At 38.7% G+C, this 115,343-nt stretch carries 105 protein-coding genes and 1 tRNA gene (2 of these 106 only partly in view); 56 read left to right on the forward strand and 50 right to left on the reverse strand.

Features of this window, described 5'->3' with window-relative positions; translation table 11 throughout:
• A protein-coding gene (locus CBW18_RS04920; RefSeq protein WP_088300196.1) for a SusC/RagA family TonB-linked outer membrane protein crosses the window boundary here: on the reverse strand, nt 1–2,883 show its 5' portion. Its footprint begins 144 nt before the window's first position; only the first 2,883 of its 3,027 coding nucleotides appear in the window; the start codon lies at nt 2,881–2,883; the stop codon falls past the left edge of the window.
• A gap of 96 nt (nt 2,884–2,979) precedes the next feature.
• Here CBW18_RS04920 and CBW18_RS04925 point away from each other — a divergent pair, with 96 nt between their 5' ends.
• Complete coding sequence (locus CBW18_RS04925) at nt 2,980–3,951, forward strand: AraC family transcriptional regulator (RefSeq protein ID WP_088300198.1); 972 nt, start codon at nt 2,980–2,982, stop codon at nt 3,949–3,951.
• A 70-nt stretch (nt 3,952–4,021) separates the two neighbouring features.
• On the opposite strand, the gene CBW18_RS04930 is transcribed toward CBW18_RS04925, so the two are convergent.
• Together CBW18_RS04930 and CBW18_RS04935 are read right to left on the reverse strand one after the other, a co-directional pair.
• Nucleotides 4,022–4,315, reverse strand: coding sequence for a hypothetical protein (locus CBW18_RS04930; protein ID WP_088300200.1), 294 nt, complete (start codon nt 4,313–4,315; stop codon nt 4,022–4,024).
• 134 nt (nt 4,316–4,449) lie between these two features.
• A complete protein-coding gene (locus CBW18_RS04935; protein ID WP_253248969.1) occupies nt 4,450–5,145 on the reverse strand; it encodes an arylesterase in 696 nt (231 codons plus the stop codon).
• 89 nt (nt 5,146–5,234) lie between these two features.
• Between CBW18_RS04935 and CBW18_RS04940 the strand changes: the two genes are divergently transcribed.
• The 3 genes from CBW18_RS04940 to CBW18_RS04950 all read left to right on the forward strand — a co-directional run bounded on the left by CBW18_RS04940 (nt 5,235) and on the right by CBW18_RS04950 (nt 9,092).
• The gene (locus CBW18_RS04940) at nt 5,235–5,927 is read left to right on the forward strand and encodes an ABC transporter ATP-binding protein (RefSeq protein WP_088300203.1); all 693 of its coding nucleotides are present in this window, start codon (nt 5,235–5,237) and stop codon (nt 5,925–5,927) included.
• Nucleotides 5,917–8,451 (forward strand): ABC transporter permease, encoded by a 2,535-nt coding sequence (locus tag CBW18_RS04945; protein WP_088300382.1) that lies wholly within the window; start codon nt 5,917–5,919, stop codon nt 8,449–8,451. The genes CBW18_RS04940 and CBW18_RS04945 overlap by 11 nt, the downstream gene beginning before the upstream one ends.
• A 101-nt stretch (nt 8,452–8,552) precedes the next feature.
• Complete coding sequence (locus tag CBW18_RS04950; RefSeq protein WP_088300383.1) at nt 8,553–9,092, forward strand: lipocalin family protein; 540 nt, start codon at nt 8,553–8,555, stop codon at nt 9,090–9,092.
• On the opposite strand, the gene surE is transcribed toward CBW18_RS04950, so the two are convergent.
• Nucleotides 9,093–9,821: a 5'/3'-nucleotidase SurE gene (surE, locus tag CBW18_RS04955; protein ID WP_088300204.1), complete on the reverse strand. Its 729-nt coding sequence runs from the start codon at nt 9,819–9,821 to the stop codon at nt 9,093–9,095.
• 59 nt (nt 9,822–9,880) lie between these two features.
• On the opposite strand from surE, the gene CBW18_RS04960 reads away from it, so the two are divergent.
• The 3 genes from CBW18_RS04960 to CBW18_RS04970 are packed head-to-tail and all read left to right on the forward strand — an operon-like array spanning nt 9,881 to nt 12,339.
• On the forward strand, nt 9,881–10,801 hold the full coding sequence (locus CBW18_RS04960; protein ID WP_088300206.1) for a diacylglycerol kinase family protein: 921 nt from the start codon (nt 9,881–9,883) through the stop codon (nt 10,799–10,801).
• 39 nt (nt 10,802–10,840) lie between these two features.
• Entirely contained in the window at nt 10,841–11,023 is a 183-nt protein-coding gene (locus CBW18_RS04965; protein ID WP_088300207.1) for a hypothetical protein, read from the forward strand.
• Between the two features lie 26 nt (nt 11,024–11,049).
• A complete protein-coding gene (locus CBW18_RS04970; protein WP_088300209.1) occupies nt 11,050–12,339 on the forward strand; it encodes a gluconate:H+ symporter in 1,290 nt (429 codons plus the stop codon).
• A gap of 32 nt (nt 12,340–12,371) precedes the next feature.
• On the opposite strand, the gene CBW18_RS04975 is transcribed toward CBW18_RS04970, so the two are convergent.
• Nucleotides 12,372–13,229, reverse strand: a complete 858-nt coding sequence (locus tag CBW18_RS04975) for an NAD(P)-dependent oxidoreductase (RefSeq protein ID WP_088300211.1) — start codon at nt 13,227–13,229, stop codon at nt 12,372–12,374.
• Nucleotides 13,230–13,400: 171 nt separating this feature from the next.
• Here CBW18_RS04975 and CBW18_RS04980 point away from each other — a divergent pair, with 171 nt between their 5' ends.
• Complete coding sequence (locus tag CBW18_RS04980) at nt 13,401–14,504, forward strand: DNA alkylation repair protein (RefSeq protein WP_088300212.1); 1,104 nt, start codon at nt 13,401–13,403, stop codon at nt 14,502–14,504.
• Here CBW18_RS04980 and CBW18_RS04985 read toward each other — a convergent pair.
• The 8 genes from CBW18_RS04985 to CBW18_RS05020 all read right to left on the reverse strand — a co-directional run bounded on the left by CBW18_RS04985 (nt 14,488) and on the right by CBW18_RS05020 (nt 24,243).
• Entirely contained in the window at nt 14,488–14,955 is a 468-nt protein-coding gene (locus CBW18_RS04985) for an NUDIX domain-containing protein (RefSeq protein ID WP_088300213.1), read from the reverse strand. The two genes, CBW18_RS04980 and CBW18_RS04985, sit on opposite strands and share 17 nt — an antisense overlap.
• A 115-nt stretch (nt 14,956–15,070) precedes the next feature.
• On the reverse strand, nt 15,071–15,262 hold the full coding sequence (locus tag CBW18_RS04990; protein WP_088300214.1) for a hypothetical protein: 192 nt from the start codon (nt 15,260–15,262) through the stop codon (nt 15,071–15,073).
• Between the two features lie 72 nt (nt 15,263–15,334).
• Nucleotides 15,335–17,419: a glycoside hydrolase domain-containing protein gene (locus tag CBW18_RS04995; protein WP_088300216.1), complete on the reverse strand. Its 2,085-nt coding sequence runs from the start codon at nt 17,417–17,419 to the stop codon at nt 15,335–15,337.
• Nucleotides 17,420–17,562: 143 nt separating this feature from the next.
• Complete coding sequence (locus CBW18_RS05000) at nt 17,563–18,081, reverse strand: DUF2911 domain-containing protein (RefSeq protein ID WP_088300217.1); 519 nt, start codon at nt 18,079–18,081, stop codon at nt 17,563–17,565.
• 31 nt (nt 18,082–18,112) lie between these two features.
• Nucleotides 18,113–19,804, reverse strand: coding sequence for a sodium:solute symporter (locus CBW18_RS05005; protein ID WP_088300218.1), 1,692 nt, complete (start codon nt 19,802–19,804; stop codon nt 18,113–18,115).
• Nucleotides 19,805–19,972: 168 nt separating this feature from the next.
• Complete coding sequence (locus CBW18_RS05010) at nt 19,973–22,441, reverse strand: PIG-L family deacetylase (RefSeq protein ID WP_088300220.1); 2,469 nt, start codon at nt 22,439–22,441, stop codon at nt 19,973–19,975.
• 77 nt (nt 22,442–22,518) lie between these two features.
• Nucleotides 22,519–23,625, reverse strand: a complete 1,107-nt coding sequence (locus tag CBW18_RS05015) for a M20/M25/M40 family metallo-hydrolase (protein ID WP_088300221.1) — start codon at nt 23,623–23,625, stop codon at nt 22,519–22,521.
• A 12-nt stretch (nt 23,626–23,637) separates the two neighbouring features.
• Nucleotides 23,638–24,243, reverse strand: coding sequence for an N-acetyltransferase (locus CBW18_RS05020; protein ID WP_088300223.1), 606 nt, complete (start codon nt 24,241–24,243; stop codon nt 23,638–23,640).
• A 283-nt stretch (nt 24,244–24,526) separates the two neighbouring features.
• Between CBW18_RS05020 and CBW18_RS05030 the strand changes: the two genes are divergently transcribed.
• From CBW18_RS05030 to CBW18_RS05075, 10 genes are all read left to right on the forward strand, one after another.
• Complete coding sequence (locus CBW18_RS05030; protein ID WP_088300226.1) at nt 24,527–25,864, forward strand: sigma-54 dependent transcriptional regulator; 1,338 nt, start codon at nt 24,527–24,529, stop codon at nt 25,862–25,864.
• 48 nt (nt 25,865–25,912) lie between these two features.
• Nucleotides 25,913–26,146, forward strand: coding sequence for an addiction module component CHP02574 family protein (locus tag CBW18_RS05035; RefSeq protein ID WP_088300227.1), 234 nt, complete (start codon nt 25,913–25,915; stop codon nt 26,144–26,146).
• Nucleotides 26,147–26,395: 249 nt separating this feature from the next.
• Nucleotides 26,396–27,976, forward strand: coding sequence for a M1 family metallopeptidase (locus CBW18_RS05040; protein ID WP_088300228.1), 1,581 nt, complete (start codon nt 26,396–26,398; stop codon nt 27,974–27,976).
• A gap of 314 nt (nt 27,977–28,290) precedes the next feature.
• Complete coding sequence (locus tag CBW18_RS05045) at nt 28,291–28,368, forward strand: potassium-transporting ATPase subunit F (protein ID WP_082468366.1); 78 nt, start codon at nt 28,291–28,293, stop codon at nt 28,366–28,368.
• Between the two features lie 94 nt (nt 28,369–28,462).
• Nucleotides 28,463–30,181 (forward strand): potassium-transporting ATPase subunit KdpA, encoded by a 1,719-nt coding sequence (gene kdpA, locus CBW18_RS05050; protein WP_088300232.1) that lies wholly within the window; start codon nt 28,463–28,465, stop codon nt 30,179–30,181.
• A gap of 47 nt (nt 30,182–30,228) precedes the next feature.
• A complete protein-coding gene (kdpB, locus tag CBW18_RS05055; RefSeq protein ID WP_088300233.1) occupies nt 30,229–32,256 on the forward strand; it encodes a potassium-transporting ATPase subunit KdpB in 2,028 nt (675 codons plus the stop codon).
• Between the two features lie 111 nt (nt 32,257–32,367).
• A complete protein-coding gene (locus CBW18_RS05060; protein ID WP_088300235.1) occupies nt 32,368–32,928 on the forward strand; it encodes a K(+)-transporting ATPase subunit C in 561 nt (186 codons plus the stop codon).
• 151 nt (nt 32,929–33,079) lie between these two features.
• Nucleotides 33,080–34,150 (forward strand): porin, encoded by a 1,071-nt coding sequence (locus tag CBW18_RS05065; protein WP_088300236.1) that lies wholly within the window; start codon nt 33,080–33,082, stop codon nt 34,148–34,150.
• A gap of 101 nt (nt 34,151–34,251) precedes the next feature.
• Nucleotides 34,252–35,376, forward strand: coding sequence for a histidine kinase (locus CBW18_RS05070; RefSeq protein ID WP_088300238.1), 1,125 nt, complete (start codon nt 34,252–34,254; stop codon nt 35,374–35,376).
• A gap of 85 nt (nt 35,377–35,461) precedes the next feature.
• Nucleotides 35,462–37,201 carry an ATP-binding protein gene (locus CBW18_RS05075; RefSeq protein WP_088300239.1) on the forward strand — a complete coding sequence of 580 codons (1,740 nt, stop codon included), beginning with the start codon at nt 35,462–35,464 and terminating at the stop codon, nt 37,199–37,201.
• On the opposite strand, the gene CBW18_RS05080 is transcribed toward CBW18_RS05075, so the two are convergent.
• The 4 genes from CBW18_RS05080 to CBW18_RS05095 all read right to left on the reverse strand — a co-directional run bounded on the left by CBW18_RS05080 (nt 37,198) and on the right by CBW18_RS05095 (nt 42,405).
• Nucleotides 37,198–37,674: an acyl-CoA thioesterase gene (locus CBW18_RS05080; RefSeq protein ID WP_088300241.1), complete on the reverse strand. Its 477-nt coding sequence runs from the start codon at nt 37,672–37,674 to the stop codon at nt 37,198–37,200. The genes CBW18_RS05075 and CBW18_RS05080 overlap by 4 nt on opposite strands.
• 725 nt (nt 37,675–38,399) lie before the next feature.
• Nucleotides 38,400–40,535, reverse strand: a complete 2,136-nt coding sequence (locus CBW18_RS05085) for a glycoside hydrolase family 97 protein (protein WP_088300384.1) — start codon at nt 40,533–40,535, stop codon at nt 38,400–38,402.
• A gap of 147 nt (nt 40,536–40,682) precedes the next feature.
• Nucleotides 40,683–41,936, reverse strand: a complete 1,254-nt coding sequence (locus CBW18_RS05090) for a DUF2130 domain-containing protein (RefSeq protein WP_088300242.1) — start codon at nt 41,934–41,936, stop codon at nt 40,683–40,685.
• Nucleotides 41,937–42,015: 79 nt separating this feature from the next.
• Nucleotides 42,016–42,405 carry an OsmC family protein gene (locus CBW18_RS05095; protein WP_088300243.1) on the reverse strand — a complete coding sequence of 130 codons (390 nt, stop codon included), beginning with the start codon at nt 42,403–42,405 and terminating at the stop codon, nt 42,016–42,018.
• Between the two features lie 196 nt (nt 42,406–42,601).
• Between CBW18_RS05095 and CBW18_RS05100 the strand changes: the two genes are divergently transcribed.
• Nucleotides 42,602–42,967, forward strand: a complete 366-nt coding sequence (locus tag CBW18_RS05100; protein ID WP_088300245.1) for a YtxH domain-containing protein — start codon at nt 42,602–42,604, stop codon at nt 42,965–42,967.
• A 135-nt stretch (nt 42,968–43,102) separates the two neighbouring features.
• Nucleotides 43,103–43,762: a YdcF family protein gene (locus CBW18_RS05105; RefSeq protein ID WP_172406445.1), complete on the forward strand. Its 660-nt coding sequence runs from the start codon at nt 43,103–43,105 to the stop codon at nt 43,760–43,762.
• A 78-nt stretch (nt 43,763–43,840) separates the two neighbouring features.
• Here CBW18_RS05105 and obgE read toward each other — a convergent pair whose 3' ends face one another.
• The 6 genes from obgE to CBW18_RS05135 all read right to left on the reverse strand — a co-directional run bounded on the left by obgE (nt 43,841) and on the right by CBW18_RS05135 (nt 49,119).
• The gene (gene obgE / locus CBW18_RS05110) at nt 43,841–44,836 is read right to left on the reverse strand and encodes a GTPase ObgE (protein WP_088300248.1); all 996 of its coding nucleotides are present in this window, start codon (nt 44,834–44,836) and stop codon (nt 43,841–43,843) included.
• Nucleotides 44,837–44,951: 115 nt separating this feature from the next.
• The gene (locus CBW18_RS05115) at nt 44,952–45,521 is read right to left on the reverse strand and encodes an adenylate kinase (RefSeq protein ID WP_088300249.1); all 570 of its coding nucleotides are present in this window, start codon (nt 45,519–45,521) and stop codon (nt 44,952–44,954) included.
• Nucleotides 45,522–45,887: 366 nt separating this feature from the next.
• Nucleotides 45,888–47,231, reverse strand: coding sequence for a jacalin-like lectin (locus CBW18_RS05120; RefSeq protein ID WP_216359196.1), 1,344 nt, complete (start codon nt 47,229–47,231; stop codon nt 45,888–45,890).
• Between the two features lie 266 nt (nt 47,232–47,497).
• Nucleotides 47,498–47,571 (reverse strand) — tRNA-Arg (locus tag CBW18_RS05125).
• Between the two features lie 99 nt (nt 47,572–47,670).
• On the reverse strand, nt 47,671–48,135 hold the full coding sequence (locus tag CBW18_RS05130; RefSeq protein ID WP_088300251.1) for a redoxin domain-containing protein: 465 nt from the start codon (nt 48,133–48,135) through the stop codon (nt 47,671–47,673).
• A gap of 75 nt (nt 48,136–48,210) precedes the next feature.
• Nucleotides 48,211–49,119: an NAD(P)-dependent oxidoreductase gene (locus tag CBW18_RS05135; protein WP_088300252.1), complete on the reverse strand. Its 909-nt coding sequence runs from the start codon at nt 49,117–49,119 to the stop codon at nt 48,211–48,213.
• A gap of 160 nt (nt 49,120–49,279) precedes the next feature.
• Here CBW18_RS05135 and atpD point away from each other — a divergent pair, with 160 nt between their 5' ends.
• From atpD to CBW18_RS05235, 21 genes are all read left to right on the forward strand, one after another.
• The gene (atpD, locus tag CBW18_RS05140; RefSeq protein ID WP_088300253.1) at nt 49,280–50,782 is read left to right on the forward strand and encodes a F0F1 ATP synthase subunit beta; all 1,503 of its coding nucleotides are present in this window, start codon (nt 49,280–49,282) and stop codon (nt 50,780–50,782) included.
• A gap of 81 nt (nt 50,783–50,863) precedes the next feature.
• Complete coding sequence (gene atpC / locus CBW18_RS05145) at nt 50,864–51,109, forward strand: ATP synthase F1 subunit epsilon (RefSeq protein ID WP_029283968.1); 246 nt, start codon at nt 50,864–50,866, stop codon at nt 51,107–51,109.
• A 441-nt stretch (nt 51,110–51,550) separates the two neighbouring features.
• Nucleotides 51,551–51,688 carry a hypothetical protein gene (locus CBW18_RS21330; protein WP_172406446.1) on the forward strand — a complete coding sequence of 46 codons (138 nt, stop codon included), beginning with the start codon at nt 51,551–51,553 and terminating at the stop codon, nt 51,686–51,688.
• A gap of 76 nt (nt 51,689–51,764) precedes the next feature.
• The gene (gene ilvE / locus CBW18_RS05150; protein ID WP_088300254.1) at nt 51,765–52,655 is read left to right on the forward strand and encodes a branched-chain-amino-acid transaminase; all 891 of its coding nucleotides are present in this window, start codon (nt 51,765–51,767) and stop codon (nt 52,653–52,655) included.
• Between the two features lie 5 nt (nt 52,656–52,660).
• Nucleotides 52,661–53,248 (forward strand): O-methyltransferase, encoded by a 588-nt coding sequence (locus CBW18_RS05155; RefSeq protein WP_088300255.1) that lies wholly within the window; start codon nt 52,661–52,663, stop codon nt 53,246–53,248.
• Between the two features lie 26 nt (nt 53,249–53,274).
• Nucleotides 53,275–54,957 carry a dihydroxy-acid dehydratase gene (gene ilvD, locus CBW18_RS05160; protein ID WP_088300256.1) on the forward strand — a complete coding sequence of 561 codons (1,683 nt, stop codon included), beginning with the start codon at nt 53,275–53,277 and terminating at the stop codon, nt 54,955–54,957.
• Between the two features lie 77 nt (nt 54,958–55,034).
• Nucleotides 55,035–55,628: an ORF6N domain-containing protein gene (locus CBW18_RS05165; RefSeq protein ID WP_088300257.1), complete on the forward strand. Its 594-nt coding sequence runs from the start codon at nt 55,035–55,037 to the stop codon at nt 55,626–55,628.
• Nucleotides 55,629–55,649: 21 nt separating this feature from the next.
• A complete protein-coding gene (gene ilvB, locus CBW18_RS05170; protein ID WP_088300258.1) occupies nt 55,650–57,401 on the forward strand; it encodes a biosynthetic-type acetolactate synthase large subunit in 1,752 nt (583 codons plus the stop codon).
• A 76-nt stretch (nt 57,402–57,477) separates the two neighbouring features.
• Entirely contained in the window at nt 57,478–58,116 is a 639-nt protein-coding gene (ilvN, locus tag CBW18_RS05175) for an acetolactate synthase small subunit (protein ID WP_088300259.1), read from the forward strand.
• A gap of 84 nt (nt 58,117–58,200) precedes the next feature.
• The gene (locus CBW18_RS05180; protein WP_088300260.1) at nt 58,201–58,566 is read left to right on the forward strand and encodes a glyoxalase superfamily protein; all 366 of its coding nucleotides are present in this window, start codon (nt 58,201–58,203) and stop codon (nt 58,564–58,566) included.
• A gap of 29 nt (nt 58,567–58,595) precedes the next feature.
• The gene (locus CBW18_RS05185; protein ID WP_088300261.1) at nt 58,596–59,057 is read left to right on the forward strand and encodes a DinB family protein; all 462 of its coding nucleotides are present in this window, start codon (nt 58,596–58,598) and stop codon (nt 59,055–59,057) included.
• Nucleotides 59,058–59,243: 186 nt separating this feature from the next.
• Nucleotides 59,244–60,725, forward strand: coding sequence for a ketol-acid reductoisomerase (gene ilvC, locus CBW18_RS05190; protein ID WP_088300262.1), 1,482 nt, complete (start codon nt 59,244–59,246; stop codon nt 60,723–60,725).
• A 107-nt stretch (nt 60,726–60,832) separates the two neighbouring features.
• Nucleotides 60,833–62,245, forward strand: a complete 1,413-nt coding sequence (gene leuC / locus CBW18_RS05195) for a 3-isopropylmalate dehydratase large subunit (protein ID WP_088300263.1) — start codon at nt 60,833–60,835, stop codon at nt 62,243–62,245.
• A gap of 65 nt (nt 62,246–62,310) precedes the next feature.
• Nucleotides 62,311–62,598 (forward strand): antibiotic biosynthesis monooxygenase, encoded by a 288-nt coding sequence (locus CBW18_RS05200; protein WP_088300264.1) that lies wholly within the window; start codon nt 62,311–62,313, stop codon nt 62,596–62,598.
• 56 nt (nt 62,599–62,654) lie between these two features.
• Nucleotides 62,655–63,344, forward strand: coding sequence for a trans-aconitate 2-methyltransferase (locus CBW18_RS05205; protein WP_088300265.1), 690 nt, complete (start codon nt 62,655–62,657; stop codon nt 63,342–63,344).
• Between the two features lie 59 nt (nt 63,345–63,403).
• The gene (gene leuD / locus CBW18_RS05210) at nt 63,404–63,988 is read left to right on the forward strand and encodes a 3-isopropylmalate dehydratase small subunit (protein WP_088300266.1); all 585 of its coding nucleotides are present in this window, start codon (nt 63,404–63,406) and stop codon (nt 63,986–63,988) included.
• Complete coding sequence (locus CBW18_RS05215) at nt 63,988–65,478, forward strand: ATP-binding cassette domain-containing protein (RefSeq protein ID WP_172406447.1); 1,491 nt, start codon at nt 63,988–63,990, stop codon at nt 65,476–65,478. Before leuD ends, CBW18_RS05215 begins: the two co-directional genes overlap by 1 nt.
• A gap of 56 nt (nt 65,479–65,534) precedes the next feature.
• Nucleotides 65,535–66,626: a 3-isopropylmalate dehydrogenase gene (leuB, locus tag CBW18_RS05220; RefSeq protein WP_088300268.1), complete on the forward strand. Its 1,092-nt coding sequence runs from the start codon at nt 65,535–65,537 to the stop codon at nt 66,624–66,626.
• Nucleotides 66,627–66,636: 10 nt separating this feature from the next.
• Nucleotides 66,637–67,797 carry a 2-isopropylmalate synthase gene (locus CBW18_RS05225; protein ID WP_088300269.1) on the forward strand — a complete coding sequence of 387 codons (1,161 nt, stop codon included), beginning with the start codon at nt 66,637–66,639 and terminating at the stop codon, nt 67,795–67,797.
• 353 nt (nt 67,798–68,150) lie between these two features.
• Entirely contained in the window at nt 68,151–69,401 is a 1,251-nt protein-coding gene (gene ilvA / locus CBW18_RS05230) for a threonine ammonia-lyase IlvA (RefSeq protein WP_172406448.1), read from the forward strand.
• Nucleotides 69,402–69,489: 88 nt separating this feature from the next.
• The gene (locus tag CBW18_RS05235; protein ID WP_088300271.1) at nt 69,490–69,837 is read left to right on the forward strand and encodes a cupin domain-containing protein; all 348 of its coding nucleotides are present in this window, start codon (nt 69,490–69,492) and stop codon (nt 69,835–69,837) included.
• Between the two features lie 70 nt (nt 69,838–69,907).
• On the opposite strand, the gene CBW18_RS05240 is transcribed toward CBW18_RS05235, so the two are convergent.
• A complete protein-coding gene (locus tag CBW18_RS05240; protein ID WP_088300272.1) occupies nt 69,908–70,468 on the reverse strand; it encodes a DUF4230 domain-containing protein in 561 nt (186 codons plus the stop codon).
• Nucleotides 70,469–70,603: 135 nt separating this feature from the next.
• Between CBW18_RS05240 and CBW18_RS05245 the strand changes: the two genes are divergently transcribed.
• Nucleotides 70,604–71,041, forward strand: coding sequence for a hypothetical protein (locus CBW18_RS05245; RefSeq protein ID WP_088300273.1), 438 nt, complete (start codon nt 70,604–70,606; stop codon nt 71,039–71,041).
• A gap of 7 nt (nt 71,042–71,048) precedes the next feature.
• On the opposite strand, the gene CBW18_RS05250 is transcribed toward CBW18_RS05245, so the two are convergent.
• On the reverse strand, nt 71,049–72,041 hold the full coding sequence (locus CBW18_RS05250) for an ABC transporter ATP-binding protein (protein WP_088300274.1): 993 nt from the start codon (nt 72,039–72,041) through the stop codon (nt 71,049–71,051).
• A 192-nt stretch (nt 72,042–72,233) separates the two neighbouring features.
• Here CBW18_RS05250 and CBW18_RS05255 point away from each other — a divergent pair, with 192 nt between their 5' ends.
• Together CBW18_RS05255 and CBW18_RS05260 are read left to right on the forward strand one after the other, a co-directional pair.
• Nucleotides 72,234–72,515 carry a DUF6364 family protein gene (locus CBW18_RS05255; RefSeq protein WP_088300275.1) on the forward strand — a complete coding sequence of 94 codons (282 nt, stop codon included), beginning with the start codon at nt 72,234–72,236 and terminating at the stop codon, nt 72,513–72,515.
• Nucleotides 72,481–72,921 carry a PIN domain-containing protein gene (locus CBW18_RS05260; protein ID WP_216359197.1) on the forward strand — a complete coding sequence of 147 codons (441 nt, stop codon included), beginning with the start codon at nt 72,481–72,483 and terminating at the stop codon, nt 72,919–72,921. Before CBW18_RS05255 ends, CBW18_RS05260 begins: the two co-directional genes overlap by 35 nt.
• Nucleotides 72,922–73,002: 81 nt before the next feature.
• Here the strand turns inward: CBW18_RS05260 and CBW18_RS05265 are convergent, their stop codons facing one another.
• The 15 genes from CBW18_RS05265 to hemA form a co-directional block, all read right to left on the reverse strand.
• The gene (locus tag CBW18_RS05265; protein WP_088300276.1) at nt 73,003–73,815 is read right to left on the reverse strand and encodes an outer membrane beta-barrel protein; all 813 of its coding nucleotides are present in this window, start codon (nt 73,813–73,815) and stop codon (nt 73,003–73,005) included.
• Nucleotides 73,816–73,951: 136 nt separating this feature from the next.
• The gene (locus CBW18_RS05270) at nt 73,952–74,707 is read right to left on the reverse strand and encodes a hypothetical protein (RefSeq protein ID WP_088300277.1); all 756 of its coding nucleotides are present in this window, start codon (nt 74,705–74,707) and stop codon (nt 73,952–73,954) included.
• On the reverse strand, nt 74,688–75,221 hold the full coding sequence (locus CBW18_RS05275) for an RNA polymerase sigma factor (RefSeq protein ID WP_253248970.1): 534 nt from the start codon (nt 75,219–75,221) through the stop codon (nt 74,688–74,690). The genes CBW18_RS05270 and CBW18_RS05275 overlap by 20 nt, the downstream gene beginning before the upstream one ends.
• Before the next feature lie 385 nt (nt 75,222–75,606).
• Nucleotides 75,607–76,764 carry a hypothetical protein gene (locus CBW18_RS05280; RefSeq protein WP_088300279.1) on the reverse strand — a complete coding sequence of 386 codons (1,158 nt, stop codon included), beginning with the start codon at nt 76,762–76,764 and terminating at the stop codon, nt 75,607–75,609.
• Nucleotides 76,765–76,926: 162 nt separating this feature from the next.
• The gene (locus CBW18_RS05285; protein ID WP_088300280.1) at nt 76,927–77,481 is read right to left on the reverse strand and encodes a CopD family protein; all 555 of its coding nucleotides are present in this window, start codon (nt 77,479–77,481) and stop codon (nt 76,927–76,929) included.
• Between the two features lie 27 nt (nt 77,482–77,508).
• Nucleotides 77,509–77,790, reverse strand: a complete 282-nt coding sequence (locus CBW18_RS05290; protein ID WP_088300281.1) for a type II toxin-antitoxin system YafQ family toxin — start codon at nt 77,788–77,790, stop codon at nt 77,509–77,511.
• Nucleotides 77,790–78,002: a hypothetical protein gene (locus tag CBW18_RS05295; protein WP_088300282.1), complete on the reverse strand. Its 213-nt coding sequence runs from the start codon at nt 78,000–78,002 to the stop codon at nt 77,790–77,792. The genes CBW18_RS05290 and CBW18_RS05295 overlap by 1 nt, the downstream gene beginning before the upstream one ends.
• A 58-nt stretch (nt 78,003–78,060) precedes the next feature.
• Nucleotides 78,061–79,086: a uroporphyrinogen decarboxylase gene (gene hemE / locus CBW18_RS05300; protein WP_088300283.1), complete on the reverse strand. Its 1,026-nt coding sequence runs from the start codon at nt 79,084–79,086 to the stop codon at nt 78,061–78,063.
• Between the two features lie 194 nt (nt 79,087–79,280).
• Nucleotides 79,281–79,796, reverse strand: a complete 516-nt coding sequence (locus tag CBW18_RS05305; protein ID WP_088300284.1) for a hypothetical protein — start codon at nt 79,794–79,796, stop codon at nt 79,281–79,283.
• Entirely contained in the window at nt 79,796–80,500 is a 705-nt protein-coding gene (locus CBW18_RS05310; RefSeq protein ID WP_029284042.1) for a response regulator transcription factor, read from the reverse strand. The genes CBW18_RS05305 and CBW18_RS05310 overlap by 1 nt, the downstream gene beginning before the upstream one ends.
• Nucleotides 80,501–80,508: 8 nt before the next feature.
• Nucleotides 80,509–81,375, reverse strand: coding sequence for a sensor histidine kinase KdpD (locus CBW18_RS05315; protein ID WP_088300285.1), 867 nt, complete (start codon nt 81,373–81,375; stop codon nt 80,509–80,511).
• Nucleotides 81,376–81,522: 147 nt separating this feature from the next.
• Nucleotides 81,523–82,893, reverse strand: a complete 1,371-nt coding sequence (gene hemL, locus CBW18_RS05320; protein WP_088300286.1) for a glutamate-1-semialdehyde 2,1-aminomutase — start codon at nt 82,891–82,893, stop codon at nt 81,523–81,525.
• A 140-nt stretch (nt 82,894–83,033) separates the two neighbouring features.
• Nucleotides 83,034–84,002 carry a porphobilinogen synthase gene (gene hemB, locus CBW18_RS05325; RefSeq protein WP_088300287.1) on the reverse strand — a complete coding sequence of 323 codons (969 nt, stop codon included), beginning with the start codon at nt 84,000–84,002 and terminating at the stop codon, nt 83,034–83,036.
• 146 nt (nt 84,003–84,148) lie between these two features.
• Nucleotides 84,149–85,738, reverse strand: coding sequence for a hydroxymethylbilane synthase (gene hemC, locus CBW18_RS05330; RefSeq protein ID WP_172406449.1), 1,590 nt, complete (start codon nt 85,736–85,738; stop codon nt 84,149–84,151).
• Nucleotides 85,739–86,098: 360 nt separating this feature from the next.
• Nucleotides 86,099–87,325: a glutamyl-tRNA reductase gene (hemA, locus tag CBW18_RS05335; RefSeq protein ID WP_088300288.1), complete on the reverse strand. Its 1,227-nt coding sequence runs from the start codon at nt 87,323–87,325 to the stop codon at nt 86,099–86,101.
• 104 nt (nt 87,326–87,429) lie between these two features.
• Between hemA and CBW18_RS05340 the strand changes: the two genes are divergently transcribed.
• Together CBW18_RS05340 and CBW18_RS05345 are read left to right on the forward strand one after the other, a co-directional pair.
• Nucleotides 87,430–87,822, forward strand: a complete 393-nt coding sequence (locus CBW18_RS05340) for a DoxX family membrane protein (RefSeq protein WP_088300289.1) — start codon at nt 87,430–87,432, stop codon at nt 87,820–87,822.
• Between the two features lie 123 nt (nt 87,823–87,945).
• Entirely contained in the window at nt 87,946–88,773 is an 828-nt protein-coding gene (locus tag CBW18_RS05345; RefSeq protein ID WP_253248971.1) for a S9 family peptidase, read from the forward strand.
• Nucleotides 88,774–88,795: 22 nt separating this feature from the next.
• On the opposite strand, the gene CBW18_RS05350 is transcribed toward CBW18_RS05345, so the two are convergent.
• Nucleotides 88,796–90,070: a mechanosensitive ion channel family protein gene (locus tag CBW18_RS05350; RefSeq protein ID WP_088300290.1), complete on the reverse strand. Its 1,275-nt coding sequence runs from the start codon at nt 90,068–90,070 to the stop codon at nt 88,796–88,798.
• 50 nt (nt 90,071–90,120) lie between these two features.
• Nucleotides 90,121–92,097 (reverse strand): (E)-4-hydroxy-3-methylbut-2-enyl-diphosphate synthase, encoded by a 1,977-nt coding sequence (gene ispG, locus CBW18_RS05355; protein WP_088300291.1) that lies wholly within the window; start codon nt 92,095–92,097, stop codon nt 90,121–90,123.
• Between the two features lie 162 nt (nt 92,098–92,259).
• Here ispG and CBW18_RS05360 point away from each other — a divergent pair, with 162 nt between their 5' ends.
• The 3 genes from CBW18_RS05360 (at nt 92,260) to CBW18_RS21200 (ending at nt 94,380) form a co-directional block, all read left to right on the forward strand.
• Nucleotides 92,260–93,309 carry an ATP-binding protein gene (locus tag CBW18_RS05360; protein ID WP_088300292.1) on the forward strand — a complete coding sequence of 350 codons (1,050 nt, stop codon included), beginning with the start codon at nt 92,260–92,262 and terminating at the stop codon, nt 93,307–93,309.
• On the forward strand, nt 93,272–93,553 hold the full coding sequence (locus tag CBW18_RS05365; protein ID WP_088300293.1) for a hypothetical protein: 282 nt from the start codon (nt 93,272–93,274) through the stop codon (nt 93,551–93,553). Before CBW18_RS05360 ends, CBW18_RS05365 begins: the two co-directional genes overlap by 38 nt.
• 617 nt (nt 93,554–94,170) lie before the next feature.
• On the forward strand, nt 94,171–94,380 hold the full coding sequence (locus CBW18_RS21200; RefSeq protein WP_140418632.1) for a hypothetical protein: 210 nt from the start codon (nt 94,171–94,173) through the stop codon (nt 94,378–94,380).
• A gap of 108 nt (nt 94,381–94,488) precedes the next feature.
• On the opposite strand, the gene CBW18_RS05375 is transcribed toward CBW18_RS21200, so the two are convergent.
• The 4 genes from CBW18_RS05375 to CBW18_RS05390 all read right to left on the reverse strand — a co-directional run bounded on the left by CBW18_RS05375 (nt 94,489) and on the right by CBW18_RS05390 (nt 97,574).
• Nucleotides 94,489–95,100 (reverse strand): RDD family protein, encoded by a 612-nt coding sequence (locus CBW18_RS05375; RefSeq protein ID WP_088300295.1) that lies wholly within the window; start codon nt 95,098–95,100, stop codon nt 94,489–94,491.
• A gap of 86 nt (nt 95,101–95,186) precedes the next feature.
• A complete protein-coding gene (locus CBW18_RS05380; protein ID WP_088300296.1) occupies nt 95,187–96,164 on the reverse strand; it encodes a LiaI-LiaF-like domain-containing protein in 978 nt (325 codons plus the stop codon).
• Nucleotides 96,165–96,169: 5 nt separating this feature from the next.
• Nucleotides 96,170–96,865: a PspC domain-containing protein gene (locus tag CBW18_RS05385; protein ID WP_088300297.1), complete on the reverse strand. Its 696-nt coding sequence runs from the start codon at nt 96,863–96,865 to the stop codon at nt 96,170–96,172.
• A gap of 19 nt (nt 96,866–96,884) precedes the next feature.
• Nucleotides 96,885–97,574: an SDR family oxidoreductase gene (locus CBW18_RS05390; protein ID WP_088300298.1), complete on the reverse strand. Its 690-nt coding sequence runs from the start codon at nt 97,572–97,574 to the stop codon at nt 96,885–96,887.
• A 144-nt stretch (nt 97,575–97,718) separates the two neighbouring features.
• Between CBW18_RS05390 and CBW18_RS05395 the strand changes: the two genes are divergently transcribed.
• The 4 genes from CBW18_RS05395 to CBW18_RS05410 all read left to right on the forward strand — a co-directional run bounded on the left by CBW18_RS05395 (nt 97,719) and on the right by CBW18_RS05410 (nt 101,279).
• Nucleotides 97,719–98,453 carry an ABC transporter permease gene (locus CBW18_RS05395; RefSeq protein ID WP_029284070.1) on the forward strand — a complete coding sequence of 245 codons (735 nt, stop codon included), beginning with the start codon at nt 97,719–97,721 and terminating at the stop codon, nt 98,451–98,453.
• Entirely contained in the window at nt 98,453–99,205 is a 753-nt protein-coding gene (locus CBW18_RS05400; RefSeq protein ID WP_029284071.1) for an ABC transporter ATP-binding protein, read from the forward strand. The genes CBW18_RS05395 and CBW18_RS05400 overlap by 1 nt, the downstream gene beginning before the upstream one ends.
• 53 nt (nt 99,206–99,258) lie before the next feature.
• On the forward strand, nt 99,259–100,140 hold the full coding sequence (locus tag CBW18_RS05405) for a class I SAM-dependent methyltransferase (RefSeq protein ID WP_088300299.1): 882 nt from the start codon (nt 99,259–99,261) through the stop codon (nt 100,138–100,140).
• Nucleotides 100,141–100,232: 92 nt separating this feature from the next.
• On the forward strand, nt 100,233–101,279 hold the full coding sequence (locus CBW18_RS05410) for a hypothetical protein (protein WP_088300300.1): 1,047 nt from the start codon (nt 100,233–100,235) through the stop codon (nt 101,277–101,279).
• A gap of 76 nt (nt 101,280–101,355) precedes the next feature.
• Here CBW18_RS05410 and CBW18_RS05415 read toward each other — a convergent pair whose 3' ends face one another.
• From CBW18_RS05415 to CBW18_RS05430, 4 genes are all read right to left on the reverse strand, one after another.
• Entirely contained in the window at nt 101,356–102,444 is a 1,089-nt protein-coding gene (locus CBW18_RS05415) for an acyl-CoA dehydrogenase family protein (RefSeq protein WP_088300301.1), read from the reverse strand.
• Nucleotides 102,445–102,514: 70 nt separating this feature from the next.
• Nucleotides 102,515–103,135 (reverse strand): nicotinamide riboside transporter PnuC, encoded by a 621-nt coding sequence (gene pnuC / locus CBW18_RS05420; RefSeq protein WP_088300302.1) that lies wholly within the window; start codon nt 103,133–103,135, stop codon nt 102,515–102,517.
• A 503-nt stretch (nt 103,136–103,638) separates the two neighbouring features.
• Nucleotides 103,639–106,614 carry a DNA gyrase/topoisomerase IV subunit A gene (locus tag CBW18_RS05425; protein ID WP_088300303.1) on the reverse strand — a complete coding sequence of 992 codons (2,976 nt, stop codon included), beginning with the start codon at nt 106,612–106,614 and terminating at the stop codon, nt 103,639–103,641.
• A gap of 172 nt (nt 106,615–106,786) precedes the next feature.
• On the reverse strand, nt 106,787–107,275 hold the full coding sequence (locus CBW18_RS05430; protein ID WP_088300304.1) for a cytidine deaminase: 489 nt from the start codon (nt 107,273–107,275) through the stop codon (nt 106,787–106,789).
• Between the two features lie 147 nt (nt 107,276–107,422).
• Between CBW18_RS05430 and CBW18_RS05435 the strand changes: the two genes are divergently transcribed.
• The 3 genes in view from CBW18_RS05435 to CBW18_RS05445 are tightly spaced (at most 5 nt apart) and all read left to right on the forward strand, a layout consistent with a single transcriptional unit that may run on beyond the window.
• A complete protein-coding gene (locus CBW18_RS05435) occupies nt 107,423–112,417 on the forward strand; it encodes a translocation/assembly module TamB domain-containing protein (RefSeq protein WP_088300305.1) in 4,995 nt (1,664 codons plus the stop codon).
• Nucleotides 112,401–114,704, forward strand: coding sequence for a BamA/TamA family outer membrane protein (locus CBW18_RS05440; RefSeq protein ID WP_088300388.1), 2,304 nt, complete (start codon nt 112,401–112,403; stop codon nt 114,702–114,704). The genes CBW18_RS05435 and CBW18_RS05440 overlap by 17 nt, the downstream gene beginning before the upstream one ends.
• Before the next feature lie 5 nt (nt 114,705–114,709).
• Nucleotides 114,710–115,343, forward strand: partial view of a YihY/virulence factor BrkB family protein gene (locus tag CBW18_RS05445; protein ID WP_088300306.1) — the 5' portion only. 389 nt of this gene lie beyond the right edge of the window; the window shows 634 of its 1,023 coding nt (coding positions 1–634); its start codon is at nt 114,710–114,712; its stop codon lies beyond the right edge, outside the window.

The following is a 115,343-nucleotide window of genomic DNA, read 5'->3' on the forward strand; positions in this document are numbered from 1 at the left end:
TATAAAACTCAGCCTGGCTTCTTTAATTACATTTTGCCTAGCCAGTAGTTTTGCAGGAAAATTATAGCTGATGTTCAGCTCACGCATTTTGAAAAAATCAGATTTGGCGGCCGTATTGCTTTGTACCGCACCCTGTGCCTGCCAGAATGCCTTATCACCTTTTGACAATACAGTAGTATTGGGCGCAAATACACCTGGAGATGTTTCGATCACTGAGTTTGGATAAATAAATGGCCGACGGTTAAATTCTATTGTTGCAGGATGCGTTCCTGCGGTATACATCCGGGGTACAATTTCAGAATACAACCAGCCCCCCATTCTCCAGTCAAACTGTGCCCCCAGGCTGATGTTCCTGTAAGTGACCATGGTATTTAACCCCATTTGGTGCGGCGGAACCATCGTCCCTAAATGTACGGCATCGGTTGCCACCACCGGATTGCCATTGGTTGCATTAATCACCACATTTCCATTTGGATCCCTTTTATAATCGCTCACCTGCAAACTGGGGTAAGCCTGGCCAATATTGGCATAAGACTGGCGGAAAATATTAAATGATTCCAGGCCTTCAAAAAGTTCCTTCACCTGGTTATTAATATAGGTATAGTTGAAGCCTAAGTTCCATTTGAAATTGGCATTGCGGATGATGTCTCCATTTAAATTGAGCTCGATTACACTATTGGTTAACCGGCCTGCATTTACCCTTGCACTGGCATAACCCGTTGCACGGGATGTGGTGGCATTAAAAATCTGTCCTTTCGAATCCGAGAAAACATAAGCGCCTTCAAAATTCAAACGGTTATTGAACAAACCCAGCTGAATACCTGCCTCGTAAGAGGTCACAAATTCAGGCTCAATATCGGGGTTAGGGAAAGTTGCTCCCGGCAGGAAACCAACCAGGTTACCAAATGGAAAACCGTTGGCCTGGCTATAAGGGTTGTTGAGTGAATATGGATTGAGCGTATTATTACCTGTTTTATTATATGATGCATATATTTTACCAAATGAAAGTGGTTTGCTGTTTTTCAAAGGTGTTATGGCCTCCGAGAAAACAAATGAGGTACTTAATCCAGGGTAAAAATAAGACCGGTTTTCTTTGCTCAGGGTTGAAACCCAATCGTTTCTTCCGGTTAAGGTAAGGAACAAATAGTTATGGTAACCTGCAGTAAATTCTCCATAGCTTGCCAAAGAACGGAATTGGGTAATTGTACTTCTTCCAGACACTTGTCCGAGGGCACTTCCCTGATTGAATAAATCGGGGAACAACAGGTTTGCCGAACTTAGTGTTTGGGCTTTGGTGTAATCGCTTCTTAAATTCTGACCAATTAATAAACGGGTGGTGAACTTTCCAAAATCCTTGTTAAAACTGAGGATTAAATCATTGTTCATCTTCCTGAAATTGTCTGAACCATCGTTAACCGATCCATTTACATTTCGCTGTCCGCTACCTTCAAATTTCCCTACAGTACTTCTCGTTTCGGCAACCGTAGCATAATAACCAAAACGATAGAGTGCTTTAAACCATGGCGTAAACTGGTAATCCAATTCTACTTTTCCATTAAGGGTTTGCTGTTTGGTATCATCACGATAGTTGTCGATCTGGAAGTAAGGATTTTTCTGCTGATCGGTGAAAAAGTTTGCCGGATTGGCATTTGATCCCCTGTCCTGCCAGTTCCTCATGGAAGTGAAATCAAAATTGGCAGGTAACTGGTAAGCGGTAATCCATGGTCCGTCAGGTGTGGTATTTTTATTAAAAAGCACATAATTTACATTGTAGGAAGTATTTAACTTGCCGAATTTTCTTGCTCCGTTAAACCTGGCACCTGTTCTCCTGCTTTCATCTTCCGGAATAATTCCTTTAATTTTCACATCCTGAACCGATAAAAAATAAGTCGACTTATCATCTCCGCCCGAAAAAGAGACATCATTCTGCATGTTTAGTCCGGTATCAAAAAGTTCAAGCCGCTTATCCTGATCTGGGGCGGCATACAAGGCCTGCGGCTGTGTCCCATTCGGTAAAGCAGGACCAAAATTTTTCATGGTTCCATCAAAAGCCGGACCCCAGCTTTCATATTGCGTAGGTACGTAAACACCATTTACGCCCTGACCAAAGGCTTGCTGAGCAGGCGGCAACATCATCACTTTTGAAAAAGTGGTTGTATTAGAAAAGGTAACCCTGCCACGGCCTTTTGCACCTTGCCTGGTGCTGATCATAATGGCTCCGTTTACACCTTCTGAACCATATAAAGCTGCAGCATTCGCGCCTTTCAGTACCGTAATTTCTTCAATATCATTTGGATTGATCCGGCCAATACTAGGCACAGGAACACCATCCAGTACATAAATAGGCTCGTTTTTGGTCCGGTTTAATGATCTTGATCCACGCATCACGATCTGAATCTGCGGATCTACCTTACTATCAAACATGTTTACCCTTAAACCCGAAACCTTACTGGTTAATCCGTTTAACGGGTTAATGGTTTTACCTTGATTCAGGTAATCATCCTTTATGGTTTGCGTACTGGTTCCAAGTTCTCTTGCAGACCTTTTAATGCCCAGTGCGCCCGTCACCACCAGGTCTGCCAGCTGGTTTTCTTCGCTTTCCAATGTAATGTGCAACATCCCCGTTGAACCACTTAAAATAATGGTTTGCCTTTTGAAACCCACATAAGCAACGGATAGCTGATCGCCGCTATTTGCCTGGATGGCAAATCCGCCCAGTTGATCGGTATAAACACTTTCGTTCTGACCTGCCACAAAAATGCTTGCGCCAACCAGAGGTCGCTGCTCCGTATCGGTAACCTTTCCGGTTATGGTGATTTTTTGTGCTTTTAAATGCCAGGAGAACATCATTGCACAGAAAAAAATGAGTAAACTTTTTTTCATATAAATTAATGAGTTAATGATTTTGCAGTTTGTTATTTATAAATAGTCTTAATAAATAGTAACTTTGGCAAAAGTATCATTAACCTCGACCTCAAAATGCCAGATAAGGGAAATTTTATAACCAGAAACGGAAATAATCATAACCTGATTTACCAGCCCTTTCCGGTGTATAAAATGAGTCAGAAATCGAAAAGTTCAGAACTGAATATTGACGGAGCTCTTTTACGCAGGGTGAAGATAAATGCCGGTGGCTTTTACCTGCATAGATTGAGCATCGTTCCGGAGGAATTTTATCTTATTTTTAGTCATTCGGCCACCATTAAAATCGATGGTTTACACCATAAGGTGCTGTTGCTTCCCAATCAGTATTTAATACTGAATGAAAGAACGGCGGGCAGTTACCGTTTTTTTATCAATTACCTGGAACATCAGGATGATATTTATTTCATCCGTTTAAACTGTAAAAAATTCAAATCTTTTCAGGAAGCTATCGCTTTAAACAGGCAGCTGGCCATGGATGTTGAAATTATTAATATTTTGGGTAATATGTTCAACTGCGACTATGCTGATCCACTCAAAACAACTTACCTGGAAGCCAAAACTATCGAATTGCTTTGTCACATTCAACATCAGATTAAAGTGGTACAGGGTAATATGGAAACATTTGATGTTCCGGCACATATGCTTGATGCAATCCAGCTGGCGCGAGATATTTTAATTCATGACCTGAAGGCCCCTGTTTCTTTAACCAGCCTTGCCCGACAGGCAGGAACCAATGAGAACTACCTGAAAAAATATTTTAAACAGGTTTTCGGACAAACTGTTTTTGCTTTCCTGAATGCGCATAAAATGCAACTGGCGAAACTGATGCTCACCAAAGAAAGGATGCCGGTTAGCCAGGTTGCAGCAGATCTGGGCTATAAAAATTCTTCGAATTTTAGCGTTAATTTTTTTAAATATTATGGCTTTCTGCCAAAAAAATTAAAATCAGCAAAGATATACCTTCTGCTTTTAACAGCCGATATTTTGATGATGCTTGAAGAAATGACCATGATACCAGCTTCCTGAAGCAAGTATAAGATGTTCAGCTTAATATCTGTATGAAATTAAACAGCAATGTACAAGCACCATTTTTAAATTAATCAACCGATGAAGAGGGTCTTAAAGAAGAATACCAGTTAATGGGATGCGACCTCAGTTTCATGCCATCGCTCTCAATGTGATAAAGAATAATCGGATTGCTGAAATCGACCAGTCGCTCTACTTTTTTAGCGAGTTTACTTAAAAATTCTCCACTGGAAATGCCCTCTTTTAAATGTACATAAATGACAGAAGCAGTTTTAAATTCAAAACGTTCTACCACTCCCGGCCATTCAGATTTTATCCTGTTTAAAAATGCATTAATTTTTGTATCGTTTCTTAGATCTTCCATACGCTTAAGATTCTGATAACTAAATTTACCAATAAATTCTAAAAACGAATAATTGTAACAGAGAGTATACATAACGCAGGCTTATCTCTTCCATTCTGTTAATATGACAATTTTTTGTACTGCAGTGCCGGATATTATTTGGCCACCAGCACATCTTTTAATACCGCCCAAACATTTTCGGCGAGAATTTTATCCCCTTCAGCAGTAGGGTGAATACCATCTTCCTGATTCAGTTTTGGCACCCCTCCTACCTTATCTAAAAGAAAAGGCACCAGAGCCATGTTATTTTTCCTGGCCAGGCTGGGGAATATGTTCTTAAAATCTTCCGCATATTGAGCACCCATATTTGGGGGTACCTGCATACCGGCCATTACCATTTTCACTTCAGGATATTTTAGTCTTACACTGTCTATAATGCTTTGAAGATTTTTAGTAGTTTGGGCAACCGGCAATCCGCGCAAGCCATCATTGGCGCCCAGTTCTAGCACAAATACATCAATGGGCTGTTTCAATAGCCATGAAATCCTGCTTTTTCCTGCAGCTGAGGTTTCACCGCTAAGCCCGCCATTAATCACTTTATAAGGCATTTTTAATGAATCAATCCGGTTTTGAATCAGCGCCGGATAAGCTTCCGTGGGGTCAAGCCCATAACCTGCCGTTAGGCTCGTACCGAAAAAAAGAATATTCTTAAGCTTCTGATCATTAACTTTTGAGGTTTGACGGACGGTATCCGACTGTTGATCCTGGTTTTCTTTATTTTGTTTGTTCCCGCAGGCTGCAAATAGCAAAGCCAAAACAAATAGGCCTGTCAAGCGTTTTCGTAACATCATATGCAATTAAATCTCTAATCAAAAACCAATAACAGATCAGTCTCAGTTATGTTTGGTCAATATCCGTATACACCTCTAAAAAGAATCGATTGGAAAGTATTTTAAATATCAGAAACGTTAATAAAATTTATCAAAGTGCCGGACGTGAGCTGAAGGTGTTGAATCAGATCAATTTTGCGATCGAAAGCGGCTCCACTGTAGCCATCACCGGTCCATCAGGGAGTGGAAAAACCACTTTACTCGGTTTGTGCGCCGGCCTTGACCGCGCAAGCAGTGGCACCGTTGAACTCAATGGCATCGCATTGGAAAAACTGAATGAAGATGAACGTGCTGCAGTGAGGAATCAATATGTAGGTTTCATCTTTCAGAATTTTCAGCTCCTGCCCACCCTGACCGCTTTAGAAAACGTCATGGTGCCGCTCGAATTACGGGGTGCCAAAAACATCAGGGCCCAGGCACTCGATCTGCTTGACAGGGTTGGACTGGCAGACCGGTCTCATCATTATCCGGTTCAATTGTCGGGAGGTGAACAGCAAAGGGTTTCGCTGGCAAGGGCTTTTTCCAACCAGCCAGCCATTCTTTTCGCCGACGAGCCTACCGGAAATCTGGATGCAGAAACCAGCGAAAAAGTGATTAAACTGCTGTTTGATCTGAACCAGGATGCCGGTACTACCTTAGTGATCGTTACCCATGATCTTGAACTTGCTGCCCGAACCAGCAGAACCATTAAAATTAAAGGCGGAACCATCATTTCTGATGAAAACCATAGTTATGCAGAATAAGATCCCCAGGCAGCGCATTCAATTTTCATGGCTGTTTAAAATGGCCTGGCGCGATAGCCGCAAGAACCGCTCGCGATTGCTCTTATTTATCTCTTCCATTGTACTGGGCATTGCAGCACTGGTAGCGGTATATTCCTTTAAAGATAATTTACAGCATGATATTGATGCACAGGCAAAGGAGCTTACCGGTGCCGATCTGGTTTTGGATAGCCGAAAGGGTGTAACCAAGGCCATGCAAAAGATGCTTGATACCCTCGGAAACGAACGTTCGCACGAAAAGACTTTTGCCTCCATGATTTATTTTAAGAAAGGTGGCGGTAGCAGATTGGTGCAGATGAAGGCCCTGAAAGGTGATTATCCTTATTACGGCACCCTCGAAACCATTCCCTTAGAAGCTGCTGAAAACTTTCAATCCGGTCAGGATGCTTTAGTAGACCAGACCCTTATGCTGCAATTCGGAGCCAAAGTGGGCGATTCGCTTAAGGTGGGCGACATCAGTTTCAAAATACTAGGGACGCTGGTGAAGGCACCCGGACAAACCGGAATAGCAGCTACGGTAGCACCTACCGTTTATATTCCCATGCAGTTTTTGGCCAAAACCAATCTCATTAAAACCGGAAGCAGGATCAACAATAAATTTTATTACAAGTATAATGATCCATCAGGTGTGGATGAATGGGTGAAGAAAAATGAATCTAAACTTGAAAGTGAAGGCTTCGACGCTGACACGGTTGAATCACGCAAGGAACAAACCGGAAGATCATTTAAAGATGTAAACCGCTTCCTGGCTTTATCTGGTTTTATTGCTTTGCTTTTGGGTTGTGTGGGTGTGGGGAGTGCCATTCATGTTTACATTCAGGAAAAGCTCAGTGCCATCGCCACTTTACGCTGTTTGGGCTTAAAGGCCCGGCATGCTTTTTTCATTTACCTCATTCAGATATTTTTTATTGGCCTGGTTGCCGCTGTGCTCGGGGCAGTTATTGGTACGGGCATACAGTTTCTACTGCCTGTAGTGCTCAAAGATTTTTTACCTGTAGAAATAACCATGCGGGTTTCATGGGCAGCTGTAGCACAGGGCATTTTACTAGGACTGATCATTTCTATCCTTTTTGCCCTTCCCTCACTATTGTCGGTGAGAAAAATTTCGCCTTTAAATGCCATCCGGATTTCATTTGAGCGGACAAGTCAAAAACAAGACCCATTTATATGGCTGGTTTACCTGTTAATGACAGCATTTGTAGTTGGCTTTACCCACCTGCAAATGAAAAACTGGATACAGACACTGGTATTTACGCTAAGCATTGGTATTGCCTTTCTACTCTTAATTTTGCTTTCCAGGGTTTTGATGTTCATGGTTAGAAAGCTCTTGCCCAATTCCATCAGTTATTTGTGGCGGCAGGGTTTCGCAAATCTCTATCGCCCAAACAACCAAACCCTGATGCTGACGGTTTCCATTGGCCTTTCCACTGCATTTATCTGTACTTTATTTTTTATTCAGGGTATCCTGATGAGCAGGGTCACACTTTCTTCAGGCAGTAATCAGCCGAACCTGGTGATGTTTGATATTCAGAATACGCAAAAAAAAGGCTTGGATAGCCTGACAAAGTCTTTTAACCTGCCATTGATGAACCAGGTTCCCGTGATCACGATGCGGATAGAAGAAATTAACGGAAAAACTTCCAGCGCAGACACCAGTAACCGCCGTGCATACCGCAACGAAATCCGGGCCACCTATCAGGATAGCCTCACTGCAGCAGAGCAGATTGTAGCCGGCAAATGGATCGGTACGGTAAAGCCGGACGAAACCATTTATATTTCACTTGATCAGCGTTATGCCAGTCAAATCCATGTTGGCCTGAATGATAAAATCGTTTTTAACGTACAGGGCATGATGATTTCCACTGTAGTTGGAAGTCTCCGGGAAGTGAACTGGAGCAGGATGCAGACCAATTTCAGGGTAGTCTTCCCGGCCGGGGTGCTGGAGCGGGCACCACAGTTTCATGTATTGATGACACGCGTACCCACGAATGAGCTATCTGCTAAATTTCAGGGCGAAGTGGTTCAGCATTTCCCCAACGTGTCTGTAATTGATTTAGACCTGGTACTAAAACTGCTGGATGAGTTGCTGGGAAAAATTGGTTTTGTGATTCAATTTATGGCAGGTTTCAGCATGGTTACCGGCTGGATGGTATTGATTTCTGCCGTGCTGACCAGCAAAAACCAAAGAACAAGGGAAAGCATTTTACTGCGAACGATGGGCGCCAGCAAAAAACAAATCCTGGCCATTAATGCCATAGAGTACTTTTTTCTGGGAGCCTTTGCTGCCGGCGCCGGATTAATCCTGGCCATCGGGGGAAGCTGGGCGATGGCAAAATTCACTTTTGATGCGGCATTTGTTCCACCTTTCCCGGCCACATTATTACTTTTTGCTTCGGTCATCCTGCTGGTTGTGGTTACAGGCATACTCAGTACAAGAAGCATTTTAAACCAACCGCCACTTAAAATATTACGGTCTGGAAGTTAATTCCGGAGGGATGATTACATTAATAAAAATCCCATGTTAAATATTCACCCACCGGAAACATTTTGAAAGCGGGGATGTTTTTAAGCAAATTGAATTATAGCATGAACAATAAGCTTAGAAACATCCTTCTCCTGGCTACCTTAGGCATAATCGTGGTAAGTTATGCCGGTTGCGGGGTATCAATACCCAAAGGTGCAAAAGCCATAAAACCTTTTAAAAAAGATAAATACCTGGGTAAATGGTATGAAATAGCCCGGATGGATTTTAAATTTGAAAAAGATTTAAACAATGTTACTGCCACCTATACTTTGGAAGACGGGGCAATTAAGGTAGATAACCGTGGCTATAACGATGTAAAAAAAGAATGGAAGCAAAGCATTGGCAAAGCCAAGTTTGTGAATGATGAAAATGAGGCCAGACTTAAAGTTTCTTTCTTCGGGCCGTTTTACGCAGGCTATAACGTTATTGAAATTGATGCAGATTATCAATATGCCCTTGTGGCTGGAAACAGTTTAGATTACCTGTGGATTTTATCAAGAAAGCCAACCATACCGGAAGAAATTAAAGCGGCTTATCTGAAAAAAGCAAAAGATATTGGTTATAAAACAGCAGAACTTGTGTGGACAAAGCACGATCAATAATTACTGATCGTGCTTTCTTTTTTCAAGTTCAACCTCATCGGTTAAATCCAGGCGCAATGGTGTGATGGATACATAATCATTTTCTACTGCCCAGCGGTCTGTATCTTCTTCCGCAGGTTCCAAAGCAGATACGGTAATCCAGTAATGCTTTCGCTCCATGGGATCTGTTCCCGGCACCACATGTCCGTCATAAAGCCTTACCGATTGACGCGTCCATTTTATCCCTTTGGGTAAGGGTGGAAAATTCACATTGTACAGGCCCAGTTCATCATCTTTAAATACCGTATTTAATACCTCCGCCACATAAGCATCAAGCGCTTCAAAATCAGGTTCTGTTTTTCCAACAGGTGTACTCAATGCCACACCTTTTACGCCCAGTAATACCGCTTGCTTTGCTGCTGCTAGGGTTCCTGAATGCCACATGGAATTGCCCAGATTCGGTCCCATATTTATTCCAGAGAGTACCACATCTGTATCAGGATACATGTGCAGGCCTAAAGCCACACAATCTGCCGGCGTTCCGTTCACCCGGTGTGCATCTATATTTTCAAAAGTAATAGGAGATGATTTAATGGAAAGTGGTCTGGAATGGGTAATGGCATGGCCCATGGAAGATTGTTCCACATCCGGTGCTACAATCCTGACTGTCCCAAATTGTAAGGCCATTTTGGATAATGCTGCAATTCCGGGGCTGTAAATACCATCGTCGTTCGTAATCAGAATATTCATATCTTTCAAAATTAGGTATAGAATTAAAACCGAAACGGCCTGTTATTGTTCATAACAATATGAAAAATGCAGATAAACTGGTGAGACTGATCCATAACCCAGGGGCCGGAGAAGGAAAGTATTCAAAAAAAGAAATCGTTAAAATGATGGATACTCACGGTTATGAATGTGATTATGTATCTTCCAAAAAGAAGTCGGCTTTAAAAAACATTGAACCCGAAACCAAATTTATTGCCATCGCCGGCGGCGATGGTACCATCCGGAAAACCATTATGGGCCTGTTGAGCAAAAAACTGAAGTTTAAACGCCCCATAGCACTGTTGCCATTTGGCACAGCAAACAACATTGCCACCTCGCTTGGCATCAGTGAAGATGTAGGTCAAAATGTATCCACATGGGATGATTATAAGCTCAGAAATTTTGATGTGGGCCAGGCACTCGGTTTAAAAAAGGCTGCCTATTTTATAGAATCACTTGGATTTGGACTTTTCCCGCAGCTTATTCAAACCCTAGAAGATACTGATACTAAAAATATCGAAACCGCTGAAGAAGAATTTGAGCTGGCGCTGAACAAATTGCTTGAGATCACCAGGGCCTATCCGGCCAGAAAATGCCAGATCAGCATTGACGGAGAAAAGATCGAAAAGCATTGTATTATGGTAGAAATTATGAACATTTCACGCCTCGGTCCTAATTTGAAACTAAGTGAAAAGGCTGATCCCGGAGACGGTTTTTTTGATGTGGTTATTGTTGGGGAAGAAAACCGGATGGCAATGGAAAATTATATTACCGATATCGCAAAAGGAAAGAACATTCCGTTCCCGATTGCCTCCATTCCCGCTAAAAATATCAGCATCAGCTGGGAAGGTACGGATATGCACATTGACGATACCATTAAAGAAGAAGAAAGCTACACATTAACCATATCCATACTGCATAGTCTGCTCGAAGTCATTGTAAATAAAGAGACACTGGCATAAATAGCTTTAAAAGATACCTGATATCCTTACTTTTGATGAATGATCAGATTAAATAGTGAAACACCTAATGATGTACTTCAAGAGGTTAAAATTGGCGACATGGTAACTGATACCTTTAGTAAAACCGGCCTGGTGGAAAGTATTGAAGTGAATGATGATGGTTTATATAGAATTTACGAATTTCACCTCGTAACCGGAAGAACAATCAAGATAAAAAGGTAAATTGCCTTTCAAACCCTGATTGCCCTATGTCATTGTTGATTTTATTTACTGGCATTTTACTGCTCTTTCTGATGATCCTTAAAAAGATCAACCCCATGATTGCGCTCATGGCAGTGGCCATTGCAACCGGATTATTACTCGGAATGCCGGTTTCGAAGGTAATTGGTGCGGTGAGCAACGGAATTGGCAGCACTTTAGGTAGTATGGTCATGGTGCTTGCCTTTGGTGCCATGATGGGAAAACTGATTGAAGATAGCGGGGCAGCACGGAAAATCGTTTTTATTTTAATCAAGGCTTTCGGAAAGCAGCACATCCAGTGGGCTGTTTTGCTTACAGGTTTGTTGGTTGGCATTCCCCTGTTTTATAATGCAGGCTTTGTGGTTTTGATTCCGCTGGTGTTTGCCATTTCTGCAGCTACAGGACTATCCAAACTATATATCGGCCTGCCTATGGCTACCGCACTTTCAGTAACCCATGGTTTCTTACCTCCCCATCCCGGACCAGTTGCACTTGCAGGTATTTTCCATGCAGATATTGGCCAAACGCTGATATATGGACTCGTGCTGAGCCTGCCCATTGCCGTCATTGCAGGAATTTATTTCCCGCGGTTAATCATGAAGAAGATTCAGCCTGCCCTCATAAAGGATTTTGTACTGGAAGAAGGTGAAGGCTTACCCGGCACGGCAAAGAGTTTTATGGTGGCATTGCTGCCGGTATTTCTGATCATTGCCGGAACCATCGGAAGTGGCCTGAATACAGTGTACCCGGGCAAATCGATATTTATTTTTCTTGCCGATCCTACAGCAGCCTTACTGATCTCGGTGATCCTGACACTCCTCCTCCAAAACAACAGCATTGAAAAAGCCATGGAATCCTGTACAGAAGGGGTAAAAAGCATTGCCATGATTATATTGATCATTGCTGCCGGTGGGGCTTTTAAACAAATTTTAATTGACAGCGGCGTGGGCGAAACCGTCAAACAATTAACGGGTAATTTAAATCTTTCTCCGTTGTTACTGGCCTGGTTAATTACGGCCTCACTGCGCATAACCCTCGGCTCCGCCACTGTTGCAGCCGTAACCGCCTCCGGGATGGTGCTACCTCTGATCGGTCAACATGCCCCTCCCGAATTAATGGTGTTATCTGTAGGGGCAGGTAGCCTGATGCTTTCTCATGTTAACGATACCGGTTTCTGGATGTTTAAAGAGTATTTTAACCTCAGCCTTAAAGAAACATTTGGAACCTGGACCATGATGGAAAGTATTGTTTCCGTACTCGGATTAGTTGGAGTACTTCTTTTAAATCAGTTTTTATAAAACATACACACCATTTCTGAATACGAATAAATTTATCCATTAAGTGATTTGAGCGCTTTTATAATTGCAACCAGATCTTCTTCCCCATACTGTGCCTGCGCTCTTTCATAAGTTGATAATGCGGTTTTAGCTAAGGGAGATGAGATGCCTTCATCCCTGGCGAGCCTCAAATCTTTTACAATGTGTTTTAAAGCAAAAGCAGCTTTATAATCATCGTTCAGAATGGCCTCGCCTTTTATCTTGGTGTATACATTGCCGATGGCTGCATTTCCGATGAGTTCTAATAAATCTGCCGGTTGAATTCCCTTTTCACTGGCAAACAAAATGGTTTCTGCCAGGCCTTGTGTGTATAGTGCCAATAGCGAATTGATGGCCAGCTTAGCTATATTTCCCGCTCCAGTATCACCTACCCACTTGCTTAATTTCCCCAACACATCAAAAATGGGTTTTACTTCTTCAAAAGCAGACTTTGCGCCCCCGGCCATAATCACCAACTGACCAGTTTCTGCCTGCTTCACGCTCCCTGATACCGGGGCATCAAGGTACCGGCAATTTTGTAATTTACACAGTTCATCCATTTTTTTAGAAATGGCAGGAGACACCGTACTCATATTGATAATGACTTTCCCATCTATCTGACCGCGAATCAATCCCTTTTCACCTTCAAAAACAGCGGTTATGGCCTGATCATCGGTTACCATTACAATAACCACATCAGATTCCCGGCTAAGTGCTTCAGGGCTCTCCGCTACTGCTGCACCTATAGCAGTTAAAGCAGATTCTTTTTCTTTACTTCTGTTGTATACGGTAACCGGATATGATGCTTTTAAAAGCTGTGCAGCCATTGGAATACCCATGTTTCCTAATCCAATCCATCCTATTTTTTTCATGTTCAAGTTATGTTCTGATCAACAACAAAGTTGATGAATAAATGATTGAATATGGCATAGCCGATATCATTTTTTAAACAAATTTTCTGAATAAGAAACTTGTTGAATGTGTAAAACAATAGCTGGAAATAAATTTGTATCACATAACTTTAGCACAAAATCCACCATCAGATGAGTTATTTGCTTAAAGACCTTTATTCACCGGCATTTTATGGGAAACTAACGAATGCCCTACTTTTGACTGTTCCGGCTTTCGACCGGGACAAGTTTTTAAAAGAGATTTTTATTGCCGAATTTGAATCAAAGGAACTGAAGGAAAGAATGAAACATACCACAAATGTGATTCATCGATTCTTTCCTGAAAACTATAATGATACGATTGAAATCATTAAAAAGACCATCGTGGAATTAAGAAAAATAGGCATTGGTGAAGATGGACTGGCCTTTATGTTCCTGCCGGATTACATCGAAACTTACGGAATGGATGATTTTGACACCTCTGTTGAAGCATTGGAATTTGTAACCCAGTTTGTGAGTTGTGAATTTGCCGTTCGCCCTTTTATTTTAAAGTACGGCGATAAAATGATGCGCCGCATGCAGCAATGGTCATTACATGAAAGCCATAAAGTGAGGAGATTGGCAAGCGAGGGCAGCCGGCCCAGGCTACCCTGGGCCATGGGTATTCCATTTTTGAAAAAAGATCCTGGTGCTGTACTACCTATTCTGGAAAACCTGAAGCACGATCCTGCTGAATATGTGCGGAGAAGTGTGGCCAACAACCTGAATGATATCGCTAAAGACCATCCGGGCATTGTATTAGAAATCGCTAAAAAATGGTCGGGAATCAGCCCGGAAACAGATGCGCTAATCAAACATGGTTGCAGAACCCTCTTAAAACAGGGCCATCCTGAAATCCTCAAACATTATGGATTAAATGATCATGGAATGATCTTGAAAGACTTCCATCTTTTAACACCAGACATCCGCATGGGTGAAAGCCTGGCCTTTTCATTCACCATTCAAAATGAACTTCTTACTAAACAGAAGGTGAGGCTGGAATATGCCATTTATTACAAAAAGCAGAACGGGCAGCATCATAAAAAAGTGTTCAAGATTTCTGAAAGGATTTATCCTGCCGGCATGAAGGTGAATATTTTACGTAAGCAAAAGTTTGTCCTGATCACGACACGAAGGTTTCATTTGGGTAACCACCGGATTGCTGTGATCATTAATGGAGCAGAAAAACAGGCATCTGATTTTAATTTACACGCTTAGTCAGTATAGAAACCAATTCATCTAATAAGGGAATCTGCCGGTCTTTAATCGCCAGGATGGCATTTTCATAAGTAAACCAGTCGCCTCTGTCTACCTCTACAAAGCTTTGTATTTTGCCCGATTTTGGTGGCCATTGCATTTCAAAAGTGTTACTATGCAGTGTTGCCGGATCAAGATCACCTTCAACGGCCCAGCACAATACCTTCTTGCCGCCTTTTTGAATAATGGGTTGCAGTTCGATGAAATCGCCATCAATTCTCGTTCCTACTTCCTCTTCAAATTCGCGGATGGCTGCATGCAGCGGTTCCTCATTTTCATCCAGTTCACCCTTTGGTACAGACCATACCCCTAAATCTTTTTTGGCAAAAATTGGTCCGCCGGGATGAATGAGAAAAAATTCCGGTTCCGTACCTGTTTTCCTGTAAAGTAATATTCCTGCGCTTTGTCTCATGTTTAAATATAATGCAAGGTGTATGACTGCCGGTAAAAACGAACCACACTGGTACTACAAAAAAAGTCTGTTTCAGTTAAGAGACAGACTTTTTCTATTTCAATTGAATGGTATTTTATAACAATCCATATAAGCCATGTGCGTAGGTACGCAGGGAAGCAGATACACTCTGCATCTTTTCTGGCGACGGTCCCTTTACCTTGTAGGCTTCAGGATGTAATTCTAAGGATTGATCATTTACTGAATCGGATGTGCTTTTATTGCTTAATGTAGCATGCTGTTCTTCGCTGATTTTTAAAGGAGCCATATTAATAATTATTTATATCAGATTAACATGTTTCTCAGAAATAAGTTTGAAAACCTGGCATATTTTTATAAATTATTTTTCTACCGAAGAAATCCAGTTTTCCGTATCCGAAATCTTGACCGGATCTGCAGAAGCTATAATCTTCAACACACCACCCGCATTAATCTCAGCCTGAGTGATATAGTTTTTTCTAAAAGGCTTATCATTTAAAAAGACTGCTTTGATATACTTATTTTTAAGGCTAAAATTCCCGGTTTCAATTTTAAAAGTCTTCCCTTTTGGCAAATGGTAAGTTAATGAAGGAAATAAAGGGACATTCAAGTAATAGACCGGCCAGCCTACACAAGCGGGAGAAAAACCACTGGCCGCAAAAACATACCAGGCACTCATGGCGCCGGCATCATCATCCATGGTTCTTAAATAAGCCTGTGGTTCATTTTTATAAATTTTGCCAATGTAGGATCCTATGCCCCGGCTATTGTCGTTAAAATAATTCTGAATCACCGTATCTGCAGCCAGCTGGTGCATCCAGTATTGAGATTTATATCCTGATGTGGTGGCATTATACATCAATGGTACCTGCAAATCGGGTTCATTGGCATGGTTATATAAATCTTTTGCAAAAAATTGATCCAGATTGGCCAGGTAGGCTTCTGTTCCTCCATCCAGTTCAATTAATCCCTGCACATCATAAGGTACAAACCACCTGTATTGCCAGATGGTTCCCTGGTACAGACCTCTTGCCTGCATGCGGTCTACATCATTTCTGGTTAAATCTCTAAAATCCTTATTCCAGTATTTTTTATATTCCAGGGCTTTATTTTTATAGGATTGAGATTTATCCTTATTCTTCAGAATGGCAAATATTTGTCCCAGTGCCCAGTGATCATAACTGGATTCCAATGCTTTATCCGGCGATTTATAATCCAATCCGTCTACTTCTTTCGCCAGGGAATCTGCAATTTTTGCAAAATCTACCAGATATCCTTTCCGGTAAGCATCCAGCAAGACCACAATGGCATGCTCAGAACGGACGGTATTTGATGGCTCATGCTGACTTGCATAATCCTTTTTACCAGATTGATACAACTCTGCAATAGAAGTGATCATCCCTGCATATTCGCTTTGATTAATGAGAGAAAGTAAGGGCAGTTGCGTCCGGTAATTGTCCCAGATGGCCCATCCGTTGTAATGAATTTGCTTATCTTTCTGCAATTCTCCTCTGGTGTTCCGGTAAGTACCATCTTGTTCAGAAATGACATAAGGCGACTGCAGGGTGCGATACAGTAGTGAATAAAATAATGCTGAGTTTTCTTCATTTCCATTTACTTCAATCTGACTTAAATGACGATTCCAATCCGAAGCACTCAGCATTTTGACATGTTCAAATGAATCGTTACTAATCGTTGCTGAAGCTGCTTCTGCACTCACAGAGGATAAGGCTACATTGATTTCTGTGGTAACTGCAGCTTCCGGAAGCGACAAAACCAAACGGTGATTGCCATTGTCTTTCCAGCTTTTTGTACCTTTTGCCACCAGGCAATAATAAATTTTATATTTTCCTACACCGCAGGTCGTTCTGGAAGTAATCCAGCCTGAAATTGTATCTCCTTTTACCTGATGCTGCTCATCAACAAAAGCACCGTTAAAAGCATAACTCAAATCAAGATATAATCCCTTTTTACCTTTCGGAAACTGATAAACATGTTTCCCTGCATTTTTTAAAACACTTAGCTGTACGCTTATTTTATTGCCAAAGCCAACCGCATAATAACCCGGTCTGGCCTTTTCTGAAGTCTTGATCAGATCAGTTTTCATGGGATCAGTGCCTAAAAAAGGCTTGATTAAAATATTCCCTCCTGAGCCCTGGCAACCTACGCCTTCAAAACGGTTATGCGTAAAACCTTCAAATTTCTTCGCCAGGTATTCGTAACCGGTATGGGTTTTAGGATAGGTTTGTGGCCCGATGCTTAACATGCTAAAAGGATAAGATGCAGCCGGCGACATTTGTCCGTGATCGCCAGAAGATCCCAGAAAGACATTGACCAGATCCACAGGCTGTTTTCCTTTTACAGAAAAAGAATGATGATTTGATTGTGCTAAAACGTTTAATTTAAAAAACAAAAAGCAATAAGTTAACCGGATAAAAAATTTCATTATGTGTTATTAATATCTGGCCAAAATAATATTTTAGCATGAAGTTGCTGTTATGTTACCATTTCTTTACATAACAGCTGGAAATAAATAAGGCCATTTCAAATCAGTGAAATGGCCTTTGAAATAATATTAATTTTCTGTTTCTATTTAATAGATACCGGTACGGAAACCTTATCCCAATCTAAAGAGAAGCCAGTTTTAGTAATTTTATAAACCAAACGTTCCTGAGTGGCTTTCAATACTTTGGTTTTAACATCAACACGTAAAGCATCTTTGCCTTCTTCATATTTATATGCACCCCATTGCTTTGGTTCTTTGTTAAAAATTGCCGTCCATGTTCCGCTTTCTTTAGGGATTAAAAAGAAGCTATATTTTCCAGCAGCCAATGGTTTTCCTTCCACCATAATGTCTTTATCCGTTTCAAAAGTAGTGGCTTCGTTTGCACCGGCGCGCCAAACTTTATCATAAGCTTCCAAACCTCCCCAGATTTTACGGCCTTTTACAGCCGGGCTGCTATAGTTAATGGTAATGGTGGCACCTTTTACTTTTCCGGTAACCGTTGCCGCAGGACTCGGTTTAGGCTGGGCATCCTGAGCCATTGCACTTACAGAGAATGTAATGGCTGCAAAAAGCAGGGTGATTGATTTAATCATCTTTTTCATATGGTATATATTTGTTTTGTTGTTTTGAGATTTACGAAAATAAGTTTTTAAGCCGATAAAACCATAATCCTAAAGTCGAAAAAATGATTACGGTTGCGGCACCAATTACATTTAACCAGAGGAATGACACCACATCGAATTTATAAACAGCAATTACGGCAATTTCAGAAAGGATAGCGGAAATAAATACCAGCGGGCCATCGATTTTTTTAAAATAAAAAGCCACCAGGAAAATACCGAGAATTGGTCCGTAAAAAAGTGATCCCAAAACATTTACTGCCTCAATTAGCGAACCCATCTGGGTAGCGAACATCGCCACTGCAATAGAAAATATACCCCAGCCTAAAGTATGTAGTCGGCTATATTTCAACTCCGTAGTGTCATCAATTTTTTTATTGCTAAAAAGAAGATGTATATCTTTTAATGAGCAGGCTGCCAATGAATTTAATGCCGCAGAAATAGACCCCCAGCTGGCCAGGAAAATGACGGCAAATAATAATCCGATCATCCCGACAGGCAAAGTGTTTTTAACAAAGTATAGAAAGATATAATTGGTATCTGTTTTCTCGGCATTAAAGTTGGATTGGTTAATGGCTTCTTCTACCCTGCCATGCAAATCTTTAACCTCAATTTGGGTAGATTTAAATTTCGCAACAGAAGCATTTAATTCCGGTGATTGGCTTTCCTTCTGCAGGAGAATAATTTTGGATTCCTGATTAAATTTTGCCGCTAAAGCCTGATGCTCTTTTTCAAATATGGCCGCTTGTTTGGGTTGAGTTTCTTTTAAATATTGATATGACCTTTCATTGAAATAGATGGGTGCCGGTTTTAGGGAAAAGAAAGCAAATAATAAGGCTCCAATTAAAAGGATGGCAAACTGCATGGGTATTTTGACCAAACCATTCAGCAGCAAACCCATTTTGGCATTGGTGTTATCCTTTGCGGTAATGTATCGCCCCACCTGACTTTGATCGGTGCCGAAATAGGATAGTGCCAGGAAAAACCCGCCAATCAATCCACTCCAGATGTTGTATTTATCTTTCCAGTTGAAATCAGTAGTGATCACATTCAGTTTTCCGGATTTTCCGGCCAGGTATAGGGCATCACTGAAGCCAATTCCATTTGGCATATTTTGCACCAGTAAATAACCGGCAAAAGCCATGGTTCCTAAAATGATCAGGAATTGCAGTTTTTGGGTATGTGCAATGGCTTTTGCCCCGCCAACGTAGGTGTAAATTAAAAGGATGCCACCAGTTAGCACATTGGTGAGGTAGATGTTCCAGTTTAATACGCTGGATAAAATAATGCTTGGCGCATATATACTGATCCCGGTTGATAAGCCTCGGGAAAACAGGAAAAGCAGAGAAGTTAAAACCCTTGTTTTTTTATCGAAACGGTTCTCCAGATACTCGTAAGCAGTGTATACATTTAACCGTTGAAATATTGGAATAAAGGTTACACAAATTACAATCATGGCCAATGGCAAACCGAAATAGTATTGCACGAAACGCATGCCATCGGTATAAGCTTGCCCCGGCGCCGACAAAAAGGTAATTGCACTTGCCTGCGTAGCCATGATCCCCAGCAGCACGATGTACCAGGGCATCTTACTATCGGCCTTTAAATATGATTCGTTACTTTTTTGTCCGCGACCGATGAAAACACCGTAAACCACAACGGCTAATAACGTGAAAATGAGTACACACCAATCGATATTACTCATGCCCAGAATTTAGTGAAAAAATAATAAAATACCACCTGAAACACCAGGGCCAGCGCTAGTAAAATATACCAGGTATTCCAGTTTTTGAACTGATTTTTCATTTAATTTAGATGTGAATTCATAATTTAGGTGTCTGAAAACATAAGATAGCAATTATTCCATAATGGCTTACTTCCCTGCTGATATAAAATTAAAAAACAGCCTTGCTGCACCTACATTACCTGCCGGCAATTGCCTGAAAAATGCCAGTGGTGAATAAATGAAATTCCCCTTACCGTATTTCGCATACAATGTGGCTCCTCTTAAAGGCTCTTCTCCGGTATCGTTCATTTCAAAAAGCGGTTCATATTTATCATCCCATTTATCTGGAAAATAGGCACCACGCTCCTGCACCCAGCCGTTAAAATCTGCTGCTGTAATCTTATTCGGATAGTTTAAAAGCTTATGATTTGGAACCAGGAATTTAACTGAAGCATTTTCTTCAGTAACTCTTTTTCCGCTTATGCTAAAAGGATAAACACCAAAATCCTGTAAGGCCATATCCTGGGTAGTATTGTATTGCATTACCATGGTACCACCGTTTTCTACATAGTTTTTCAAAGCCGGCTGCCAGTTCTTGATTCTCTTTTCGGTATTGATCACCCTTACCCCTGTTACAATGGCATCGTATGTAGCCAGTTTTGCAGGGTTCAAAATATCAGCTTCCGTTAATACATCCACCTGCAAACCAGCCTGACGTAAAAACTCCGGAATCAGATCTCCTGCACCTTGAATATACCCTATTCTTTTTGCCAGCACCTTGATATCGCCTTTTAATAACCAGGTTGTTGCCGGTACAAAATATTGCAGGGAAGGCAGGTGCGGATACTGAATCAATACCTGTCCTTTTGTAAAAGTATTTTGCTCTGCTGAAAAAACAGCTTCAAGTTTATTCTGACTGCTTTTAATTTTTGATAAATCTTCAGCAGGAATTAAAAAGTCTTTAATGGTAACGGTATTTTCAGGTAAATTGATTCCGTTAAAGGTTTTGACGATCACATTTCCAATCTTAAAATCAACCTTACCATAATTGATGGATTTATTAGCCTTCAACCTCAGGGTAACGGCTAATCCTTCTTTTTCCCTGGCAAAATATACCGGCTCGGCAAAACTTAAACCAAGTGCCGGAACAATCCTTAATTGCTCGACCACATCACCTTTAACCGGGTCTAACTTTTTGAACGATAAAGGCAGTTTTACTTTAAATTGTTCCGTACCGATTTTAAGCGACAAAACAACATTCAGTGCAGCTTCATTCTCAGCCAAACCGATTAAGGTATCATTGGCCACACTAAAAGTAGCTGCATTTTTTGCAGGTTTTTCTAACCAGTAGGGTTCAGTTAACCCTGCTCCTGCCGGGATTTGAATCTTACGCTCAATGGTCAGCAGGGAATCGCCCGAAACCCTGCGGTTTAAATTATCTGTTTGGTTGATCCAATTTACCTGTTCTAACAATACCGGAACCGAGGACCGGGCAATTACATTTAAACGAAAGCTGTAACTGTTGCCTGCAATGGCTTCTGCCTGGTCGGTAACCACTTCACCCATAAAACCGGTACAGCTTAAAATAATGTGGTCGATAGCAACTAGTTTATCTTTCCGAAGATTCGCATCCTGCAGTTCAGCAATCTTCTTGCGCAACATCAATAAACCATGTAAACTCTTATCGGGATGGTTATAATCAAAAGACAAGAGGGTAATATCAATTAACTCATCAATGTCATTGATTCCCCTGTCAGACCAGTTCATCGGGATTCTTTCAAACAAATTTGCTTTGGCCTGATCACCTAAAACCGGCGAAAAATATTCCGTTCGTACGCCAGCCACGGCTTGTGTGCCTGCACCCTGGCTTTTGTGTAAACTTCTGCTGAGTCCTGCCAGCTCACCATAACCCAATCCGAGCTGGGCATCATACTGCCCAACAGTTGCCTTCAACTGGTTTTCGGCTGTGGTATTGGTTGATCCAAATCTGAAAGTATTCCAAAGGATGCGTTTGGGTTGCCAAACACTTACATATTTCAATTGATTGGGGAATGCCGTTTGATCTCCTGCCAATTTAAAAGCCTTTTCAGCTATCACTGCAGAAGCCGCATGTTGTCCGTGGCCTGCTGCTGCTGTTGGCGGAAAACGACAAATAATGACATCAGGTCTGAATTTGCGGATTACCCAAACTACATCAGCCGTAAGGCTGTCGGCATCCCATTGTTTAAAGGTATCTTCTGTATTTTTGGAAAAACCAAAATCAATGGCCCGTGTAAAAAACTGCTGCGCACCATCCAGTTTCCTTGCTTCCAGTAATTCATGTGTTCTGATTAATCCCAGGGCTGCACCCTGCTCGGTACCTAAAAGGTTCTGACCGCCATCTCCCCGGGTAAGCGACAGATAGCCGGTTTCCACGTTCTGCTCATTAATTAACCAGGAAAGTAAGCCTGTATTTTCATCATCAGGGTGGGCCGCCAGATAAAGTACCTTTGGAAGATGCTTAAGCGTTTTCAGTTCCCGGTAAATTGCTGAAGATTTCGCCGGCCGCACTTGCTGGGCAGCGCAAAAACTGACAAAGAAACTGAGGACGATTACTGGGCTTAATTTTTTAAACATAGCATTTGGTTTACGAGGTCAAATATGCTTAAAAAGGATTTATTTCAGGCGGTCGTAAACGAAAAAGTACATAAAGCTTATGCACCTTGCTTAAAAAGCGATTCCAGCAGACGAATATAGATCGTTATTCCTTCTTCAATTTCATCGATGTAAACAAATTCATCAGCTGTATGTGATCGTGCAGACTCTCCCGGTCCCATTTTTATGGAAGGCATATCCAACCATCCCTGATCTGAGCTGGTAGGTGATAAATAGGTTTTTCTGCCTAAACCCAAACCCGCCACCACAATAGGATGCAACAAGCTGATGTGGGATGGCTGTAAAATATTTGGCCTGACATTGAAGCTTGAAATGGTATGGTTGATGATGGTGTTCAGAATTTCTCTGGATGTATAATTGTGATCGAACCTGATATCCACGGTAAAGTGGCAACAGCCCGGAACAATATTATGTTGCATGCCCGCATCAATTTGCGTTACGCTCATTTTTACAGGTTGCGGGGCACCATCCTCAATCGGGAACTGATAGCTGGAAAACCAGGCAATATCCCTCATGGCTTTGTAAATGGCGTTATCGCCCTCCTCTCTCGCGGCATGACCAGATCGACCTTTCGCCGTACAATCAATCACCATCGAGCCTTTTTCTGCAATTGCCATTTGCATGTTTGTAGGTTCACCAACAATAGCGAAAGAAATCGGTTCCAATTCATCCAGAATACATTTGATGCCGTTTCCACCTGAAGTTTCTTCTTCCGCCGTTGCGGCTAAACAAAGGTTGAAAGGCAAATTTTCGTCTTCATAGAAATAAATGAAAGCAGAGATCAGCGATACCAGTGCAGCACCGGCATCGTTGCTTCCTAAACCATACAGCTTGTCATCGTAAACAACCGCTGCAAATGGATCACGCGTATATTGTTCATTTGGCCTTACCGTATCGTGATGTGAATTGAGTAAAATAGTAGGCTTCTGCGGGTTAAAGAATTTATTGTAACACCATACATTATTCCGCTTGCGGATGGTATTGATATGATGTTTCGTCAAATGCAATTCAATTTCATCAGCTGTTTTATCTTCAGCACCGCTATAAGATGGCATACTGATCAAGGTGGTTAAAAGAGCGATCGCTTCGTTATAAAGCCTGTTTAAATCTGGATGTGCTGTTGCCCGTTTATCTGAAATATTCATGGTTCGGTTTGATTAATGGATGGCTAATGATTGTTGTTTTTTATCTGCTAAAGCGGCTTGGGTGACGATTTGTTCAATGTGCTCAGGAGTAAACAGCATGGCAGTGCATAAGCAGTTACGCCGTTTTTTTCTTTTCAGAATATCGAAGTTGGTACAACTTGCGCAACCCGCCCAAAAGGCTTCATCTTGGGTAATCTGATCAAAAGTTACCGGCTCAAAACCCAGCTGGCTATTCATTTTCATAATGGCTGCGCCCGAGGTAATGCTGAATATCCTGGCCTGCGGAAAATGACGCCTTGACAAGTTGAAAATTCTGTTTTTAATGCATTTCGCCACGCCTGAATTCCGGAACTTTGGCTTCACAATTAATCCGGAATTGGAGATGAATTTGCCATGTTCCCAGTTTTCGAAGTAGGAAAAGCCTACCCATTCACCACCACTGGTTACCGCAATAATCGCTTTGCCGGTTTCCATCTTTTCAATGATGGATGCGGGTGTTCTTCTGGAGATTCCAGATCCTCTGATGATGGCCGAGTTCAGCGTTTCATCTACAATTTCACCTGCATAAATGGCATCTTCTTTTGTGGCAAGGCGGACAAATATTATTTGATTGTTCATTTTTCTAAAATTTCATCATCCACCAGGACAAACCTGGTGCCCTGCAAACAACAAACCCATATCTATCTGATTGTCTGCATAAAAACTTTCAAAAAAAGGATTACTAAGCATTACCGGCAAAACGAAACACACCAAAATGGAAAGCTTTTTCCCAATATGAAAAGATTGCAGCTTAACCATTCCAAAATGATTGCTTCGAATGGAAAAAATGCAGGATAGATTATATTTTAATTTCTGTTGATTCGCCTTTTTTATCCTTAATATTGTAGCTTATTTCAAACCTATGAACGGGATCATCCTCATCATTGATGATGAAAAAAAAATCAGCAGTTTACTGTCCAGAATTATAGAACTGGAAGGTTTTAGAACTTTGCAGGCCGCTACAGGCAAAGAGGGCTTAAAACTTTTAAAAAACAATGATGTAAGTATTGTAATTAGCGATGTAAAATTGCCCGACGTAAACGGCGTGGCCATGGTGAAGGACATTAAACTGATCAAACCTTTTGTGGAGGTAATCAACCTTACCGCATACGGAACGATATCAGACGGTGTTTTGGCGATTAAAAATGGTGCTTTCGATTACCTGGTTAAAGGAGATGACAATGATAAAATAATCCCTTTACTTTATAAAGCAATTGAGAAAGCAAATCTGCAGCAACGTGTTGCCGAACTAGCACAAAAAATTGCCGGCAAACATCACTTCAGCACGATGATCGGTCATTCCAAAAAACTCACCGAAGCAGTTGATTTGGCGAAAAGAGTAAGCCAGACCGATACAACCGTTTTGCTTTTAGGTGAAACCGGAACCGGGAAGGAAGTTTTCGCACAATCCATTCATTATGAAAGTCCGAGGGCAGCAAAGCCTTTTGTAGCCTTAAACTGTAGTGGCTTTAGTCCTGATTTATTAGAAAGCGAACTATTTGGTTACAAAGCAGGTGCTTTTACCGGTGCGAATAAAGATAAAAAAGGCTTACTGGAAGAAGCCAATGGCGGCACCCTATTCCTGGATGAAATAGGTGAAATGAACCTCGATTTACAAGCCAAGCTTTTGCGGGTGCTGGAAAATCAAAGTTTTATTAAAGTTGGGGATACGCACACACAACAGGTAAATGTACGCATATTGGCCGCCACCAATAAAGATCTTAAAGCAGATGCTGAATCTGGAAAGTTCCGTTCTGATTTATATTACCGCCTTTCGGTTTTCACGATCATGCTGCCGCCTTTGCGCGAACGCAAAATAGATATCCCTTTGCTGGCAAAACATTATTTGGCAGAATTTGCTGTTAAATCCAATCGGGCTCAGCTTAAAGCAGACGATAAACTGCTGGAAATATTGGAGAAACATCAATGGCGTGGTAACATCCGGGAGCTCAAAAATGTGATGGAGCGGCTGGTGATCCTATCTGACGGCGCCGAACTTAATTTATCAGCCTTACCACCAGAATTTTTTGAATTTGTGCCTGTTCAGAATCATTTCAATCTTCATCAGATAGAAAAACAGCATATCCAGAAGGTGCTGATTCATACCAAAGGCAATAAAACGGAAACTTCCAGGTTACTGGGGATTGGCCTGACAACCTTGTATAGAAAAATTGAAGAATACGGAATTTTGGAAATATAAACAGGGGAAGGCAAAAGGTCATTTAAAAAAAATCATTAAATTTGGTATATGAGCATTCAATATTTATCAAATGAGCATGGACAAATCACTGCGGTTCAACTTACTATTGAAGATTGGGAAAAGATTAAAGACCTGCACCCAGAAGTAGAATCGATTGATGCTTCTTTACCAGAATGGCATAAGGAAGTTCTGGATACCAGATTGCAATCCCTGTCCAAGGATTCAAATAAAATAGTGCCGCTATCCGCATTAATGGAGGAGCTTGATCGAAATCAGGTATAAAAAACATCTGGTCAGCCTTTACAGCTGTTTTTCCGTATTCCATTTATTTTATCATTGATGATGAACTTAGCCGGATCGTAATTATCGGCATTTTACATCAAGCCAGGAATCCGGCACTTCAGTACAATAGAAATAGATAGTTTCGCAAATCATTTAAGATAGACCTTAATGCAAGCCCTGGCAGAAACATTAAAAATATTCAATCAATTACATTATTCATTTTAAATACATTACCATTAATTCATCAGCATGCAGAAATATATTCTAATATTATTATTATCAACACTATCTTTTTCCATCTTCGCACAGGAAAATTATTTTCAGCAAAAATTAACCTATAACATTGATGTTACTTTAAACGATAAAGAAAAATCACTCAAAGGATTCGAAACCATTGTTTATAAAAACAATTCACCATCCACACTTGATTTTATCTGGTTTCACATCTGGCCAAATGCCTATAAAAACGAATCAACTGCACTTTTTCAGCAAATCAGGAATGATACTTCCCGCAAGGAAAAACTTAAAAACGTAAGCTACGGCAGTATTGATGGCTTAGGTTTCAAGGTAAATGGAAAATTGGCTGAAACAAAAGCACACCCTAACCCACAGTACATTGATATTGTGAAAGTCATGCTTCCTGCCCCCTTAAAATCCGGTGATTCTGTAACTATTACAACTGGTTTTAATGTGAAATTACCCAGCTATTTCTCCCGGTCCGGCTATGCCGGTACCGAATTTATGGCAACACAATGGTACCCGAAACCCGCCGTGTTTGACAGAGATGGATGGCATGAGTTCCCTTACCTGGATATGGGTGAATTTTACAGCGAATATGCAGACTATAAGGTAAACATCACCCTTCCCACCAATTATGTAGTTGGTGCTACGGGCGTTCTGCAGAATGCAGATGAACTTGCTGCTTATAAAAGTATAGGTGCAAAAAATACAGCGGCCAGAAACAACAAGCCTGCATTATACCGTGCTAAAAGCAGTTCAGGCACCAAAACCCTGACTTACCTGATAAATGATGTGCCTGATTTTGCCTGGTTTGCTGATCAGGACCTGGTCATTCAATACGATACCATAAAACTTGCTTCAGGAAAAGTTGTGGATGCTTTCAGCTATTACCATAATAAGGAAAATACACTTTGGGTAAATAGTATTGACTACATTAAAGATGCAACTAAAAAGTACAGTCAATGGATTGGCGAATATGAATACCCGGTGGTACAAGCCATTGAGGGGCCCAAAAACAATGCCAGCGGCGGAATGGAATACCCTACTATTACCCTGATAACCAGTCCGGATGCGAAAAAAGAAACCCTTGATGGGGTAATTACCCATGAAGTGGGCCACAACTGGTTTATGAGTATGCTGGGCAATAACGAAAGAATACATACCTGGCAAGACGAGGGTTTTAATACCTTTTTCCAGTTCCGTTATGAAGCCGAGAAATACAGATCGAATTCTATTTTTGGCGATGCCATTCCGGCAAAGATTAAGGAACTACCTGCTGATCGGTTTCTGGCCAGTGTTTATGGTGCCTTGTCAAATGTACCTATGCAATCAGCCATTGAAACACCCGCAGCTGATTTCAAAACTTCTGAAGAATATAGTTTAATCTCATATGCCAAGACGGCCCTCTGGCTTTATATTTTGGAATCGCAGGTGGGAAAAGAAAAATTTGATCAGGCCTTTAAAAATTATTTCAGTGAATGGAAAAATAAACATCCGCAACCATTAGATTTTAAAATCTCTATGGAAAAATCATTGGGTGTTAATCTGGATAAATATTTCAGCTTGCTGAACCAACAGGGGAAGTTTTAGTTTGGAGTCTGAAGGCCGAAGCCTATAAACGAATGCGAAAATCCTCTTCTGAAAAATAAACCATCCTTCCATAACGATAAAAACCCTTCCAAAACGGAAGGGTTTTTTTATGCCTAAAAATTTAATCCCGACTAAAATAAAACATAAATCAATACAAATCAGCAACTTATAAAAACACATCTATCTGCGGCACAACAGTTGGCAATAGCTTTCAAAAATTAATAAAGTTATGACCATAATCCTGTTTTTAATTATCCTTTTGCTCTGCTGGGCAACTTATAAATCAATTGATTGGTTCGAAAAAATTTAAAGCCATGTTAGCATTATTCATCATCGCCATCGCCGTATTTATCTATATGATTTACGTGCTGATCAAACCCGAAAAATTTTAATGGAGGAAATAGAAAATCGGTAAAAGAAAATTGATAAATCCATCTCAAATCTATTCCCTATTGACTAATTCCTATTCTCCAAAAAACAAAAAAAATGAACACTGAATTAACCGGCATTATTGCCACATTCCTGCTTACTTTGGTCATCGCCATTCCCTTAGGGAAATATCTGGCCAAGGTTTTTGCAGGAGAAAAGGTCTGGACAGACTTTTTAAAACCGCTTGAAAACTTAATCTATAAACTTTCGGGCATCAATATTAAAGTACAGATGGACTGGAAACAGCAACTGAAAGCTTTATTAGCCATTAATGTATTGTGGCTGGTATATGGCTTTTTCGTACTGATTTTCCAGAATCACCTTCCATTAAATCCGGATGGAAATCCAGGCATGACACCTGATCTGGCCTTTAATACCATCATTAGCTTTGTGGCCAACTGTAACCTGCAGCATTATTCTGGCGAAAGCGGCGTAAGTTATTTAACGCAGCAATTTGTATTGATGTTTCTTCAGTTTGTAAGCGCTGCAACGGGTATTGCTGCTGCAGTGGTCTTTTTTAAAGCATTCAGAGACAAAACTACTACACAACTGGGTAACTTCTGGGAATTTTTTGTAAAAGCCATCACCCGGCTATTGCTTCCGTTATCGGTAATTGTTGCTTTAATCTTAACCTTCAATGGTACACCTGCCAGTTACGATGCAAAGGATCAGTTTATATCGGTTCAGGGCGATACCGTAAATGTTTCTCGTGGACCAGCCGCTCAGTTTATCGCTATTAAACACTTGGGAACGAATGGAGGTGGGTATTTTGGTGCAAATTCTGCTCACCCATTCGAAAACCCAAGCTATTTAACCAACATGGTGGAAGCAATTTCGCAAACGATTATTCCATTGGCGATGGTCATTGCTTTCGGTTACTTTATTCGCAGGCGTAAACTGGCCTGGACTATTTTTGGAGTGATGACCATTGGTTTATTTATGTTGCTGATTCCAACCATTACTTCAGAATTAGGTGGAAATCCGGCATTAGCCAAAATGGGAATTTCTCAGGCCACAGGCGCTATGGAAGGGAAAGAAGTTCGCTTCGGACCAGCCGCTACAGCTTATTGGAGTACCTTAACCACTGTTATTTCAACTGGTTCGGTAAACGGAATGCACGACAGTACTATGCCACTCACTGGTTTATGGCAACTGTTAGCCATGATGATTAATGGCTTTTATGGAGGCTGCGGTGTAGGTATATTGAATTATTTCATCTATCTGATTATTGCTGTATTTATTTCAGGTTTGATGGTAGGCAGAACCCCTGAATTTCTGGGACACAAAGTGGAAGCCAGGGAAATCAAAATTGCTGCGTTAATTACTTTGTTAAGTCCTTTTCTAATTCTTGCAGGTACCGCAATTGCAAGTTATGTTTTTACCAATCATGCCGATGCCGCCTGGGCTGTTCAGCCTAAAGCATGGTTAAATAATCCTGGTTTTCATGGTTTCTCTGAAATGCTGTACGAGGTAACTTCATCTAACGCCAACAATGGTTCAGGCTTCGAAGGTTTGGGAGATAACAATGTTTTCTGGAACGTATTAACCGGGGTGATCATCTTTCTCGGTCGTTTCCTGCCCATTATCGGCCCGGTAGCGATTGCTGGTTTATTAGGTGCTAAAAAATTCATTCCTGAATCTGCAGGAACCTTAAAAACTGACACCAAAACATTTGCGCTGATGACTTTAGCCGTGATTTTAGTGTTGAATGCCCTTTCTTATTTCCCGGCACTGGCCTTAGGCCCGCTGGCTGAATATTTTACCATGCTTAAATAAATCTGCGAAATCACTTTAATCTGTGAAATCAATTTAAAATAAATAAAATGAAACCCAATAATAAATTGTTTGAACCAGCTTTGGTCAAAACAGCATTGAAAGAATCATTCATCAAACTCGATCCCAGGGTAATGGTGCGCAACCCGGTCATGTTTACCGTTGAAGTAGGCACTTTGGTAATGGCTTATGTTACTGTATACTCCTTTAGTCACAGCGGGCAGGGATCGCCATTGTATAACTTCTGCATCTTTTTGGTACTTCTGCTTACCGTAGTATTTGCCAACTTTGCAGAAGCTATTGCGGAGGCCAGAGGAAAAGCCCAGGCAGACAGTTTGCGGAAAACCCGTGAAGAAACACCTGCAAAAGTCCTTTTAGAAAATGGTACAATTGAAATCCGTTCTTCAAACCAATTGCAAAAAGGCGACGTATTTGTTTGCGAAACCGGCGATACCATTCCAACCGATGGAGAAATCATTGAAGGTATTGCAACTATCGATGAATCAGCCATTACAGGAGAATCTGCGCCGGTAATCCGGGAATCAGGTGGTGATAAATCATCAGTTACCGGTGGTACAAAAGTATTATCTGATGAAATCAAAGTACAGGTGAGCACAGCGCCTGGTGAAAGCTTTCTGGATAAAATGATTGCCCTGGTAGAAGGTGCTTCACGCCAGAAAACACCAAATGAAATTGCATTAACGATACTCTTGGCAAGCTTTACGCTGGTATTTATTATCGTTTGCGTTACCTTGAAACCATTTGCCGATTACGCCAATACACCAATTACGATTGCAGCATTAATATCGCTTTTTGTTTGCCTGATCCCAACAACTATAGGTGGTTTATTATCAGCCATCGGTATTGCCGGAATGGACCGGGCGCTACGGGCAAACGTGATTACCAAATCAGGTAAAGCAGTAGAAACCGCAGGAGATATAGACGTGCTCTTGTTGGATAAAACCGGAACCATCACCATTGGTAACCGCAAGGCAACCCACTTCTATCCTACTGCAGGTGTTGTAATTAAAGATTTTACGGATGCCTGCGTATTAAGTTCGCTGGCAGATGAAACACCTGAAGGCAAATCGATTATTGAATTGGCTAATGAACAGGGCTTTAAAACTGCCGGAACACCACAAGGTTCTACCTTTATCAAATTCACAGCCGAAACCCGCTCCAGCGGATTGGATACTGCCGATGGTAGACGCATCAGAAAGGGGGCTTTCGATTCCATCAGAAATATCGTGGAAAAAGCAGGGAATATTTTTCCATCTGATATTGAAAGTCATGTAAAAAATATTGCCACCAATGGCGGAACCCCTTTAGTGGTGTCAGAAAATGAGAAAGCACTTGGCGTAATTGAGTTGCAGGACATCATTAAACCAGGTATCAGTGAACGTTTTGAACGCTTGCGCAAAATGGGTGTTAAAACTGTAATGGTTACAGGAGATAATCCTTTAACAGCCAAATATATTGCAGAAAAGGCTGGTGTAGATGATTTTATTGCAGAGGCTAAGCCAGAAGATAAAATGAACTACATTAAGGATGAGCAGGCACTAGGAAAGCTTGTGGCCATGATGGGTGATGGTACCAATGATGCTCCGGCACTTGCCCAGGCTGATGTTGGTGTGGCCATGAACAGTGGTACCCAGGCCGCGAAAGAAGCAGGTAATATGGTCGATTTAGATAACGATCCTACGAAATTAATTGAGATTGTAGAAATCGGGAAACAGCTCCTCATTACACGCGGAACACTGACCACTTTTTCCATTGCCAATGATGTGGCGAAATATTTCGCCATTGTTCCGGCACTATTTATTGCCGCTATACCGGCATTGCAAAGCCTCAACATTATGGCCTTACATTCACCAGAAAGTGCAATTATGTCGGCTGTGATTTTTAATGCGATTATCATCCCGATATTAATTCCGCTCGCCTTAAAAGGTGTGGCCTATAAACCTATCGGTGCAACGGCATTGCTGCGCAGGAACTTATTCATTTATGGCATTGGAGGGGTTGTCGCTCCGTTCATCGGCATCAAATTAATTGATTTAGTAGTTGGGTTATTTGTATAAACATACTGTCAAGTTGAGCTTGTCGAAAAGAAGATTAATTTCTTCGGCAAGCTCAGGATGACAAAACTAAATCTTCATCATCATTTAAAATCTGTGTAATCACATAATATCATGAAAAAATACATCATTCCATCCATACGCTTAACATTAGTTTTAATCGTATTGTTATGTATCATCTATCCCATCAGTATTGCATTGGCAGGCCGGTTTTCTAAAGGAAATGGTGCTGGTGAGAAAATCACTAAAAATGGAAAAACAATTGGCTATGCCTTATTAGGTCAATCATTTACTAAACCAGCATATTTCTGGGGAAGACCATCAGCAGTAAACTACAACGCCGCAGGCTCTGCAGGTTCAAACAAAGGACCTTCTAATCCTGATTATCTGAAAGAAGTACAATCAAGAATAGACACCTTGCTAAAATATAATCCCGGATTAAAAAAATCGGAGATTCCTGCTGATATGGTTACGGCATCAGGAAGTGGCTTAGACCCAAATATTTCTGAACAAGGCGCTACCATTCAAATTGCCAGAGTAGCTAAAACAAGGCATATCAGTGAACAGAAAGTTAAAGAACTGGTTGCCCTTAATACCATCAAACCTTTAATGGGTTTATTCGGCCCGTCATCAGTAAATGTATTAAAACTGAACCTGGCACTAGACAATCTGTAACACATCGTCATTTCTACCGGAGCAAAGGAAAATGGAGGAGGTCCTTGAAATTTAGTTGTTATACTTCAACGCTTTCTCCCCTCCAGGTTGAAAAGACCATCAATTGATCATGTTTAAAATCACCTTTAACAGGTGTAATCACCATACAAAAATGAAAAAACTCGTTATCCTTATTACCACTTTAACCGCATCAATTACCGCTTTCGCACAAGAAGCACCTAAAGTAAAATTTTCAGGTTATATTGAAGCTTACTATGGCTACGACTTCAATAAACCTGCCGACCATAACCGACCTGCATTTATTTACTCTCATAACCGCACTAATGAAGTTAACCTCAATTTAGGCTTTATCAAGGCTGCTTATGACGATGGTGCCATCCGTGCCAACCTGGCTGTAATGGCTGGAACGTATGCTAATGCCAACTTAGCTGCCGAGCCAGGTGTACTTAAAAATATTTTCGAAGCCAATGCAGGCGTTAAACTCTCTAAATCAGCAAACTTATGGATTGATGCCGGTATCTTTTCATCGCACATTGGTTTTGAAGGCGCCATATCGAAAGATTGTTGGGTTTTAACCAGAAATATTGCTTCAGAAAACACACCCTATTATGAATCAGGGGCAAAACTAACCTATGGTACCCAGGATGGAAAACTTACCGCCACGCTCCTTTATTTGAACGGATGGCAAAGAATTACCCGCCAGAATGGAAATGACAAACCTGCGGGCGGCTTGCAGTTAAGTTGGAAACCCACACCAAAAATCACAGTTAATTACAGCAATTATCTGGGAACAGAGGGTGTTGATTCTGTTCGGGTGAACCGTTTCTATCATAATCTGTATGGTATTTTCCAGTTAACAGATCAATTTGGATTAACCCTTGGCTTGGATTATGGTACCCAACAAAAAGCTAAAGGTAGCAGCAGCGTTAATGAAGTCATTTCACCGGTAGCCATTGTGCAATATAAATTTGCAGATAAATGGGCTATGGCAGGAAGATTTGAATATTACGAAGATAAAAATGGTATTTTTATCTCAACGGGAACGCCAAACGGATTTAGAACAAAAGGCTATTCCTTAAATTTAGATTATTCACCAATCCCGAATGCAGTTGTTCGCTTGGAAGGAAAAACTTACGACAGCAAGGATAAAATTTTTAATCGTGGAACGAATTCCATAAATGCCAGTACCACATTAACAGCCAGTATAGCCGTGGCCTTTTAAATTGCCGCGTAACAAATGCAATATTTAAATATTGCCACGGAAATGCAGTGATAAAGGAAGATTTACCTTATGAAACTGTATTTCCGTGGTTAAAGAAGACAATGCAAAATAAAGAAGATTCTGTACAACATTTCCTTGAACTGATTCAGAAATCCAGGCGGGGAAAGCTCAAAATTTATATTGGGATGAGTGCCGGTGTAGGCAAAACCTACCGGATGCTGCAGGAATCTCATGCCCTGTTGCGAAATGGTGTTGATCTTTGTATTGGCTACGTAGAAACACACCGAAGAAAAGAGTCAGCAGCTTTGGTTGATGGTTTGCCAATGATTGCCCGAAAGAAAATCTTTTATCGCGGTAAAGAAATCGAAGAAATGGATTTACAGGGTATTCTAAACCGTCATCCTGAAATTGTGGTGGTAGATGAATTGGCCCATACCAATGCCGAAGGCAGTAAGAACAGCAAACGCTGGCAGGATGTTTTCGATTTACTTGAAGCTGGTATTAATGTTATTTCAGCAGTGAATATCCAGCACCTGGAAAGCATCAACGAAGAGATTGAACAGATCACGGGTATCAGCGTAACCGAGCGGATTCCCGACAAAATACTGGAACTGGCAGATGAAATCGTGAACATTGATTTAACTGCAGATGAACTGATTACACGTTTAAAAGAAGGGAAGATTTATGATCAAAGTAAAATAGACAAGGCACTAGGTAACTTTTTTCAGGCAGATAAGATATTGCAGCTCAGGGAATTTGCATTAAAAGAAGTGGTACACCAGGTGGAAAGAAAAATTCAGATTGAAATTCCGAAATCAGTAAAACTACGTTCGGAACGTTTTCTGGCCTGTATTTCCTCAAACGCAGCAACGGCAGGTGTCGTCATCCGGAAAACAGCCCGGCTGGCTTCCTATTATCATTCTCCATGGATTGCGTTGTATGTACAAAGTGATGCCGAAAGCTTTGATAAAATCAAACTGGATAAACAACGGCACTTAATTAACCATTTTAAACTGGCCACTGAGCTGGGTGCCGAAGTGATCAAGGTAAAAAGCAATCAGGTTACACAAACCATCATTAATATGGCAACCGAAAAAGAAATTTCCACCATTTGCATTGGTAAGCCTCATTTAAATATTTTTCAGGTGATCATGCGAACGGCTATTTTTAATCAGTTGTTACGTAATTTAGCTGCAAAAGAAATTGATTTGGTTATACTTTCTTAAAATCTAATCTAATAAATTTTACCACCTAAGCACATCTAAACTTAAATATACTAAGGCTTCTTAGGTGGTAATAAACAACTTCACCATGAAAATAAAAACCAAGCTCCGTCTCGGATTCGGCTTCCTCTTCATCATCGTTTTATCTTTTGGTCTGATCGCCTTATTCTTTCTGAATGAATTGTCTGATAAATCCAAAGTAATCCTGAAAGACAATTATAAATCGCTCAAATATGTCAGTGCCATGCGGAATGTTGTAGATGAAAGCAATTTTCCTTTATCATCCGCAAAAGCAAAAATATTTGAAGAAAATTTAAAAAACGAAGGCCGGAATATTACAGAACAAGGTGAGAAAATAGCCTTTCAGAAACTTTTATCAACTTACAAATCTTTACAGGTTTCTTCCAGTACGAACAATATAAAAAACATGCGTACCGCCCTGCAAAGCATTGAAGAGGTAAATATGAAGGCCATTTACAAAAAGAACGACCAGGCAAATGCGGCATCAGCAAGGGCCAATTTATACATTTCAATTGCGGCCGTGCTGAGTTTTCTCATTCTGTTTACGTTTATTGTCAACTTCCCTGGTTTTGTTGCCAATCCACTAGCTGAATTTAGTGCCGCTATCAAACAAATCAGCAGAAAGAATTACAAACAGCGGCTTCATTTTAAAAACCACGATGAGTTCACCGAACTTGCTGATGCCTTTAATGGGATGGTGGTGAAGCTGAATGAATGGGAAAACAGCAATCTTTCAAAAATCAAATCTGAAAAATCGCGGATTGAGGCCATCATCGCACAGATGCAGGATGCCATCATCGGCTTAAATGAAAAGGGTGAAATCCTGTTTTTAAATCACCTGGCAGCAAAGCTGATGAATCTGAATGAAGGAAAAGTCATCGGCCAGAATGCTACAGAACTGATAAAAAAGAACGAACTATTAAAGCGCATCATTAAACCGGAAACCAAAGACAAAACCTTAAAAATTTATGTGGATGAAAAAGAATCTTATTTCTTACTGGAGCATCGCGAAATTGTAATTCCGAATTATGAAGATCAGGATGAAAAGACATTAATCGCATCTTCAAAATCGGCAGGCAGTGTTTACGTACTGAAAAACATTACTCAATTCAAAGAATTGGATGAGGCCAAAACCAATTTCATTGCAACAGTATCTCATGAACTGAAAACACCCCTTGCATCCATAAAAATGAGTTTAAAGTTGCTTGGCGATGAACGTGTTGGCCTGATGAATGAAGAACAAAACCAGCTTTTAACCCATATCAAAGAAGATAGCGACCGGCTGTTAAAAATCACAAGCGAGCTTCTGGATTTATCGCAGGTAGAAACCGGAAACTTAAAACTAACCTTTGCGATAACCAAACCTGAGGATATTGTACAATATGCCATTGATGCGGTAAAATTTCAGGCCGAACAAAAATCAATTAAACTGGAATTAAACTGCGACGCGAACTTACCGAAAGTGAATGCCGACATCCAGAAAACAGCCTGGGTACTGGTTAATTTTTTATCAAATGCTTTGCGTTACAGTTCGGAGAAATCCAAAGTGGTAATTGATATTTTGCAAAAGGATAAATTTGTTCAGTTCTCAGTAAAAGACTATGGAAAAGGCATTGATGAAAAATATCAGAAACGCCTGTTTGAACGCTATTTCCAGGTGCCGACTGATGGGCAGAACAAATCAGGCTCCGGCTTGGGCTTAGCCATTTCGAAAGACTTCATTGAAGCAGAAGATGGAAAAATCTGGGTAGAGAGTGCTATTGGCGAAGGAAGTAAATTTAGCTTTGCCTTACCTGTTATAGACTAAACTATATAGGGTTCCATCTCCTTATCAATGCTTTTACGGAGCTCCATCAGTTTAATGGCATAACCATGCATGGCAATTTCTTTTTCCGTTTTTGGTTTAAAGGCAGGAACGGCTTTAGGCTGCCCTTCATGGTCAACAGCAACAAAAACAATGATACAATGTGTATTTTTAACAAAATCAGCCTGATCAACAGGTTTTGAAAAGGCATCTACAGCAATATGCATACTGGTTTTACCGGTGTAAATAATCCGTGCTTCCATTTTAACCAAATGTCCGATATGAACCGGATGAAAAAAACGGATTCCACCAACATAAACAGTTACACAATATGTTTGACTCCATTGTAAGGCACAGGCAAAAGCAGCCTGGTCAATCCATTTCATCATCATTCCCCCATGTACTTTACCGCCATAGTTTACATCTGATGGTTCGCTTAAAAACTGAAGTTCGATGTGATTTTTTGTTCTGGCCATGATTCTTAGCTCCCGCAGATTGAAATAATTTATACAGATACTTGTTGACAGCAATATGCGAAAATTATGGTATCTAAGAAACAGTACTAAAGAATTTCTGCTGATAAAACCAAATCTGCGTATATTATTTTAAATCAGCAGGCGCATTTTAAACAGGTAATCATAAACAAAAAAGTCGTAGTTAAGCACTACGACTTAATCTTTACATCATTTGCAATAAAACTCAGCCTTCCCGGCCATTAAACACAAAACTTATTTTGCCATAATACTGATCGCATAGCCACCACCCGGTGCACAATACTGCGTTAACTTCGTTTTATTGGTTACTTCCATTTTACAAAAAAATCTGCATATATCATTTTAAATCTGCGGGAGTTTTTTTATTACTGAACTTAATTAACCAAATAGCTTCGAGACAATATAATATTTCCAGCTGATCACACAGATAACCGCTGATAAAACCAAATCTGCATATATCATTTTAAATCTGCGGGAGTTTTTTTATTACTGAACTTAATTAACCAAATAGCTTCGAGACAATATAATATTTCCCGCTGATCACACAGATAACCGCTGATAAAACCAAATCTGCGTATATTATTTTAAATCAGCAGGCGCATTTTAAACAGGTAATCATAAACAAAAAAGTCGTAGTTAAGCACTACGACTTAATCTTTACATCATTTGCAATAAAACTCAGCCTTCCCGGCCATTAAACACAAAACTTATTTTGCCATAATACTGATCGCATAGCCACCACCCGGTGCACAATACTGCGTTAACTTCGTTTTATTGGTTACTTCCATTTTACGAATAGTGTAGGCCTTAGGATTTTTTTCGTAATGTGCATCCTTCGCATCAGCATAAATGGTTGCTATATATTTTTTGCCTGCATCTAAAAAGGCTAAATTGATTTTTGAAGTGCGGGCGATTTCATCATTTGTACGACCGACAAACCAGTTATTTTTACCTTTTGCCTTACGGGCGAAAGTAATGTAATCGCCAGGTTCTGCCTCTAAAACTTTGGAATCATCCCAATCCACTGCCACATCTTTAATAAACTGGAAAGCATCCATATACTTATTATAGGTTTCCGGTAAATCTGCAGCCATTTGCAACGGGCTATACATTGTTACGTAAAGCGCCAGCTGACGGGCAAGTGTGCTGTGTACAAATGAATTGTTTTCTGGATTATAAGCACTCACTTTGGTTTCAAAAATACCGGGTGTATAATCCATCGGACCGCCAATTAAACGCGTGAAAGGTAATATAGTGGTATGATCGGCATTATTACCACCAAAAGCCTCATATTCCGTTCCCCGGGCAGATTCATTTCCAATCAGATTGGGATAAGTACGGGCCAAACCTGTCGGACGAACGGCCTCATGTGCATTAACCATGATTTTATATTCAGCAGCTTTCTGAATGGCATATAAATAATGATTGTTTAACCATTGTCCGTAGTGATGTTCGCCACGTGGAATCATATTGCCTACATAACCACTTTTTACCGCATCATAACCATTGGCTTTCATAAATTTATAAGCGGTATCCAAATGTCTTTCGTAGTTACGAACTGATGAGGAAGTTTCATGGTGCATGATCATTTTGATACCTTTACTTGCCGCATAACGATGTAATTCTTTCACATCAAAATCCGGATAAGGTGTAACGAAATCGAAAACGTAATCTTTGGTTTTGCCAAACCAGTCTTCCCAACCTTCATTCCAGCCTTCAACCAATACAGCATCTAAACCGTTTTTAGCCGCGAAATCGATATATTCTTTTACGTGCGCCGTATTTGCAGCATGTTTGCCATTTGGCTGAGTTTTCGAATAATCAGTTACGCCCAATTGTACGCTGGTTAAATTATTGTAAGCCCAGGTGCTTTTGCCCGTGATCATTTCCCACCAAACCCCTACATATTTGGTTGGTTTAATCCAGGATACATCGTTGAATTTTGTAGGCTCATTCAGGTTGTAGGTTAATTTTGAAGTGAGGATATTTCCGGCTTGATCGCTTACAATGATGGTTCTCCACGGTGATACACATGGCGCCTGCATATATCCTTTATCGCCAATGGCATCGGGTGTTAACCATGATTCTAAAACCATGCTTTGATCATCAAGATTTAACGACATCAATGAATAATTGATGAGCGCAGCTTCGTGAATATTAATATATAAACCATCCTTGCTCTTCATCATTAAAGGGGTTTGCAATCCTGTTGGCGAAAAGGTAGTTTGCGATGCATTTGGTGTTACCGCAGCTTTCATTTTACCACGAACTTCTGATAAATTTGAAGTCACCGTGCTATACTCTTGTGTGTCATAATCCCCCGGCAACCAAAAAGCTTTATGATCGCCAGCCAATGCAAATTGTGTTTTTTCTTCTTTAATGACGAAATAGTCAAGATTTTTCTGCTCTGGAAATTCATACCTGAAGCCTAAACCATCATTAAACAACCTCAAACGAATCATCATATACCTGTTGGTTTCCTTTTGAGTAAGGGTTAGCGCTAACTCATTATAATGATTGGTTATTTCTTTCACTTCACCCCAAACAGGCTTCCATGTTTCATTGAAGGTACTTGTTTTCGTATCGGTGATGGTAAAACCATTCGTTAAGTTTTTACCATCCTTCAGCTCCAAACCCAGCTTACTGGTTTTAATGACATTCTTACCTTTATATTTTAAACTGTATGTGGGCACACCACCTTCAGCTAAAGAAAAATATGCAGTTAAGTTGGCATCCGGCGATTTTAGTTCCTGTCCGGAAACGTTCCCGGAAAATAGCAAAATGCAAATAAATGCCAGAAATTCTGAGCGGTTGAGCGCTTTATTTTTTTTGTTCTTATTCACTGTATATATTTTGTTTATCATTCTTTTTGTTTGAACCAGATGCCATTTTCTTATCCAAAGGGATGCAGATTTCAGGCATTTAAGAAAACATAAGACTGTATTACTAATAGCTATTTTTTATTGTCGGACATCATATGTGTGATCATTTTAATCCAGCAACAACGTTTCATCATCGTCATCTGTCAAACTTAACTGAATACTGTCATTACCCGCAATGCCTTCAATGGAGCCTCGGATATGCGTGGCGTTCAACAATACTTTTTCAAGCTGCTTCTCACGGGCTTTCCATAAACGTTCCATAGCATCCCGTTCGCGCTGAATGGAAAGTTTCATACTCATAAAACCTTCGCGAATGGCTTTCCATTGCTCTGAAAATTCTGTACCCGTGAGATAATCATAAAGCATGTGCATTTTATCACCCCGGTTTTCCTGTGATTTAATGGCAGTTGACAAACGCAAAATTCCATCGCGCAGCACATAAGCCACAGCATTTACCTCTTCAAAAGAACAGATCCATACCCCATCGCGCTGACCGAAACTGCTCATGCCTTTTGGATAACACTGACTGACAATCACCGCCACATCAACGCCCATACTCCGCATGTCTTTTTTTAATTTTTCAATCCAGTCGCCACCAAAATCTTTAGTACGCTTACTTTCATAGATAATTTTGCCGCATTCCTGCCCAAACTGGTTGCGCACCACCTGCACACAATCTGCCCCACGAACGCCTTTACCTACTTCTTCAATTAAGTCGAAAGGAAAATTGCTGCGCAACAGTTCTTCCAGAATCAGTTCCTGCACTTCACCCTGCAACTGCATACTGCCTTGCTCGGCTTTACGCTTCATTTCTTCAGCCAGTTTTTTCTGATCATCAAGCTGTTTTTCCAGCTCTCTTAAACGCAACTGGTGTTCAGTATCTTTAATGCTATTTTTTTCTGCCTCCTGCTTACGGATCTGTTCTACAAGTTCATTGCGCTGCTCTTGCATTTTACGTTGAAAGGCCAGCTCCATCTCCTCTTCCTTTACCTTCAAACTTTGCTCACGGCGTAAAAATTCCAGCTCCTTTTCGCGGGCTAGTTTCAATTTTTCTTCATTATCCTTCGCATTGCCTTCCAGCATCTGTAATTTGGTTTCAAAATCCGCAGCAATACTTTTACGCAGATTGCCTTCCAAATCATCTTTTAATTTGGTTTTTTCTTCAGCCAACTTTAATTCAAAAGCTTTTTGCTGAAGTTGCTTATCATGCTCCATTGCGGCAAGCTTCCGCTGAAATTCCTCGTCCTTTTGCCGGGTAAAAGTGACCATTTTTTCACGCAGCTCTTTCTTATAATCTTCGGCCATGGCTTCTTCCATCGGAAAAACATGGGCACAATTCGGACATTTAATTTCAGTAGCCATAGTTATTTACTCCAGATAAAACTGAGTGATACAAAGATATTAAAGCTTTTCAGGAATGTGTAAATGAGTTTTACACCTTTTAAAGCACCTTTGATCTGACCTCATGTCCAACAGTCAGCATTTTACTCACCGGGCATTTGGCTGCGATATCTTCCAAACGGCTTTTTTGTTCATCAGTTAACTCCCCGGTACAGGTTATTTCTTCGAAGAATACCATTTCACCATTCTCCGTATCAACATTTACCTCCACTTCTATTTTATCAACAGGCCATTCTTTCCGGTCGGCATACATCCTTAAGGTAATGGCCACACACGAAGCCAATGATGCCATTAATAATCCCTTTGGTGCAAACCCCTTATTTGTTCCGCCCAAGTCGAAAGGTTCATCCACTATAATATCGTGTGAACCATTTGTAACCGAACAAGCATAATGTTCCCTGTTTATTGTTGCCTTTACCATTTTCTGCATTTATGTTAAGCTTAAACTTACCAAATCTTTTGCGCATCTGCAGCTGATTTAGATTTATTGAAACATTATACTTTAGCGATTGTTCCTTTTAAAAACGCATCGTGATGAATCCGAGGTCATTAACATTTTATAAGCACAATTGGCTTATTTTTAATACCGGGTTCCATCATATAATCTATACCTAAAACATAAACAGATGAAGTACAGAAAATTAATCGGAAAATATTTAGACCACAAATCAAATAACAACAGCCAGGTTGCATTGGCATTGGTTGCAGGTTTGGCAGCAGGAGCAATTGTAAGCATCTTATTTGCACCTGATAGCGGAGCCGGAACAAGAGATAAAATTGCCGGTGGCGCAAAAAACCTGCGTTATGGCTTTCAGGATAAATATAATTTATTGAAAGAAAAAGTATTTGGAGTTGAAGCCATTGAAGAAGACATTGTAGAACATGAAATACCTCATTTTAAGCATAAGGTGGAGAAGAAACCAAAATCCGACATCAGGGAATTGATGGACAACGCACATGAAAATGTTCAGGTTCAGGAAGGACAAGGCTAACCAACCAGTTAGATCAAAATAAAAATCATAGTTTTAAGGTGTAATTGCCTGACTATGATTTTTATTTTTTCTAAAGTTTTTTTATTTCTTCTCCGGCCACTAGTATGGATTTCTATCCTACTGTTGGTTGCATTATTGTCTAAACGAAGAAAAAAGCAATTGTTAATCGCCGCAATATTATCACTGTTATTCTTTTCTAATAACTTTATTGCAGGGCAGGTTGCACATGCATACGAATCCAGCTATCCGTTACGCAATCATCATGATATTGGTATCGTTTTAGGCGGTTATTCATCCCTTAACTTAAGGACAAACGACATCGCTTTTGGGCCCAGCAGCGACAGGTTATTTCAGGCAGTTAAACTTTTAAAAGCGGGAAATCTCAAAAAAATCTTGCTAAGCGGGGGCAGTGCAAATTTATTAGATACCACAACCAAAGAGTCTGATCTGACCTATAATTTTTTAAGACAAATCGGAATCCCCGACTCTTCCATATGGGTTGAAAATTTGAGCAGGAATACAGTAGAAAATGCGCAGCGGAGTATTGATATGATCCACCGCAAACAACCAAATGCAAGTATCCTGGTGATTACCAGCGCCTGGCACATCCCCAGATCACGAATTATATTTGATAAAATTGCGAAGCAAAAACTGGATTATTACCCCACAAATTTTATTGGAAAATCTGCGTTCGAACTGACTGATTTTATCATTCCGGATGCAGCAGCATTTTCCATTTGGGATGTATTATTAAAAGAATGGGTAGGCTGCCTGGTAGACAGGACAAGAGCTTAACTCCTGATTGTCAGCCAGTTTAACTACCCAGATTATTACGAAGCAAAATATACTGTTGACCCTATTTAGTTAAAAGGTTCAGCCTTCAATCGCTTTCCAGAGCAAATCTTTTAATTCCAGTATGTTTTTCTCCGCAACAGAGGAGATAAATATGGATGGAATACCTGGCAAATCCTGTTTCATTTCAGCAACCAATTCATCATCCAGCATATCAGATTTTGTAATGGCCAGAATATGTGGTTTCTGCATTAATTCAGGATTATAAGATTCAAGCTCACGTTTTAAAATCTCGTATTCTTCCTTTATTGATCTGCTGGTATCTGCCGGAACCATGAATAAAAGCACAGAATTACGTTCAATGTGACGCAGGAAGCGATAGCCTAAGCCCTTTCCTTTTGATGCGCCTTCTATAATTCCCGGAATATCAGCCATAACGAAAGATTTTCCGCCACGGTAACTTACAATTCCGAGATTAGGTACGATAGTCGTAAAAGGATAATCGGCGATTTCTGGTTTGGCTGCTGAAACTACAGACAATAAAGTAGATTTACCTGCATTAGGGAAACCAACTAAACCCACATCAGCTAAAACCTTCAGTTCAAGAATATTCCAAACTTCTTTTCCCTGTTCACCTGGTTGTGCGAAACGGGGGGTCTGCTGAACAGCATTTTTAAAGTGGGCATTTCCCAAACCGCCACGGCCACCTGGAGTTAAAATTTTTGTTTCGCCATGTTTGGTGATCTCAAAAAGCACCTCACCGGTTTCTGCATCTTTGGCAATGGTTCCGAGTGGCACCTCCAGAATTTCATCTTTACCCTGACGACCGAATTTATGTGAACTCCCGCCGGCCAGTCCGTCTTCGGCAATAATATGTTTACGGTATTTAAGGTGCAATAATGTCCAGATATTGCTGTTCCCGACCACGATGATATGGCCACCACGACCACCATCACCACCATCAGGACCACCCATTGATGTTAAAATATCACGATGCAAATGTGCTGAACCTGCCCCGCCCTTACCCGAACGGCAACAAATTTTTACATAATCCACGAAATTCGAACCCTGCGACATATTGCTTTACAATTTTAGATTTACGATTTCAGATCACCAAAATCGCTAAAAAACAAACATCCGCAAAAAATAACTGATTATCTTTTGCGGATGAGATTTATTTAATTTTTTAATATTAGAACTGATCAATTACAGCGCAAAGATCACTATAAACTTTTTCTATATCACCAATTCCATTTACTTTTTTCAATTTTCCCTGCTCCTCATAATAAGGTAATACATGAATGGTTTTATCAAAGTATTCTGAAATCCGTTTTTTCAATTTTTCTGCATCGTCATCAGGTCTGCCACTCACCTTATGGCGTTCGGCGATACGTTTGGTTAATTCAACCTGATCAACATCTAAAGCAATAACACCAGCAATTTTACTGCCTTTACGCTCTAGAAATAAGTCGAGTTCTTTTGCTTGTGGCACAGTACGTGGAAATCCATCAAAAACAAATCCTTTTGCATCTGGATTTTTATCCACTTCTTCTTCAAGCATCGCTATTGTAATCGCATCCGGAACCAATTCGCCATCTGCCAACAATTGACTTACTTTTATTCCTAATTCTGTTTCACCTTTTACGTGTGCCCTAAAAAGATCGCCTGTTGAAACATGTACCAACTGATATTTTGCAATCAGTTTTTCAGATTGGGTGCCTTTACCCGCCCCTGGAGGGCCAAAGAGAACTAAATTAAGCATTAACGTGGTTTAGGTTATCTTTAAAATTAAAAAGCCTTATTCCTATGGCTATACTATCAGAAAGCGAAACACAAAGTGTTGCCTTTCAAGGCTGCAAATATATAATTATTAATTTATAAGGCATTTATTATTCAGAATTTATTTAAAAAACAAGGTTCTGCAAACTCAATTCGAAGTATTTACATGAATAATCCTGAAGATTATTTAACATAAACCAAATATCACCACCATTTTAGAATAGTTTCTTAAAAAACAGTGCATTTAAGTAAAAAAGCCGGACAAATTTAATGCAAATCTTACGCATATAAAACAATAAGCGGCTGACCATGATAATGATGCAACCGCTTATGCTTATGTTTAATATGATTAGTTTTTAGTGTAAATAACACCTAATTTATCTATCTCGTCGCCTGCATTACCATAAAAACCGGTAATTTTATAACCAGTCGGAGCAGTATAGGTTACTACATTTGAAGTTGCTGTACCAACTGCCAGTGTTCGGCCTGAACTGGTGGTAAGTTTAACGTAAAATATTCGTGTGCGACCTGAGTATTCACCTGAACATAACATTGCCGATGTAACAGTTTCGCCGTTCTGCAAGGTAAGTGATTGTGCAGTACCACCGTTACCACCATGTTTTAGAATGGTTCCATCTGCAAAAGTCACTCCTATACCATCAACACGATTGGCTCCTTGCAAGGTAAACACTTTAGCGTTATGTGCTGAGGTAAGGGTTTCCAGATCATTAAATGGATTACCATGCGGACCTCCAAATAAATCACTTGCTCCAAAAGCAGACTGAAGCGTATAGGTAAAATTAGTTGTTAATGGCATATGGTCTGATAACTGCTGACCGGCATCATTTACAAAACTTTTTACCACATTATAACCAGAGGCCTGCAGCTTTATAAATTTGCTGCTGCGATAATATATTTTATCTACAATTTCACAAGTGTTACTGATATTAGGAAAATCGCACACAATAGCCGCACTGCCCAATACCGGAATATTACCACCACGGATCAGTTCAATCCAGGGATCAGTCATTCCATTTACATTCAGAAATAAATGCAGGTTATTATCGCGGGTATACCTGCCGTTAGAATCACCCATTACAATGACAGCATTTCCTTTAGAATTGGCAGCAATATAATTACTCAATTGCAATAGGTTATCGGCACGTGCATCTATAGAAGCCTGATCAGACTCCGCATTGGTATGCATATTATAAACATCTATATACACGCCACCGGCTATTCTGTAACGGCAATATGTAAATCCCTTCGGAATAAGTGCATTCTCATTAATGCGTTTGTTCCAGGTAATACGCGCAAAATCTGTCATAGGAAAATAAGACAGGGAATTTAAACCATCTCCAAAAGGCACTCCGCCACTTGTAGATGAACGATAAGGGTGGGCATTCCCTTTATCATATAATTCTGCATGGTAGTTAAAATCTTCCTGTACATGCACAATATCATAGGCATTCGCCATTTTACCTATTAACGCAGTACTGGCTGCCCGGGGTGTTTGTGCACTGGAGGCTATTTCTGGCAAACCCGCAACATTATAAGTTAATACCGAAAATGTACCACCTGTGGCCGTAATTACCCGGTTACTGGCAAGTGATAGCTTGGATTTAGCACCTGATAAAGCTACAGGCTGCTCCTGCTGTTTATTACAGCTGGCTAAGGCAAGCAGTGCTGACATGGTAAGCCCAATTAATTTTTGAGATGACTTCATTTGAATGGCGATGTTTTTTATACTTAAGATTAAATAATTAATTATCAATCAAATATGTAAACACACTTTTATCTCGAAGTTAACTCTGTATTACAAAATTAATCCGCTCATCAACTGAAAACTTTTCACTGCTCTTGCGACATTATGCAACCAACAACTTTATGAGAACAGGCCATTTTTTTTTTTGGGGGGGGGTATAAAAAAAGCGGCTGATGATCATCAGCCGCTTTTTGTGCACTTGTAGGGATTCGAACCCCAAACCTTCTCATCCGTAGTGAGATGCTCTATCCAATTGAGCTACAAATGCATTTTCCGTATCGTTAACGGACTGCAAAGGTATAATTTGAGATTTTAATTTCCAATTAATTTTTAAAAAAATCTCAAATTATATTCACCATTTTTTTGATTAAGCCTTCAAAACATCATCAATTGCTTTAAAATCAGGCAATTCTCCGGCATTCTCTAAAACTTCAGCATAAGCGATCTTACCTTCTTCATCTACCACAAAAGCTGCTCTTTTTGAAACACCTTTCAAACCAAATGCAAATTCAGGATAAAAAGCACTATATGCTTCTGATACATCTTTATTAAAATCAGACAATAAAGGAAACTGATAACCCTGCACTTCTTTAAACTTGGCTAAAGAAAATGGAGAATCTACAGAAATACCCAATACCTGCGCATTAATACCTTCATAAAAGCTAAAGTTATCACGCATGGCACATAATTGTTCTGTACAAACTCCGGTGAAAGCCATCGGAAAAAAATGAATGATGACCTTTTTCCCTTTAAAAGCTGATAATGAAACCTCTGTTAAATCAGAGCTGTATAATTTAAAATCCGGGGCCTGATCGCCTATTTGTAGTGACATATTTAATTGTTTTATTGTTAAATGTTTTATTTTTATTATTAAGCTTGCCTGCCTAATGAACTAGTGACAAGTGAACTAATTATTTTTTTTCATCTGCTCGTCCAAGATTTTCAACCCTTCTTCAAAGCTATGCGGTTGGTAATTTAAATCATTCATCGCTTTATCCAAAATAAAACCTGTTTTAGCAGGGCGTTTAGCTGTTTGGTTTAAGCTTTCAGAACTGATCTGCGAAATCAACGATTGATCCAGCATCCAATAATCGGCAACTTTTTTTACTAAATCTGCAATACTCATGTAATCTTTGCCTGAAATATGGTATATGCCCTTCGCATTATTTTCTACCGCCAGCAAACAGACCTCGGCTAAATCTTCCGCCAGTGTTGGTGTGCGCCACTGGTCGTTAACCACCTGAATGGGCTGGCCTTTTTCTAATGCATTCTTTGCCCATAGCACGATATTGCTTCTGCTCATATCAGAATTAATTCCGTAAACCAGTATGGTGCGCAAAATAGCCCAGCTTACTTTCGATGCTTTAACGGCATCTTCTGCTTTAAGTTTAGTTTCGCCATAATAACTAAGTGGTCTGGGTACATCCTCCTCCCTGTAAGGGCCGGCCGACCCGTCAAATATAAAATCAGTACTTAAATGTATAAAATGGATACGGTATGCTTCACAAATGGATACCAGATTTTTAGTAGCCTGAACATTTAACTGATCACATAAAGCTTTATTTTCTTCACTGGTATCAACATTCGTCATTGCAGCAGTATGAACAACCGCATCAGGTTGATGAATTTTTAGAATTTGTTTCACCTGATCAAAATCTAAAATATCCATTTCAACATATTGATAACCTCGAACAGCAGGATACCGGTTTGCGCCCTTTGAAGTTGCAATTAGGTTTACTCTTCCTTCCTTTAAAATTTTTTCCGTTATTTTCTGGCCTAAAAGACCATTGCTTCCGGTGACTAAAATGGTTTTCATTCGATTTTTTAAAGCCCTAAATTACCTATTAAAACCCTGTTAGAAAAATTTCTAATATATATTTAAAATTTACTAATAATAACTTAACTTTGCCAACCGAATTCGAGCCCTTGTAAACAGCTTTAATTCATTGACTGTAATAAATTTACTCACAACAGATATGCCTAACTTAGGAAAAATAGCACAAATTATCGGCCCAGTGGTTGACGTTAGCTTTGCTGATGATGCCCATCTACCTAAAATTTTTGATGCGTTAGAGATAACGAAAGAAAATGGACAAAAAATTGTTTTAGAAGTTCAACAGCACTTAGGTGAAGATCGTGTTCGTGCAATCTCAATGGACTCTACTGATGGTTTAGTTCGTGGAATGAGTGTGGTTGATACGGGTTCAGCGATTCAAATGCCAGTTGGCGACCAGATTAAAGGCCGTTTATTTAATGTGGTTGGAGAAGCCATTGATGGTATTACTGCTGTTGATAAAACTGGTGGCCGTCCTATTCACGCTACTCCTCCTAAGTTCGAGGATTTATCTACTGAAACTGAAGTACTTTTTACAGGTATTAAAGTAATCGATTTATTAGAGCCTTATGCTAAAGGTGGTAAAATTGGTTTATTCGGTGGTGCAGGTGTAGGTAAAACCGTATTGATTATGGAGCTGGTAAATAACATCGCTAAAGCTTATGCGGGTTTATCAGTATTCGCAGGTGTTGGTGAGCGTACCCGTGAAGGGAACGATTTACTTCGCGAGTTCATTGAATCAGGCGTAATCAACTATGGTGATGATTTCTTACACTCTATGGAAAAAGGTGGATGGGATTTGAAATCTGTTGACACTGAAAAATTAAAAGAATCTAAAGCAACATTGGTTTTCGGTCAGATGAACGAGCCTCCTGGTGCACGTGCTCGTGTAGCATTATCAGGATTAACGGTTGCAGAATATTTCCGTGATGGTGATGGCGAAGGTGCCGGAAAAGATATCCTTTTCTTCGTTGATAACATCTTCCGTTTCACTCAGGCAGGTTCTGAAGTTTCAGCTTTATTAGGTCGTATGCCATCAGCAGTAGGTTACCAACCAACATTGGCAACTGAAATGGGTTTAATGCAGGAGCGTATTACATCAACTAAACGCGGATCAATTACATCAGTACAAGCGGTATATGTGCCTGCGGATGATTTAACTGACCCTGCACCGGCAACAACATTTGCCCACTTGGATGCCACTACGGTACTTTCACGTAAAATTGCTGAGCTAGGTATTTACCCTGCGGTAGATCCTTTGGATTCTACTTCACGTATCCTCTCTCCTGCTGTTTTAGGTGATGAGCACTACAACACGGCTCAACGTGTGAAAGAAACTTTACAACGTTATAAAGAATTACAGGATATCATCGCGATTTTAGGTATGGATGAGTTATCTGAAGAAGATAAATTAGTCGTATCAAGAGCACGTCGTGTTCAACGTTTCTTGTCACAACCTTTCCACGTAGCTGAACAATTTACAGGCTTAAAAGGTGTATTGGTTGACATTAAAGATACCATTAAAGGTTTCAACATGATTATGGATGGTGAAGTGGATGAGTATCCTGAAGCTGCATTTAACTTAGTTGGTAGCATTGAAGATGCCATCGAAAAAGGTAAAAAATTATTAGCAGAAGCAAACTAAGAGAGACGTGAGACACTAGATAGGAGATATGAGAGAGACCTGGTCTCAAAGCTCATGTCTCAAATCTCAAATCTATTCAAAATGAATTTAGAAATATTAACTCCAGATAAAAAAGTATTCGAAGGTGAAGTAACAGCAGTTACTGTTCCTGGTACTTTAGGTTCTTTTCAGATCTTAAAAGACCATGCTCCGATCATCTCAACTTTGGAAGATGGAGAAGTTATTATAAAAGCAGGTAAAACTGATGAACAACGTTTTTTTATTAAAGGTGGCGTAGTTGAAGCCATTCATAATAAAATTGTCGTTCTGGCAGAAGGTATTGCTTAATAAAATTCGTCATGCTGATTTTATTTCAGCATCTCAAAGAAAAGCCTTTTCGATTAATTTCGGGAAGGCTTTTTTCTTTAGAACTGAATACAATAAAGCAATGCCTGATAAAATTGAATGTATTAAAATTTACATTCCCTGAAAACGCCTAAAAAATCTAGTTTTTAAACTGTTCTTATTTTCAATTTTCTTTAGTTAAAAACCCATTTTAAGAAGAAAACCATAAAAATTGCAATGCAAGCATAACAAACAGACTGTATACCGTTTTGATATTTAGTCTACCATCACCCATGGTATATCAGTAATTCTTATTAAAAATGGAATTATATTTCAAATTATCAAGTTATTAAAGAATTATATTCTGATTTCTTTTTTTTTCTATTTCTCTTGTTTATTAATATACCAAAAACTAAATTGGTATTTATAAAGAAACAGAAAACCATGGCAATTCAAAGCAATACTTTTTCACATTATACTACAGCAATTTCTGCAGTAAATGTTGTATTGTTACCTGTCATTACGCCGAACCTACTCCTACTGAATATTTTATGGAGCAGTAAGCAGGCGCAGATTAAATAGATTTTTCAAAAAAAATGATACTTAAAGCGTCCTGACACAAACAGGACGCTTTTTTTAAATAACAAAACGCAGTATTATGAAATATTATAATTCTAATACGATTATTTACCTTGACGGACGGTTTGAAAAAGCTGTAGATAGCAGTACTGATCTTTATGGTCAATCGCTACATTATGGTTATGCAGCTTTTGAGGGCATCAGGGCTTACAAAACCCATAACGGCAACCGTATTTTTAAGGCAGCAGCACATTTCGATCGTTTGGAGCGCTCCTGCCAATTAGCTAATATTCCTTTCCCCTGGGATAAGCAAGAATTAATCAAAGAAACTTATAAGCTATTAACCCTGAATAAATTAAAAGACGCTTATATCCGCCCTTTGGTTTTTTGCCACCCAAACATGAAATTGAATGGCCCGAGCGGGGTTTCTATTTTAATTTGTGCCTGGGATTGGGATGCTTACTCAGGTAATAAACTGTTGAAATTAACCATTTCGGATTACGAACGACCAAACCCGAAATCAACTCCTATGGAAGCAAAGTTGAGTGGAAATTACATAAACTCCATCCTGGCAACTACCGCAGCGAATATTAAAGGCTACGATGAGGCTTTGCTTTTAGATATGCATGGATTTGTTGCTGAAGCATCTGGTGCAAATATCTTCATTGAAAAAGATGGCAAAATTTATACGCCGTCATTAGGGAATATTTTACCCGGAATTACCAGGGCAACAGTGAAAGAACTTTGTACCATATTAGATATTGAATGTATGGAGAAAAAAATAACGGTAGAAGATTTAAAAAATGCCGATAGTGCTTTTTTATGTGGAACGGCCACAGAAATTGCGGGCATTGCTTCCATTGATGACATTGTTTTCCGCAACCTTTGGAGGGAGTCTATTGGTTATACCATTCAGCGTGCTTACAAAAATCTGGTATTGGAAAAAGTAAACTATGAGGTAATTATCTAAAAATAATGAATCAAGAGATCAACCAGCAATTTCCGAATACCTACCAGCAAATTTTACGTGCGACTAAAGCATCAGGATTTGATATGGCATCTGATGTGCTGACTTGTTCCTTATTAAGAACACTTGCAAGTTCAAAACCTGGCAGCACTTTTCTGGAATTAGGTACAGGAACAGGTTTATCAACTTCATGGATATTGGATGGAATGGATGCATCATCTACGCTGACATCTATTGACAATGATGAAAAATTTTTAAGCATTGCGAAGGATTTCTTGGGAAATGATACCCGGGCAAATATAATTTTAACGGATGGAGGCGATTGGATTAAAAAAAATAAACACAAAAAGTTTAATTACATCTTTGCAGATACCTGGAATGGAAAGTATTTGCTTTTGGATGAAGTCATTGCCATGTTGAATCCAGGAGGACTTTATATTATAGATGATATGCTTCCTCAATTAAATTGGCCTGACGGTCATCAGGAAAAAGCAATCAAGTTAATAGCAGATTTAGAATCGCGCAATGATTTGCAAATAACTAAACAGGTATGGGCCTCAGGCATTGTAATCGGCGTAAAAAAAACAACAAACTAACAGAACCAGTATATACATTTTAAACCATGAGCGAATTAAACAAATACAGTAAAACATTTACACAAGATCCCACACAACCGGCGGCGCAAGCCATGCTTTATGGAATCGGATTAACCGATGCGGATATGTCAAAGGCACAGGTTGGCATTGCAAGCATGGGTTACGATGGCAATACCTGCAATATGCACTTAAATGACCTTGCAAAAGATGTTAAAGCCGGGGTTTGGAAAAATGATTTAGTGGGTTTGGTTTTTAATACCATTGGTGTAAGTGATGGAATGAGTAATGGTACTGATGGTATGCGTTATTCATTGGTGAGCCGTGATGTGATTGCAGATAGTATTGAAACCATTTGCGGGGGGCAGTATTATGATGGTATTATTTCTATTCCGGGATGTGATAAAAATATGCCGGGAGCAATTATGGCAATGGCCCGTTTAGATCGCCCGTCTATCATGGTTTATGGTGGTACAATTGCACCAGGACATTACAAAGGAGAGGAATTGAATATCGTTTCTGCCTTTGAAGCTTTAGGACAAAAAATTTGCGGTAATTTATCGGAAGAAGATTATCAGGGCATCATCAAACATACTTGTCCGGGTGCAGGTGCCTGCGGTGGCATGTATACGGCCAATACGATGGCCTCGGCAATTGAGGCTTTAGGAATGAGTTTGCCTTACTCCTCTTCGAACCCGGCCATTAGTCCGGAAAAAAAACAAGAGTGCTTAGATGCCGGGAAATACATTAAAGTTTTATTGGAAAAAGATATTAAGCCATCTGATATCATGACGAGAAAGGCATTTGAAAATGCCATTCGTTCCATCATCATATTAGGCGGAAGTACCAATGCCGTATTGCACTTTATCGCAATGGGCAAAGCCATCGGCATCGACATTACACAGGATGATTTCCAGAGAATGAGCGATATAACCCCTGTACTGGCCGATTTTAAACCAAGTGGTAAATACTTAATGCAAGATTTACACCAGTATGGCGGCATCCCTGCAGTATTGAAATACTTGCTAAACGAGGGTTTATTACACGGCGATTGCTTAACCGTAACCGGCAAAACAATGGCTGAAAACCTGGCTGATGTAAAATCAATTATGGATTATGATCAGAAAATTGTTCAGAAATTAAGCGAACCCATCAAACCAACTGGTCACTTGCAAATCCTTTACGGCAACTTAGCCGAAAAAGGTTCAGTTGCAAAAATCTCCGGTAAAGAAGGTGAAAAGTTCGAAGGTCCGGCGCGTGTATTTGATGGTGAGCATGATTTAATTGCAGGTATTTCAAGTGGTCGTGTTCAGCCTGGTGATGTAATTGTGATTAAAAATTCTGGTCCGGTAGGTGCACCGGGCATGCCTGAAATGTTGAAACCTACTTCTGCTATCATTGGTGCTGGTTTAGGTAAATCAGTTGCTTTGATTACTGATGGACGTTTTTCAGGTGGTACACACGGTTTTGTAGTTGGGCACATCACTCCGGAATCATACAAAGGTGGCTTAATCGGCTTGGTGGAAGATAACGACCCAATTTTGATTGATGCCGTAAATAACATCATCAGTTTGCAAGTAAGCGAAGAAATTATCGCAGCACGAAGAGCAAAATATGTTCAACCAGAATTAAAAGTTACAAAAGGTGTTTTATACAAATATGCTAAAACAGTATCAGACGCAGCAAGTGGCTGTGTAACTGACGAATACTAAACCCTATCCCCTTTGAAGGGAGAAGGAAATAACAAAAAGTCATCCCGACTATAAATTAATATTTAAATGAAAAAGATATGCAAATTATTAAAAGCATTGAAAGTAGAATTTATACAATCAGGGATGAAAGGGTAATGTTAGATTTTGATCTGGCATCACTTTACGAAGTAGAGACAAAAGTATTGAATCAGGCAGTGAAACGAAACATCACACGCTTTCCTGAAGATTTTATGTTTCAACTTACTTCAAAAGAATGGGAAAGTATCCGATCACAAATGGTAACCGGATGTGAAAAAGTTAACCCATTAAAAATTGAGTTGACTAATAACCCCAACTTGAAGTCACAATTTGTGACTTCAAGTTGGGGAGGCACCAGAAAAATGCCATATGCTTTCACAGAGCAAGGCGTAGCCATGCTAAGTGGCGTATTGAAGAGTGAAAAGGCAATTAATATGAATATTGCCATCATGAGAGTTTTTGTTGATGTTCGAAAAATTTTGCTAAAACAAAGTAATATGAATGAACAACTAACAGCAATTAAAGAACGGATTGGTGAACACGATGTTCAATTGAATGAACTATATGATGCAATGGAAAATTTAATAGACGAAAAAATCACTCAGTTGAAATGGAAAGATAGAGAGCGGATTGGGTTTAAAATCAAAGAATAATAGAACCGTAAAAATATAATTATGGAAACTGCACAAGATACACTACAACAAACCGAGACTAAGGCAGAAGCCTCAAAAACCCTCTTTAAAGGAACAGGATCTCAGGTTTTGTTGAATGGATTAATTGAAGAGGGTGTAACCACCATCTTTGGCTATCCCGGCGGTGCCATCATGCCAATTTATGATGCACTTTATGACTATGCTGACAAATTAGAACATATTTTGGTCCGCCATGAGCAAGGTGGTATCCATGCCGCACAAGGTTTTGCAAGGGCAAGTGGTGAAGTTGGTGTAGTGTTTGCCACCAGCGGCCCTGGTGCTACAAATTTAGTTACTGGCTTAGCCGATGCCCAGATTGATAGCACGCCGCTAGTTTGTATTACCGGACAAGTTTTTGCTCATCTTTTGGGAACTGATGCTTTCCAAGAAACAGATGTCATTAACATTACTACGCCAGTTACCAAATGGAACTATCAGGTTACTGATGCAAAAGAAATTCCTGAAGTTTTGGCCAAAGCTTTTTATATCGCTAAAAGCGGCAGACCAGGACCGGTTTTAATTGATATTACCAAGAATGCACAATTACAGGTAGAGGAATTTCCTGAATATGTAAAATGCAATCATATCCGCTCTTACCGCCCTAAGCCCAAAGTTCGTGTAGAATATATTGAGCAAGCAGCTGCACTAATCAACGAAGCAAAAAAACCATTTGTTCTTTTCGGACAGGGTATTGTTTTAGGCAAAGCTGAAACAGAATTTAAAGCTTTTATAGAGAAAACTGGCATTCCAGCGGCCTGGACTATTTTGGGCGAAAGCGCGATCCCCACCGCCCATCCTTTAAATGTAGGGATGTTAGGAATGCATGGCAACTATGGCCCTAATGTTTTAACCAATGAATGTGATGTTTTAATCGCAATCGGGATGCGTTTTGATGATCGGGTAACCGGGCGTTTAGATAAATATGCAAAACAAGCCAAAATCATTCATTTGGATATAGACCCAGCTGAAATTGATAAAAATGTTAAAGCTGATGTAGGGGTTTGGGGCGATTGTAAGGAAACTTTACCCCAGTTAACCAAACTGGTGCATGAAAACAAACATGAAGACTGGCTGGCCAAATTCAGAGAATATAACCAACAGGAAATTGATCAGGTAATTACTCCTGAACTGTATCCAACCAGTGAGGAAATGACTATGGGCGAGGTATTGCGCAACATCAATGAAATTTGTGGTGGCGATGCCGTAATTGTGACTGACGTTGGTCAGCACCAGATGGTGGCCTGCCGTTATGCCAAGTTTAATAATACCCGTAGTAATATTACATCTGGTGGTTTAGGTACCATGGGCTTTGGCTTACCTGCAGCAATTGGTGCTAAATACGGTGCTCCTGATAAAACGGTAATCGCCATTATTGGAGATGGTGGTTTCCAGATGACCCCACAGGAACTGGGTACCATTATGCAATTCGGGGCAGCTGTTAAAATCCTGATTTTAAACAATCGTTTTTTAGGGATGGTTCGTCAATGGCAACAATTATTTCATGATAAACGTTATTCATTTGTGAACATTACCAGTCCTGATTTTGTGGCTTTAGCTAAATCTTATTACATCGAAGCTGATAAAGTTGATGATCGTGCTAACCTCAGAAAAGCTTTGGAAACGATGATCAGCCACGAGGGTTCTTATCTGTTAGAGGTGATGGTAGGAAGAGAAAATAACGTTTTCCCTATGGTTCCTCAAGGAATGAGTGTAAGCGAAATCAGGTTGAAGTAAGCTGAAAGACTAAAGCGAAAAATAGCATAAACAAAACCTTCATGGCCTTTGTGCCTTGGTGGTAAAAATTTTGGACATGAGTACTGAAAATACAATACAACATAAAATAGACAAGGCTGATTTAGACGGAAAGCAGGAATACACCATCACCGTATATGCAGAAAACCGTATTGGTCTGTTAAACAGGATTGCGATCATTTTCTCTAAAAGAAAAATAAATATCGAAAGTTTAAACACTTCGCCATCAGAAATAGATGGGATTCACCGTTTTAACATTGTAATTACGGAAAGTTACGAAGTAGTGAGAAAACTTGCACGCCAGATTGAAAAGCAAATTGAGGTATTGAAAGTCTATTTCAACACTAATGAGGAAATCATCTGGCAGGAACTGGCACTATATAAAGTTTCTACTGATGAAATTGCAGAAAAAGTAACGGTAGAGCGTTTGCTTAGGCAATATGGCGCAAGTGCCGTGGTAATCCGGAAAGATTATACGGTTTTTGCTGTAACCGGACACAGAGAGGAAACAGATGCTCTGGTAAAGGCCCTGGAGCCATATGAGTTAATTGAATTTGTTCGTTCTGCAAGAGTTGCCATTATAAAAGACAGTGCAGGCTTCCACGAAAAGCTGAAAGAATTTGAAGCCTTTGAACCAGGGGAAGAATTAGTAGAGAATGAATTTTTAGATAAGGGAGAGAAGATTTTTACGATGTAATACAAAGGTGAAAGGTAGAAAGGCATAAGGTGAAGGTAAACAACACGATGCTTAGCGCTCTTTGCGGTTAAAAATTAAAGAAATATGAAATGCAATAAAACCATACCGATTTTAAGAATATTCGATTATGATAAAGCAATCGAGTTTTATGTAAACTGGCTTGGATTTAAAATAGACTGGGAATACCCCTTGGAAAAGAATTCCCCGGTTTATATCCAGGTTTCATTAAACGGTCTTGAACTTCATTTAAGCGAACACCATGGAGATAGCGCCCCTGGTGCGCACGTTTATGTTGACTGTGTAGGTTTAAAGGAATTCCATAAAGAAATAACAGCAAAGAATTACAAATATAATAGTCCAGGCTTAGAGGAAACTTTTCATGGAACCTGGGCAGTAACCATAAATGACCCATTCTTTAACCGGATCACTTTTAACGAAGAGCGAAACTAAGCTGAAAATACAAAGATTAAAGAAAAAATATGAACGAAGTATTTGATTTCATAATAAACTCACGTAAGGCATTTATTAAGTTAATAGATGGCTTAACAATCGAAGAATTGAATAAAATTCCCGATGGATTTAACAACAACATCATCTGGAACTTTGGCCATATTGTAGTGAGCACGCAAACGCTTTGTTATGTTCGTACCGGTATATTACAAGATGCTGCTTCGGTAAAATTTAACGAATATTATAAAAAAGATACAAAGCCATCTTATACAGTAACTAAAGAAGAAGTAGCAGAATTAAAAGCTACTGCATTACAGAGCATTGAAAAAATTAAGGAAGATTATGCAAATGGAAAATTTTCCATCATTACTCCTTTCACAACAGCTACCTATGGCGTGCAGATGAACAGTATAGAAGATGTACTGATCACCACGATTGGTCATGATAACTTGCATTATGGCTATGCATGGGCACAAAAAAATAAAATTTAAAGATTGAAGATGAATGATATGATCTGTGAAATCAACCCATCTGTGTAATCAAACCGAAGGAAAAAATTGGAAGATATCAGATGTAAAATGGATAAAAAATCTGCATAATCACTATATCTGTGTAATCAAACCGAAGGAAAAAAAATATATAAACCGATAATTAAATAGAAATAAACCAATAAAACGATGTCAAATTATTTTAACACATTACCTCTCAGAGAAAAATTAAACCAACTTGGTGTTTGCGATTTCATGGATAGCAACGAATTTTTAGATGGCGTTAGCGCTTTAAAAGGCAAAAAACTGGTAATTGTTGGTTGCGGCGCGCAGGGCTTAAACCAGGGTTTAAATTTAAGAGATAGTGGTTTAGATGTAAGCTATACGTTGCGCAAAGAGGCGATTGAAGGCAAGAGAGATTCATGGAGAAACGCAACTGAAAACAACTTTAAGGTTGGTACCTACGAAGAATTAATCCCAACTGCAGATGTAGTAATCAACCTTACGCCTGATAAACAACATACAGCTGTGGTGAATGCCATTATGCCATTGATGAAAGATGGTGCTACTTTATTATATTCTCACGGTTTTAATATCGTGGAAGAAGGCATGCAAATCCGTAAAGATTTAACGGTGATTATGGTGGCTCCTAAATGCCCGGGCAGTGAGGTGAGAGCCGAATATGTTCGTGGTTTTGGTGTACCTACTTTAATTGCTGTACACCCTGAAAACGATCCTCAAGGTAAAGGCTTGGCACAAGCTAAAGCCTATTGCGTAGGTACAGGCGGTCACAGGGCTGGTGTATTAAAATCATCTTTTGTTGCAGAGGTTAAATCTGATTTAATGGGCGAGCAAACCATCCTTTGTGGTTTATTGCAAACAGGTTCTATCCTATCATTCGATAAAATGGTCGAAAAAGGAATCGATGCAGGATACGCTTCCAAACTGGTTCAGTATGGTGTTGAGGTAATTACTGAAGCTTTAAAGCAAGGCGGTATTACAGCCATGATGGACAGGTTAAGTAACGTTGCCAAAATCAAAGCTTTTGAAATCTCTGAAGAACTAAAAGACATCATGCGTCCGTTGTTTCAAAAACACCAGGATGATATCATGAGTGGCGAGTTTAGCCGCACCATGATGGAAGACTGGGCTGCCGGAGACAAAAACTTGTTAAAATGGAGAGCTGAAACAGGTGAAACTGCTTTCGAAAAAACACCCGCCGGCGATGTTAAAATTGGTGAGCAGGAATATTTTGACAACTATACACTTATGGTGGCATTTGTACGTGCCGGTGTAGAACTGGCTTTTGAAACGATGGTACAGGCTGGTATTAAACCAGAATCTGCTTACTATGAATCACTGCATGAAACACCTCTTATTGCAAACACCATCGCCCGTAAGAAATTGTTCGAAATGAACCGTGTAATTTCTGATACCGCTGAATATGGTTGTTACTTATTTGATCAGGCTTGTAAACCATTATTGGCTGACTTCATGAAAAAGGTAGACACTGATTTGGTTGGTAAAAACTTTAATGAAGGCAAGGATGGCGCTGTAGACAATAGAAAATTAATTGAGGTGAATGAGGCCATCCGCTCACATGAAGTAGAACAAATTGGTGCTACTTTACGCAAAGCAATGACTGCAATGAAAGCCATTAAAACTGCATAACCTCACCCCTAAATCCCCTCTCTTTTAGTAGAGGGGATTTAGGACAGGTCTTAGAAAAATAATAATTACAAACTTAAATTCCCCCATTAGGGGGCTAGGGGGTAAAAATGTCAAAAACATTAGTAGAAAAAATTTGGGATGCTCACGTTGTAAAAAGTGAAGAAGGATTTCCTGACATTTTATACATCGATACACACCTCATTCACGAGGTAACTTCTCCTCAGGCTTTTGATGGTTTGCGCAAAAGAGATTTGCCTGTCTTGCGTCCGAAACAAACGGTGGCAACAGCCGACCATAATGTGCCTACTTTAAACCAGTCGTTACCCATTAAAGAGGAACTTTCCCGCTATCAGGTGGATATGCTGACTAAAAATTGTGCAGAATTCGGCATTGAACTTTATGGTTTAGGACATCCATTCCAGGGAATTGTTCACGTCATCGGTCCTGAATTAGGTATAACCTTACCAGGAAAAACAATGGTTTGCGGCGATAGTCACACCTCTACACATGGTGCTTTTGGTGCAATTGCTTTCGGTATCGGCACCTCGCAGGTAGAACAGGTTTTCGCCACGCAATGTTTATTGCAATCGAAACCCAAAACCATGAAAATTGAGGTAAATGGTGAACTTGGTAAAGGCGTTGGCGCAAAAGATATTATTCTTTATATCATTTCACAAATCTCTGCAGCAGGTGGTACCGGATACTTTATTGAATATGCAGGTTCGGCAATAGAGGCTTTAAGTATGGAAGCCCGGATGACGATCTGTAACATGAGCATTGAAATGGGTGCCAGAGGAGGATTAATTGCACCAGATCAAACCACTTTCGATTATATTAAAGGAAGAGAGTTTGCGCCCGCAGGTGAAGAATGGGACAAATCATTAGCCTACTGGAAAACTTTATACAGCGATGCTGATGCAAAATTTGATAGCGTACTCACTTTTGATGCAGCGGATATTGCGCCAATGATTACTTATGGAACCAACCCTGGAATGGGTATGGGCATCCAGGAACATATCCCCGCAACCAATGCACAACCAGAGAAAGAAAAGCTTTCTTATCAAAAGGCACTGGATTATATGGGCTTCGATGATGATGCATCCTTAATCGGCAAACCGGTCGATTATGTTTTCATTGGCAGTTGTACCAATTCACGCATTGAAGATTTACGCGAAGTAGCAGATTTCGTTAAAGACAAACGCAAGGCAGATAACGTAACGGTTTGGATTGTTCCAGGCTCAAAACAAGTGGAACAACAGGCTAAGAATGAAGGTTTAGATCGGATTTTTGAAGCAGCAGGTTTCCAGTTACGCGAACCAGGTTGCAGCGCATGTTTAGGTATGAATGAAGATAAAATCCCTGCTGGTAAATATTGTGTGTCTACATCGAACAGAAACTTTGAAGGTAGACAAGGACAAAATGCCCGTACACTCTTGGCTAGTCCGTTAACGGCTGCCGCCGCCGCTGTTACTGGTGTAATTACTGATGTGAGGGAAATGCTTTTGCAAGAGCAAGGATAATAAAGAAAGATTAAAGATTGTAAAATACCTATTCATTAGTAATTGCGATAACAGAAACATAAAACATGATTTTAGAGGTTGCGATATTACATGTAAAAGCAGGTTTATCTGCTGATTTTGAAAAGGCCTTTAGCGAAGCTCAAAAAATCATTTCATCAATGAATGGCTACATTTCGCACCAATTAAAAAAATGCCTTGAAGAAACTGGTAAATATATTCTGCTGGTCAATTGGGAAACATTGGAAGATCATACTGAAGGCTTTAGGGGTTCAGCTGCCTATCAGGATTGGAAAAATTTATTACATCACTTTTATGATCCTTTTCCAACAGTTGAACATTATACTGAGGTTTAAGGTAACAAAATCTTAAATGTACATAGGTTGTAAAATACGAAGGCTATAAAATAAAAATGGAAAAATTACAAGAAATACAAAATCAGTTTAATGCCGTATCGGAAAAGTACGATAGGCAAAGGCGTTTTCTGATTCCTTGTTTTGATGATTTTTATGGAACAGCTTTAGCCTTATCTGAACAAGTTTCAACTGTAAAGAACATTTTGGACGTTGGTGCCGGAACAGGATTAATGAGTGCTTTTTTTCAAGAAAAATATCCCGACGCTAAAATCACACTTGTAGATATTTCTCAGGATATGCTTAAAAAAGCAAAAGAACGCTTCGTAGGAAATGAGAACATCAGCTTTTTGAATGCGGATTTTGCAACCATTGATTTACCTGAAAATCATTACGATTTGGTAGTTTCCGGCTTAGCCATACATCATTTACCAGATGAATTGAAACAACAGTTATTTGGGAAAATCGCAAAAACACTAAAATCTGATGGCTGGTTGATTAACGCCGACCAGGTTTTAGGTGAAACCGATTTAGCAGAAAAGATTTATACTGAAAACTGGAAAAACCACGTAAAGCAACATCCAAATTTAACAGAAGATGAAAAGCAAAGTGCCTTCGATCGAATTAAAGTTGATATGATGGCATCATTAAACAACCAGTTAAAATGGTTGGAAGAAGCAGGATTGCAAAATGCAAACTGTTATTATCAGTATTACAATTTTGTAGTCTTTGCTGCAAATAAACAATAATTAATCAATGAAATCACTTTAATCGGTGAAATCTTTTAAACCAGTGAAATCATATTAAAATGAAGAAGTTCACAACATTAACATCGGCCGTAGTGCCCTTAAATATAGAAAACATCGATACCGATCAGATTATTCCGGCGAGGTTTTTAAAAGCGACTACGCGTGAAGGTTTTGGCGAAAACTTGTTCCGCGACTGGCGTTACGAAAATGATAATCAACCTAAAGCTGATTTCGTTTTAAACGACCCGACTTATAGCGGTAAAATTTTGGTTGCCGGTAAAAACTTTGGTTGCGGAAGTAGTCGTGAACATGCAGCCTGGGCTATTCAGGATGCAGGTTTTGATGCTGTGATCAGCAGCTTCTTTGCTGATATCTTTAAAGGCAATGCGCTAAATAATGGTTTATTGCCCATTCAGGTGAGTGAAGAATTCCTGTCCCAGATTTTTAAAGCGGTGGGTCAGAATGCTAAATCGCCACTGGAAGTTGATTTGGAAAATCAAACGGTAACCATTATTGAAACCGGTGCTCAGGAATCTTTTGAGATCAATCCTTACAAAAAATCATGCCTGATTAACGGTTATGATGATATCGATTTCATCTTAAACCAAAAACAATTAATTGAAGAATTCGAGCAAGCAAGATAATGTTTAAACCATTCGTTCACATACAGAATTTAAATCTGAGTTACCACAACAAAGTGGTGCTAAAGGATCTGTATTGGGCAATGAATGTTTGCGAAAATTATGTAATTGGTGGTAAAAGCGGAACTGGAAAAACTTCGTTAGCAAAAGCAATTGCAGGTTTAATTCCAGCTCAGGGAAGTATTGAGATTGATTTTGATGAATTGAGCACACTACCAAAAGAAGTACTTTATGTAGAAAGCTGGTACCAGTTTAAAAACTTAGAAGGTGTTGCCAATTTTTATTACCAGCAACGTTATACCAGTCAGCAGGCTAAAGAAACTTTAACCGTTCATGCAGAGTTGGTCAGTTATGGTAAAGAAAAAGGGCTTCACTTCGATCAGGTAGAACCGATATTAGAAGCTTTAGGTTTTGCGACATTTGCAAGTTCACAATTAATTGAATTATCCAGCGGCGAACATAAAAAACTGCAACTGGTTAAAGCACTTTGGTTAAAACCACAGTTATTAATTGTCGACCAACCATATACAGGTTTAGATGCGGCTTCGCGCAAGAACCTTAACATTTTATTGGACCGGGTTGCTGAAGAAGGGGTTCAATTGATTTTGATCTGTAATGAAAGTGAATTACCAACCTGTATCAATTCTTTTGCCGAAATAAGAGATGGACAATTAGTTCAAGTAGATGCTTTAGAACCCTCTGTCAGTTCCGAAATCCATTTAAGAGAAATTCCGGATTTCTTAAAAGAATCGCCGGTTTATAGTTCGCAGAATATTGTAAAAATGGTTAATGTGAACATTAGCTATGGCGAAAAACAGGTATTGAAAAATATCAACTGGGAAGTTAAGGCTGGCGAAAAATGGCTTTTACAAGGGCATAATGGTTCTGGAAAATCGACCTTGTTAAGCTTGGTAAATGGTGATCATCCACAATCTTATGCCAACGAACTTTATTTATTCGGCAACAGGCGTGGAAGTGGTGAAAGCATCTGGGACATTAAACAGCATATAGGCTTAATCTCTCCCGAGTTTCACTGGTATTTTGATCCAACCGCTACTGTTTGGCAAAGCATCGCCTCGGGCTTTTATGATTCCGTAGGTTTATTTCAGCAACTGCCCTATTCAAAAAGTGAACAGGTAAATGAACTGATCAACTATTTTGGATTAACAGAAAGCCGAAATGAGTTATTAAGTACGCTCCCATTGGGTCAACAACGATTGGTTTTACTGGCCAGAACCATTATCAAAAATCCGGAGCTGTTAATTCTCGATGAACCCTGCCAGGGATTGGATCAGCAGCAAACACAACATTTTAACCAACTGGTTGATGAACTGTGTAGCAATGGCATGACCTTAATTTACGTTGGCCATTTTGAATCGCAGTTGCCAACCTGCATAGAAAAAAGAATATTATTAGAAAAAGGCGAGGTAAAAGTCGTCGAAAGTTTAAATACCAAAACTCGTCATTACGAGGTACAAAGCAATTCCATCTAGAAAATATAGTGCAAAAAATTGCTTCGTAACTGGCAAAGACGATAATATATCATACAATGAAGAAGAACATTTTAGTAATACCTGGAGACGGTATCGGACCTGAAGTAACCACATGGGGAAAAGCAGCATTAGAGAAAATTGCAGAAATTTTCGGACATGAGTTTGTTTTTGATGAAGCTTTAATGGGACATGCAGCAATTGAAGTTACAGGCGAGCCACTGCCTGACGAAACTTTAGATAAAGCAAGAAAAAGTGATGCCATCCTCTTTGGTGCCATTGGTCACGCCAAATACGATAACGACCCAAGCTTAAAAGTAAGACCTGAACAGGGCCTGCTAAAAATCCGCAAAGAACTGGGTCTTTTTGCCAATCTCCGTCCGATATTACTATTTGATGAACTTCTGGAAGCCTCAAGCATTAAACCGGAAATTTTAAGGGGAACCGATATTTTGTTCTTCCGCGAATTGACAGGAGATGTTTATTTCGGAGAAAAAACCCGTTCAGAAGATAGGAACACGGCTTCCGATTTAATGATCTATCACCGTTACGAAGTGGAGCGTATTGCACATAAAGCCTATCAGGCGGCGCAGCAACGCAATAAGAGATTATGTTCGGTAGATAAAGCAAACGTTTTAGAGAGTTCACGCCTATGGCGCGAAACCATTCAGGAGATTGCAAAACAATACCCAGATGTAGAAACGGAGCACATGTTTATTGATAATGCGGCCATGCAATTAATCAAAAATCCAAAGAAATTTGATGTGGTTTTAACTGCAAATTTATTTGGCGATATCTTAACTGATGAAGCTTCTCAAATTGCGGGATCAATGGGCATGTTAGCCTCCGCATCTGTTGGAGAAAGCACCGGTTTCTTCGAGCCTATTCATGGCTCTGCACACGATATTACAGGTAAAGATTTAGCAAATCCATTGGCCTCTATCCTATCAGCAGCATTAATGCTTGAAATTGGCTTCGGGCTCAAAGAAGAAGCTAAATTATTGGTAGACACGGTTGATGAGGTTTTGAAAGAAGGTTTCAGAACGCACGACATTGCTGATCAAAGCACTAACCGATTTAAAGTTTTAGGCACTGCCGAAATGGGCAAATTGGTATTAAAATTCTTATCTCAAAAAATTACTCACTCTTAAATTTAAGATTATGATTCACGACCCAAACAAAGTTTATATATTCGACACAACCTTACGTGATGGTGAGCAGGTTCCGGGCTGCCAGTTAGATACAAACCAGAAGGTAGAAATCGCAAAATCTCTTGAACGACTAGGCGTTGATGTTATTGAAGCTGGTTTTCCCGTATCCAGTCCGGGAGACTTTAACAGCGTAATCGAATTATCAAAAGCTGTAACCAACCCTATTATTTGTGCGTTAACACGTGCCAATAAAAATGATATTGATGTAGCAGCTGATGCTTTACGTTATGCAAAAAGACCACGGATTCATACCGGGATTGGTTCTTCTGATTTCCATATCAAACATAAATTTAACAGTACCCGCGAAGAAATTTTAGAACGTGCTGTAGAAGCGGTAAAATATTCGAAAAAATTTGTAGAGGATGTAGAGTTCTACGCAGAAGATGCCGGCCGTGCAGATATTGAATTTTTAGCTAAAATGGTTGAAGCGGTAATTGCAGCTGGTGCTACTGTAGTCAATATTCCGGATACAAATGGTTATTGCCTTCCAGACCAATACGGTTCTAAAATTCTTTATCTAAAAGAAAACGTAAAAAATATTGACAACGCAATTATTTCAGTTCACTGCCACAATGATTTAGGCCTGGCTACGGCAAATTCAATTTCAGGCTTACAGCATGGTGCCCGGCAGGTAGAATGTACCATTAACGGTATCGGTGAACGTGCAGGAAATACGTCGATGGAAGAAGTAGTGATGATTTTAAAAACCCATAAAATTTTGGGATTAAACACCCAGATTGATGCTACCCGCTTTTACGAAATGAGCCACATGATCAGAAACCAAATGAATATGCCTGTTCAACCAAATAAAGCGATTGTTGGTGGAAATGCGTTCTCGCACAGTTCCGGCATTCACCAGGATGGTTTCTTGAAAAACCGTGAAAACTACGAAATTATTAAACCTGAAGATGTAGGTTTCCCGGATGCAACAATTGTATTGACAGCGAGGAGCGGTCGACATGCATTGAAACACCATCTGGATCGCTTAGGCCATAGATTGGAAAAAGACAATCTGGATATGGTTTATAAACAGTTTTTGGTTTTAGCAGATGGCAAACAAGGCATTAATGATCATGATTTAAACCAGCTGGTTGCCCTGCATTTAGCATAGAACTTGAAAGGTTAAAGACTAAACTAAAAGTGAGCCGCGAATGGCGTGAAAAGTTAAGGGTTTTGCATTAAACAGTTAGCATTTTCAATTTAATGCACTGACTTAAGCTTCCTAAACCTGATAGCAGTGGAAATACTTTTTAATTGCAGCAACCTTAAATATCATGTGATGCTGAGGCACGAAGCATCTGGAACCGATGAAAATGGATCTTCATTCTTCTGCAGGACAGGAGTTTTAAAAAGATTGGAACGAATAGCAGGACTGCAATAACCAAAAAGTACAGTAACCTGCTTTACAAAAATAGAAGAGAATAATGGTCTTATACTGAGTTCTCTTTACCTGATATGACAACAATGAACACAACAATACTGAATACATTGGATTTTAATGCTGCATCGCAACAACTTAAAGGCGTGGTAAAACGTACGCCTTTAGAATTTAACGCCGGTCTTTCTGCTCGTTATAATGCAAATATTTATTTAAAAAGGGAAGATTTGCAGATTGTTCGTTCCTATAAACTGCGTGGTGCATACAACAAAATCAGTTCATTGCCGCAAGAGGCCTTAATAAATGGCGTGGTTTGTGCAAGTGCCGGAAATCATGCCCAGGGTGTAGCTTATTCATGCAAGAAGCTAGGGATTAAGGGTGTGATATTTATGCCTGAGATTACGCCAAAGCAAAAGATTAAACAGGTTAATATGTTTGGGGGCGATAATATTGAAATCATTTTAGTTGGCGATACCTTCGATGATTGTTTAAAGGAAGCCCTGATTTATGCTGAAGAAAAAGCCTCAACCTTTATCCCTCCCTTTGATGACGATAAAGTAATTGAAGGCCAGGCTACCGTTGCGATGGAAATTTATGAAGATCTGCCAGAGTTAGATGCCATAATCGTTCCGGTTGGTGGTGGTGGTTTAGCTTCAGGCGTGATTGCCTACCTGCAAACCGTAAAGCCTGCTGTAAAAATTTTCGGTGTAGAACCAATGGGCGCACCATCATTAAGCGAAGCATTAAAAAATGGCGGACCAATAACTGTTGAAAATATAGAGCGTTTTGTAGACGGTGCAGCGGTAAAAAGAATGGGATGGATCACCTATCAGTATTGTAAAGAATTGCTAAGTTCTACTTATTTAATCCCTGAAGGACAAATTTGCACCACCATTTTAAAGCTTTATAATGAAGATGCGATTGTTGTAGAACCTGCCGGTGCTTTATCTGTTGCTGCATTAGAACAGGTAAAAGATCAGATTGCAGGCAAAAACGTGGTATGTGTGATTAGTGGTGGCAATAACGACATTGAGCGCATGCAGGAAATTAAAGAGAAATCTTTACTTTTTGAAGGCCTGAAACATTATTTCATTGTTCGTTTCCCACAGCGACCAGGTGCCCTAAAATTATTTGTGAATGAAGTTTTAGGTCCGCAGGATGACATTACCCGCTTTGAGTTTATCAAAAAAACCAATAAAGAAAATGGGCCAGCCTTAGTTGGAATTGAACTTTCAAATAAAAACGATTATGCCAGTTTATTGCAGCGCATGAAAGATTTTAAATTCGAGATTATTGAGTTGAACCAGGATCAGACTTTATTTGAGTATTTAGTTTAAAGGAGTTAACCGAAAAGGATGCCAATCTATTCGCAGGGAAAACAATAGATCTTAACTTACATTTCTTACATGGTAAATAAAACGCATCATGAATTTTAAAGATTTACCCAACAAAACATTAATAGAAGATAACGATATCGATTGGGACGATTTAGGTGCTGGTGTAAAGCGTAAAGTAATGCCATTTGATGAGCACCTGATGTTGGTAAAGGTCAGCTTTCAGAAAGGTGCAATTGGTACCATTCACAACCATCCGCATTTGCAATTGAGTTATGTAGCCAAAGGAAGCTTTGAAGTGACCATGGGCGATGATAAAAAGATTCTTAACGAAGGGGATATCTTTTTTGCGCCAACACGCGTGTACCATGGTGTAGTTTGTTTAGAAGCAGGATTGTTAATTGATATTTTCAATCCTCACCGGGAAGATTTTTTATAATAAATTTAACCACCTCAGCAACCCAAAACTACTCAAACGTTATCAGGTGTCTGAGGTGGTATATGTATTGCTACTCAAAAGTCAAACGTACATTTTTATAGCCCAGGCCTTCAATTATAGGTTTCAGTACACTTGCTGCATTAGTTTTGGTCTGTGCTAAAATATCTGATTTTTTCACTTCAGAGGTTATCTTTTGTTCAGCGGCCTTATAAGCTTCATCTACCAGCTTAGCCTCCCTGAAATAAGCCATTTTAGTATCGTAAACCCTGGAGTTTTTGTGGTCAATTTTTACATAGCAAATCTCTGGCTGTGGTAAATTTACTACAGCAGAATCAGCATTGACCTGGATATGGTCTCTTGTAACTTTTGTGAGATCAATACAACCTACAGCTTCTGCTTTTACAATGAGTAAAACGCTGGCCTCCGGTAAAAAATCTGTTTTATTTTTGTGTTCCAGTACATCACTAATCTGATAGCGAACCAGCTCCAATTTGCCTATAGCCTCTATTTTCTCTACCAGAAGTTGATGTTTACTTTCAACAGATGTACTGATGCTGAACTTTTTGGAGATAAAAAAATAGCCGGCTATCAGTAAAATTAACCACGGTAAAACCCTAAAAAATATTTTCATGATGCAGGAATTAATCTAAATTTCTTTGTTGTGTGATACCGGTTAAACAATTATTAATCCACATTGTGTGATTCAGCATTTTTGGCAGTTGTTTTGTAATATGAAGTTAAACACACACAAATAAACAAAATCAACATGAAAAAACTTACTATCCTCATGCTTTGCATCGCCACACTAGGTTTGGCATCTTGCAAGAAAGATACACTCGTTCAGAACCCAACTAATAAAACTATTATAGTGGATGTTCTTCCGAGCGATTGGCAATTATCAGCTGACAGAAATACTTATACCGTTCAGCTTGATAAAATAACAAACTTAAAAGAAATAGATGACTTTCATATTGATAACGAAGGAACTATTGTTGCAATATCTTATCCTAATTCAAGCGGGAATTTCACGAATTATTCGGCTTTACCGTTCGTATATAATTTACAATCTTATAGCTATACAGTTTATTCAGGAGGAATACTTATAGAAGTACAAAATTCAGATACTCAAACTGTTGATCCGATAAGACCTAGCACCAAAGTAAGAATTAAAATTACTTTAGTCGCAGCAGAAAATGTAACTTAATATTTTCTTAAAACTCCAAAAAACGACTAATGTTCAACTGAACGTAGTCGTTTTTTTTATGTTCACCCCTATTCAGCTGTAAAGCACGAATGGTTACACCGTTGCGTTCCAATAGCAGTTCATCATAAAAACCTTTGTAATAAACGTCTTTCACTTCAAAACGCCTGCTACTCCAATTGTTAGAGATTTCTGCCCATTCCGGATAAAAAACCACATGAGCTGAAAATGTTTTTAGTCCGATTTTTTCAGCGTCACCACGGGATAGCACCACAGCATTGCCCAAAATCTGGGCCGTATAAATGTGTTTAGGTTTTTGATAAATTTCTGATGGCTTACCGGTTTGCAAAAGTTCTCCCTCACGAACAATCAATAGTTGATCGGCGAGAAATAAACCATCAGCCGGATCATGAGAAACCAGGATTACAGTAACACCGGTTTCGGCGGCAACACGTTTGATATCCGCCCTTAACTGGTTTTTCAATAAGGCATCCACCTGACTAAAAGGTTCATCTAACAACAATACCTTTGTATCAGAAACCATGGCTTTAGCAATCGCCACACGTTGTTGCTCACCACCACTTAGTTCAATAATCTTCTTGTTTTTTAAGGGAAGAATCCGAAGGTGTTCCATTATGGCCAAAGTTTTTTCAGCCTTGGTTTTAAGATCAGTATTGGATAATTGTGAGGCAATATTATCATAAACCTTTGCATAGATATTCAGTGAAAAATCCTGCGTTACCATTTTCATCTGTTTATGCCCAGGGATTAGTTGTTCATCTGGTCCTTTAATACGTTCGTTTTCAAAAAAGATTTCGCCTGAATCTGTTTTTAATAGACCATAAATGGATTTTAACAAGGTTGATTTACCGCTTCCGCTTTCGCCAATAATGGCTACCACATCCCCCTTATTAATATCAAAACTAATGTTTTTAATTCCACCAGCCTGATCAGCCTGGTATTGTTTGGTTAAATTTCTTACGCTGATAATGGTATCGCTCACAGAGGTAAAGATAAAGCTTAAAGCAGAAAGACTAAAGTTTAAAGCAAAAGAATATTACACAATTAAATAAACTAAGAGACTAAAGCTCATAGCTTAAAAATATCACACGTGTATTCTTATTAAAATTTGCACGTGTAAACACATCCATGTATCTTTACATCAATACATCTTGACGTCAATAATAAGAAGATTATGAATACCAAGCTAACCTTAACCATAGATGAGTCTGTTATTAAACGGGCGAAGGCTTATGCACAAGAGCAAGGGAGAAGTTTATCTGCTGTTGTAGAAAACTACCTTAAAGCTGTAACTACAAGAGAAGAAATTAAGCCTGTTGAAGAAGAACTTTCTCCACTGTTAAAATCATTATTAGCTAATCGTCCTAAAATTAATTTGCCTGCAGATTATGATTATAAAAAAGAATTAGAGAAAATTAGGGATGAAAAATATAAAAAATACTGGGATAATGAATAACATTGTTATCGATTCTGATATTTTATTAGACTTTCTTCTTCAAAGACAACTATTTTTTGATCACTCTTCAAAGGTTTTAGCACTCTGTGAAAGAGGAAAGGTTAAAGGATTTATTACAGGTTTAATAATAAGTAATACTTATTATTTGTTAAGGAAACATTTTCAACATAAATTGATTATGAATGACTTTAAACAGTTATTAGTTTTCTTAGATGTATTAACGATTGAAAAAAATACTATTTTAAAAGCTATTGATTCTGAATTTTCTGATTTTGAAGATGCCCTTCAAAATTTTTCAGCCGAAAGTAATGGCATCATTAATGCCATCATCACTCGTAATATTAATGATTATAAGAAAAGTAAGCTTAGCGTACTTACACCAACTATGTTTTTAGAAATATTATAAAACAAAAAATCCTGCCTCGCCTAACCGAAACAGGATTTACTGTGTGTTGTTTTGATCAAATACCCTTTTCAGGGTTTAAAATCAATTTAGTCCAAAGGTTACGCCGAAGCTCATGTTTTTCAAACCTGCCTGTGCTGTTGTATTAAACATATCGTTGAAATAGTATTTGGTAAATAAACCAAAACCACCATACCCTAACCTGAATGTACCACCATAACGCACCGACTGGAAGTGGTAATTATCATATTGTTTTTCTTTTCCACGTTCATCGCTAATCTGTTTTATTTTTCCATTTAAAAGGAAGCTCACTTCGGGGCCTAAAATAAAATAGAACCTTTTGCCTTTGTCGTTTTCTTTGGTGCGCAATTCAAAGTTTAAAGGAATGTGAACATAGCTACTGGAAAAACGATTTTTGGAGAAAGCGATATTTTCATTTACATAGGCTAATGTAGGTTGATTTTTCTGAATGGTAATGTTATCCCTTAAACGAATTAATGTCCAGTCGAAACCGCCCGCTACATAAACCTTAAAGTTCGAATTAAAACGATAACCAAATTGTAAAACATCGAAAGAGAACGTACTGGTTTTACCACCTTTATAATCTAAAAATTCATTGGTAGGTGATAAATTAAAACTACCATTATCAACTAACCTCGAAAAGCCCAGATCAACTCTGGTAAAAGTAATACCACCAACAAAACGACCTTTCTTAACTTTATCTAAAGAATCTGTATTTTTTGTGATCAGGCTTCCCCCCCCAATATTTATCGTATATTTTGCTTTCTTTTTCATCACCGTATCTTTCACTACGGTATCTTGTTGTGCAAAAGCACCTGGAGCCATAACACCGGTAAGCCCGCTTACCAAAAGTGTTGTAAAAATGAGATGTTTCATATGTTGTGTGTTTTTTTAAATGAGAATTATTGAATGAGAGAATTATAAAATGAATGAGTTGTTTTTAATTAAATGATTGATCAGTTGAATGAAAGAATGGTTGAACCTACCAAGTCTTATCACCCTCTAATTTGGTTTATTTCCTGTTTTTCTTACCAATTCTAAAAGGCCCGATGTTTACTGCAGATATGGAAGAATCATCATCATCTGTTCTGAACTGGATTAATTTATCTTTCCTTTTATCCATTTTATTTACGATCAGGTTAACTACATCACCCACATTACGGATTCCTCTTTTTTCAGGTTGATCATTTTCTCCTGCCACCTCATCCGGTAAAATAGTGCTGGTATTTGCAGCCAGAATAACTTCTTCCTGAGGTTTTAATATCGCTTCCTCAATTTTAGTTTTAAGATCCTTCTGAGGTGTTTCAGTTTTAGCCATTAAGGTTTCCTGCTTTGGTATTTCAGGCGAAGTAATTGGCTTCTGACTTCCAGCAGGAGCAGTCTTTTCTTTTTCTGAACTTTTTGCAATCATTTCAACGGGTTTTGAAGCCTCAGGTAAAACCCGTTCTATTTTTTCAGCTGGAGTGATTACAGCCTTAGCAGTATCTGTAACTGGTAATTTTTCAATTGCTGGTTTAGCTACTTTAGGTGTTATATGATTTGCAAACTGTTTCGGTTTAACATCCTGCTGCTGATAAACCAAAACACTCACAGTAGCGATTAATAGCACTGCTGCTGCCGATAACCAGTAAATGGGTATAATTCTTTTACTCTTTGGTTCTATTTTACTTTCAATGCTGCCCCATAAATCTTTAGCGGGTGCGATTTCTGCATCTTCAAAAGCATTTTTAAATAACTGATCAAAATCTTTATCCTGTATAGGTTGCATAACCAAATCCCTCCATTTTTATAATTTCTTCTTTTAATATCGCCCTTGCCCTTGATAATTGCGATTTACTTGCACCCTCAGAAATACCAAGTGTTTCACCGATTTCCTTGTGCGAATAACCTTCAATTACATACATATTAAAAACCATCCGGTAACCATCTGCTAATTTTTGTATTACCTTCATTAGATCCTGCATACCCAGTGTACCAAAATCAAATCCGGTTGAAGGTTGTTCGTATGCTTCATCAATATCAACTACATTCAGACTCCGTAAATTTTTCCGGTAACTTTCAATGGCAGTATTTACCATTACCCTTCTGATCCAACCTTCAAAAGAACCATCACCCCTGTATTCCTTTATCTTTTGAAAAATCTTGATGTAACCCATTTGCAATACATCTTCAGCTTCCATTTTATCTTTTGCGTAACGCATACAAACAGCCAACATTTTCGGTGCAGTTTGCCTGTAAAGCAATTCCTGCATTTTCCGGTCACCGGTTTTGCAGCCTTCCATCAAATCGTTTATTGTATAGCTTCGCGTCAATTTCATTGTGTGTTTGTATATAGAAGATGGCAGATAACACACATTGGTTGCATGGGAGGCAAAAAAAAGTTAAATAAAGTTAAAATTATCAGATAGATATTGATTTTCAGATGGATATCTGATGTTTAATTTTTAGAAAGTTATAGTTTTTTGATTTGAAAAGCAAAGGCAGAGCATTTTTTAAGTGTTCGTCCCGCTATTTGCTTCAAAGCCTTGGCTCGTTCCTCACCTTCATGTTTTTCGCTGCTATCGGGTTTAGAAATCAGGGAACAGTTTAAAAACAAGAAACCTCGTAGGTTTTGAAAACCTACGAGGTTTGAAATGGATCAGCTGAATCACCCTAAACCTTACACTTTTACCTTTCGGCTTTCTTCACCTTAAACAATTTAAAATCCTGTTTATACGTTAAGAAAAAAGAGTGGTTAAACTGCAATTGTTTATCGGTATGATCCAGATCAATATGTGGTTCGAACCGAACATCCAGATATAAATGTGGAATAAGTTCCTTCTGATAGGCATAACGCAGCGAAATGATATTTCTTCCACTTTGCTTTAAACCATTGGTATATAAATTACTCGAAACAGATTCATACAAAGGCATACCTTTTATCGAAATAAAATTATTCCCTTTCCAGTAAGATGCCACTAAGCTGCCCCATTTACTTTCCACGCCAGCATTCAGCCACATACCAAAACCACCTTGATAGGCTCGTCTTTTATCAGGCGAAAAATCTTTGTAAACCGCAATATAGTTATCGGTATAAACCTGTTTGATATTCGCACTAATATCTTTATGCAGTTTTAAACCCGCAGCGCCGTTAAAAACCGTACTAATCGGAATTTCCTTTAACACATCAATTTGTCCGCCCTGGTGGAAAGCCAGGAATTGTGCAGGAAAACTAAACTTCCATCCATTATTTTCAGCAATAGTAGTTTCGGTTGATAAACCACCTATTATTTCCTCTTTCGCAGCCTCTCCGGTGTAAATCATTTTCTGCCAGGCAATCCAGGCATCTAAACTAAATTTCTTCCGCTCTATCAATAGCTGTGTTCCATATTCAATTGGCGTAGTAATTATTCTTTCAAAATCATAAAGTGGTTCTATGTATTTATGCTGAATTCCTCCTTCCAAACTTCCGAAAACAAGGGTTAAATTTCTTTTATGGTATTTTAAGCTAAACAATGGTTTGGCATCTGTAACCCCATTTCTGCCAAAATCTTTTCTTATAAATGCACCTGCGGTGATGGCCAGATTTGGATGTGCATAATAAACGATCTGTGGCTGTAACTGTGTCCCGTAAAGGGTATAACCATCATGAAAATCGTTAGTATATTCGTAGTTCCGAACATAGTTTAAATTGTAAAAGTTAAAATGAACTTCATTGATTAAACTGCTGTCAGGACGGATTCTGTTTTCAAAAGCCGATTGATTGAATTGTGCTGCTGCGAAATAGGATGTGAATGAAAAAGTTAGGAAGAGTAAGGCCTTTTTCAAACCTGTGTTTATGAACATGTGCTTGGATTTTATCGCTCAAATTTAGAATAGTTTTTCGTAAAGTATAAAGGCGTGAGGATCAAAGTACCTAGAATTGAATACAAGTTTACGAAAAGCAAACAAAGCACTTCATTGGATTTTGACTTTCTGATTTAATCTTTCAGTTCTATTCTTAAAAGCTTATTTCTTCAGCCGGTAATTCTTGTACAGCTTAACTGCAATCATAATCGCCATTGCTACCCCCATGATGCCAATTAAACCATAAATCCAATTAATCGCATCTTTAAGAATAACCACAAAAACGATAGCAATCATAAAGATTGTTGCCAATTCCCGCCACAGGCGCAACTGAAAACTGCTCATTTTAAATTGATTGTTTTTAAGTTGCTTCACAATATTCTGGCAGATGAAATGATAGATTAGCAAACCGATTACAAAACCAAGTTTAACATGCATCCAGGGCATCTGTAACAGCATAGGATGTAATGTCAGCATGGAAACACCTGCCATAACAGAAATAACCATTGCCGGAACAGCAATAATTTTCCACAAAGTAGCTTCCATTTTAGTGAATTGCTGGAGAAGAATACTTTTTTCAGGCTCCGGCTTTTCAGTTGCCTCGGTATGGTAAATGAAAAGACTCAAAATATAAAATAACCCAGCCATCCAGCTGATGACAAATACAATATGTACCGCAAGAAAGTATGGATAATAGGGCTGCAGGGTTTCTATCATTAGACGTTGAAGAAATAAATGTTTGATTTAAAATAAATCAGAATGTGTTCCAACTCTTAATAAGATTTTTTCTCTTTCTTCCGTTACTTCAAACCAAATGATTAACAAATCAGGTTTAATATGAGCCTCCCAATTATTGTTATAATTTCCAATTAATTTATGAGGGCGATATTTCTTTTCAATTCCAACAGCTCCATCAATTTCTAATTTAAACAAAAAATCTTTAATGAAATCAGCATTCTTTGTTGAATGCTTTTTCATTAACCTAACATCCTTATTAAATTGATTAGTTGGTTTTAAAACAAACATTATAATAAGTCGATATAGGTTTTTATATCTGTAATTGGTTCACCTATTCCAATACCATTATGAGCATCGTTAATCGTTTTTAATGTGATTGAATTAGGAACAGGATTAGAATTATTAGAATTTTCTCTTTTAAAAGTAACACCAAGCTCTTTTAGTAGCTGTTTAACTAACTCACTTTTTTTTTCAGGAATATTTATAATAAGTGTTTCCATATTTAAATATAACAATTTATATCCGCCGTTCAAAGCCTACCTTAGGGAATTTAGGGCTTTAATACCTAAATTCCTTTACCACCTCAATTGCATACTTTACGTTGTCGAAAGGAATATCCGGCATAATACCATGTCCTAAATTGAAGATAAAACCTTCAGTTCCACGCATGCGCTCGAATAACTTATGAATCTGTGCTTTAATTACGGATTGATCTGCATATAAAATATGTGGATCTAAATTTCCCTGAACGGCAATACCCGCAGGCAAAGCATTCTTGATATTTAATAAATCAGCATTCCAGTCAACCGAAATTACGTCTGGTTTAGCTTCTGCCATAATCGGCGCAAAAACCGAACTTCCTTTACAGAAAGAAATTACCGGAATATCTTTTCTATTTAGGTTGGCAATAATTTCCTGAATGTAACGATGCGAAAACTCTTGGTAATCATTCCATGATAAGGCAAGCGCCCAACTATCGAAAATCTGAACAGCATTTACGCCAGCAGCAATCTGCAGGTTCAGATAATCTGCGGTTACCTTTGCAATTTTACCCAAAAGTTTGTGCGCTAACTCTGGTTGGTTATGTATAAAAAGCTTTGTTAATTTGAAATCTTTAGACGATCCACCTTCAATTAAATAGCTCATTACCGTAAAAGGTGCGCCAGCAAAACCAATTAGTGGTATATTTCCATCTAAACGTTGTTGAATTACTTTAATCGCATCAGCTACATATTGTAACTCATCCAAACAATCCACATTTAAATTTTCAATGTCCTGAGCAGTACGTACCGGATTGGCAAATTTAGGACCAACGCCTTGAGTGAAACTCAAATCGCCACCCATTGCTTCGCCCGTTACTAAAATATCGCAGAATAAAATCGCGGCATCAATTCCTAATAAATCTACAGGCAACATGGTAACATCGGCTGCAATTTCAGGCGTTTTACACATCTCTAAAAAAGAGTATTTGTTTTTGATCTCCCAATATTGCGGCATAAAACGACCAGCCTGACGCATCATCCATACTGGCGGACGTTCTGTTTGTTTTGAGAATGCAGCGTCTAAAAATAAGTTATTCTTCATGATTTGTAGTTGCTATTCCATTAAATCGCCATACTGAATTTATTTCAGCATCTTTCTTTATAATTAAAACCTGAACTAAATTCAGGATGACGAACGGAAAAAAAATAATGATGCAAAGCTATAAATAAAAAAAAAACGAAGTACCTTTTTATTCCTAAACTGATGCTTCGTTATTCAAAATGACAATATTAATATTATAATTTGCTGATTTCCCTTTCAACCTTCGCAATAATTTCTTTTGATCGGGTCGATTCTGCCAGTTCTTTAGCCAGTTTTGTATAGGCTTCTGCTTTTTCTTTATCTTTCTTTCTTAAGGCAAGATTGGCAAGATGAATCAGCACATAACCTTTCTGGTTCTTACCGCCCACCGGGAACCGGCTGGCCAGTTGAAAATGGTATTCGGCCTTATCATAATCTTCTTCTTTCAAGGCCATATTGCCCTGCATAAATTCATAATAGCCCCTCCGGTTTCTTGATAATCTTTCTGGATTAGGTACTTCAGCCAACATTAGTTTAGCTTTTACAAAATCATTATTTTTAAAATATTTGGATGCCATTAAAACAGAACTATGCCTAAAGTGACTCCAAATGATAAAAAGAAAAAGAAAACCAGCGACAGCCGCCAGCTCATACTGAGTATAAAAGATACAAACCAATGCTGCCAGTAAAAAAACAGCCATCAATACATACCTGCCAAGACTGTTATACATTAATGGATATCAGTGAATTTATAGCCTACCCCCCGAATCGAATGAAAATAAACCGGATTTTTCTGGTCTGGCTCAAAATACTTTCGGAACGTTAAAATAAAGTTATCAATTGTTCTGGTTGATGGATAAACATCATAATTCCAAACGGTTTCTAAAATTTGCTCACGAGAAACGGCATCATTCTTACGCTCAATTAAAAGCTTTAACAACATCGTTTCTTTTTTGGTCAATGGTGTAATGGTACCATCATCATTTTTCAATTCAAAAGAATTAAAATAGATTGTTTTATCACCGATTTTATAAGAGTTTAACTCCTTCAGATCATCAGATTTTAAGCTGCGTTTAACTAAAATACCCACACGAAGAATCAATTCTTCTAAGTTGAAAGGCTTAACTAAATAATCATCTGCTCCTTTTTTTAAACCTAAAACACGGTCTTCAGAAGTGTTTTTGGCTGTCAGGAACATAATCGGAACTTCTGCATTTTCCAGACGAATCGTTTCACACACCTGGAAACCATCCATTTCGGGAAGCATAACATCTAATACAATAAGATTAAAACGCTCCTCTTTAAAAACTTTAAGAGCTGTTTTGCCATCTTTAACGGCGTGAACTTTATAACCTTCCAGTTCGAGGTTTAATTTGATAGCATCTAACAAGTGATCCTCGTCTTCTACCAATAGAATTCTTAATTTTTGTGACATAATTGAGATTAACTAAATGTTACTTCAAAAATACTTCCTTGAGGCAGATTATCTTTTACTGTAATATCTGCATCATGGTATTGTAAAACCTCTTTCACAATAAACAAGCCTAAACCTGTTCCTTTCGCTTTCCTGACATTCTCATTACCAACCCGGTAAAACTTATCAAATATCAACATTTTTTCTGCATCTGAAATACCCGGCCCTTTATCAATTACACTGAATTGAATATGCCCTTCAACCTGATGCAAAAGCACATTTATCTCATCACAAGGGCTCGAATACTTTACTGCATTTTCTATCAAATTCGTCACGACTGACGATAAGGCAAATTTGTCACCTACAATCTGCAGATTTGGCTGAATTTGCGCATTAATCAATTGCTCATTACCGCAGGAGTGAACTTGCAACCTATCTGTGATCTTATAAACCAATTCAGAAAAATTAAATTCTTCCTTTGGAAAACTATAGGAACGATTTTCAATTTTAGTAGCCAATAACATGTTTTCAACCAGATCATCCAAACGTTCAATATCTTTTAATGAATTATTTAACAAAGAAACCTGACGGGCTTTATCCAGATCTCTTTTAACAATGGTTTGGATAGAAAGTTTTATGGCCGCCAGTGGCGATTTTAATTCATGCGTAATCGACATTAGGAAATTCTGCTGTTGTTCACGAAGTTTATCTTCACGTTTAAGCGACTGATGCAGAAAATAACCGCCGATACAAAGCAAAAAAAGAAAGACGGACCCTTCCCCCATAATCATTGTCATGCGGCTTGGCTGCAAACGCACAACCAAAGTTCCCCATGAAACTAACTGGATTAATGCGTAAAGCAATAATGCGTAAAATATAATTATAGATTTCTTCATTTGTTCCTTCGGGTTGATTGCACAGATTGTTTGATTACACAGATTTATTTAACGCTTTTCTTTATTTCGAGACATGAAGCAATGACAACTTCTAATACAAAACTCTCTGTTCTCTGTGAAATCTCCTTGCTCTCTGTGGTAAAACTTTTACTTCTTAAACACCAAATCCAATGCTTCAAAAATAGCACGTTTTGCTTTCTCCAATTCTATTTTGGTATGGGCCGCAGATACGAAACCAACTTCATAACCCGATGGGCCTAAATAAATTCCTCTATTGAGCAATTCACGGTGCATGATCTTAAATTTATCCATGCTTCCGGCATCAATATCATCAGCAGATTGAATTTTATCTTTCTCTGTAAAGGCAAACCAAAAAATAGAACCTATCGTAAAAACTTTAAATTTATAATTTCTGGCTGTAGCAAATCGTTGAATGCTGGCTACGAAATCTTGTGTTTTAGCATTTAGATCTTTATAAAAACCAGATCTGCTGAGTTCTGTTAATGTCGCAATTCCTGCAGCCATCGCAACCGGATTGCCCGATAAAGTACCTGCCTGATAAACACCTCCATCAGGAGAAATATGCCCCATAATTTCAGCAGAGGCACCATACATCCCCACAGGTAAGCCTCCACCGATGATTTTTCCATAAGTTACAATATCTGGTGTGATACCATAATGCGCAGCTGCACCTTCAAAGCCAACCCTGAAACCAGTGATGACTTCATCAAAAATGAGCAGAGACTTGTTATCTGTACAGATTTTACGTAAGAATTTGATATATTCTTCATCCTGCATGATCAAGCCATTATTTGCCGGAATACCTTCGATAATTACAGCCGCTACCTGATCTTTAAACTGATTGAAAGCTTGTTCAATGGCATTTGTATCATTTAAAGGTATTACGATGGTTTCTTCAGCGAAAGATTTTGGAACCCCTGCTGATGACGTTTCACCAAAAGTAACTAAACCGGAACCTGCCTTTACTAATAATGAATCGCTATGACCGTGGTAACAGCCTTCAAATTTGATGATTTTATCTCTGCCGGTAAATCCCCTGGCCAAACGAATCGCCGACATCACAGCCTCAGTACCAGAACTCGTGAAACGAATTTTTTCTACAAACCGGTTATTTTTAATAATCAGTTCTGCCAATTCATTTTCTAAAGCAGTTGGTGCACCAAAACTCATTCCGTTCTGCATCACTTCGGTAACCTTCTCACGGATTTTTGGATGGTTATGGCCTAAAATCAGTGGCCCCCAGCTTCCACAAAAATCAATAAATTGATTACCGTCTGCATCCCAGATATAACAGCCATCACCTTTTTCAATAAAAAGTGGTGTACCATACACCGATTTAAAAGCCCTTACAGGCGAATTTACACCGCCCGGGAAATACGTTTTAGACTTCTCATATAACTCCGCTGATTTTACCCTTGAAATATCAGGTTTACTTCCTGTGTTAACCGGAATATCGGCCTCATTGCCTGAAAATATTTTCTTTAATGAATCTAACATTTTTTTAGTTTTTAAGTTGTACGTATTAAGTTTTAAGTATTCGCCAAAACGCAGAACCTAAAACCTAAACTTACAATCTTCCTTTTCTCAAACCTATATATTAAGTTTTAAGTCTCTACCTAAACGTAGAACTTACAACTTTAAATCCAATCGTTATTTAAAATATCTTTAATATGATAAGTAGTAATGATACTTGCACCGGCTCTTGCAAAGGCATGCATCGTTTCCATTACCACCTTTTGTTCGTCAATCCAGCCACGTTCTGCAGCAGCCTTAACCATGGAGTATTCACCTGATACATTGTAAACCGCTATAGGTAGATTGGTATCTTGTTTTAACCGTTGGATAATATCCAGGTAAGCTAATCCGGGTTTCACCATCAGTACATCTGCACCTTCCTGTTCATCCAGCTGCGCTTCACGTAAAGCTTCTAAAGGATTTCTAAAATCCATCTGATAAGCTTTCCGGTCACCTTTGCCCGGGGCACAGTCTGCAGCCTCTCTAAACGGGCCATAATAAGCCGAGGCAAATTTCGTCGCATGACTCATAATAGCTGCATTTACAAAACCATTATCATCCAACAGATTTCGCATCGCTTCAATTCTGCCATCCATCATATCTGATGGCGCAAACATATCAGCTCCGGCTTGCGCATGTGTTAAAGCCATTTTGGCAATTACATCAACCGTTTTATCGTTTTGAACATAATCATTTTCCAAAATACCGCAGTGCCCATGAGTGGTATAAGAACAAACGCATACATCGGTCACCACATATAAATCATCGCCAAATTGTTTCTTTAATTCACGAACGGCTGTTGGCACCAGGGAATGATCATGATAGGCAGACTTTGCATCAGCTGACTTTTCATCTCCGACACCAAAAAGCATGATTTTATTCAAGCCCTTTTTCATTCCGGCTTCCACATCCTTAACCAAAGCATTAACCGAATAATGGTTTACACCAGGCATGGCATCAATCGCATGTGTAACATTTGTTCCAGGCACTACAAAATACGGGTACACAAACATATCTTTCGATAGTCGGGTTTCGGCTACCATCTCTCTCACTAACGGATTTTTCCGTAATCTTCGCGGACGATTTAACATATAATTAGTATTTAGTATCAAGTATCGAGACTTGAGTATTCATTTTTCCTTGGAAGTGATTTCACCGATTCCTTATTTAATAGCACTGTTATGAGTAAGTCGTTTTGCTTTCAGCACTAATCTTTTAGCTTCCAAACCCTCAACCTCTATTTAATTTCTATTCCAAAAACGGCCTCTGCTAATCCGATTTCATCAGGAGAATATGGCAAGGCATATTTTACGCCCATCTCATCAAACTTTTTCCCTGTTGAATTACCGATGGCAATTACTTGTTGCCCAGGTTCTAGCAAATTATCAGCAAAATAGGCATCTACATTGGATGGACTGGTAAAAATTAACACATCAGCATAACTCTGGTCGATGTTTTCTTCAATTACCGTTTCGTAAATGGGTAAATCAATAATTTTAGCATCAGCTGGCAAAGATTTTTGGATAGACTGCAATGAATCCTGTGCCCTTGGAAACAGGATATTTTTTCCTGAAACCAGCTTTGCAAAATCTTCAGCAACTTCTGTAATATCACCACTTTCACCTACAAAATTGGCAACATGACCAAACTTACGCAAGGCATCCTCCGACCCCCTACCTACTACGCCAAATTGTGTTTTCTTAGGTAAATGCGGTTTAAGATTGAAAAAATACTCCACACTATTTCGGCTGCTAAAGAAAATCCAATCAATATTTTTTAAAATAAACTGATCTAAAACCGTTACGATAGGAAAAGTACGAATTAAAGAACGGCCTTCAATTTCAATTCCTTTGCTTTCCAGTGCTTTACGAAAATAGCTATGTTCTCCAATTTCGCGTGAGATAAAAACTTTAGCCGGCTTCTTTCTTTCCTGACTAAACTTGGCAACGATTTTTTCGGCCAAACCTTCCGTCGTTTCTGAGCGCAAAAACAAGCGTTCAGGAAAATCATCTGCGGTTTCAGCTTTTGATGTCCATACTTCAAAGACACCATCTTCTTCTTTGCAGTAACAGCCTAACGGCATATGGCACCCTCCCTCAAACAAGTTCAAAACTTTACGTTCCACACCCACTTCTTTAGCAGTTAAGGGATCGTGTAGTGTTTGAAGTGCTTCAAATAGTTCATGATCATTTTCTCTGATTTGTATGGCTAAAGCACCCTGAGCCGGAGCCGGAACAAATGTAGTAGGTGCTAATTCCTCTACATGAAACTCACTAACATCTAAACCCAACCGTTTAATACCAGCTTTGGCGAGCATAATGGCATCATAGCTTTCATCCCTCAATTTCTGGATACGTGTAGGTACATTTCCCCGTAAATCTTCAATTTCCAAATCAGACCGTAAGCCCAATAATTGCGCTTTTCTCCTGTTTGAAGAAGTACCCACCATGGCACCCTTTTTCAATGAAAGTTTCTGGGATACATCTACGCAATCTTTTAAAATCAATAGATATTCAGTGGCTTCCTCACGTGGAGGAATAGCGGCAATAGTTAAGCCTACAGGATGATTGGTTGGCAAATCTTTCAGGCAGTGAACGGCCAGGTCAATTGTACCAGCCAGGAGCTCTTCTTCCAGTTCTTTGGTAAAAAAACCTTTTCCTTCTAATTTATCCAATCTCAAATTCAGGATTTTATCGCCCTGTGTTTTGATGATTTTAATATCAGCTTCTATTCCAATTGCAGCTAACTCACTTTGAATATGATTAGCCTGCCATAAAGCGAGGTCGCTACCGCGTGTTCCGATGGTTAATTTCTTCACTATAAACATTTGATGAGTAGCAAATTTAAGGTAAATAGTGCTTGAAACTATAAATTGTTTAAAAATGAGACAGTGAGGTTACAGAGAAGGGAGATTGAGATGAAAGTAGCGTAATTTAAATCACAATGAGAAGCTCCCGTAGCTGGATAGTTATTTATTAATTAGGCTAAAAACCCTTTAGGGAACAGTAATTTAAAATGCTAAATTGTAAGTGAAATGAATTCGTTTGACCAGATCAGGAGGGTAAAAAAGTATAAGCTTTAATCGAAGAGCATTACATCTAGAATTTGTTCACCCTGATTAAACCCAAAAGAGATAAAGCCTAACTTACGTACTTTGGGCGTACCTTAAGCGTTCTTTGCAGTTAAATTAAGATTCTTTAACCAGAATTTCTTTGGCCATAATCATCGGTACACTGATGCACTTTTTCTCCATATAATTCATTACGCGTTCCAGAACTTCGCGGGAGGCTTCGTCCATCTGGCTAATTTCATCTGCAAATACGCCATTCAATGCCGTATTTTTGATTTCTTTAATCTTCCGTGGAACATCCTGCATGGCCAGTTCAATCCGGCGTTGTTTCAGTACGGTAAAAAACTCAGCAATATTGGCATTGATGATATCCTCAGCGTGAACCAATTCATTATAACGTTCCTGGATATTTTTACGGGCAACTTCTTTTAAAGATTCTACTTCAATGTAATGAACCGGGTTGTTATGAATAACAGCGGGGGCCACATCGTTCGGGATCGCTAAATCAACAATTACCTTTTTCCCCGTATCGCCATTTAATAGCTTAGCATAAAGGGCTTCATTGATAATGGCCTCAGTAGAACCTGTACAGGTAATAATCACATCAAAGCCTTCCGTAAAATCTTCTAAAGCTTCCAAAGGATAAGCTTTACCATTCAACTCTCCCGCTAAAGATTCTGCTTTAGATAGGGTACGGTTAAAAATAGAAAAGTTTGAGTATTTATGTTTGTTAAGATATTTTGCAATATTCTGGTTGGTTTCACCTGCTCCAATGATTAATACACGTGAATTGCCGCACATGTTTAATTCTTTAAGCTTGCGATAAGCAAGAGAAACTACAGAAACCGGATTTTTTGAAATGTTCGTATGCGTATAAACCTCTTTCGCAGTTTTAACCACCCGCTCCATAATCATACGCATATAATCGCCGGTAAAACCTGCATCACGGCAGTTTTCATAAGCTTTACGTATCTGTGCAAGAATTTCTTTTTCGCCAACCACCAAACTTTCCAAAGAACAAGACGTTCTTAAAAGATGGTTGAAAGCTTCTTCGTTTTCGAAAACGGTAACATTATCAAGGAAACGCTCCATAAACTCCGGAGGCAAACCCATGTCCAATACCGTAAGAAACCGGGTAACAAATTCTTTATCTGTTTTCTCTTTAGTCAAAAAAACAAACTCTACACGGTTGCAGGTTCCAACGTAAAAAATTTCGCTAACAGGAAGCTCAGTTTGAATATTCTTCAACCTGCTATCCAAACTCTGGTCACAAATAACTAATTTCCCTAAAGATTTCAGGTCGATGTGGTGATGCGTAAAAGCTATTACTTTTAAATATTCCAAGTGCTTCCGTTGTTAACTATTATCGGGATACAAAAGTAGCATGGATGATGCATGTCACCGTCATTCATCTGTAATTTAGGTTAATTTAGAACGGTTTTAAATAGATGCAAAACACTGACAATCGAAACATTATTTACAAAACTTTCCTAGGGATATATGGCCTTTTGTATATCCTGGGAGGGATTAATCATTTTATATCAACACCCGCATATCACGCCATTATGCCAAAATGGTTGCCGGCTCATGCATTTTTAATTTATCTATCTGGTATGATGGAAATTGTTTCAGGAATAATGCTGCTTTTTTCAAGAACAAAAAAACTGGCTGCTTTATTTATTATTCTGATGTTAGTTGCATTCCTACCTGCACATATATACATGATTCAGATCGCACCCTTTCAGCTTGGCAAAATTTTGGTAACACCCCTTATTGCTTGGGTGAGATTACCATTTCAACTATTATTGATCGGCTGGGCCTGGTATTATTATCGAAAATAGGATAAGATAATGAGAATTTACTCCTCCTATTTTTCATAACACCAGCGAAAGGATATGATAAGCGCACACAAATTTACAACAAAATCAGTTTTAGTAAGTTTATCTTATACACCAATTCCTTAAATGATGATTGTACAAAATGATTTTAGCTTAAGTGGTTTAGATGGAAAACTAATTATTGGAGATATTACTTTTGATGATAAAAACCCTAATACCCCAATTGTACTTTTCGTGCATGGCTTTAAAGGGTTTAAAGATTGGGGCGCACATCATCTGGTGGCCAGATATTTCGCCAGCAATGGATACAGGTATATTAAATTCAATTTATCACATGGTGGCGTACCTGCAGATCATCCTGTAGATGTTACTGATATGGAAGCTTTTGCCAGCAATACCATTTCTAAAGAGCTTTTTGATGTAAATGCAGTACTCGATTTTATAACCAAAGCTTATGGTAGTGAAACCCGAGTAAATTTAATTGGCCATAGTCGAGGTGGTGGATTAGCCATCATTGAGGCCGCAAATGATGTGAGAATTAATAAGCTCATCACCTGGAGCGCTATTTCGAGCTTCAATAGTCTTTGGAAAAAGGAACAGGAAGCGGAATGGAAAAAAACAGGCAAAATCTTCGTAACCAATGCAAGGACGAAAGAACAAATGCCCTTAAACGTTACTTTACTGGAAGATTTTGAGCAAAATACTCAGACATTCAACATCATTGATGCAGCTAAACGCATTAACATTCCGTGGTTAATTGTTCAGGGTGATGATGATGTAAATGTCCCTTTTGAGCATGCACAAAAATTAGCAGATGCCAATCCGAATAGCAGACTGGCGAAAATTGAAGGTGCCAATCATGTATATGGCGCATCTCATCCTTATGAAACCGAAACCTTACCACCACTTTTATTGAAGGTTTGTGAACGGTGTTTAACTTTTTTAGATGAGTAAATTGATAGCAAAGCGGGGATGTTTAATCATTCCCTTTTTCAACAAATTTTCTCATGTCACTTCCACTAGGACTTTGAAAAATCTCCAGATCGAAGTAAGGTACGGCAGCCAGCAGGTGATCGAAAATATCTGCAGCAACCTCTTCAAATTTTTTCAATGCCTTTTCTTTCGAGAAAACGTATATTTCTATTGGGAGTCCGTTTTCAGTGGCCTGTAACTGGCGAACCATAAAAGTTAAATCGGTATTAATGGAAGGATTACTTTCCAGATATTTCTCAGCGTAAACCCTAAAAGTGCCAATATTCGTCATGTGACGCCCGTTTACCAGGTTATTGGGATTCACCGTATTTTCAGCGTTGAACTGCTCAATTTGTAATTGCGTTTCTTTGAGGTAATCCTTTAAAAAATCAATGCTTTGCAAACGGCTGATTAAATCATCATCACAAAATTTTATGCTCGATATTTTAATATTAATGTGGCGTTTAATCCTCCTCCCCTCACTTTCTTCCATCGCCCGCCAATTTTTAAAAGATTCACTCACAATGGCATAACTAGGCACAATAGTAACCGTTTTATCCCAGTTTCTCACCTTAATGGTGGTTAGATTAATCTCGGTAACTTCTCCATCGGCGCCATATTTTTCTACGGTAATCCAATCACCAACACGAACCAAATCGATGGCACTCATTTGCACTGAAGCCACAAAGCCTAAAATTGGATCGCGAAATACTAGAATAAAAACAGCGGTAACGGCTCCAAATCCTCCAAAAATATACAAAAGCGACTGGTTAAGTATGATGGATAAAATCAACACAAAACCAAAGATATAAATGATAATTTTAGCTACCTGCTTGTAACTCCTGATGGGTTTATCAGCATATTTTCGTGACGATTCCATCACAGAAACCAACGCATTTAAAAAGGCATTAATGGCGAACATGGTTGCCAGCACCACATAAATTTTAGAAAAAATAATGGCGTAGAAATACCAGTTTTTAAAATCAATAAAAACATATGGAACGGCATTATAAATGATGTAGGCACCGAATATTAAGGCAAAAGCCCTGAAAACACGAAATTCGTATAAGGCTAGCTGCCAGTCTGATTTAGTTTTTGCACTTTTGACTACACCAATAAAAACTTGTCTCGTAACAAAAATCGTGATGAACAGAAAAAGTGTAACACCAATTGATCCAAGTAGAAAATAGCTGTAAATTAATGCTCCGCCTGTTAATCCCTGTTCGATTAAGAGTTTTCTTAATTCATTAAAAATGGATTCAAACTCGAATAGGTTCATGAGCGCAATTTAGGTTTATTCTTGGAAAGTTAGACGACTTAAGGAGGTGATTAAATCTTCTCTATCCAATTGCCGTCATTCTTAATGATTTCAATCAGTTCATCTAAAGCAAAAGCCGTATTAACATTCTTCTTCACCACTTCCTGACCGCGATATAGCGTAATTTTGTCTGGACCTGTACCTACATATCCATAATCAGCATCGGCCATTTCACCCGGACCGTTTACAATACAGCCCATGATTCCGATCTTAAGCCCTTTCAAATGATCGGTCCTTGAGCGGATAAGTTGTGTGGTTTCCTGCAGATCAAAAAGTGTTCTGCCGCAACTTGGGCAAGAAATGTATTCAGTTTTACTGATACGTGTACGTGTGGCCTGCAAAATACCAAAGCTGGTGGAGTTAATTAATGCAAGATCCAGGCCTGGTGCATCTATCCAGATTCCGTCACCAAAACCATCCGTAAATAGTGCACCAAAATCTGTTGCAGCATAAAGCATTAAGGTATCTGCATCCAGATTTTCATAACTTCTTCTGATGATCACCGGAATTTGCATGTTCAGGCTTTGCAAAGCAATAAAAAATGCTCTTTGTTCTGCCATTCCGTGTTTAGCGGATGTTTCGAGAACGAGCACAACATTATCTAGTGATACAGTTGTTAAAGTGGTTAGTTGGCTCGCATCAATTCTGACGAAATTCAAAAACTCATCCTTCACTTCAGTCCTGCTAAATTCTTCTAGGGAAAATAGAGGATGACAGTTGTTTTTATCACGAAGATTTAGCCATGTATGATAGTTATAAACCTGCTTTAAATTTCCAGGAAAAGAAAAGGAAGGCAGGTTATCACCAAGAAAAGCCAGGTCACATGCCTGATCGGCCAGGTTATATTTATCTAATCCCGCACTGTAATTATAGCCAACCGAACTCAAAAAGTAAGGATCTTTCAGGTTTTCTTTTGAAACATCAATCATGACCAAAGGGTGGTGATGATCACCAATGTGCTGAACAGACTGGGTAATTCTTCTTGAATAGGCGTATGGAGAGTAAGTTGGAAGTTGATTATTAGGAGTTGGGAGTATAATCGGCGACTCCGCACTCCGAACTTCAAACTCCAAACTCCTTTTCACATACCGATCAGCCAAAGCTTTTGCTACCGGTGCTTCAAATTCGGGATCTTCGGTTAAGGAAACACGAATGGTATCACCTAAACCATCTTCCAGCAGAGTACCAATGCCTACAGCAGATTTAATTCGTCCATCTTCGCCATCTCCTGCTTCTGTTACGCCCAGGTGTAAAGGATAATTCATGCCTTCTTTCACCATGGTTTCAACCAATAAACGATAAGCCTGAACCATTACCTGTGTATTGCTAGCCTTCATAGAGATCACCAGGTTATAATAATTTTCGGCCTCACACATGCGGATAAATTCCATAGCAGATTCCACCATTCCTCTTGGTGTATCGCCATAATGACTCATGATCCGGTCTGAAAGTGAACCATGATTGGTTCCAATACGCATGGCAGTACCATATTCCTTACAGATTTTTATCAGTGGAATAAATTTTTTATTAATTCTTTCCAGTTCAGCAGTATAGGCATCATGCGTGTATTCCAGATTTTCAAACTTCTTTTTATCAGCATAATTCCCCGGATTTACTCTTACCTTCTCAACAATTCTTGCAGCCATTTCAGCTGCATTTGGTGTGAAGTGAATATCAGCAATCAGTGGGACATCATAGCCTCGGAAACGTAATTCCTTTTTAATATTAGCTAAATTTTCAGCTTCTCTTATGCTGGGTGCGGTGATACGAACATATTCACAGCCAGATTCTACCATGCGAATGGTTTGCTCTACTGTTCCAATGGTATCCATGGTATCGGTTGTTGTCATCGATTGGATACGAATGGGGTTATGACCACCTAAAGCGATGTCTCCAATCTTAACTTCGCGGGTTAAAAACCTGGAATACTGCGTTAAACTGTTGCAATACCCTCCACCTAACTCATGCTTTACCGATAAATTTTCCATGCTACGGCAAAGATAGGCTAAATGTTTAATTGTTAAATTGATGGATTGTTAAAATTTTAAGATAGTAAAAATTTATTTTGCTAATAATTAAAAGCAATATTTCCTTATTTTGCTATTATTTTATAGCAATTTTTACTATTTTTGCTTCTAAATACTATCAAAATGGAAAAGTTACGGCTTAAATCAAATTTAATTGTACAGCAACAAACAATGAATATTGTGAGGCCATTATCAAAAAAGATAGACTGGAGCGATAGACTTATTAGCATTTTGGGCGCCAGAGGGACTGGCAAGACTACCTTGATTTTACAGCACATTAAAGCTAATTATGGTTTAAGTGATGAAGCGTTATATGTTTCTATGGATGATATTTATTTCTCCAATAACAAATTATCAGACTTTGCAGAAGAATTTAGACAAAATGGAGGAAAAATATTATTTATTGATGAAGTACACAAATACCCGGATTGGGCAAAAGAAATAAAAAATATATACGATTTTTACAAAGACTTAAAAATCGTATTTACAGGTTCATCTATTATTGATATCTCCAGACAAAAAATAGATTTGAGCCGTAGGGCAGTACAATACGAATTAACAGGATTATCTTACAGAGAATTTTTAAGTTTTAGTAATATTATAAATCTTGATGCTATTTCATTAGAGGATTTGCTTCAAAATCATATTCAAATTGCACATGATTTAATTTCAAAATTTAAGCCATTACAGTACTTTAATGAATACTTAAAACATGGTTACTATCCTTTTTTTGTAGAAAATATCAATACCTATCACCTACGACTGGAAAAGGTTGTTAGATTAATTATAGAAGAAGATTTACAGTTTATAGCAGGTTTTAACCCACATCATTCCAGAAAAATCTATCAATTACTTTATATTTTATCAACTAATGTCCCTTTTAAACCTAACATTAGCAATTTAAGCGAAAAAACAGGAATTAGTAGAAATGCAATTGTAGAGTATTTGTATTACTTATACAATGCAAAATTAATAAACACGCTTTCGGCGGCTGGTAAAAGCATTAGTACCTTACAAAAACCTGATAAAATTTTTTTAGAAAATACATATCTATCATTTGCATTAAGTCCAAATAACACAGAGAAAGGTTCTTTACGTGAAGCCTTTTTTATGAATCAGCTTACAAATGCCGGGCATGCTATTAAAAAAATCATTTGCATTAAGTCCAAATAACACAGAGAAAGGTTCTTTACGTGAAGCCTTTTTTATGAATCAGCTTACAAATGCCGGGCATGCTATTAATTTACCTCTTAAAGGCGATTTTTATGTTAATGATCAATTCACTTTTGAAATCGGAGGTAAGGGAAAATCAACTAAACAATTAACCGGGATTGACAATTCTTTCTTTGCCGTTGATGACATGGAAGCGGGTATAGGCAATAAAATTCCTTTATGGATGTTTGGTCTACTTTATTAATTTATTATAATTTAGAAAATAATCAAAATAGAAGTAATATTATCAAAGCCGGAATATTGATTTCTGCTATTTGGCTTGTCCTAAATCGCAAAAGTATATCAAGCTTTTCTATATCAACCTATCTTTAATTACTAAAGTATCAGCAGTAATGTCGTGCCAGCATTGATTTTTTTTATTGAGAAAGCAATACAGATAGCCAAAAAAAACAGGAATTAGTAGAAATGCAATTGTAGAGTATTTGTATTACTTATACAATGCAAAATTAATAAACACGCTTTCGGCGGCTGGTAAAAGCATTAGTACCTTACAAAAACCTGATAAAATTTTTTTAGAAAATACAAATCTATCATTTGCATTAAGTCCAAATAACACAGAGAAAGGTTCTTTACGTGAAGCCTTTTTTATGAATCAGCTTACAAATGCCGGGCATGCTATAAAAAATTGTAGAGTATTTGTATTACTTATACAATGCAAAATTAATAAACACGCTTTCGGCGGCTGGTAAAAGCATTAGTACCTTACAAAAACCTGATAAAATTTTTTTAGAAAATACAAATCTATCATTTGCATTAAGTCCAAATAACACAGAGAAAGGTTCTTTACGTGAAGCCTTTTTTATGAATCAGCTTACAAATGCCGGGCATGCTATTAATTTACCTCTTAAAGGCGATTTTTATGTTAATGATCAATTCACTTTTGAAATCGGAGGTAAGGGAAAATCAACTAAACAATTAACCGGGATTGACAATTCTTTCTTTGCCGTTGATGACATGGAAGCGGGTATAGGCAATAAAATTCCTTTATGGATGTTTGGTCTACTTTATTAATTTATTATAATTTAGAAAATAATCAAAATAGAAGTAATATTATCAAAGCCGGAATATTGATTTCTGCTATTTGGCTTGTCCTAAATCGCAAAAGTATATCAAGCTTTTCTATATCAACCTATCTTTAATTACTAAAGTATCAGCAGTAATGTCGTGCCAGCATTGATTTTTTTTATTGAGAAAGCAATACAGATAGCCAAAAAAAACAGGAATTATAGATAAGATTTTAGAAAAATTGCGTGCCATGGAACGACCTGTGGTTATCCTGCTTCCTTCCAAATCTGTCACCTTAATATTCAGCATCCTTTTACCAATGGTAGCTTGCCTTGATGATGATTCTGCAAATACACCATAAATTAATTTAACGATAAAAATGACAGGAAATGGCACTATAAAAGCCATAATTCTTTCATCCTTTCCTTGTATAAAAATATAACTGGTGAGGATGATAACCGTATAAATTCCAAATATAATAAAGTGATCGATCACTGAAGCAAGTAACCGCTGGTCAAACGCGGCAAAATATTGAGGAGCAGTTTTTTGATATTTAAAGCCTAAAAGCTCACGCAATTCGGGAATTGCATGAGCTTCTTTATAATCGTCCATTCCGGGTGTGCGAATGAAGGTATTGGGCGTTATGTTTAACCCCTCCAGATCTGATAAAACGTAAGGGCCTTGTGGCTTACCATTAATTACAACTGTATATTGATCAGGATTCATTGGATTTTTAGATTTTAAGATCAAAGTTTTTAAAGGCCAGGACCATGTATAGCCTTCAACTTTCCACCCTCAAACCTTCAACCTTTTTAGTATCTACTTACTTCAAAGTTACTTAATCCGCCGTCTAAATTGATGAAAATTTTGTTTGTTGATGCTTTATAATTTGAAGTTTCATAAAGTCCGTCACTTATTTTTTCAAATCCTGCGAAATCCTTTGCCGATAAGCCGGTTTGCGTTTTTATTCTGCAACCAGAATTAACGGGAACTTTAATCTTCACATCTGCCACGCCTGATTTCACAATTACATCAGTAATGGGCAACAATTCACCAAGTTTAATATCTAAAGCTGCAGCGCCACCATCAAAACGGAATGTGCGCACTTTATAATCCTGAAAATCGAGATCAGCTGAACCTGCACCTAGTTTCATGAAAATTTCCCAGTTCGCAGTTTTATTTAAATGAAAGTCGACATCATTAGAACCATTATTAAAGTTCCATTTTTTTCTTTTATCATCCAGCTGGAAAGTAAGAATAGTGGCACTATCCGTTACTGCTTTTTTCAATGAAAAATTACCATTTTTCCCTTTAACATTCGCATCAATCAATTCAGAAGTTTCTCCATTTAAATTGAAAGATATTCCGCCTCCAGCAATGTTCAATATTGTTTTCTTTGCATTATCTGTAGATACAAAGGGTTCTGAAAGTTTAAATTCTCTCACGGATGATGTATCTCCATCATTATCACTGTCATCATCATTGTCATCGATATCAATATCCACGCCTTTTTTAAAATGACTGCCCCACCATGAACCACGCTCAGGAATTTGTTGTCCTCTGATAAAGAGAAATGACAATGCCACTACCAATACAGCTATAGATATAATACTGCCGGTTTGAGAATTATTTCTGTTGAACAGAATATTCAGTCCGCCAATGATTAAGAATATTGGCCAGAAGCCCCAGACATTACGCCAGTAAAAGTTGATTATTCCAAAGTTTTCGAGTAGAAGTACACCACCTATAAAAAGCAGTAAAATACCCCAAATTAATCTATCTAATTTCATAAAATTTATAATTGAGGAGGGTGAGTTGTTATAGTTTCTTTAGACTCTTGAGATGTTGGATCGTCCGGTGTTGCAACAGTATCTGAAAAATCTGCCTTTTTATCTTCTTCAGCAGCTTTCTGTTGCTGCTGAAAAGCCTGCCAATCGTTTTTTCTTTTTGATTTAGCGATAATACTGATTCCTAAGGCAATAAAGATTAATGGCCACATAAACTTAAACAGGTTTCTGATGGTAAACCAATCGGGGATGAAATCCATTTCCCGCATTAAAAAGAAACAACCAATCACCAGCATCACCAAGCCAGCAACTGTACGCCCGGTATCATTAGGCTTATTAAACTTATTGAAATCGGGCTGGGTTTCAAAAGCCGTTTTTGAAGCACCTTCATTTACAGGCTGCGTCCAGTTTGGATTTCCACTTCCTGCAGGTCCGGTAAATGGAGATGGATTACCAAATGGACTGGTATTTTTTTGATTAAAATAATCGTTAAATTTTGAGAACCTGGATGCCGGATCATTGTTAACCGGAACGATGATCCACATGATCACATAGGCGATCAAACCGGCCCCAGCCATAAAAATGGTTGACAATACAAATAACAATCTGATTATGGTAACCTCAACCTGCATATAGTCTGCAAGTCCTGAAGCTACCCCGGCAATCATCTTATCATGTTCGTTTCTAAAAAGCTTCTTTTCCATAATGCTGTTTATTTAGCGTTTAAAAATCCAGCGGTGTGATTAAAACCTCATCAACATTTGCCCCTTTACTTAAGTTTAAAATGGCATAAAGCGTTTCAGCAATATCGGCGGGTTGTACAAATTTCTCATCTGGTATAGTTGTTCCTTCCCAAGAAGCTGTTTTTGTTGAACCCGGCAAAAAGGCTGTTACTTTAACATGGTGTGGTGCTAACTCTTGCCGCAATACATAATTAAGACTTAACATCGCTGATTTTGTTACACTATAACTTCCACCATTTTCGACAGGGATTTTGCTCGCGACCGAACAGATGTTAAAAATATGTCCACAGCGCCTTGAACGCATTTCTTTCCCCAAAAATTTACTAATGTAATAAGCTGCATTAACGTTTAGCGCTTGTTGCGCTTCGAAAACTTCATCCGTTTCATCTAACAAACTGCCTGGCATATAAACACCTACATTATTAACAAGAACATCTATATCACCAAATTCATTTTTTACCTGGTGAAGAAATTGATAAACCTCTTCCTTAATAGAACAATCTACCAGATAAGTTTTAATCATTCGGTCTGGCTGCGCAAGTTTTTCACACAGTTCATCTAAATCATGCGAACTTCTGGCTACCAATGCCAAATCATACCCTTCATTATAAAGTTTAACTGCTATTGCCCGACCAATGCCTTTTGTTGCGCCCGTGATTACCGCTTTCATTTCCCGTTATTTAATTTTGTTGACAAAAAACCATATTAATAATCAAAACCACGAATATTTTTGCAATTATCAAAGACCGACAACTTTTTTATCGTTTCTTTGTAGTAATATAAATGATCATTTAAATTAAGCAATACATACGGAATGAATTTTACCAATTTCGGGAGATACATCCTGCTACTCAAATCTGTATTCAGAAGGCCGGAAAAACTTAAAATATATTTGAAGGAAATTGCCAAGCAAATGGATTATGTAGGTGTGGGCTCACTGGGCCTTATCGCCATCATCTCTACATTTATTGGTGCAGTAATGACCCTCCAGATTGCTTTCCAGCTGGTGAGTGATTTTATACCTAAAACCATTATCGGTTCAGTGAACAGAGATTCGAGTATTCTGGAGTTAAGTCCAACCATCAGCGCAATTGTGCTGGCTGGAAAAATCGGCTCTGCTATTTCATCTGAAATTGGCTCTATGCGGGTAACCGAACAAATTGATGCACTGGAAATTATGGGCATTAATGCGCCGGGTTATTTAATTCTTCCAAAAATCATCTCAGGCATTACCATGGTACCTATGCTGGTAATCATCTCTATGTTTTTAAGTATCTCTGGTGGTTATCTTGGCGGTTCACTATCAGGTGCAGTTACTCCGGCAGAATATCTTCAGGGAATCACGACAGATTTTAACCCTTATACCATTGTGGTTGCTTTGGTAAAAGCTTTTGTTTTTGGTTTCATCATTACTTCAGTGCCGGCATATGAAGGTTTTTATGTTCGTGGCGGAGCTTTAGAAGTTTCTCAGGCCAGTACCAGGGCAGTTGTAATTAGCTGTATCTCTATTCTTGTTTGCGATTATTTAGTTACCCAATTGTTATTGTAATGATCGAAGTTAAAGATATATATAAATCATTTTCGGGCAATGACGTTTTAAAAGGCATTTCCGGTAAATTTGAAGAGGGTGTTACGAACTTGATTATTGGAGGTTCGGGCTCTGGTAAAACAACCTTGCTGAAATGTATGGTTGGTTTACATCAGCCAGATTCCGGTTCTGTTTTATATGATGGCCGCGACTTTACCCCTATGACTTACGAACAAAGGATCGAAGTGCGTAAAGAAATCGGAATGCTTTTTCAGGGATCTGCCCTATTTGACAGTATGACGGTAGAGGATAATATTATGTTTCCGCTGAATATGTTTACTGATCAAACCAGAAAAGAAAAGCTGGAACGGGTAAATTTTTGTCTGGAACGCGTTAATCTGGCTGGCAAAAACAAATTGTTCCCGGCAGAACTTTCAGGCGGAATGAAGAAACGTGTGGGTATCGCCCGTGCCATTTCAATGAATCCTAAATACTTATTTTGTGATGAGCCTAATTCTGGATTGGATCCAAAAACTTCCATCGTTATTGATGAATTAATTCAGGAGTTAACCGAAGAATTCAAAACCACTACCATTGTAGTTACCCATGATATGAACTCCGTAATGGGGATTGGTGATTATATTTTATTCCTGCATGAAGGTAAGAAATTTTGGGAAGGTAGTAATAAGGAAATTGCGCATACAGACATTAAAGAGTTGAACGACTTTGTGTTCGCAAGTCGCTTTATGAAAGCTGCAAAAGACAAGTTTTAAATACAACTATCATTGCGAGGTACGAAGCAATAACGAACTACACATATTAATACATGATACAATTATTGACCCCAACGCACTGGAAAGATTATGAACTGATTGACTGCGGGGATTTTGAAAAATTAGAACGTTTTGGAAATGTGATTTTAATCCGTCCTGAACCACAGGCCGTTTGGAAAAAAACATTATCAGAATCAGAGTGGAAAAAAACAGCTAACATTACATTCAGAGGTCGGTCTGCAACTTCAGGAGAGTGGGTTAAAAAAAATCAATCCATACCAGATCGCTGGCATGTAGAATATAAAAATGACGAAGTGGCTATTAAACTCCGCTTAGGACTAACTTCCTTTAAACATGTTGGTGTGTTCCCTGAGCAAGCGGTTAACTGGGATTTTATTTCTTCTTCTATTAAAAAATTTAAAACGCCCCAACCAAAGGTGCTCAACCTTTTTGCCTATACAGGTGCTGCCTCTTTAATTGCAAATGCTGCCGGAGCAGAAACCACGCACGTCGATTCTATTAAACAGGTGGTAACCTGGGCAAATGAAAATCAAGAATTATCGCGTTTGAAAAATACCCGTTGGATGGTGGAAGATGCTTTAAAGTTTGTAAAAAAAGAACTGAAGAGAGGTAAAAAATACAATGGTATTATTTTAGATCCACCAGCATATGGCCATGGACCGAATGGCGAAAAGTGGAAGCTGGAAGATCATATCCAGGAAATGATGCAAGATGTAGTTCAGCTTTTGGATGAAGAGGAACATTTCTTAATTTTAAATACCTATTCATTAGGATTTTCATCTGTGATTGTCGAAAATTTAATCCGGACCTCTTATCCAAGTGTTCAGAACTTAGAAACAGGTGAGTTATACTTACAAGCTACTGCAGGTATAAAACTACCTTTAGGTGTTTTTGGTAAATTCTGTAACGTATAATTTATTTGTTTTAATTCAGCAAATTTCCATATCTTTTCCGATTAAAAGCCAGTTGTAAAAACTGCAACACTAAATAACCCATTATATTATCTATGAAATTCCCCAAATTAGCAGGCACAATTATACTTGGCTTTGCTGCAATCAGTTTATTTGCAAACTGTAACTCAGATGGCAAGAGCAAAAGTGGTACCGGCCAGAACACATCTGACACCACTAAAAAGAAAGGAGATTCAACCGCAAACGTGATGAAGCCTGTTGATCCAAAACTATATGATTCTCTTATAAAAAAACTTGCTAACGGTGATACCACAGGCAAATGGCCGGTTAAAAATCAACCTGTTCCACTTGCTGGCGCCATTTTACCTTTTAAAAGGATTGTGGTTTATTACGGAAACCTTCACTCTAAAAAAATGGGGGCTTTGGGTGAGTACGCACCAAAAGAGATGTGGCAACGCCTGAATGCTGAAGTTAAACATTGGGAAAAGGCTGACCCTTCTACACCTGTTCAACCGGGTTTGCATTACATTGCTGCAGTAGCAAGCGGAACACCTGGAAAGGACAAAAAATATATCAACCGGATGGGTAACAAACAGATTGATTCTGTATTAACCATTGCAAAAATGCAACCTAATACCATTGTTTTTCTGGATTTACAGGTGGCATTAAGCACTATAAAGGATGAGCTTCCGCATATTGCCAAATATCTTCAATTGCCATACGTGCATTTAGGAATCGATCCTGAATTTTCAATGAAAGATGGTTCTCTTCCAGGCAAAAAAATCGGAACTTATGATGCTGCTGATGTCAACTATGTAACAGGATACCTTGCAGATATCGTTAAAAAATATAACTTGCCTCCGAAAGTATTTGTTTTACACCGTTTTACGAAGAAAATGGTAACCAATGCCGCAAACATTAAATTACGTCCGGAAGTACAGGTAGTTGTACACATGGATGGATGGGGTGAGCCAGAACTGAAGAAAGGTACCTATCGCCATTTCGTTTATGGTGAGCCTGTGCAGTTTACAGGTTTCAAGCTTTTTTATAAAAATGATTTGAAAAAAGAACCTAAACGTTTAATGACTCCGGAAGAGTTATTAAAACTTACACCGAAACCGATCTACATTCAGTATCAGTAAAAAAAAGCCCATGATGATCATGGGCTTTTTTTATTTCATTTTAGGGTCTAAATTAAACTGGAAATTATACCCACCACTAATTTTCAAAAGTGAGCAATGCATGCTGACTTGCGGTATGAATATCTCGCCAAACCCGGTTAATTTCTGATTCCTTTTTAGCGGCTTCCAACCCACCATAAGGGAAAAGCGTATCAGCAGCTCTTCTACAGGCATGAGCAAGTTTCCTGCTTATGCGACTCACCATTTGCAATTGATCTTCTTGTATCGAACCATTTTGAATAAGTTGATCCCATGATTGATCAAAGGTGGTATAAAATTGATTTCTCAACGATTCAACTTCGGTTTTGCAACCATTTAATTCAGAAGTAAAAAAAGCAACCTGTTCATCATTGTATCTGCTTAGCCCCGAACGTGCAAAAAAAGAATCTTCTACCAACCGGATAAAATGCCTGCCCATCCCTAGGCTATTCACAGCCAGCGTAGTTTCAGCCAGTTGTAAAAAAGGATAATCAAAGCCTTGATCTGCCACTTTAATATCGCTATTGATTTTAAAGGTTCTGTTTACTGGAACAAGCAGGTCTTTTACTTCAAATGCATGACTTCCGGTTGCAATCAACCCAAAATATGACCAGCCGGAAAGAATTTCCACTTCATTTTTCTTAAGGATAAAAGAGATGACTTCAGGATTTCCATCTTCATCTAGAAGATCAGTACCATCTACTTTTTTTATCGTACAATTGGCTGTAAAAACAGTAGCATGTAAGGCACCACTGGCATATTTCCAATGACCATTAATCAGGTAACCACTTTCCATTTGAACTGCCGTTCCTCCAACTGCACCACTGCCCGCAAAACAAACTTCCCTCTCTGAAAAAATTTCCTTCGCAAGTTCCTGATCTAAAAAACCCGCAAACCAGGCGGCACCAGCACAAAGGGTTACAGTCCACCCTAAGCTCCCATCGGCTTCAGCCAACTCCTCTTCAAGATGTAGAATTTCAGGAAGTTTCTTCCCTGCACCACCATAAATTTGAGGCACAAAAAGTTTAAACCAGTTTTCCTTGTAGGCAAGGTCCAAAATTTCCGGATGCAACTCTCCCAACGCTTCAGATTGCGCTGCAAATTCCCTTACCTTATTTTGCCAGGTTGATGTTAACGTATTTTGCATGTTTTTTTATCTAATGAGCATGGAAGGTATTCTATTCAAAGCAAATACTGCCTTTTCCATATTGGTAGTGTTAAGCCACCCTAAATTTCCTCTTGCCGATAATTTTCTTCCAATCTAGAAAGCCAAATATGGCGACTATAAAAAGGAAAGTAGTTAGGCAGGCCATAAGCGGTAGCTTTTTATGAAATAATAAAGGTATAGCCACTATATTGGAGATGTTGAGGAAAATCCAATTCTCAATTTTACGTTTTGCGAGCAGCCACATTCCGGCCCATGCGGTTGATGACACAAAGGCATCCAGAAGTGGTACGTCAGAATCAGTGTGGTGTCTTAATGCAAAATATAACACAAAGAAACCAACTACAGCAATTAATACTGCAATTAACAACTCCTGGCTGGTACTCCATGATACCTGGTTTTCACCGTCAATTTTGCGCTTTTTCCAAATCATCCACCCATAAACACTCATCACCAGATAGTAAATGCTAAGCAACATTTCTGCATAGAGCTTAACATTAAGTAAAAGAAACATGGATAATAGAATGGAAATAATCCCGGTAGGATATAACCAGATGTTGTTTTTTTTAGCCAGTAAAACCTCAGAAACACCGAAACCAACGGCCAGCCATTCTATGATTGAAGTATGTAGAATTTGTTGTTGAAAAAGCCTGAACCACTCCTGAAAATTCATTTACAATAATTTTGCCTCACGGCAGATAAAAATAATTGAAACTGCTTTCAGGGCGAAACAGTATGTTGAATTAACCTCTTCCCTACGCCGGCATTATCCGGATCAGGTGCATTTAAGTTCAAAGTTTTGGGTTCAAAGTTAAAAGCTTAAACTTTCGACTTTGGACTTTTAACTTTCCAATTAAAACGGGTGTAATCTCAGCCTCCGATTGCAACAGCTGTTGCACAATTCAAAAGCACCCCTTTGAGTAAGGCAAATATAGATTTAAATTTTAAGATACGTAATCGAAAGATACTATTCTTTTAAACCCTCAACAGGTGGAGGATTGCCCGACCCACCAATTCTTTAAATGTGAAATAGTCGACTTTACCATCAGTATTTATGCTACAAAGGAAATCAGCGTTTATATTTCAACCTAATGGTTGGTGTCACATCAACCATTAGGTCCTTGTATAGCGATTACATTAAGATTGCTGCGTACCTTAGCAATAACGACTTATTGTTTAAAAAAGTCCCAATTGACCTTTGTCATCAATTTCAATATCATTGGGATTGGTAATTTCGAAATCTACCTTTTTAGCCGGCTTTTCTTCAGCTTTCGGCTTATCCTTAATTTTAGGTTCTTCTTTTTTCGCCGGTGCAGGTTTTTCTACTTCTTCAACAGCTTTTTCTTCAGTCTCGGTTTCTTCCTCTTTAATCCCAGTTGGTTCCTGAGCTGGTTGTTTGATTACCGGCTTTTCTTCCTGTACTATTTTCTCTTCAACAGCAGGCACTATTTTCCGTTCAAATTTAGGCTTTGGCTGCTCTTTTATTGCTGTTTCGGCAACCTCCTCAACTACTTCTGGTTTAGAAATTTCTTCATTGGTTTCAGGCTCGGCCATATCATTAACTGTTTCTGTTTCTACTACCGCCCCTTCAATACCTTCACCTGGCTCATCATTACTTCCACTCTCTTCATTTTCATCAGCATCTTCCACTTCAATGGCGGGTTCTTCCAACACTACTTTTTGCACATCATGTGGCGATAAGCGGTTGCCATTTGCCTTTAAGCCTTTTACATCAATTAATTCTGCAAGCATCAAATCTAACGTCTCCGGAATTTGCGTTTTACCTTTAAGCACATCAACAATAATCCTTGCGGCAGGGTGCGCCGTTAAAAACAACAATTTAGATTTTTGTTCCTCACTGATAAAAATGGTTTTTCTACCAATGGATTGCAGTTCAAAAACAAAACGCTTGATGAAATAATTTTGTGCTTTGCCTTCAAAATGAACCGCAGCAAATACCTTTTCAGGATCAAACTTTTCGATCAAAATCAAGCCGTCATCAAAGTGGTTACTTAGTTCAAATGAGCTTAATTCATAATAACCGTCTTTATGTACCTGTAAAATCCGGTCATCGCCATCAAACTCACCGAGATACTTCCCTCTTCCATCAACGTTTAGGCGCTTTAACAAATCATCATACCAAATTTTTAACCCTGATAAGGTAGAAACCCCTTTACTTTTTAAGGTGATTTTTTTAACGGGATATTTAGAAATGATATTCCCCTGCGATCCACGACCTTTAATGGCTACTTCAGCAAAATCCTGATCAAATTGAAGCTTACGCAATTTAGAGTGCGGCTTCAGGGCAACATTTATAATTTCAGCTTCACCATTCGGATTGGCAGTAAAATATAAAACTTTCGAGCCTTTTGATCCTTTGGTTAAATCGTATTCCTTATCTCTTGTTACACCGACAACTGCAAAACGCTTAATGTAAGCTACTCCTGTACCGCCATCTTTGTAAATCATATTGTAGATGGTGCGCTCGTCGTTTTTTTTAAAAACCTGGGCATGAATAATTCCCTTTCCAACAAAGGTTTTATCGGCCACTTTGGTGATCATACACTTTCCATCTTCACGGAAAACAATCACTTCATCAATGTCTGAGCAATCTGCAATAAACTCATCTTTACGTAAGCCCGTACCAATGAAACCATCCTCACGGTTTACATACAGTTTCACATTTGCTAAAGCCACTTTTGAAGCTTCTACCCGATCAAACAAACGGATTTCAGTTTTCCGTTCTCTACCTTTCCCGTATTTATCTTTTAATTTCTGAAACCAGGCGATGGTGTAATCGGTCAGGTGTTTTAAGTGATTTTTAACCACCTTGATTTCATCTTCCAGATTTTTCATTTGCTCATCTGCCTTTTTCACATCAAAACGGGTGATGCTACTCATTGGTTTATCGATCAGCTTTTTAAAATCTTCGGGTAAAATTTCCCGGTAAAGCGAAGGTTTGAAAGGATCAAAAAGTAAATGCAATACTTCAACAACGGTATCGAAATTACTGGAATTTTCATATTCAGGGTTTTTATACATCCCCTCCTGAATAAATATCTTAAGTAGTGAACTAAAAAAGATTTTTTCCTGCAGCTCATGCAGGCGAATCTCCAGTTCTTTTTTTAATAAACTTTTGGTGTGTTTGGTATTTTGAATCAGGATGTCGTTTACACTTAAAAAGTGTGGCTTATCATCCTGGATAATACAGGTATTGGGTGAGATCGAAACCTCGCAAGCCGTAAAAGCATATAATGCATCAATGGTTACATCAGGCGAAATTCCGGGAGCCAGGTGCACAATAATTTCTACATGCGCTGCTGTACTGTCTTCAATTTTTTTGATTTTGATTTTGCCCTTATCATTGGCAGCCAGAATACTGTCGATGACAGAGCTGGTTGTGGTACTGTAAGGAACTTCCGTAATCACAAGGGTTTTCTTATCCTTTTCGGTGATTTTTGCCCTAACCCTGATTTTGCCGCCGCGCTGTCCTTCATTATAATTCGAAAAATCAGCCATTCCACCGGTAAAAAAGTCAGGTACAATATTCGGCCTTTCTCCTTTTAACACATCAATCGAAGCATCCAGCAATTCGTTAAAATTGTGTGGCATTACCTTGGTTGCCAAACCAACGGCAATACCTTCTGCTCCCTGTGCCAATAACAACGGAAATTTAACCGGTAAAGTGATGGGTTCATTATTTCGTCCATCATAACTCAATTGCCATTCGGTAGTATCGGGATTGAAGACCACTTCATTTGCGAATTTCGACAAGCGGGCTTCAATATAACGCGGTGCCGCAGCACTATCGCCGGTAATGGGATCTCCCCAGTTGCCCTGCATATCAATCAGCAAATCTTTCTGACCAATTTGTACCATTGCATCACCAATGGAGGCATCACCATGTGGGTGATACTTCATGGTATTTCCAATTACATTGGCTGCCTTATTGAAACGCCCATCATCCATTTCTTTCAACGAATGCATAATACGGCGCTGAACAGGTTTTAAACCATCATGAATATGCGGAACGGCACGATCCAGAATTACATAAGACGCATAATCGAGAAACCAGTTTTCATATAAACCATTAATTGGCGTTACGGTATGCTTGTGTTCTTCGTTTATGTTTTGGTCTAATTCTTCACTCATCTATTTACAAAATTGGCAGCCGTAAATATAATAAAAATGATCTCATCGAATGAACAGAGGTTATGCACATTCAAAGTTCAAATTTTGATGGAATGACTTGAATAATTAAATCTTGCCCTTTTATTGAAGTGGTTATTCTACATAATACCGGATTTTTAGCTTTAATAAAACGCTATCTTTCCAGCCTGTCTTCTACAAAAGAAAAAGGCAGTAAGCTTTTTACACTGGGTACTTTTAAGATTTCACCATTGAGGCAATAAAAAATTACTTCAATTGGTGTTGTTTGTTTACGTTCAAATTCTGCCATCACCTGCAAACAGCCTCCGCATGAGGTAACAGGTTTTGTGATCTGGAAATGATCAGTTTGCGCAGTAATGGCCATGCTTTCAATAATGGCATTGGGCTGATTGGATCCGATAGAGAATAATGCTACACGCTCTGCACACAATCCGGATGGATAGGCTAAATTTTCCTGGTTGCTCCCAAGAATGGTTTCACCGGATGCCAAACGGATGGCCGTACCCACCCTGAACTTTGAATAAGGTGAATATGAACCCTTTAAGGCCAGTTCTGCATTTTCACAAAGCAGCTTGTCTTTTGTGTTCAGTTCATTAAGGCCAGCATACTGCTCAAAACTAATATTCAGATTTAATAATTTCATTTATTGTTGATTATTATGCCGCCAATGTTAAATTTTTGCGGCGGGCGAACAATTTAGTTTATTTTTTGTATTATTTATAAATATGCCCTAAAATTTATTTAGGGGTACGCTTTTAGCATTTAAAGAAACCATCAAACATTATCAGCTTTGAATAAATACGTACGTAAAAGTTTAAAAATTTTACTCTGGGTAATTGCTTCAATTATCATCCTGGTTGTCGGTATAGCCCTTTCACTAAATATTCCTGCCGTACAAAATTTTGTAAAAGGAAAGGCGATTAACTATCTCAAAACCAAAACTAAAACTGAAGTCAGTTTGGAAAGCATTAAAATTGCTTTACCTAAAGATGTGGTTTTAAATAAATTTTACATCGAAGACCGAAAAGGCGATACACTGCTATATGCTGAAAAGTTAGCCGTAGATATCAGTCTGTTTAAATTATTAAAGAATACGGTTGAGATTAATAATATTGAGTTAAAAAATATCCGTGCGAATGTGAAGCGCATTAACCCCGATACCACATTTAATTTTTCTTTCCTGGTCGATGCTTTTATGAGTGACCAGAAAAAACCAGAAAAAAAAGTGGATCAGGATACGACTTCAACCCTCAAATTTTCTGTAGATAAGGTTTCTTTTGAAGATATTGGCATTACCTATCGGGATGATGTGGCCGGAAATGATGTGAAACTCTATTTAGGGGCATTTAAAACTAAGTTAAAAACATTTGATTTAGCCAACCAGCACTATGTGATTAAAGCGCTTAACTTAAATAATACTTCGCTTAAATATCTTCAGCAAAAACCTTTAACCCAATTGGTACAGCACATTACCAATAGTGTAGATAGTAGCCAGAAAGAAACAGGGAAACTACCTTTAATTGAAGTGGAAAATTTTGCCTTCAACAATGTGAAGGTAAATTATGATGATCAGATCTCCACAACGAAAGCCATTGCTACCGTAAATGAATTGGGTCTGGTCCATTTAAAGGTAGATCTCACTAACAGTAAATACACTGTAGAGGATGCTAAATTAAATAAATCCAATATTCTCTTCGCCTTTAAACCTGCACCAAGCAACAATTTAAAAAAAGTTAAAGATACGGTTGTTCCGGAAAAATCGCCTTTGGGCTTAATGATTAAAAATATCAGCCTAACAGATAACAATTTTCAGTTTGATAACCTTGGTGCAAAAGCCGCACCTAAAGGAATGGACTTTAATCACCTTAAAATCAGCAGACTTACTTTTGGTGCCAGCGATGTAAGTTACAGTGCTGATGGTATTAAAGCCAATGTTAAAAATGGATCATTGAAAGAAAAGAGTGGTTTTGCCTTAAATGAGTTAAAAGGAAATGCCATATATAATGATAAGCAGATTAAGTTAAGCAACTTCATTTTAAAAACGCCAAACACAACCGTTGAAAACGCGACGGAACTTAACTTTACTTCAATGGATGACTTAACTAAACATCCTGAAAAAGTGAAACTGGCACTAAGTTTCAAAAATACGACTATAGGGTTAAAAGATGCCGGTTATTTCAGTGATGCCATTCCGGCGAATTACCGCAATGAAAAAATTAAACTGAATGCAAAGGTAAATGGCTATCTTAATAACCTGAACATCCCACTTTTACAAGTCAGCGGATTAAAGAATACACAGATAGACATTAGTGGTACGGCCAAAGGCTTACCTGACATAAACAAAACCTTTCTTGATCTGAATATTAAAAAACTTTATATCACAAAAAGCGACATTCTGGTGGCCGTACCTAAAAAATCACTTCCACCATCTATTGAACTTCCAAATGTAATCAATGCCAGAGGAAAGTTTACCGGATCAATGACTGATTTCAACACCAATATGAATATTCAAACGGATATGGGTGGTGCAATAGTAGTTGCAGGAATGAAGGGACCAAAAGGGAGAGAAAGCTATAAAGCAGATATTAGTCTGAATAATTTCAATGTTGGTCGATTGCTAAAAATGCAGCCTAAATTAGGTCGTGTTACGGTGAAGGCTGATGTTGCAGGTACCGGCCTTGATCCTAAAAAAATTAATGCAAAATTTAACGCACGGGTTTTAAATGCCTATTATAATAAATACACCTATCGCAACCTGAATCTTGCCGGTACATATGCCAATCAGAAAATAGCCATTAAAAGTAGCATGCCGGATAGCAATGCCAATTTTGCATTGAATGCCAATGTTAACCTGGCGGGAAAATATCCGGCGGTGAAGGCAGATTTAAACTTAAAGCAGTTAAATCTACAAGCCTTGAATTTTAGTCCGACAGTATTAAGTGCTGCAGGCCTTGTTAAGGTTGATTTGGCCACCGCCGATGCAGATTACTTAAATGGCAGTGTTGATGTTACAGGTTTACAGCTGGTAAAAGATCAGCAAAGAATTAATGTAGATACCATATCTGTCAGAGCTAAAAGCACAGCAACTGAAAATGAGCTGACCCTCAAATCAGAAGTTTTATCAGCAAAAATCGATGGTAAATATCAACTGACGAAAGTGAGCAATGCCATTATTAATGAAATTAATAAATATTATGCTTTTGGAGAAGTGACCAAAATCCCAGATCAACGGATGCGTTTCTTTGTTAAGGTTTATGATTCAAAATTATTGAAGCAGTTTGTTCCGGAGTTGACCGTTTTTAAACCCTCGCAATTTTACGGGTTAATTGATACCCAAAAAGACAGCCTGCTGATTAAAGGGAGCTTCCCACAGGTGGTATATGGTGATTTTAAAATCGATACCACACTGATAAACATCAATAACGATAACAATAAACTGGATTATGCCTTAACCGTTAAAGCTTTGCAAAGTCCATCAGTTTCACTTTTTAATACAGAAGTAAGTGGTGAAGCGGCAAGTAATATCTTAGGTGTTAATATTTTTCTTCGCGACAGACAACGTAAAGATAAATATGTAATCGGTGGAAATTTTCAATCTATTAATAAAGACTTCAAATTTACTTTAGATCCGCTAAAATTATTGCTCGACTATCAAAAATGGGTGGTATCACAAGATAATTATATCCAGTTTGGTGCATCCGGCATATTGGTGAATCAATTTCAGATCAGCAACAGCGGTCAGTCATTATCGATTAACAGTAACCCTACACAACCCAATGCACCGCTATCCGTTGAGTTTAAAGATTTCCAGTTAGAAACCCTGACTAAATTTGCAGAAACAGATACCACTTTGGTAGGCGGGCGTTTAAATGGAACAGCAAATGTGAAAGATCTGGCTTCATCAGCTAAATTTGAGGCAAACTTAACTATCGATCAATTGCGTTATCAAAAAGATCAGTTAGGCACATTGCGTTTAGCCGTTAATAATGACACACAAAATGCCTATGAAGTAAATGTGGCCTTAAGCGGCGTGCACGATTTAAGGGTAAACGGATTCTATTACACGGCTCCGAAAAGTGCATTGGATTTAACTGTAAACATTGATAAAATAGAATTAAAAAATATAGAGAGTTTATCTGCCGGACAATTAAAAAACGGAACCGGAACCATTACTGGTGCTTTAAGTGTTAAGGGTGAATTAACTGCACCTAAAATTTTAGGCGACCTTACTTTTAATAACGCCGGGATTAATGTGGCCTATGTTAACTCTTATTTCAGAATGCCTAATGAAAAGATTTCCTTCACTAATGAAGGCATTAGCTTTAATAACTTTACGCTGATAGATTCTCTAAACCAGAAAGCAACCATCAATGGAAAGGTCATGACTACAGATTACAGAAGTTATCGTTTTGGTTTAGATATTAAGATGAATAACTTCAGGGCCATTAATTCTACTGCAGCTGATAATGACATGATTTATGGAAAGGTTTTCTTAACCAGTGATATTCAGGTTAGAGGAGATATGAATCAGCCAGATGTGAAGATGAATATTAAAGTGAATAAAGATACCAGATTCTTCTTCGCCCTGCCTTCAAGCGATCCATCCATTATAGATCAGGATGGCATTGTACAATTTATTGATGCAGATGCACCACCATTTAACGGGCAAAAAGCACTTAAAGTGGATAGCATCAATAAATCTTCCATGAAAGGTATTAACCTGGTCGCAGCCATTACCATTGATCCTGAAGCTGAACTTAATGTGGTGGTAGATCCTTCAAATGGTGACGCCTTGAATATTAAGGGTGATGCCAACCTGAATGCCACCATGGACCCAAGTGGAAAAATAAGCATGACCGGCCGTTATGAAGTTATTGATGGTTCTTATAATTTATCTGTTGGCCCTTTAGGCAAAAAAGAATTTAAGCTGGTTAAAGGCAGTACCATCGTATGGACAGGCGAACCGACATCAGCAAATGTAAACTTAACGGCACTTTATGAGGTAAATGCAGCACCTATTGATTTACTGAACCAGCCAGATTTATACGAAGCAAGAACCAAGTTGCCTTTTCAGGTTTATCTGATGATGAAAGGTGAACTGTTGAAGCCGATTATTTCCTTCAGGTTAGACCTGCCGGAAAATGAGCGTAATGCATTAGGCGGACAGGTATATACCAGATTGATTAACGTTAACCGGAATGAAAGCGAGTTGAATAAACAGGTATTCGCCTTACTGGCATTGAATAGATTTATCGCCAATAATCCTTTTGAAAGTTTAGCCGGTGGCGGTGGTGGTGTTTCTACACTTGCCCGCTCTAGTGTGAGCAAACTTTTGACAGAGCAGTTAAATAACCTGACTTCTGATTTAATTCAGGGGGTAGATCTTAATTTTGGAGTGAATTCATCTGAAGATTATTCTACCGGTTCCATGCAGCAAAAAACTGACCTTGAAGTGGGCTTATCCAAGAAGTTGCTTAATGATCGGTTAACGGTTACCGTAGGAAGCTCATTTGCATTAGAAGGTCCGCAGGCGCCAGGTGAAAAATCAACAGACATTGCAGGAAATGTAAATGTAGAATATGCCTTATCGGCAGATGGAAGATATAGGTTAAGAGCTTACAGAAGAAATCAAAACGATGTAATTGTGCAGGGACAGATTATCGAGACAGGTTTAGGATTTACCCTTGTTGTGGATTACAATAAATTCAGAGAAATATTCCAGAAGAAAAGAAACAGAAGAACAAGAAACATTGAACAGAAAGCACAAAATGAGAAAACTAACTAGACCTATCCTATTTCTATTGGCTTGTTTAGTTTACGCGGGCTGTAGCAGTACCAAATCTTTAAAACCAGGGCAGATTTTATATACCGGCGCTGAAGTAAAAATTAATCCTGATTCTACAGGTAAAATTGACGACGAAAAACAGATAAAGGCGGACTTAAAAGGTAAGACACGACCTAAGCCTAATAATAAATTGAAACTGGCCATTTATAATTTTGCCGGCGAACCTAAAAAGGCAAAAGGTGGATTAAGAAACTGGATTCGAAAAAAAGGGCAGGCTCCTGTGCTTTTAAGTGAGGTTAAACTTAAATACAATAATGATGTACTAACCAGTTATCTGTTGAGCGAAGGTTACCTGCAGGCCGAAGTAACAGGTGATACAGTGGTTAAAAATAGAAAAGGAAAAGCCATTTACACTGCTAATACTGGTCAGCGGTATAAAATTAATCAGGTAAATTTTCCGCCGGATTCTGGTGTGCTGACTAAAATTATCAATGCCAATAAAGCCAAAACCTTATTAAAAGCAGGGGATTTTTACGACCTTGACAATTATAAAAACGAGCGGATCAGAATCGACAACGATTTAAAAGAAAATGGTTATTTCTACTTTAGTCCTGATTATTTAATTATGCAGGTGGATAGTACCATTGGCAAAAACCTGGTTAATGTTTCAATAAAGGTGAAGGATATTGCTCCGGATGCTGCATTAAAGCCATACACCATTAAAAACATCAATATCTATCCAAACTATTCCTTAAGAAGAGATACGATTTTAAGACGTTTAAAACCCCTGGAGTACAAGGATTTTAATATTTATGATGATCGAAATACCTTTAAGCCACGCTTGTTTGATCGTTTGGTTTTCTTCCAGAAAGGGGAACCATATAACCGTAAAGATCATAACCAATCATTAAACAGGATGGTTAATATTGGTGCCTTTCAGGATGTAAGAGCAGAATTTTTGCCGGTAGACAGTTTTAAAAACAACCAGCTGGACCTTAATATTTACCTGACACCATTAAAGAAAAACTCACTGACGTTTTCGGTGACCGGAACCAGCAAATCCAACAACTTTGTGGGTTCGGAAGTGAAGGTGACACAAACCACCAGAAACCTTTTCAGGGGCGCAGAACAGTTAGACTTAAGTGTAGGTGGTGGTTTTGAAACCCAAACCAGGGGAACTTCACTTGGCCGGAATTCACTCTCCCTTACTACCGAAGCTAAGTTAACTTTCCCCAGATTTATTGTTCCCTTTTATAAGCCGAACAGCACCACCGCCTTTATTCCCAAAACCATTGCCTCGCTCTCATATCAAATGCTGAACCGGGGTAGTGAATATACGCTGAATGCTTTTAAAGGTGAATTCGGGTATAACTTTAAAGAAAACCAGTATAAGGAACATAATTTTAATCCAATATCAGTAAGTTACGTTTCAACTAGTTTCCCTTCAGACACTACAAAATTAAGATTATATACAGAAAATCCTCTTTTAAGAACTACCCTAGAAAACCAATTCATCATTGGAAGTAATTATAACTTCACCTACACTAACCAAATGGAAACCAACCGAAGAAACAATACATTTTTCTTTGGTAGTATAGAAACCGGTGGGAACCTATGGGGTACATTTGTTCCGAAGGATGAAGAAGGCAAGCGCTCCATTTTTAATGTTCCTTTATCTCAATTTGTGAGATTAGAAGCCGACTTAAGGGATTATTATAAAATCAACAGAAATTTAACCTGGGCCAACCGGTTAAATGTTGGTTATGGTTATGCGTATGGGAACAGCACTTCTTTACCCTTTGTACGGCAATTCTTTGCTGGGGGCAGCAACGATATCCGCGCTTTCCCCGCCAGAACTTTAGGTCCTGGAACATACAAAGTACCAGATAATGCTATTTTTGCCGATCAGGGTGGAGATATCAAACTGATGCTGAATTCAGAATTAAGATTTAAACTCGTCAGTGTATTATATGGTGCATTATTTGTAGATGCAGGTAATATCTGGCTCAGAAAAGAGGATGTGGGTATTCCTGGAACGGAAAATACCGGTAGGCCTGGTTCTGAATTTAAACTCAAAAACGCGTTAAATGAATTGGCTGTTGGTACCGGAGCGGGGTTACGTGTTGATGCAACCATCTTTGTCGTTCGTTTAGATGTGGCATTCCCGGTGCGTAAACCTTATTTAGCAGAAGGACAGCGCTGGGTATTTGATAATATCGCCTTTGGTGACAAGGACTGGAGAAGAGAGAATTTAATCTTTAACATTGGAATTGGATATCCGTTTTAAGCATCATGAAGTTAGTTAGCAAAATCAGACATTTTTTTATAGCACTGTACCATCTTTTTATAGCAGCAGGTAAGGGTTTTGTGGAAGACAGGATTACGAAACTGAGCGCATCCCTTGCTTATTATACAATATTTTCGCTAACACCTTTAATTATTATCGTTTTATCTGCCGCCACCTTGTTTTTAGGAAATAAAAGCAATACCGATACACGAAACAGGTTTTTTGCTCAGGTTACAGATATGGTTGGTCCGGATGCTGCCGTTCAGATTCAGGGTTTTGTGGAACATTCCACCAAATCGGGTCAGTCTACCATTGGCTTAATTATTGGTATCGCCACACTAATTATTGGTTCTACGGCCATTTTCATTGAAATTCAGGACAGCATCAACATGATCTGGAAGGTAAAGGCCATTCCAAAAAAGGGCTGGCTGAAAATGCTAACGAACCGGCTTCTTTCTTTCTCACTGATTGTTTCCATGGGTTTTTTGCTGTTGGTATCGCTCGTGATTAACAGTGTGGTGGTGGGCCTTGGCGATAAGCTGATTGCTTTACTTTCCAAGAGTGAAATTGATGAGGTGATTCCAGTGGCGGATGATACCATGGCCCTGATCATTTATATTTTAAATAATGTGATTACAC

Origin of the sequence: Pedobacter sp. AJM (assembly GCF_002197755.1) — a bacterium.
Lineage (GTDB): Bacteria > Bacteroidota > Bacteroidia > Sphingobacteriales > Sphingobacteriaceae > Pedobacter.

Bases quoted from the DNA above. Each gene is read 5' to 3' on its own strand.
- CBW18_RS04965 (WP_088300207.1), top strand. From the start codon at position 10,841: ATGATCAGATTAAATAGTGAAACACCTAATGATGTACTTCAAGAGGTT.
- CBW18_RS05020 (WP_088300223.1), bottom strand. From the start codon at position 24,243: ATGAACAATCAAATAATATTTGTCCGCCTTGCCACAAAAGAAGATGCC.
- CBW18_RS04985 (WP_088300213.1), bottom strand. From the start codon at position 14,955: ATGAGACAAAGCGCAGGAATATTACTTTACAGGAAAACAGGTACGGAA.
- CBW18_RS05305 (WP_088300284.1), bottom strand. From the start codon at position 79,796: ATGTATAACAGTCTTGGCAGGTATGTATTGATGGCTGTTTTTTTACTG.
- CBW18_RS05295 (WP_088300282.1), bottom strand. From the start codon at position 78,002: ATGGAAACACTTATTATAAATATTCCTGAAAAAAAAAGTGAGTTAGTT.
- CBW18_RS05215 (WP_172406447.1), top strand. From the start codon at position 63,988: ATGTTTAAACCATTCGTTCACATACAGAATTTAAATCTGAGTTACCAC.
- CBW18_RS05080 (WP_088300241.1), bottom strand. From the start codon at position 37,674: ATGGCCAGAACAAAAAATCACATCGAACTTCAGTTTTTAAGCGAACCA.
- CBW18_RS04930 (WP_088300200.1), bottom strand. From the start codon at position 4,315: ATGGAAGATCTAAGAAACGATACAAAAATTAATGCATTTTTAAACAGG.
- ilvA (WP_172406448.1), top strand. From the start codon at position 68,151: ATGAACACAACAATACTGAATACATTGGATTTTAATGCTGCATCGCAA.
- CBW18_RS05165 (WP_088300257.1), top strand. From the start codon at position 55,035: ATGCAAATTATTAAAAGCATTGAAAGTAGAATTTATACAATCAGGGAT.
- ilvB (WP_088300258.1), top strand. From the start codon at position 55,650: ATGGAAACTGCACAAGATACACTACAACAAACCGAGACTAAGGCAGAA.
- CBW18_RS05290 (WP_088300281.1), bottom strand. From the start codon at position 77,790: ATGTTTGTTTTAAAACCAACTAATCAATTTAATAAGGATGTTAGGTTA.
- CBW18_RS05240 (WP_088300272.1), bottom strand. From the start codon at position 70,468: ATGAAAATATTTTTTAGGGTTTTACCGTGGTTAATTTTACTGATAGCC.
- pnuC (WP_088300302.1), bottom strand. From the start codon at position 103,135: ATGAATTTTCAGGAGTGGTTCAGGCTTTTTCAACAACAAATTCTACAT.
- CBW18_RS05075 (WP_088300239.1), top strand. From the start codon at position 35,462: ATGAAAATAAAAACCAAGCTCCGTCTCGGATTCGGCTTCCTCTTCATC.
- CBW18_RS05180 (WP_088300260.1), top strand. From the start codon at position 58,201: ATGAAATGCAATAAAACCATACCGATTTTAAGAATATTCGATTATGAT.
- CBW18_RS05410 (WP_088300300.1), top strand. From the start codon at position 100,233: ATGAAATTCCCCAAATTAGCAGGCACAATTATACTTGGCTTTGCTGCA.
- CBW18_RS05275 (WP_253248970.1), bottom strand. From the start codon at position 75,221: ATGGAAGGCTGCAAAACCGGTGACCGGAAAATGCAGGAATTGCTTTAC.
- CBW18_RS05010 (WP_088300220.1), bottom strand. From the start codon at position 22,441: ATGTTTAAAAAATTAAGCCCAGTAATCGTCCTCAGTTTCTTTGTCAGT.
- CBW18_RS04980 (WP_088300212.1), top strand. From the start codon at position 13,401: ATGAGTTATTTGCTTAAAGACCTTTATTCACCGGCATTTTATGGGAAA.
- CBW18_RS05255 (WP_088300275.1), top strand. From the start codon at position 72,234: ATGAATACCAAGCTAACCTTAACCATAGATGAGTCTGTTATTAAACGG.
- CBW18_RS05040 (WP_088300228.1), top strand. From the start codon at position 26,396: ATGCAGAAATATATTCTAATATTATTATTATCAACACTATCTTTTTCC.
- CBW18_RS05360 (WP_088300292.1), top strand. From the start codon at position 92,260: ATGGAAAAGTTACGGCTTAAATCAAATTTAATTGTACAGCAACAAACA.
- leuC (WP_088300263.1), top strand. From the start codon at position 60,833: ATGTCAAAAACATTAGTAGAAAAAATTTGGGATGCTCACGTTGTAAAA.
- leuB (WP_088300268.1), top strand. From the start codon at position 65,535: ATGAAGAAGAACATTTTAGTAATACCTGGAGACGGTATCGGACCTGAA.
- CBW18_RS05280 (WP_088300279.1), bottom strand. From the start codon at position 76,764: ATGTTCATAAACACAGGTTTGAAAAAGGCCTTACTCTTCCTAACTTTT.
- CBW18_RS05185 (WP_088300261.1), top strand. From the start codon at position 58,596: ATGAACGAAGTATTTGATTTCATAATAAACTCACGTAAGGCATTTATT.
- surE (WP_088300204.1), bottom strand. From the start codon at position 9,821: ATGAATATTCTGATTACGAACGACGATGGTATTTACAGCCCCGGAATT.
- atpD (WP_088300253.1), top strand. From the start codon at position 49,280: ATGCCTAACTTAGGAAAAATAGCACAAATTATCGGCCCAGTGGTTGAC.
- CBW18_RS05315 (WP_088300285.1), bottom strand. From the start codon at position 81,375: ATGAAGAAATCTATAATTATATTTTACGCATTATTGCTTTACGCATTA.
- CBW18_RS04975 (WP_088300211.1), bottom strand. From the start codon at position 13,229: ATGAAAAAAATAGGATGGATTGGATTAGGAAACATGGGTATTCCAATG.
- CBW18_RS05235 (WP_088300271.1), top strand. From the start codon at position 69,490: ATGAATTTTAAAGATTTACCCAACAAAACATTAATAGAAGATAACGAT.
- CBW18_RS05265 (WP_088300276.1), bottom strand. From the start codon at position 73,815: ATGAAACATCTCATTTTTACAACACTTTTGGTAAGCGGGCTTACCGGT.
- CBW18_RS04935 (WP_253248969.1), bottom strand. From the start codon at position 5,145: ATGATGTTACGAAAACGCTTGACAGGCCTATTTGTTTTGGCTTTGCTA.
- CBW18_RS05380 (WP_088300296.1), bottom strand. From the start codon at position 96,164: ATGAAATTAGATAGATTAATTTGGGGTATTTTACTGCTTTTTATAGGT.
- CBW18_RS05060 (WP_088300235.1), top strand. From the start codon at position 32,368: ATGAAAAAATACATCATTCCATCCATACGCTTAACATTAGTTTTAATC.
- CBW18_RS05100 (WP_088300245.1), top strand. From the start codon at position 42,602: ATGAAGTACAGAAAATTAATCGGAAAATATTTAGACCACAAATCAAAT.
- CBW18_RS05310 (WP_029284042.1), bottom strand. From the start codon at position 80,500: ATGTCACAAAAATTAAGAATTCTATTGGTAGAAGACGAGGATCACTTG.
- ispG (WP_088300291.1), bottom strand. From the start codon at position 92,097: ATGGAAAATTTATCGGTAAAGCATGAGTTAGGTGGAGGGTATTGCAAC.
- CBW18_RS04950 (WP_088300383.1), top strand. From the start codon at position 8,553: ATGAACAATAAGCTTAGAAACATCCTTCTCCTGGCTACCTTAGGCATA.
- CBW18_RS05155 (WP_088300255.1), top strand. From the start codon at position 52,661: ATGAATCAAGAGATCAACCAGCAATTTCCGAATACCTACCAGCAAATT.
- hemC (WP_172406449.1), bottom strand. From the start codon at position 85,738: ATGTTTATAGTGAAGAAATTAACCATCGGAACACGCGGTAGCGACCTC.
- CBW18_RS05120 (WP_216359196.1), bottom strand. From the start codon at position 47,231: ATGTCAGCACTGCTTGCCTTAGCCAGCTGTAATAAACAGCAGGAGCAG.
- CBW18_RS05095 (WP_088300243.1), bottom strand. From the start codon at position 42,405: ATGCAGAAAATGGTAAAGGCAACAATAAACAGGGAACATTATGCTTGT.
- CBW18_RS05345 (WP_253248971.1), top strand. From the start codon at position 87,946: ATGATGATTGTACAAAATGATTTTAGCTTAAGTGGTTTAGATGGAAAA.
- kdpA (WP_088300232.1), top strand. From the start codon at position 28,463: ATGAACACTGAATTAACCGGCATTATTGCCACATTCCTGCTTACTTTG.
- CBW18_RS05065 (WP_088300236.1), top strand. From the start codon at position 33,080: ATGAAAAAACTCGTTATCCTTATTACCACTTTAACCGCATCAATTACC.
- CBW18_RS05270 (WP_088300277.1), bottom strand. From the start codon at position 74,707: ATGCAACCTATACAGGATAAAGATTTTGATCAGTTATTTAAAAATGCT.
- hemE (WP_088300283.1), bottom strand. From the start codon at position 79,086: ATGAAGAATAACTTATTTTTAGACGCTGCATTCTCAAAACAAACAGAA.
- CBW18_RS21200 (WP_140418632.1), top strand. From the start codon at position 94,171: ATGAATCAGCTTACAAATGCCGGGCATGCTATTAATTTACCTCTTAAA.
- CBW18_RS05115 (WP_088300249.1), bottom strand. From the start codon at position 45,521: ATGCTTAATTTAGTTCTCTTTGGCCCTCCAGGGGCGGGTAAAGGCACC.
- CBW18_RS05375 (WP_088300295.1), bottom strand. From the start codon at position 95,100: ATGAATCCTGATCAATATACAGTTGTAATTAATGGTAAGCCACAAGGC.
- leuD (WP_088300266.1), top strand. From the start codon at position 63,404: ATGAAGAAGTTCACAACATTAACATCGGCCGTAGTGCCCTTAAATATA.
- ilvD (WP_088300256.1), top strand. From the start codon at position 53,275: ATGAGCGAATTAAACAAATACAGTAAAACATTTACACAAGATCCCACA.
- CBW18_RS04945 (WP_088300382.1), top strand. From the start codon at position 5,917: ATGCAGAATAAGATCCCCAGGCAGCGCATTCAATTTTCATGGCTGTTT.
- CBW18_RS05135 (WP_088300252.1), bottom strand. From the start codon at position 49,119: ATGAAAACCATTTTAGTCACCGGAAGCAATGGTCTTTTAGGCCAGAAA.
- CBW18_RS05200 (WP_088300264.1), top strand. From the start codon at position 62,311: ATGATTTTAGAGGTTGCGATATTACATGTAAAAGCAGGTTTATCTGCT.
- CBW18_RS05430 (WP_088300304.1), bottom strand. From the start codon at position 107,275: ATGAAATTATTAAATCTGAATATTAGTTTTGAGCAGTATGCTGGCCTT.
- atpC (WP_029283968.1), top strand. From the start codon at position 50,864: ATGAATTTAGAAATATTAACTCCAGATAAAAAAGTATTCGAAGGTGAA.
- CBW18_RS04995 (WP_088300216.1), bottom strand. From the start codon at position 17,419: ATGAAATTTTTTATCCGGTTAACTTATTGCTTTTTGTTTTTTAAATTA.
- CBW18_RS05415 (WP_088300301.1), bottom strand. From the start codon at position 102,444: ATGCAAAATACGTTAACATCAACCTGGCAAAATAAGGTAAGGGAATTT.
- kdpB (WP_088300233.1), top strand. From the start codon at position 30,229: ATGAAACCCAATAATAAATTGTTTGAACCAGCTTTGGTCAAAACAGCA.
- CBW18_RS05285 (WP_088300280.1), bottom strand. From the start codon at position 77,481: ATGATAGAAACCCTGCAGCCCTATTATCCATACTTTCTTGCGGTACAT.
- CBW18_RS05130 (WP_088300251.1), bottom strand. From the start codon at position 48,135: ATGTCACTACAAATAGGCGATCAGGCCCCGGATTTTAAATTATACAGC.
- ilvC (WP_088300262.1), top strand. From the start codon at position 59,244: ATGTCAAATTATTTTAACACATTACCTCTCAGAGAAAAATTAAACCAA.
- CBW18_RS05395 (WP_029284070.1), top strand. From the start codon at position 97,719: ATGAATTTTACCAATTTCGGGAGATACATCCTGCTACTCAAATCTGTA.
- CBW18_RS04970 (WP_088300209.1), top strand. From the start codon at position 11,050: ATGTCATTGTTGATTTTATTTACTGGCATTTTACTGCTCTTTCTGATG.
- CBW18_RS05205 (WP_088300265.1), top strand. From the start codon at position 62,655: ATGGAAAAATTACAAGAAATACAAAATCAGTTTAATGCCGTATCGGAA.
- CBW18_RS05340 (WP_088300289.1), top strand. From the start codon at position 87,430: ATGCAAAACACTGACAATCGAAACATTATTTACAAAACTTTCCTAGGG.
- CBW18_RS05440 (WP_088300388.1), top strand. From the start codon at position 112,401: ATGAGAAAACTAACTAGACCTATCCTATTTCTATTGGCTTGTTTAGTT.
- CBW18_RS05000 (WP_088300217.1), bottom strand. From the start codon at position 18,081: ATGAAAAAGATGATTAAATCAATCACCCTGCTTTTTGCAGCCATTACA.
- ilvN (WP_088300259.1), top strand. From the start codon at position 57,478: ATGAGTACTGAAAATACAATACAACATAAAATAGACAAGGCTGATTTA.
- CBW18_RS05225 (WP_088300269.1), top strand. From the start codon at position 66,637: ATGATTCACGACCCAAACAAAGTTTATATATTCGACACAACCTTACGT.
- CBW18_RS04990 (WP_088300214.1), bottom strand. From the start codon at position 15,262: ATGGCTCCTTTAAAAATCAGCGAAGAACAGCATGCTACATTAAGCAAT.
- ilvE (WP_088300254.1), top strand. From the start codon at position 51,765: ATGAAATATTATAATTCTAATACGATTATTTACCTTGACGGACGGTTT.
- CBW18_RS04925 (WP_088300198.1), top strand. From the start codon at position 2,980: ATGCCAGATAAGGGAAATTTTATAACCAGAAACGGAAATAATCATAAC.
- CBW18_RS05070 (WP_088300238.1), top strand. From the start codon at position 34,252: ATGCAAAATAAAGAAGATTCTGTACAACATTTCCTTGAACTGATTCAG.
- CBW18_RS05015 (WP_088300221.1), bottom strand. From the start codon at position 23,625: ATGAATATTTCAGATAAACGGGCAACAGCACATCCAGATTTAAACAGG.
- CBW18_RS05400 (WP_029284071.1), top strand. From the start codon at position 98,453: ATGATCGAAGTTAAAGATATATATAAATCATTTTCGGGCAATGACGTT.
- CBW18_RS05245 (WP_088300273.1), top strand. From the start codon at position 70,604: ATGAAAAAACTTACTATCCTCATGCTTTGCATCGCCACACTAGGTTTG.
- CBW18_RS05405 (WP_088300299.1), top strand. From the start codon at position 99,259: ATGATACAATTATTGACCCCAACGCACTGGAAAGATTATGAACTGATT.
- CBW18_RS05090 (WP_088300242.1), bottom strand. From the start codon at position 41,936: ATGGCTACTGAAATTAAATGTCCGAATTGTGCCCATGTTTTTCCGATG.
- CBW18_RS05365 (WP_088300293.1), top strand. From the start codon at position 93,272: ATGCTATTAAAAAAATCATTTGCATTAAGTCCAAATAACACAGAGAAA.
- CBW18_RS05385 (WP_088300297.1), bottom strand. From the start codon at position 96,865: ATGGAAAAGAAGCTTTTTAGAAACGAACATGATAAGATGATTGCCGGG.
- CBW18_RS05390 (WP_088300298.1), bottom strand. From the start codon at position 97,574: ATGAAAGCGGTAATCACGGGCGCAACAAAAGGCATTGGTCGGGCAATA.
- CBW18_RS05045 (WP_082468366.1), top strand. From the start codon at position 28,291: ATGTTAGCATTATTCATCATCGCCATCGCCGTATTTATCTATATGATT.
- hemL (WP_088300286.1), bottom strand. From the start codon at position 82,893: ATGTTAGATTCATTAAAGAAAATATTTTCAGGCAATGAGGCCGATATT.
- obgE (WP_088300248.1), bottom strand. From the start codon at position 44,836: ATGTCGCAGGGTTCGAATTTCGTGGATTATGTAAAAATTTGTTGCCGT.
- CBW18_RS05260 (WP_216359197.1), top strand. From the start codon at position 72,481: ATGAAAAATATAAAAAATACTGGGATAATGAATAACATTGTTATCGAT.
- CBW18_RS05425 (WP_088300303.1), bottom strand. From the start codon at position 106,614: ATGAGTGAAGAATTAGACCAAAACATAAACGAAGAACACAAGCATACC.
- CBW18_RS04960 (WP_088300206.1), top strand. From the start codon at position 9,881: ATGAAAAATGCAGATAAACTGGTGAGACTGATCCATAACCCAGGGGCC.
- hemB (WP_088300287.1), bottom strand. From the start codon at position 84,002: ATGTTAAATCGTCCGCGAAGATTACGGAAAAATCCGTTAGTGAGAGAG.
- CBW18_RS05035 (WP_088300227.1), top strand. From the start codon at position 25,913: ATGAGCATTCAATATTTATCAAATGAGCATGGACAAATCACTGCGGTT.
- CBW18_RS21330 (WP_172406446.1), top strand. From the start codon at position 51,551: ATGGCAATTCAAAGCAATACTTTTTCACATTATACTACAGCAATTTCT.
- CBW18_RS05350 (WP_088300290.1), bottom strand. From the start codon at position 90,070: ATGAACCTATTCGAGTTTGAATCCATTTTTAATGAATTAAGAAAACTC.
- CBW18_RS05030 (WP_088300226.1), top strand. From the start codon at position 24,527: ATGAACGGGATCATCCTCATCATTGATGATGAAAAAAAAATCAGCAGT.
- CBW18_RS05005 (WP_088300218.1), bottom strand. From the start codon at position 19,804: ATGAGTAATATCGATTGGTGTGTACTCATTTTCACGTTATTAGCCGTT.